Source organism: Paenibacillus sp. FSL F4-0087, from assembly GCF_038020215.1.
Classification (GTDB): Bacteria; Bacillota; Bacilli; order Paenibacillales; family Paenibacillaceae; genus Paenibacillus; species Paenibacillus taichungensis.
Genome location: NZ_JBBODJ010000001.1, coordinates 2,364,533 through 2,479,875, shown reverse-complemented (window position 1 = coordinate 2,479,875; position 115,343 = coordinate 2,364,533). Strand labels below are relative to the sequence as shown.

Genomic DNA, 115,343 nt, shown 5'->3' with positions numbered 1-115,343 from the left:
TCGTGAATATACGTGGGAGAAAATCGGAAAAAGAATGAGTGTTTTTGAGAAAATTCCTCCGTATTCGATTTACGTATCCAGTTCAGATCGAGTGGAATTCACCGCTCTTACCGCATTGGAGATTGCCATATGTGCGGCACCAGGTAAAGGCACGTATCCAGCTCGTCTGATTGCCCCGGAAGATGTAGGTGTTGAGACGCGTGGTTACGGCAACCTGGAACGACAGATTCACAACATTTTGCCGGAACAAAAAGAAGCAGACAGTCTGCTCGTCGTTGAAGTGTTCACGCCTGATGGACATTGGTCGAGCTATCCGCCGCATAAACATGACCGGGACGCCCTGCCTGACGAGTCATTGCTGGAGGAGACATACTATTTCCGAGTGCAGCCTGAGCAGGGGTTTGCCATCCAACGGATATACACAGATGATCGAGCTGTAGATGAGACGCTTGCAGTGAACAACGGCGAAGTTGTGCTTGTTCCATGTGGATACCATCCGGTGGGTGCTCCTCCGGGATACGAGGTCTACTATCTGAATGTGATGGCAGGACCAACCCGGATCTGGAAGTTTCATAACGACCCGGACCATGATTGGCTGATGAATAAAAAGTAGTATCGGCTTCAAGTTGCGTATGCGGACTTCCCCCTGCATAATGAGAAGATAACGATTACCTATATATAAGGAATTTATATATAGCACAAATGGGGAAATAACAATGAAAGCAACCATATATGATATAGCACGCGAGGCGGGGGTATCCATTGCAACCGTCTCACAGGTCATTAACGGCAAAGGTAAAATTAGCGAGAAGCGGCGCGCCGAGATTATGGAGATCATGGAGCGGCTTCACTACCAGCCGAGCGCTATTGCTGCTGCACTTACGGGTAAGCAAACATACACGCTCGGGCTGCTCGTGCCCGATATCTCTAATCCGTATTTTGCCGAGCTGGCCAGAGCGGTAGAAGATCGCAGTCGGCAGTTGGGTTATAGCGTCGTGATTTGCAGCACAGACAATAAGGACGAGCGGGTAGAGCGGTATTTGAATCTGCTTCAGCAAAAAAGGGTCGACGGCATGATGATCGGGACAGGTATCGATAATGCCGAGATTCTATCTCCGCTCCTGCAACAGTCGATACCTGTTGCTCTAATTGCCCGTCATATGCCGTCGTTGTCGGTACATACCGTTGCCATCGATGACAGGCTTGGGGGCGCCTTGGCAGCACAGCATCTGCTTGAATTGGGTCATACTCATGTAGCGGTCCTGTCCGAATCGTTCAAAGTCAGCAGCAGTCAGGAACGTGTACGCGGATTTCGTGAAGCATTGGAGAAGGCGGGTCTTTCTCTTGAAGCTGATCAGGTGAGAGAGTCATCTGCCGATCTGGGTTCAGCCAAAAAAGAGGCGCTCGTGCTGCTCACAGAAAAGAATCGAGCCACAGGCATCTTCTGTTGTAACGACATGCAGGCAATAGGCGCGCTTCAAGCTGCCAAAGAACTAAATCTGCGTGTACCTGAAGATGTATCAATCATCGGATTCGATAATACGATTCTGGCTTCGGTAACCAGTCCGCCTCTGACGACGGTTGCCCAACCTATTGAGGATCTGGGGCGTCGTGCCGTTGATTTATTAATTGATGAGCTAAAAAATGAAGAAAATTCACCGCAAAAAATTGTACTGGAGCCTGAATTGGTCATTAGAGACTCAACAGGAAAGGTATCAGATCACTCTTAAGACTACGCCCTGTCCTGAAACATATACGTCGTCCACATAAAAAAAGCCGCGTGCACCTAAGGGTGAACGCGGCTTGTTGCGTTAAATCTTGAACTTCTTCACTTCCTCGTACAGCGTGTTGGCATGCTGCGCCAGTTCATTGGAACGTTCCGAAATGCTTGTAATGTAATTGAACTGTTCCTGTGTGGAGGAAGCAACCTCTTCTGTAGAAGCCGCGCTCTGTTCCGACATGGCTGCAACACTGGAGATCACTTCGGCAATCTTACCAGAGCTATCATCCAACTCGGTCGTAGCAGAGGATACCAACTGAAGCTGGCTGTCGATGCCGTCAATGGATTGTTTGATTCGGGTAAACGACTCGCGCATCTCATGCACAGCAGCTACCTGCTGCTCAATACCTTGTTCAGCCGAAGTTACTTCACTCACGCTTTGACGACTTGCCGCTTGAATCTCATCCAGCAGGATAATGATATCCTGTGCCGAGTCCGAAGACTGTTCGGCCAGTTTCCGCACTTCTTCGGCAACGACAGCGAAGCCTCGTCCGTGTTCACCCGCTCTGGCCGCTTCAATGGAAGCATTCAGGGCGAGCAGATTAGTCTGGGAGGCGATGCCCCGAATCATGCCGACAATATCCTCAATTTTCTGCGACTTATCCGCCAAAAGCGTGATCGACTCACCCACCCGATCAATGGAAATCCGATTGCCGTCCGCAAGTTCCACCTGTTGATCCACGGCTTGCAATCCGGCAAGCATCGCTTCCCCTGCTTCACGCATCATGGTTACTGATTGTTCAACACTGCGGTTAATGCCGCCAACACTATTACTCATCTCGGACAGTCGACTGGAACCGTCGTAGACCGATTCCGCCTGTTTGCTTGACCCTTGCGCGAGTTCATCTGTGGCGATGGAGATCTGTTCGGCAATACGTTTGGTATTGTCCGTATGTTCTTCCATTTCACCCGAGATGCTTTGCACCCGGTTAGCGGAAGAGGCGACCTGTTTCAGCAGCAGACTGAGTTGAGCGGACATCTGATTGAATGACGTACCTAACTCTGCGAACTCATCTTTTCCTTTGATCTGCACCTGACCGGTAAAGTCACCACTCGACATCAGTCTGGAGGTCGCCCCCAAGCTTTTCAGTGGTTTGATGAATAGTGTTGCAATCCAGTATGCTGCCGCCATAACAACGATTAGCGTAACAGCGATAATCAGAATGTAGTTATTTCGTAATTCATAGTATTCTGAATAGGCTAATTTCTCGGAAATAACTGAACCGACCACCCAGCCCGTGCTGGGGATCTGATTGTAGAACAGTAGATAATTCTCACCATTGTATTTAAAATTCTTCTCTCCTGACGGGTTTGCCTGCATATCGGCCAGTAGTGGTTTTAATTCAGCATTTTCAGAGGCCGACGTATTCACCTGTTTCTCGTCAGGGTGAGCAAGAAGCATTCCTTTTTTATCGATTAAAAATGTATAACCTAGCCCGTCCAAATTGATTTTTTCCACCGTATCCGTAAGGGTAGAGAGCAGCAAATCCCCTGCTACTACGCCTTGTAGCTGTCCCTCTTTATTCAGGACCGGCATCGCCATGGACACCGCGTATTGCTTCGACATCATATCCAGATAGGGATCAGAGAATACCAGTTGATCAGCCTGCTTCGCTTCCTGGTACCAAGGACGCTGACGTGGATCATACCCGGCATCAGGTGTCCAGTCCGAACCATTCATGAAATGACCATCTTGTTCTGAACCATAGTAAAGATCCGAAAGACTCTCTTTGTTACTGCCCAGCTTCATGATGTCAAAATAATCTTCGTTCAGTTGTCCAGCCGGAATTCCTTCCTGAATTACAAACCCCAGTGTTTCCACAACTTTGGCATTGCTGCTGATCCAGCCATTCAGTTCGTTGGCCGCCGAGGACATTAATCCAGTTAATTTGGAATCAACATTACGAGTGGCTTGTTTCTCTGTTTGGTATAAGCCTAGTGTTGCCAGTGGAATCGCCGTAATCAGTACAGCGGCCAGAAACATCATCATTAATTTCGGTTTAAGTTTCATCCAATTCTCCCCCTCTGATGTCCCTGCTAGTATAGGCAAAGCCGAAAGCTTATGTAGTATATCGACATTTTTTTCAAAAAGATAATATAGATATTTATCAAGTTAGTTAGCAATTTATAATATTTAAAATTGAAGGATTATGAAGAGGTTTTTCTTTATAAAGTACTTGTATTTAGTGGGTTATTTTAATGATCTAGAACAATATTTGGATGAGATGGTATACTTATAATGGAATCTTTAATTTCCTGATTTACCCAACAGCGAAAGGAGATCTCAATGAAAAAAAGAACCAAAACCATTGTTGGCGTAGTCGCTGTAATCGTGATTGCAGCTATTACGATACCAATGTACATTTCGAGACAACATACCACCTTTCGAGCTGAAGTCACGGATCATATGAGTATGCTGGATACACTGGACATTCTGATTATCAAAAAAATACCGACCACCGATCCATATGATCAAGAAGAAGTGACTATTAAAGATCCCCAAGAGATTAGAAAGATGTTAAAGCTTGCGAAGGATATCGAATTAAGAAGAGTAAAGCAAATAGATATCTCCGAGCGATCCAAGGGGACCCCATATTACTATGACTGGCAGCTTTTGACGAAGAAAGAAGATCGATTTACAGAAGGCTTTGGAATTACGTTTTATAATGAACATGCCGTCTCTATCTATAGTGGATACAAAACGAGAGATCAACATGAAAATTATGAAATAACCAATGATTTTAATCTAAATGAAATGGAACGACTCTTTACCAATTTGAAGGAGGGGAAGGAATGACAGAGTATCAAATGCGTCCGATTGAGGAGCAGGATATCCCTTTTCTGTGGGAGATGTTGTTTGCATCCATCTTCGAGCGGGAGGGGGAAGAGCCTTTTGAACCTGAGATCATCCATAGCCCCGGCATGTCCAAGTACGTTGAAGGCTGGGGGAGAGAGGGGGATTTCGGATTTATCGCCCTGGATTCTCAGGGAAAGCGTATGGGGTCGGTGACGTTGCGGTTTTTTAATGACCAGAATGCGGGATATGGTTACGTAAATGCGTCTACACCCGAGATGGGCATGGCTGTGATTGAGACGGCGCGTGGCAAAGGAATAGGCAGCCGTCTCATTCAGGCGGCGTTAGATGAGGCTGGGAAGCGGGCTATTGACGCCGTTTCGCTCAGTGTTGACCCGGATAACGATGCAATTCGGCTTTATCGGCGTTTCGGATTCGTCGAACAGGGCATGTGTGGCACATCTGTAACGATGGTGTGTGGGATGAACCCATGACCTTACTGCAAGCATGCTGGAAGCAATCATATGAGGATTTGAAAATACAAAAAGGCGCTTCCCTTATATTCTGGGAAGCGCCTTAAGATATGACTTCATATTAATCGCACCGTATTTCCTTTGTGCTCACAAACAGAAAAGAGGAATCTGGACGGCTCTTAACGATGCCTAATAACCAATCTTCAAACTGCTACCCTCTGTGGCTATTCCCTCCGAGCGGTTGATGGGCAGCTTTTGTTCTGCAGAGAAGCCGAGCGTCTCGCCGTCATGCAGGGTTACATCGTTTTCAACAACATAAGTCGCAGTCATATACATCATTTCAAATACTTCACTTAACGGTTTTGTGGACTGAGTGATTTCCATCTCCTCTTTCCCGAAGTTGCGTAACCCATAAGTATAGGCTGATGTGCCTTCAGAGCTTTGGAATAGTCCGATGAAAATCCAGAGGGAGACGGGCAGCTCACCATCCTTGATTCCACGACTGATGTCCACGTACTGACCTGCTTCCACCACAAGTGGCGCCATATATATAGCCAACGCATGGTCAAGCTGGAGCAAGGCGCTCGCTGTTTGGGTGAACAGAATATGTGCCTGAATGGCGTCAGTTGCATTCAGTACAGAGACAATAATCTGAGATTGATGTCTTGAAGTGACTTGTACCGCGTCCCGCCACAGCACATTTAATTTGGCATTCTCCTCTACTTCGCGATCAGGGACAGGGGCATTAATGTGAGCACACACCACTTGCATTCCATCCACTTCGAAAAAAAGATTGCCTTCCTCCGGACGTTCCTCAATCTCAATATTCCACTCGTTTTTCATCGTGCTAATGAAGTGATCAAAATTACAATCTTCGTGCTCTAGCAAAACAAATCCAACGATGGTTTCGCTATATGGAGCAGTATGTACGGCTCCACCTGCGGTCGGGTGTTCCTTTTTGCGGCGTCGAAGCTTGTCAAACAGTCCCATAAAAACGTTCTCCTTTCCAGACCAATCACAGTGATCAGGCATAATCCGATGCCTTTATAACCATATCTTACCACATTGGAGCTTTTAATGAATCCGGTATGGTAATGGCCATCAGGTGATCAGAGGAAAAGAACGAGAAGTAATGCAATGATCGCAGGCAGCCCTTGTTTGATAATGATGGACCGAGTAGCGGTTACACCTCCGTAGAGGGCGGCGATAATGACACATGCCAGGAAGAAGATCTGAATGTGCTGTCCGACGGATGTATCCGGATAAACGAGTCCCCAGATCAAACCTGCGGCCAAAAATCCATTGTACAGACCTTGATTGGCTGCCAGGGACTTGGTGGAATCCGCTAGTTCAGGGGTAAGACCGAACGTCTTCATCGTGCGTGGACGGGTCCACAGGAACATCTCCATCACCATGATGTAGAAGTGCTCAATGGCTACAATAGCCACGAAAATGATACTAATCAAAAGAAACACCTTGCTTTCTTATATGTCATTTATTTACTTGTCCTAATCAGTATAAGTGTTTGCCATCCGAACTGAAAGTAAAAATTTAATTTTACACAAATTAATTGTGTGAGTTATTAATGAGTTCATGATTCTCTTTTATAATGACGCCCGCGGATTAAGTACAAAGATAAACATAAGCTGATTGTCGAAAATCCATTCATTGGGTAATAATGAACAATAAAGAAGTGAACTTACTCATGGAAAAGGGGGATTTGCGTGGGTGTGGGAACCGTTCAATTCGTCCTGCTGGCGGATGATCCATCAACGTTTGTTACACGAGTCGTACCTTTTATCGATATTGAACTTGCTGGAATTCCGAGTGATCGGCATTACGGTCTGTTGCGCCCGGCGGACTCCCGCCAGAAAATATACAAACGGGGAACGCCGATTGCAAATCGCAGGCAAATCAGTATTGTCTCAGAAGAGGAATGTGCTCTCATAGCACAGAAGATGAATATTCCGGAAGTACGCCCAGAGTGGCTCGGCGCCAACCTATTGGTCCGTGGTGTTGAAAAGTTGACGGAGCTTCCTGTCGGGACTCGACTTCTGTTCCCAGATGGAACGGGGCTGATCTGTGAAGGGGAGAATCTGCCTTGTGTACACCCAGGGAAAATCATTGAGCAATTCTACGAACAGGATGGCTTGCGCAAAAAGTTCGTGCCAGCCGCCCGCAAAAAACGCGGAATCGTCTGCTCAGTTGAGCGTGAAGGCGTCATCCGTACAGGAGATAACATCGAAGTTATTCGCCTGTCCTGAGGCTTCAGGACAGGTTTTTGCATTACAGCCGAATCCGCTTGCTTCGCCTGTAGTTAATCTCAATTTATCCTCTGGAATGGACGTATTCTTCAGGTGTGCTGCCGATAATGGACTTGAAGTCTTTGATAAAATGCGACTGATCGTGATATCCAAGGTCTTGGGAAAGCTTAACCAGATCGCAATCTACACCCTGCTCCATCAGCTCAGCAGCATTTTGCAGGCGGTAGAGCTTGATCACCATTTTGGGGCTGATGCCCACATACTGATTGAACAGGCGCTGGAGCTTTCTTTTGTGCATATTCCAGGAGGCAGACAAATCATCGACTCTCAACATATCCCGATTCTGCTCAATATACAGCACAATCTGGCTGACCAGAATGGCTTGATCATCAGGAGGAGGGAGATGTTTACAGAGAAGCTGATCCATATAACTGACTTTGTCCGCATCACATCCATCTCCGAGCAGACGTTCTTCGAGCTGTGGAGCATCGACACCAAGCACACCAGAGACATCCAAGGGGGTCCCATACAATGTAGAAACGGGAGTACGAATGAATGGATAGAAGCCGCCAGGCTTAAACTTCACCCCAAACACGCTTCCTTTTCCACGCACGAGATAAGAAAATTTCTGTCCAGATGGACCGAAGAAAAAGGTGTTTCCCCGCTCTACCACCAGATTGACACAGGGGTTCGGGACCACATGCTGCGGATATGGATCATGCCCGGTAAGATCCCAGGAGACGATCCAGAAATGCTTGACCAAAGAACTCAATGCTTCGGAAGGGGCATACCGTGTCAGGCAATATCTTTTGTCGCCCTCATCCAGATTCAGAAGACCCATACTGGGTCTGATAGCTTGATCTGCATGTTTCATTTTGTCGATTCCTCCAGGTACCTCGTCAATTCTGCCTCGTTACGAACCATGCACAATTTATGTTGGTGAGGCTGCAAACACGCCATGATTAGTGCTTTTTCCTTACGGTCATGTTGATAGCTCCATTTATACATCTTCCAGAGCATAGTGAAAGTCTGTCGGTAATTCCCTTGTTCAAGCCCGAGCTTCTGTACTGTGAAACGTTTGAGAATGCGCACATTCCTTCTCCACACGGGGGTATTCAAATAGACGATAAGATCAGCCTGCTCGAAACTGCTTGCTACCCATTTATAGTGCACACCTTCGATAATCCACTGATTGGAATACACTGCTTTTTGCAGAAGTGTGTCCCGCGTCTCCGGATTATTGCGAATATCCTGTCCTTGAGGTACACGGTGCCACACAATATTGTCGAGCTCATAATAAGGAAGGTCTAACCTCGCGGATAAGTGGCGGGCCAGTGTAGATTTACCGCTGCCGACTGAGCCGATAATATGTATTTTGTTTGGCCTTAGTTTGATCTTGGATTGTTCACCGACCATTCCGTAACCAGTCCCCCCTTTATTTTACCTGTGCTCTCTGAACAACAACGCCCGGACAGCGAAACGTGGCAAAATAAGTTGTCTGCGCCATCTGGAAGGCTCGCTGAGCAGTCGATATAGCCATTCCAAATTAAGCTTCTGCCATATTGCAGGTGCTCGTTTGGTTTTGCCGGCCAGAATATCCAGGCTTCCCCCGACTCCGATGGCTATACGAGCATTGAGTTGATGGCGATATTTGTTGATCCAGTGTTCAGCATTGGGTGCTCCTAGGGCCACAATAAGAAAATCAGGTTGTGCCTCTTGAATTTCTTCTACAATGCTTTGCTCCTCATCCGTTGTGAAAAATCCATGATGTCTGCCAGGAACAACAACTCCCGGATAGTTATGCGCAATAACTTCTACAGCCCGCTTACTGACGCTTTCTTCTGCCCCGAGCATATAAAAGGACCAATTCTTCCTGCTTCCTTCCTCCAACAAACGAAAAAGCAGGTCACAACCAGTTACCCGTTCGGTCAATTGTCCACCCCGAAAGCGGGATACCATAACAATGCCCGCGCCGTCAGCGGTCACAATGCCTGCCTGATCCACGACCGAACGAAGCTCCTGATCCTTCTGGCAAGACATGACGATTTCCGGATTGCCTGTGATGACATGGAACAGTTCGGATCGTCTCTGATCGACTACATCACTAAGAATTGTAACCGTCTGATCCATAGTTATATTGGGAAATGGGATTCCCATAATATTTGTTGTTTGGTTCATATTTTAGTTCCTTTCTGGATGCTAACTATCCGTCCCCAGCTTGTATACATTTCCTGTTATTTCATTCCATTTTAGTATATCTGATCTCCTGGAAAAGCACTATATTTGTTGAAGTTTAGCACCGGACGAAAAGTCCGAAACATTCAAGCTTTATGGCATCTAAAATCATTTATTTTCGCTGTTGTCGCGTTTTTACAATACACCGCTTGGGTATAACGATAGGATAGTGTTGCAAGCAAGTTTCAGTTGTACCTTCAATACAACACATAAAGGGAGTGAGTTCATGGAATTGAAATATGAGTTCTATATTAATGCCGGACAGGAAGATGTGTGGAATGCCCTGATCTCGCCGGACGGTACACGGAGCAGTTTTTTTGGCAGCGAACTTCGTTCCAATTTCCAACCGGGTCAGCCGTTCGCCTATGTGGGGCCTGGGAATGATGGTGCAGAGACGGTTCATGTGTACGGCGATATTCTGGAATTCGAACCTTTATCCCTGTTAAGTTATCTTGAGCATCCCGGACCTTCCTACCACGCCAATCACGCTGAGCTTCAATCCAGAGTAGTGTTCCAGCTGGAGAAGGTAGGGGAATGTACGAAGTTAATATTGATCAATGACCAATTTACGGACAACCATCCATCCTTTGCAAACGCACAGAGTAGCTGGTGGATGATATTGAGCAGTATCAAGACATGGGCAGAGACGGGCGAAACGCTGAATTTTGGCTGGTAAAGGCCAGATATCAAGAGAATATATGAATATAACATCATAACAACATGAAAAAAGCGCTGATAAGGCGTCTTTATAAACGAGTGTTGAATGATAAAATAATTGCATAAGAAAAATCCACCGAGGTGCATTTCTGCTGTCGGTGGATTTTTTATGTTCAAAGATATATGCAATTCGATGTGTTGAGTTATACTTGTTGAACTTTGATCAAGTTGGTGTTACCGGATTGACCAATTGGTACGCCAGCGGACAATACGATGATGTCCCCTTTTTCGATATAACCAGTTTTGATTGCATTGCGTGTTGCGGACTCGAACATTTCATCGGTTGTCGTTACTTTGTCGCCCATAACCGGAATGACACCGGAGAGCAAGCAGATTTTAGCAAGTACTTCTTCATGCTGTGTAACCGCGATGATCGGTGCTTTCGGACGGTATTTGGAGATCATACGCGCCGTAAATCCACTCTCGGTAGAAGTGATAATCGCTTTGGCATTCAGGACGAGGGAAGAACTAACTGCACCCTGACTGATAACTTCGGTAATATCAGCTACTTGTTGAGCGGATTTTTGGTTGAATTGTTCTTTGTAATCAATCATCGTTTCAGCACGGCGAGCAACAGCAGCCATCGTGCGCACGGATTGTACCGGATATTTACCTGCTGCCGATTCACCAGACAACATTACAACGTCTGCGCCTTGAAGAACAGCGTTAGCAACGTCACTAACTTCGGAACGAGTTGGACGCGGATTCACTTGCATGGATTCCAGCATGTGTGTTGCTACGATAACCGGTTTACCTGCACGGTTACATTTATCGATCATTTCTTTTTGCATCATAGGTACGTCTTCGATTGGTACTTCAACCCCGAGATCTCCACGCGCTACCATGATACCGTCAGATGCTTCAATGATATCGTCCAGGTTAGTCATACCTTCCTGGTTTTCGATTTTGGAGATAATTTGTACATGATCTACACCGCGTTCTTTCAGGATGCTGCGAATTTCACGAATGTCGTCGCCTTTACGAACAAAGGAAGCAGCGATGATTTCGATACCGTTTTCGATCCCGAATCCGATGTGCATAACGTCACGTTCCGTTACACCTGGCAAAGTCGTTTTGATTCCTGGCAAGTTAACCCCTTTACGTGGTTTCAGAATGCCACCGCTGATGATTTTACAGTGAATATCAGAACCTTCCACGGACAGTACAGTCAGATCTACCAAGCCATCATCAATGAGGATGCGATCTCCCGGTTTTACAACGAGGTTTAATTCAGGATAGTTTACCGAAATACGCTCAGCGTCACCAAGAATTTCTTCGGTAGTCAGGATAAGCTCTTTACCCGCTTGCAGATGGCAGGATGCTTCTTTCAGTTTGCCAATACGAACTTCCGGTCCTTTGATATCCATCATGATTGGTACATACGTATTCAATTCGGAAGCCGCTTTGCGGATATTGTTAATCCGTGCCACGTGATCTTCCAGCTCGCCGTGAGCCATATTCAGACGGGCAACAGTCATCCCTTCCTGAATCATTACTTTTAACAATTCGATTGAGTCACAAGCAGGTCCCATAGTACAAATAATTTTTGTTTTCAACATGCTATTTTCCTCCTCATATGTTTGCTTATATGTGTATTGTAGCGTTTTCTGTCGAATCAGGGTATGAACTATAGTACAATGATTAGAATATAGTCCAATAATGAGGTGTGTTATGGTCACTCCATTAGAAGTACGACACATTAATGGTGTCGGTTGGTACGAAGAAGCGGTGCAGTCACAGGCAACTTGGCGGTTAAGCTTGGTTACTTATGGAAAATGTGTATATTGGGTGAACGGAGAGAAGCAGATCATGGAGAAAGGTGAGCTGTTGCTAATTCCCGCTGGCATTCCGTATTACGGCAAAAGTATTCCTACCGTAACTCACACGCAAATTGTTGTTCAATTACAGGGGGAGCATGCACAAGGTTTGCCCGCGCTGGAACGGAGAGAGGCCTTGCGACATAAGCCCGGATGTTATGAACTGATTCATGAACGCATGAAAGCCATCCAACAACAATGGCAGGAACGTCCGTCTTATTATGTCATGATGAGCCAAGCCTTATTGATGGAAGTGCTTATTTATATAAATAGGGAACTGGATCGCGGAGTTATTCCACCGGAGAGACATGTCCATGCGGAGCGGATGAAGCGATACATTGAGCGGCATTACCGGGAGAAAGTTACGAAAGAAGAGCTCGGGGATGAAATCGGTAAAACTCCTAATTACGCAGCCGCGTTATTTAAAAGCATGACGAATCAGACGATCAGCCAATATGTTCATGATCAACGGATGAAAAGGGCAGTGTATTTGCTTACCGAGTCACAGCTCTCCATTCAAGAAATTGCAGAATTTCTCGGTTACCGTGATCTGTCTTATTTTTACCGGATATTCAAGCGTTTAATGGGAAGTCCTCCATCTGATTTGCTCCATGAACGCCCACCTATTGTATGAAGGACAAGGTCCTCATGGTTGCGTCCTGAAAAGTTCTTACATTTAAACATCAACATAAATTACGCAAAAAAAGAGGGCCTAGGCCCTCTTTTTGGTCTCATGACAGTCAAATTATTCCTGCCCTTTGCAATATAAATCATATACTAAGCGTTACTGCTTGAATTTGTAGCCGTGATTGGCTGCTTTGCTTTTTTGCTTGCCGGACCAACTCGAACCGCAACTACATGCACAGCCCAATATGCTGCTTCCGCGAATAGAATGCCGCCAGCTACATCCAGCAGCGAGTGCTGCTTCACAAACACCGTCGAGGCAATAATCAGCCACAGCCATATCGACCATGAGATCCGCGCCAGTGGTTTGAAGTTCAAGTGGCGATTAATGATGATGAAGAGCAGATAACTTGTGAGACAGTGGATGCTTGGAAAACAGTTGAATGGAGCATCATTGGTATAGATAAATTGTACAAGCGCACTGCTTAGACCAGTTCCGATAGCTTCCGGCCGCGGCACGTAAGTAGGGAAGACCGCAAAAACGATATTGGCTGCGATTACTCCTACATTATAGGTAATTATCATACGCCAGAATAACGATTTGTTCGTCAGACCCAAGTAGAGAAATCCAAGATACAGAATCGGCATCCAACTGACATAAGGATAAATAAATTCTTTGATAAAAGGAATCTGTGTATCAATCCAGGCATAATTGTAGAAGACATCACTTCCGGTGTTACTGCCCAATAAAACATAAATGGAACCTTGAAGCGGTATACATAAGATTGCCAGCAAATGTCCCCAGCGCAGAAATAATGCTTTCATAGTATCCCCCTGATTTCGTTCTTCATTTCACAGCTTTCATATTAACTCTCCACATATATGACGTTGCAGAAGTGTTGCACCCCTGCACTAATTTATTCTTTTACTAATATAATAGACATTTTAGCACTTGAGCCATACCTGATTGTAAGGTAAAAGCTGTAAGAGGAATTCTCTTTTTTGTTACTTTTATAGTTTTATCCAGAAAAGGATACCGGAATATCTATAGATATGATACAACTAAATTGTCATATAAGTTCGTGTGACAACGAATTAAAAACGAAATGAGGCCGATACAATTTATGAAAACCCCGCAATCCAGGCAAAACCAATCCTTCTCCGTACGTAAACCGGTACTGACGGTAGTGATTATTGAATTACTCCTCTTGCTGGCGGTTTTCGTAGCAGGAGCGATTGCAACCGTGAAGCAACTGGACTACACATCACCCGTATTGATGTCATTTACTCCAATTGCCCTCGTGCTCATTATTTATCTCACCCTACGACGCAAATGGAGAGAGACTGGATTTCGCTCCTTAAGAACCATCCCGGCAAGTCATGCCAAGTATTATATTCCGCTACTCCTTGTACTGGGTACTCTTGCACTCAAAGGATTTACAGAGTTAACCTTGTCCAAGGTCGCCTTTTTTATCTTTTTCACCTTGCTTGTCGCTTTTGTGGAGGAAACCATTTATCGTGGACTGATCTTCAAAACTTTGCTTCGTAAGAGTGCGGTTGCGGCAGTTGTCACATCCAGTGTTTTATTTTCTATTACTCATATCATGAATGCATTATCCGGTCAGAGTATGGCAGATACCATTCTGCAATTGATCTATGCATTGCTGCTTGGAGCGGCACTCGCGCTGTTAATGTTGAAAAACGGAAATATCGTGCCGCTGATCCTGTTTCATTTCATACATAATTTGATTCAATTTCTTGGGAACGACCGGCAAGATACCGGGACTCTTTTCTACGATATCTTCATATTGGTTGTGTTGGTTGCTTATTGCGTATGGTTGACGTTTAGCATTCGAACGAAATCATCTTCGTCAGAGAGTAGTACACCAGGGAGTTCAGTGGTTCATTAAACCGATCTTGATTGGAAGCTACATAACTCTGTTTACCGCCAGCCTTGGGATCGTGGTATACTTCAGTCTGGCGGTATGACAGGCTTGTTACATAATCGGGGGCCCGTTCATCCGTACAATGGGTAGATAAATAGGTGATATTGTGGAAAAAACAGCACAGGCAGTGGCGGAATGGATGGTACAGGAGATTAAATTCACCGGTACGCTTCATCAGGAAGCTGCAATTGAATATGTAAAGTCCAATTTTGGAGAAGAATTTGTATTTGTGAATGAGAATGGAAATACTTCGTTATCAAAAGATGTGAAGAAAGCGTTCCGTAAGCTACATCGTGGGCAGATTGCATGGGATCGTGATGCTTTTATGTGGGCATGGACGTAGAGTGTAATTATGTAATTGATTGAGCTTTCATGGATGTGTTGGATATGCATGTCAAAATATTTTATAGAAAATGTATAAGTTGGTTCGGATCTGCATATCCTTTCATAAGACCGTACTGAGCGGTAGGCAAGCGACAAACCCTGTTCCAGTGCGTGCGAATACATGTATTTCCAAAGCTGTTTGAAAAGAAAATACAAAGATTTGCTTTTTGGTGGAAACGGAGTTATAATAAAAACAAGTTGTAGAGAGTGGAAAACCTAATTCACATATTGTAAAGGGCGATCACTTATAGGTTATGACTGGTACCTTTTTCAATGTGTGAATTTTTATTTGCTTGCTGCAAAGAACAAAGGAACATGTTAATCTTTATTTGGAGGTGTAATTCACATGCAAAACGGAACAGTAAAATGGTTCAACGCTGATAAAGGCTTCGGTTTCATCGAAGTTGAAGGCGGAGAAGATGTATTCGTACACTTCAGCGCTATTACAGGCGAAGGCTTCAAAACGCTGGACGAAGGTCAACGCGTGCAATTTAAAATTGTACAAGGAAACCGTGGTCCTCAAGCAGAAGAAGTTGTAAAACTGTAATTAAAGCATAGCTGCCTTTAACATGTTATAATGGTAAAGGCAGCTTCTTTTTTTTTGAGCAGTTATAATGAAAGTCGGCCCAATAGTTGTCGAGACAGAAGTCCGGACGGGACAAAACTTCCGCTAAGTAGTGGCTTCTGTGAAATAACGTCGGATTAGATGTTTTTCCATAACAAAGGGGGTAGAAGTCATGTATAATCGCAAAAAACCGTTGGAAGAGATTCCACAAGCTGATGCGGCAATCTGGGAATGTACGAGTGATACGTGCAAAGGATGGATGCGGGACAATTTTGCGTTTGATAGCGTGCCTACTTGTCCGATATGTGCTTCTGAGATGGTTAGCACGACCAGGATGCTGCCATTGCTTGAAAATTCGAATAGTAATCTGAAAACGATGCCTAAAGGAAATCGGATTTAACATAGCTTACCCGCCTCTAACGAGGTGTTTTTTTTTAAGTTGAACCTGACATCTTGTATAAAGGTAAGGGTATTAAATATGAAGTTCCCGGCATTCGTTTTGGCGAATGCCTTTTTTTATACCTTTTTCCCAATTATGTTGAATATCTAAGTGGGAATATTTTTAATTTATAGCAATTTGTTTACTTGAATTTAGGGTTTGAAGTAACGATAAATCGAAAACAAAAAACCTTCTCGCATGAAGCGAGAAGGTTTTTTTTGATTGTTTAGAAATTTTAGATGAACAGGAACGGCAGCAGAAATAGGGTTGCTACAAGAGCCAGATCGATCCCTGCTCCATAGCCGTAACCACCGTAACCCCCGCCGTATCCTCCATAACCATATGGACCGTAGGCCGAGGATTTAACTTTCTTTGTTGCAACAGCGTTTTTCTTGCTGCTTTTTACAAGCTGCTGTTTGGATTTGACTGAACACAGCCGTGGTCCTTCGAAACATCCGTTCAAATAAATTTTACCATCGCGACATTGACTAAGCGTACCATACATATGCTTACCGTCGTTCATAACGAGACAAACGGAACGTCCAACGTGCGGAGAAACCGTTTCTTCACATACCGGATTAATTCTGTACATGCAAATCCTCCTCAATAGGTGCGGTTGCCGCTTGAATTCAACGGTTTGTATATCATAGTAAAAAGAAGACTGATTGGTATGGACGAGTACCCGGAAATTAGATGGGGAGGAGCCGTTTTTATATTTACTCCATACACTGAAGGGAGTAAAAGGGAGGGATCTCATGGATTATCATGATTTACTGGCCCGGCTTGGAGAAGGGAGTGCCCATCCGGGAGGGTTTACAGCAACGATGCAACTATTGGATACGCTGTCTCTGCCTGCGCATAGTAAGGTGCTTGAGGTGGGATGCGGTACAGGAAGGACGGCTTGTTATCTGGCTCGAAACGGTTATCGGGTAACTGCGGTTGATCTTAATCGGCAGATGTTGGAGAAAGCGGTGCGACGCGCAAGACGGGAGCGCTTGGATATTCGTTTTATTCAAGCAGATGTGAAATCCTTACCTTTTCCGGATCATTATTTTGATGTGGTATTTGTAGAGTCTGTCACTATCTTCACCCAGTGGCGAAGTACCCTTACGGAATATAAGAGAGTATTGAAGCCAGGCGGTATATTCATTGATCGGGAGATGGTGTTATCCGGAAGGAAGACAGAGATGATGAGCCGAAGGCTGAAACAATTTTATGGAATAAGGACATTGGCAACCATGACTACATGGAAGAAACGTCTCAGACAGTGTGGATTTACTGAAGTCTTGATCAAGGAACAATCTCGTTCTATGGGCAAATGGGGCGTGGATCATGACCCTCATCGGGAGATGGATATGAGCTTGTTTGAGGATGAGCAAGTACAGCGTATGGGTCGTACCAATGATCGTCTGCTTGCGAGATATGGAAAAAGACTAGGTTATGCGGTTTTTGAAGCAAAGTCATCAATGGTTAACGATAACAAACAGAAAGAGTAGGATTACTTGTTGGCGAGAGGGTAGTCCAATAACGAATTTGAAAAAATTAGGCTGATGCCAAATCTGGCATCTAAAAAAGCAACCCACTCTAAAGTGGATTGCTTTTTCTTGGTTTTGGACTCTAAATCCAATCCAGTGAGTAATGAAAATAGTCCACGCCATATTATGGCTGAAAGCATTACAGCATATCGTTGTCGATAATGCGCCAGTGATGCTTCAACAGAGCTTCCAGTTGCGGTTTATCTTTGGCTCGAAAAGCGCTTACGATTTGGCGATGTTCTTCATTTACTTCATTAAGTACACTGGAGAGCTTCGGCTTGTTGTCGCTGACATATGATTGGCGAATAAAGCTGTTTTTTAACGTGTTTAACATCTCGATGACAGTGGCGTTGCCGCAGCGTTGGATGTATAGGTTATGAAATTGATATTGGTTTTTGCTGTAAGCGGCCAGATCTAGCTGGATAATATCTTCATCCATTCGTGCAACAAGGGCCTCCATCTCCAGGAGCTCAGACGGTTTGAGTTGGTCCGCTGCGAGTGTAGCAGCGAGTGCCTCAAGCGCACCAATGGCCTGCGAGAACTCAAGTTTTTTGCCAGCATCAAAAGGAGCGACGATAAATCCCCTACGTGGAATATATTGCAGAAGATTGTCAGAAGTGAGCTGAAATAAGGCTTCCCGAGTAGGGGTACGGCTGATGTCCAGCTTTTTGCAAATCTCCGCTTCATTAATCTTCTGATTGGGGAGCAATGTCCCGTCCTGAATTTTCTGCGCGATATAATCGTAAACGTGATCTTTCAAGGACCGGTATTTGGGTGCCTCCATACCGAATCCCCCCTTCTGTATATAGTGATGATTGAATGTGTGAGGGTGTAAGCCCTGTAATGGTGCGCCGTTCGGGAGTTTCAAGTTTTTATCATCTTAACACCGAGGGGGAAGTTGGGCAAGCAATCTTAATGATCTAAAGATATGTTGATTTAGGGTTGTGGAAAATTAAGTTTTATGGAATTTCAGCGTATAAATGTGTTGTTCCATTACAATGCAACTTATTTTTAGGTGATAGCGGAAAAAGTGAGCAGGAGTCGTAAATAGTCGTGGCGAAGCATACATTGATATTGTATTTTGTATACAATATAATTAAAAAGGGGTGCTGGGAGTATATGTCAGATTCAAAAATGTTAATGGATTGGTCGGAACGTTATGCTGCACCTAATTATCATCCGCTCCCGATCGTCATTGAGCAGGCGGAGGGAGTATGGGTCGAAGATCCCGAAGGTCGCCGTTATATGGATATGTTAAGTGCATATTCGGCACTAAATCATGGGCACAGACATCCAGCAATCATTCAGGCGCTGAAAGATCAGGCAGATCGGGTAACATTAACATCACGGGCATTTCACAGCAGTGCGGCATCACTTTTCTATCAGAAGCTCTCGCAATTTACAGGCAAACCCAAAATTCTGGCCATGAACACGGGAGCTGAAGCGGTTGAAACGGCCGTGAAAGCAGTTCGGAGATGGGCATATCGTTGCAAGGGCGTACAGGAAAATCAAGCTGAAATCATCGTATGCTCAGGAAATTTTCATGGAAGAACGCTGACGGTCACCTCTTTCTCATCTTCAGAAGAGTACAAAAAAGACTTTGGACCTTTTACACCCGGATTCAAAATTATTCCTTATGGTGACATTGAAGCGCTTAAACTTGCGATCACACCGAACACGGCCGCTTTCCTTGTGGAACCTATTCAGGGGGAAGCCGGTATTGTCATTCCGCCAGAAGGATATCTTGCTGAAGCCTTTGCGCTGTGCAAACAGCACCGGGTGTTGACAGTAGCGGATGAGATTCAGACCGGATTCGGACGAACGGGGCGCCGTTTTGCTTCTGACTGGGAGGGGGTTGAACCTGATATCTGGATTATGGGTAAAGCGCTGGGTGGAGGAGTGATGCCCATCTCGGCTATTGCTGCTAATTCAGAAATACTGGATTTGTTTGAACCAGGTTCTCATGGCTCCACATTCGGGGGGAACCCACTCGCTTGTGCCGTGGCTGTCGCAGCACTGGAAGTTCTGGAAGATGAGAAGCTTGCAGAGCGCTCGGAGCGTCTGGGGAATTATTTTATAAAACAGCTTCAGGGAATTCGCAGTTCAGCTGTGCGTGAGATTCGAGGTAGAGGATTGTTCATCGGTGTTAATCTGCATGTGCCTGCACGTCCTTATTGTGAGAAATTAATGTCTGTTGGACTGCTCTGTAAAGAAACTCATGAGACAACGATCCGTTTTGCACCGCCACTTACCATTACGGAGGCTGAAATTGACTGGGCGTTGGAGCGGATTACTCAGGTGTTGGGTGACTGATATACCTTTCATTCCTTGATTACTTCATATAAGCTGCGAAGGAGCTGACCTACATGGAAAACATTGATATTGAATCTGCAGGAATGCTAAATGCTTCTAATGAAACGAGACAATTGCTTCTGCATCATAATGATGTTGCCATCATTAAGGTTCCTTTTGGATTAGGAGGAGCACGAGGTGGTGCTGAGTTAGGTCCGGATGAACTCATTACAGCAGGTTTGAAACGTGAAATTGCAAGCCTTGGGCTGAATGTATCAAAAGAGATCCGTGTAGATTGTCCCTCAGAGTCTGTTGCTCCAATTGAACGCAACCGTGTGAAATATTTATCCGAGGTTAAACAGGTGAGTGAGCGAGTGTGCAGTGAAGTGTCTGGCGCGATAGCGAGAGGTTCTTTTCCACTTGTTCTGGGTGGGGATCACAGTGTAGCGATAGGTTCTCTTGCTGGGTTGTCTGGGCACTATTCCAATCTGGGTGTAATCTGGTTTGATGCTCATGCGGATTTGAACACAGAAGAGCGTAGTCTATCTGGAAATATGCATGGGATGAGTGTTGCTGCCGCTTTGGGGCATTCAGCTTTTAACTTGTCTCATATTCCGGGAGCGGGGCCTTTCGTTAATGCCTCCAATCTGGTCTATATTGGCTTGCGTGATCTGGATGTGTATGAAAAGGAACAGATTCGAGCGCTTGGCATTAAGAGTTTTACAATGCATGATATTGATCGAATAGGGATACAACAGGTTGTTGAACAGGCGCTGGTTGTAGTCGGGGAAGGAACAGATGGTATTCATATTAGCTTTGATATGGATTGTCTTGATCCGCGTGAGGCTCCAGGTGTGGGTACGCCGGTACCAGGGGGATTGAATTATCGTGAAGCTCATTTCGCACTGGAGCTGCTCGCTTCCACCAACCGAGTTACGTCGATGGATCTGGTGGAGGTTAACCCGCTGTTTGATCAGAACAGGCATACGGCCCGCCTTGGAGTTGAATTGATTGCTTCATTGCTGGGTAAACGGATCTTATAACGAGTGTATTACTATTTCTTGTTCGGATGAATCCATGTTTATATAGAAGATATAGAAGGTATGGTTAAATCATATAATGTAATGTTATATAAGAGCCAGGGTCAGACTCATCCATATGATCTTCGACTGAGTGAAGATAGGTATGTTTGGCTTCCCTGGCTATAGTTGTTGGTTGCACCCCTTGCTCTTGAATGGATGGGGGGTGAAGTGGGCCTTATAGAGTAAGAATGTTTGGTTATGTCTTGCCTCTTGGTTCCTTTAGAAGTGATGGGTATAATTACGAAGGCTTTATTATAGAAGAAAGAGATTGAGATTATCTGACGGAGAATGTGGTTCTAACGTTTTTTTAAAAATAAAGCTTGCAATCGAAATCTGTACATGGTATATTCTAATTCCGGCCAAGAAAACACGAGAAACACGGTGCGGCAAGCGAAACAAATAAGCTTCGAAAGAAACTTAAAAAAAGAGCTTGCAAAGTTGGTTCGGATGTGATAAGATATAAAAGTTGCTGAGGTGAACAACACGCGGCAATGAAATAAGTTTGATCTTTGAAAACTGAACAACGAGTGAGTAAACATTCTGCTTGCAGAATGAACGCAAAAGTTTGAGACAAGCCTTGGCTTGGATCGACTGGAGCATAAAATGAGATTTTTAATCTCGTCAGTTTCAAAATGAGCTTATCGCTCTTTTCAATACTTTATTGGAGAGTTTGATCCTGGCTCAGGACGAACGCTGGCGGCATGCCTAATACATGCAAGTCGAGCGGACTTGATGAGAAGCTTGCTTCTCTGATAGTTAGCGGCGGACGGGTGAGTAACACGTAGGCAACCTGCCCTCAAGCTTGGGACAACTACCGGAAACGGTAGCTAATACCGAATAGTTGTTTTCTTCTCCTGAAGAGAACTGGAAAGACGGAGCAATCTGTCACTTGGGGATGGGCCTGCGGCGCATTAGCTAGTTGGTGGGGTAACGGCTCACCAAGGCGACGATGCGTAGCCGACCTGAGAGGGTGATCGGCCACACTGGGACTGAGACACGGCCCAGACTCCTACGGGAGGCAGCAGTAGGGAATCTTCCGCAATGGGCGAAAGCCTGACGGAGCAATGCCGCGTGAGTGATGAAGGTTTTCGGATCGTAAAGCTCTGTTGCCAGGGAAGAACGCTTGGGAGAGTAACTGCTCTCAAGGTGACGGTACCTGAGAAGAAAGCCCCGGCTAACTACGTGCCAGCAGCCGCGGTAATACGTAGGGGGCAAGCGTTGTCCGGAATTATTGGGCGTAAAGCGCGCGCAGGCGGTCATTTAAGTCTGGTGTTTAATCCCGGGGCTCAACCCCGGATCGCACTGGAAACTGGGTGACTTGAGTGCAGAAGAGGAGAGTGGAATTCCACGTGTAGCGGTGAAATGCGTAGATATGTGGAGGAACACCAGTGGCGAAGGCGACTCTCTGGGCTGTAACTGACGCTGAGGCGCGAAAGCGTGGGGAGCAAACAGGATTAGATACCCTGGTAGTCCACGCCGTAAACGATGAGTGCTAGGTGTTAGGGGTTTCGATACCCTTGGTGCCGAAGTTAACACATTAAGCACTCCGCCTGGGGAGTACGGTCGCAAGACTGAAACTCAAAGGAATTGACGGGGACCCGCACAAGCAGTGGAGTATGTGGTTTAATTCGAAGCAACGCGAAGAACCTTACCAGGTCTTGACATCCCTCTGACCGGTACAGAGATGTACCTTTCCTTCGGGACAGAGGAGACAGGTGGTGCATGGTTGTCGTCAGCTCGTGTCGTGAGATGTTGGGTTAAGTCCCGCAACGAGCGCAACCCTTGATCTTAGTTGCCAGCACTTCGGGTGGGCACTCTAAGGTGACTGCCGGTGACAAACCGGAGGAAGGTGGGGATGACGTCAAATCATCATGCCCCTTATGACCTGGGCTACACACGTACTACAATGGCCGGTACAACGGGCTGTGAAGCCGCGAGGTGGAACGAATCCTAAAAAGCCGGTCTCAGTTCGGATTGCAGGCTGCAACTCGCCTGCATGAAGTCGGAATTGCTAGTAATCGCGGATCAGCATGCCGCGGTGAATACGTTCCCGGGTCTTGTACACACCGCCCGTCACACCACGAGAGTTTATAACACCCGAAGTCGGTGGGGTAACCGCAAGGAGCCAGCCGCCGAAGGTGGGATAGATGATTGGGGTGAAGTCGTAACAAGGTAGCCGTATCGGAAGGTGCGGCTGGATCACCTCCTTTCTATGGAGAATCGTTTCCCGAGTGGAAACATTCAAAACCGCAGCTTAGCTGCAAAAACTACTCACTCGTTGCTCAGTTTTGAGAGCTCAAACTCTCAAACAGCTTGCTTTTGCATGGAGCTTGTTCTTTGAAAACTAGATATCGAAACGAAAATTGCGAATTAGAACATTCCTTTTTAAGCTGAACTTGTGTAAACAAGTTTCAATAAAAACGGTAGATTGCATTTGCTCCTTGGAGCAATTGGTTAAGCTACTAAGAGCACACGGAGGATGCCTAGGCGCTAGGAGCCGATGAAGGACGTGGCGAACAACGAAACTGCCTCGGGGAGCTGTAAGCAAGCTTTGATCCGGGGGTGTCCGAATGGGGAAACCCAGCTGGGGTAATTTCCAGTTACTCATAACTGAATACATAGGTTATGTAGAGGCATACCAGGGGAACTGAAACATCTAAGTACCTTGAGGAAGAGAAAACAATAGTGATTCCGTCAGTAGCGGCGAGCGAACGCGGAGAAGCCCAAACCAGAGAGCTTGCTCTTTGGGGTTGTGGGACATCTCACATGGAGTTACAAAGGAACCGGTTAAACGAAGAGGTCTGGAAAGGCCCGCCAAAGAAGGTAAAAGCCCTGTACTTGAAAGTTGGTTCTCTCCGAGATGTATCCCGAGTAGTGCGGGGCACGTGAAACCCCGTATGAATCCGGCAGGACCATCTGCCAAGGCTAAATACTTCCTAGCGACCGATAGTGAAGCAGTACCGTGAGGGAAAGGTGAAAAGCACCCCGGAAGGGGAGTGAAATAGAACCTGAAACCGTGTGCTTACAAAAAGTCAGAGCCCGTTTTAGGGGTGATGGCGTGCCTTTTGTAGAATGAACCGGCGAGTTACGTTCCCGTGCAAGGTTAAGGTGAAGAGCCGGAGCCGCAGCGAAAGCGAGTCTGAATAGGGCGACATAGTACGTGGACGTAGACCCGAAACCGGGTGATCTACCCCTGTCCAGGGTGAAGGTGCGGTAACACGCACTGGAGGCCCGAACCCACGCACGTTGAAAAGTGCGGGGATGAGGTGGGGGTAGCGGAGAAATTCCAATCGAACTCGGAGATAGCTGGTTCTCCCCGAAATAGCTTTAGGGCTAGCCTCGGAAAACAGAGTCGTGGAGGTAGAGCACTGATTGGGTGCGGGGCCCGCAAGGGTTACCAAGCTCAGTCAAACTCCGAATGCCATAGACTTACTTCCGGGAGTCAGACAGTGAGTGCTAAGATCCATTGTCAAAAGGGAAACAGCCCAGACCATCAGCTAAGGTCCCCAAGTGTGTGTTAAGTGGGAAAGGATGTGGAGTTGCACAGACAACCAGGATGTTGGCTTAGAAGCAGCCACCATTGAAAGAGTGCGTAATAGCTCACTGGTCGAGTGACTCTGCGCCGAAAATGTAACGGGGCTAAACACACCACCGAAGCTATGGCTTGATGCTTTGCATCAGGGGTAGGGGAGCGTTGTATAAGGGTTGAAGGTGTACCGTAAGGAGCGCTGGACATTATACAAGTGAGAATGCCGGTATGAGTAACGAAAAGATCAGTGAGAATCTGATCCGCCGAAAGCCTAAGGGTTCCTGAGGAAGGCTCGTCCGCTCAGGGTAAGTCGGGACCTAAGGCGAGGCCGAAAGGCGTAGTCGAAGGACAACAGGTCGAAATTCCTGTACCACCGTAAGCCGTTATGAGCAATGGGGGGACGCAGCAGGGTAGTGACGCGGACTGATGGATGTCCGTCTAAGCAGTGAGGCTGATGTGTAGGCAAATCCGCACATCGTAAGGCTGGGCTGTGATGGGGAGCGAAAATTATAGTAGCGAAGGTCATGATCTCACACTGCCAAGAAAAGCCTCTAGCCAGGTGATGGTGCCCGTACCGCAAACCGACACAGGTAGGCGAGAAGAGAATTCTAAGGCGCGCGGAAGAACTCTCGTTAAGGAACTCGGCAAAATGACCCCGTAACTTCGGGAGAAGGGGTGCCCCGGTAGTGTGAATAGCACGAGGGGGCCGCAGTGAAAAGGCCCAAGCGACTGTTTAGCAAAAACACAGGTCTGTGCGAAGCCGTAAGGCGAAGTATACGGGCTGACGCCTGCCCGGTGCTGGAAGGTTAAGGGGAGCGGTTAGGAGCAATCCGAAGCTGTGAACCGAAGCCCCAGTAAACGGCGGCCGTAACTATAACGGTCCTAAGGTAGCGAAATTCCTTGTCAGGTAAATTCTGACCCGCACGAATGGCGTAACGACTTGGGCGCTGTCTCAACGAGAGATCCGGTGAAATTTTAATACCTGTGAAGATGCAGGTTACCCGCGACAAGACGGAAAGACCCCATGGAGCTTTACTGCAGCTTGATATTGAATTTGGGTACGATCTGTACAGGATAGGTGGGAGCCTTTGAAGCATGAGCGCCAGCTTGTGTGGAGGCACCGTTGGGATACCACCCTGATCGTATCTAGGTTCTAACCTGGTACCGTAATCCGGTGCGGGGACAGTGTCAGGTGGGCAGTTTGACTGGGGCGGTCGCCTCCTAAAGAGTAACGGAGGCGCCCAAAGGTTCCCTCAGAATGGTTGGAAATCATTCGAAGAGTGCAAAGGCATAAGGGAGCTTGACTGCGAGACCTACAAGTCGAGCAGGGACGAAAGTCGGGCTTAGTGATCCGGTGGTACCGCATGGAAGGGCCATCGCTCAACGGATAAAAGCTACCCTGGGGATAACAGGCTTATCTCCCCCAAGAGTCCACATCGACGGGGAGGTTTGGCACCTCGATGTCGGCTCATCGCATCCTGGGGCTGAAGTAGGTCCCAAGGGTTGGGCTGTTCGCCCATTAAAGCGGTACGCGAGCTGGGTTCAGAACGTCGTGAGACAGTTCGGTCCCTATCTGTCGTGGGCGTAGGAAATTTGAGAGGAGCTGTCCTTAGTACGAGAGGACCGGGATGGACGTACCGCTGGTGTACCAGTTGTTCCGCCAGGAGCACCGCTGGGTAGCTATGTACGGAAGGGATAAGCGCTGAAAGCATCTAAGCGTGAAGCCCCCCTCAAGATGAGATTTCCCAGTATGTAAGACCCCTTGAAGACGACGAGGTAGATAGGCTGGGGGTGGAAGTGCAGCAATGCATGGAGCTGACCAGTACTAATCGGTCGAGGGCTTATCCAATATGCACGTTGTAAATCGCACATTTCGTTTCGGATCTAGTTTTCAGAGAATAAACTCTGAGATGTAAGCTAAGCTATGCGTTTGGTGGCGATGGCGGAGGGGTTCCACACGTACCCATCCCGAACACGACCGTTAAGCCCTCTAGCGCCGATGGTACTTGGACCGCAGGGTCCTGGGAGAGTAGGACGCCGCCAAGCGAATTCCCTTTGGGGTATTTTTTTTGCCCCCCTCGTAAGGAAAAGGGAAATATATTGGGGCCCTTAGCTCAGTTGGTTAGAGCGCACCTCTGATAAGGGTGAGGCCGGTGGTTCGAGTCCACCAGGGCCCACCATATAAGTTTTAAACCACAGTGTATGGGGCCATAGCTCAGCTGGGAGAGCGCCTGCCTTGCAAGCAGGAGGTCAGCGGTTCGATCCCGCTTGGCTCCACCATTCCCTGATAGCTCAGTTGGTAGAGCACTCGACTGTTAATCGAGTTGTCACAGGTTCGAGCCCTGTTCGGGGAGCCATTCAGGAGAGGTGTCCGAGTTGGTCGAAGGAGCACGATTGGAAATCGTGTAGGCGCCAAAAGCGTCTCGAGGGTTCGAATCCCTCTCTCTCCGCCAGATAGAATTTTGTTACTGTGGCCCGTTGGTCAAGGGGTTAAGACACCTCCCTTTCACGGAGGTAACAGGGGTTCGAATCCCCTACGGGTCATATATATGGAGGCTTAGCTCAGCTGGGAGAGCATCTGCCTTACAAGCAGAGGGTCGGGGGTTCGATCCCCTCAGCCTCCACCATATAACTTTTAAATAACGACGCGGGGTGGAGCAGCCCGGTAGCTCGTCGGGCTCATAACCCGAAGGCCGCAGGTTCAAATCCTGCCCCCGCAATTATACTTTCTCTGAAGAAAGTGATCTGGAACCGTGGTGTAGTTGGCCTAACATGCCTGCCTGTCACGCAGGAGATCGCGGGTTCGAATCCCGTCGGTTCCGCCATTTTTACTCAAGTAACATTTTACACCGTGCCGGTGTAGCTCAACTGGTAGAGCAACTGACTTGTAATCAGTAGGTTGGGGGTTCAAGTCCTCTCGCCGGCACCATTTATTGCATTTACCTCTGAATTTATAATAGAATGTATATTGTAGTTTCAGATGGGAATACTGAGATACTCTCAGCGAATGTAAGGGATAGCTTATGGCGATCGTGGCGAAGTGGTTAACGCACCGGTTTGTGGATCCGGCATTCGGGGGTTCAATTCCCCTCGATCGCCCCATGTTTTCTTAATGGGGATTAGCCAAGCGGTAAGGCAACGGACTTTGACTCCGTCATGCATAGGTTCAAATCCTATATCCCCAGCCATTTTAGTTTTTAGTTTGAGTCATTAGCTCAGTTGGTAGAGCACCTGACTTTTAATCAGGGTGTCGAAGGTTCGAGCCCTTCATGACTCACCATTATATTTTGCGGTCGTGGCGGAATTGGCAGACGCGCACGGTTCAGGTCCGTGTGGGCTAACCCCCGTGGAGGTTCGAGTCCTCTCGACCGCACCATATATTTTGCGGAAGTGGCTCAGCGGTAGAGCATCGCCTTGCCAAGGCGAGGGTCGCGGGTTCGATTCCCGTCTTCCGCTCCAATATTTGCGCCCTTAGCTCAGCTGGATAGAGCGTTTGACTACGAATCAAAAGGCCGGGAGTTCGAATCTCTCAGGGCGCGCCATTATTTTCATAAGTATCGGGATGTAGCTCAGCTTGGTAGAGCACCTGGTTTGGGACCAGGGGGTCGCATGTTCAAATCGTGTCATCCCGATTTTTATATGCGGGTGTAGTTCAATGGTAGAACTTTAGCCTTCCAAGCTAATAGCGTGGGTTCGATTCCCATCACCCGCTTCATGGTAACAACAAAGAGAGCTCTTGCTTATTGCAAGGGCTCTTTTTGATATAGTAAGCTCATATAAGAAAATAGTGGGAGGACTTATGAAAAATAAAATAGAAACTCCAAAGATTCCCCTGGAACTCGAAGAGTTATCGTTAACTTTAGAAGCATGGGAGAGTAAAGAAGAAATCAAACATGGACGATTTACCAATATCTCTATTGAGAATCAGAGCGCCAGCCGGGTTTCATTCGATAAAGTGGTTTTTGAGAACGTGATCTTCAGCCAGTCCTCTCTCCCTGAAGTCGAGCTTACTGATGTGATTTTTGATAAATGTGATTTGTCCAATATGGACTTTAACGGTTCTTTCCTACACCGGACAGAATTTAGAAACTGTAAATTGCTTGGTACTAATTTTTCAAATAGCAGGCTCCAAAATGTAACCTTTCAGGGCTGTGTAGCTGACCTTTCTTTATTTCGATTTTCCAAGTTTAAACAGGTGAAGTACACGGAATGTTCTCTAGTTAGTGGCGATTTCTTTCAAGCTACAGCTCAAAAACTGGAGTTTTCTGAATGCAATATAGATCAAGCTCTTTTGTCTGGGGTTAAGCTTAAGGGAGTGGACCTTAGTGACTGTAGCTTTGAAAGGTTACACGTGGATATTGAGGACCTGGACGGATGCATTATCTCTGATGCTCAGGCTGCCTCTTTTGTTGGATTATTAGGCTTAATTGTGAAGTAAGTTTGATTATGCGAGTGATCTTTGTTTAAATGAAGAGATCAATGAATGTACAATATCATGCTTTCACTGATAAAAAGGAGGCGGATTATGAAAAGGGCTCTGGTTATTGGAGGAAATGGAACATTAGGCAAGGCTGTTGTTGCGAAGCTTCAGGAATATTCCGTTGAAGTCATTACAGCTGGCAGGCAATCCGGGGATTACCATGTAGATATGACCTCGACTGAGAGTATTACATCCCTCTTTGAAACGGTAACTAATATTGATTATGTCATTGTTGCAGCAGGCCAGACCCATTATGCGAAGTTGGAGGAGCTGACTCCTGAGAACAACATGATTAGTGTGCAGGGGAAATTACTCGGTCAAGTGAACATCGTCTTGATTGGGCAGCACTACATCAACGATAAGGGAAGCTTTACGCTGGTCAGCGGCATTATACAGGACCATCCCATTCTGAAAGGCGCATCCAGTGCTATGGTCAACGGTGCAATTGATTCGTTTGCCAAGGCAGCAGCGTATGAGCTGCCGCGAGGTATACGTCTGAATTCGGTTAGTCCTAACCTGTTTGTTGAATCCGCAGAGAAATATAAGGGTGTGTTTATTGGATTTAATCCGGTTCCTGTGGAGCGGGTCGCCAATACATTTATTCAGAGTGCACTTGGGATCGAAACAGCCCAGACCTTTAAAATATATTAACTGTATGGAATATTAAATAAAGGAGATCAGTAGAATGTTCCTGCTGATCTCCTTTTGTTTTGGGTTTTCGTTTCATTAAGAACAAAGACATGTCCATTTTCCTCGTTGTCTCATAAACCGCTAGATACCATACTTAGACATATACGGTATGGATAGCAACAACCACTTAGTATCTTTCCAAGATAAGCTGAGTTTTCAGGCCATCGGCTGGAATGAGCCAGTTTTTGTTTTCCAACACTTGCATCAGTTGGGTACGCAGTCCCGAAACAGCTGTAGAATCTGCTGTTTTGAACGAAATCTCTACGATATTCTCTAGACCTGTGCCTGCTGCGTTACGAATCGGCCATACTTCAAGGGTGAGTTCCTGTCCATTCCATGTGCCTTCATAACGTTGGAATGTTACTGGGCCGTAGGCACGGGATGCCGTGAGTTGTTGTTTACCCCAGTTGGAGGCGGACCAGTTTTTTAATTTGCCAGGCAGCTTGTCCAACAACATGCTCAAGGCTTCCTGCTGTGATGGAAGTTGTACGCCTGTAGCTTTGGTATCCACCTTTTTAGTGTTGGAGAAGCTCAATGTTTGTTTGCCATATCCCCAGTCAATTTCAGCCTCGTAGTTATCATCTGACGCATCAAATCCCTCTTGATTAGCCAGAGTCAACGCCGCATTAACATCACCATTGATGACAGGATAGCGCTTTTTATAAGTCAGTTCATAATTATTCTTGTCATCTTTCTTTCGAAAACGGACATCCCATCCTGCTTGATTCAGATTGAGTGCATTGGTGTCGAAGTACTCTGCGCTAATGTTTCTTGCTGTGGAGTTCAAGCCAAGCGTCTGAATGACTTCACTGCGTGGTGTCCCATCTGTGTTCAATACCAGCTCCGGCTTAGCCAGGAACTTCACTTCATAAGCAGGAACGGCGTTGGCTGCTGCAGAAGCCTGCGGTGCTTCCAGAAACGTCAGTCCACTTCCCAATGTCACGATGCTCAGCATGAATGAGGCGGTTACCTTTTTCCATTTTTTCAAAACCAATCACTCCCTAGGCTGGATTAACGTACAGACCCACTTTATCGTCCGAGTATATGAAAGCGATTAAATAGAAGGACTCGTTGCGTTAACCCTGCATAGATTTGATGAATGCCAAGCGATAGTTTATATGGGATAGCAGGATCATGAATTAAAAAGAGAGAGGCTGTGGCTCATGTCCCGCAGTACTTCCTTGAAGCGGTTGACCTGGACGGAAGGATGACGATCTTTGTTGTGGACGGTATAAATATGCCGCGGAGCCTGCTCCCCTGGAATGGGGAGGACCTTGATCAGTCCATGCTGCTCTTCCCACTGTACAGCCATTCGTGACATGAACGAGATATGACCGCCGAGTAGAACCAACTGCTTGATCGCTTCCAGAGAGTCCATCTCAACGGTACTTCGCAAACGAATATCATGCTGATCCAGCCATTGGTTCGTTAAACGTCGAGTGCTGGATTCATCCCCATGCAGTGCAAAAGGAACCTGTGCCATATGCTCAGGTTTCAGCACATCCCTCTGAGCCAAGGCATGCTGTGGTGAGCAGATTAATACCAGATCGTCTTCACACAGCGTTTCTGCTTGCAGTACCGGACCTACAAACGGCTCTGAAGAGATAACACCTAGATCAATCTGGTGACGGATCAGCATTTCGCGGATAACGGGTGAAGGTTTAACCGATAACATAATTCGAATACCGGGGAATTCCTGAGAAAATGTATTCAAAATAGGCGGCAGCAGATACGTTGCAGGTACATAGCTCGCTCCAATGTGCAGGGTGCCCCGATAGAGGCTGTCATATTCCTGTACTACCCGGCGTGCTTCCTGGGTCAGGGCATTGATTTTGACGGAATAGTGTAAAAGGGCTTGTCCAGCCTCGGTGAGAAAAGTCTTTCCACTACGCGATTCGAATAATCGCACCCCCATCTCTTCCTCCAAAGACTTCATATGAAAGGTAACGGTAGGCTGCTTGATGCCGAGAAGCTCGGCCACGCTGGTCATATGATGATGCTTATCAATGAGTTCAACAATTTGCAGTTTAATCAGGTTCAACGAATCCAACACTCCTCTCCGGTAACTTTGAATCTCCTTATATAGATTTAATCTATGAAGATCAACAGAATTCATCTAAAAAGTTAATTCCAATTTTACATTTCTAACATACAACTCGCGAAAGCGGACGTTAGACTGAGAACAGTACAAGAAGACAGGCAGGGATGCTTATGAAAATGGAAATTAGGGGAATTCAAAAATCATTCAATCGCACTCCCGCGCTGCTGCCCACGGATTTAACACTCCAGCATGGACAGTTTACGACGCTGCTCGGCCCATCCGGCTGCGGCAAAACGACGTTGCTGCGCATGCTGGCAGGGCTAGAGCAACCGGATGCGGGAGAAATCGTCGCGGATGGCAAGAGTTTTTACTCGGCGACGAAGCGAATAGATGTACCGACACATAAGCGTAATCTGGGCATGGTGTTTCAGGATTTTGCATTATGGCCGCATATGACAGTATACGAAAATGTGGCGTTCGGCCTGAAAGCCGGAAAGCAGAAATCTGATCTGCGCCAGAAGGTGACCGAAGCACTTGGCATGGTTCGCCTGCAAGGCATGGAGGATCGTTATCCTCATCAGCTGTCGGGAGGACAGCAGCAACGGGTTGCTTTTGCCAGAGCGGTAGCAGTAAGACCGGGGATTATTCTGTTCGATGAGCCGCTAAGTGCACTGGATGCTGTGCTCCGGGAAGAGATGCGAATTGAGATGATGTCATTGGTACGGGACATGGGACTGACAGCGTTGTACGTCACCCATGATCAGGTTGAGGCGATGTCGATGTCCGATGAGATTGTGGTGATGGAGAAGGGGCGTATATTGCAAAAGGGAACCCCGGAAACGATCTACGCATCACCAAGCGATCCTTTTGTTGCTTCGTTTATCGGAAAGTCCAATTGGCTTACGCCTAATCAGTCCATGGTGAGACCGGAACATGTCTCCTGGAGCAAAACAGGTCATGACGATCTGTGTTATCAGGCGGTAGTGCTCAGCGTCAGTTATGTAGGAGAGCGTTATGAAATTCGGGTGCAGATGGAGGGGCTGGGTGTATGGACAGCCTATCTGGATCGAAGAGTACGCGTAGGGGAGAAGGTTCAGCTCTATGTAGCCCCGGAGCGGATCTGCCGAATGAACGGACAAGACACTCCGATTGTGAAGCCGAGAGAGTTCATTGCAGCAGCCAACTGATCATGATGAGCATACAGCGTGAGTTTACAGAAACGTGAATACAAATATAATCAGAAACCAAGGGAGATGGAATGAAAATGTTGGGTATGAAAACACGGAAAAGAAGCGCAATGCTGTTATTATCAGCGGTAATGAGCATCAGTTTGTTCGGATGCAGCACAGGTAATTCAACTACCGGGAATGCGGGTCAAGCTGCTGGGGAAGGCAGTACGGCTACTGCATCGGCGGAAACAACAAAACCAGCCGGCGGTAAGCTGGTTTTGTACAGTGCAGGACCTCAGAAGCTGGCGGATAATATCATCAGCGGATTTACAGCCAAGACGGGCATTGCAGTGGAGATGTTCCAGGGTACGACAGGCAAAATTCTGGCTCGCATGGAAGCTGAAAAATCCAATCCCGTAGCGGACGTGGTTATTCTAGCCTCTCTGCCTTCGGCACAAGCACTGAAAGCAGATGGTCTGACACTCCCATATCCTGATGCGGAGAATGCAGACAAGCTGAACAAGGACTGGTCGGATGCCGACGGAAACTATTTCAGCTCCAGTGCTTCGGCACTCGGAATTGTCTACAATACGAAGCTGGTGTCCACGCCACCAACCAGTTGGGCTGAGCTGGCAACACCTGCCTGGAAGGACGTTGTGAATATTCCTGATCCTACACTGTCCGGTTCCGCGCTGGACTTCATTACGGGATACCTGAGTGTGAATGGAGATAAAGGCTGGGACTTGCTGGACAGCTACAAGGCGAATGGTGTAGCAATGGCAGGAGCGAATCAGGAAGCACTTGACCCGGTCATTACGGGAGCGAAGAGCATCGTAGCAGCTGGTGTAGACTACATGGCGTATTCCTCTAAAGCCAAAGGTGAACCGCTGGACATCGTATATCCAGAGGAAGGGACTGTAATCAGTCCAAGACCGGCAGCGATTCTGAAATCGAGTCAGAATGTTGAGAATGCCAAGGCGTTTATCGACTACCTGTTGTCTGATGAGGCACAAAAGCTTGTTGCAGATGCTTACCTGATTCCGGGTCGTGAAGACATCGAGGCGACTAACCGGGCAAATCTGAAAGATATTCCGCAGCTTAAAGTGGATTGGAACTGGATGAGTGAACACGGAGATGAGACAGCAGCACGGTTCTCCGAGACTTTTAAATAAGCATAGTGTTATGACCTAACGATTAAGTAACTAGAGCAACTAGAGTGAAGAGACGAGTGTCTTGTGGAAGTCATGTGAGGTGAAATTGTAGTGAAACCTGTTGTAGTAGACAACAACCGTATTTTTCGGAGAGTGGGCGTGATTCTGGCCCTCTTTCTGCTAACGATAAGCATTGGTGTACCGCTCTTGCTGATTTTCTGGCAAAGTGTGTATCCGAATGGGCAATGGGATTGGATGGCTCCGATTCGAACCATTACTGGACAGCATTTATCCGGGGTTCTGCTGAATTCCGTCTGGCTGGGTATCTGCGTGGTAGCTGTAACAACGCTGCTGGCATTGCCACTGGCATGGATGATGGCGAAGACCCGCATGGGTCAGCATCGCTGGGTGGACGTGATCCTGATGATTCCGTTCATGACCCCGCCGTATATCGGCTCCATGGGCTGGATTCTATTTATGCAAAAAGGGGGATACCTGCAGCAATGGGTGCCTTCCGCTGCAAACTGGAGTGAGTTGTTCTTCAGCTTCTGGGGCATGGTGCTCATTATGAGCCTGCATCTGTTCCCTTTCCTGTATCTGTTGCTTCGGGATGCAATCATTCGCATTGGAGGCAATCTGGAAGAAGCGGGGGCGGTGCACGGGGGACGTGCGGGATACCGATTCAGACGCATTATTTTGCCACTGCTGTTGTCTTCCTATGGCATGGGGATCATGCTCGTCTTTGTCAAAACGATTGCGGAATTCGGAACACCGGCTACCTTCGGGCGGCGTATCGGTTATTATGTCATGACCTCTGAAATCCACAAGTATATCTCTAGTTGGCCGATTGATTTTGGTAAGGCAACCTCGCTCGCATCGGTGCTGCTGTCGGTCTGTCTGGTGATGTGGTACATGCAGTCTGCCATGAGTCGGAAGTTCACGTACCGTCTGGTAGGGGGCAAGGGGCAGCGATCCAAACGATACTCCCTACGTGGCGGAGCGGGTTGGTTGTGCGGGTTGTATCTCGCGTTGCTGCTGATTCTGTCGGTGGGCATTCCGTATTTCTCCATTATTGCTGCATCGACCATGAAGTTGCGCGGCGCGGGACTGTCCTTCGACAATCTGACGCTGGATCACTACCGGGAATTGCTGTCCTGGGGATCGGTCAGTATGAAAGCAATCGGGAACAGTCTTGGGCTCTCATTAGCAGCTTCGACGGTTGCGGTTATTATCGGTACAGGTTTTGCACTGGCGATTGGTAAATCGTCTTCCTTTATGCAGCGTGTCATTGACCTGTTCAGTCTGCTACCGAATACGGTACCTGGCATTGTCATGGTGGTGGGTCTCATCCTTTTCTGGAATTCACCATGGATGCCGTTCACTCTGTACAACTCGTACGGAATGGTTGTTCTGACGTATGTGATACTCTTCTTGCCGTACACGGTACAGTATGTCAAATCAAGCTTCACCCAGATCGATGGAACGTTGTTCCAGGCGGGTCAGGTCTTTGGCGGAAGACCGCTATATATTCTGCGGCGCATTCTTCTGCCTCTGATTATCCCCGGCATGTTGGCCGGGTGGATGATGACATTCACCATCGCCACGCGGGAGCTGGTAGGGTCGTTGTTAATTTTGCCTCCATCGATGCAGACATCGGCAACGTATATTTTTGCTCAATTTGAACAAGGTCAGGTTTCATTGGGAATGGCGATGGCCGTGGTTACTGTCGGCATGACGGTACTGATGCTGCTCGGCATTGAAGTTCTGAATTCGAAGAGAAAGTGGAATGCATCATGATCAAACTGAAGGTATGGGGCGGCGCCGGGGAACACGGGCGCTCTGCTTATCTCCTGAGAGGGAGCCGGGTTCAACTTTTGCTGGATTGTGGCGTGAAAAAAGAAGGAGCCGGCGAATATCCGTTGATTGAATCGGAAATCGTTAAGGAGTTAGATGTGGTTTTGTTGTCTCACGCCCATGAGGATCATTCTGTCGCTATTCCATTGCTTTATAAGATGGGGTATCAGGGTGAAGTATGGACGACGCGGGAAACCAGAGAGCAACTGGACACCTACTTCAGAGCTTGGCGAAGAAATATGGAGCGGGCAGGACACACCCTCCCATACGAAGAAGGCGATGAACAACTGATTCGCTACCGATTTTTGGAGGATGAAGCCGAGGGTGGAATCTGGTTTGAAATGGTTCCTGGCGTCTCGGTGGTGTGGGGGCGTAGTGGGCACCTTGCAGGATCGGTATGGTTCGGGCTGGAAATGGAGGATAAGCGCATATTTTATTCCGGTGATTACACTTCCGAATCCATGCTTTTGCAGGAGGATTGTCCAGCGGATACGCTCTGGCAGGCAAAGTTACCACGTAACAGGCGTGGATTCGATACTCCAGTTAGTCAACGTTGGAAAACGGATATACGAACCGCCGTGAATGGTGGGCATGTCTTGACAGGAGAGCCATCCGCGTCGCAGACTCTTCCTTTTGCTGCATCCGAAGGGGGGGTACGGTCTCACGTATCAGCAGGTAGAACGGTACAGCAAAGGGATGCCTATGCCGTATCCAAGGGAGTAGAAGTGATCCATGCATCTTCATCCGGTCTTCTGGATTTGGCGATTATGGATGCTGCCTATGGAACAGATTGCGATACGCAGGCCAACAAGCTGGAACAGCTGGAGCAGGCCATTCATGAGACGATTGCCCGGGGTGGAAAGGTGCTATTGCCTATGCCCTCAGTAGGTCGTGGTCAGGAAATCATGCTGTGGGCACAGCAGCAGTTCCCGGACGTTCCGATTGTAGTGGAACAAGGGCTGGTGGACGGTCTGAAGCAGCTATTACGTGCGCCATATTGGCTAAAGGAAGAGGAAGACCACATTCCGGGCTCTGTAAAGGAAGCGATTGGGCGTTTCCTGAGGGGTCATGGATGGGAGATGCCTGTGACAAAGGAAGAGCGAGAGCGGCTACTGCATCAACATGCTGCCTCTTTGTGGTTCATTCCGGACGGGATGATGCAGTCCTCGCTTGCTCGCTGGTACTATAGCCAGTTTGCGGACGATGAACATAATCTGGTACTGCTCACTGGGCATGTCTCTGCTGGCACCTATGCTTACAGGCTGTTGCAGAATCCTGCAACACACGGAGCGTGCGAGGTACGGAAAATTCGTTATAAGGTGCATCAGGGATGGAAGGATGTCGAGAAAATGCTGCATCAGGTTCCTGCAAGGCATACGGTGCTTGTGCATGCGGACCGGGCAGAGACGGATAAACTGAGAGAAGGCTTACTCAGCGAAAAATCAGTCTCGGGGAAAGGGATTTTGCATTCGCTATCTCCTGGAGATGAGCTGTATCTGTAAGTTGAATTTGATAAGGATTAGATCTATGTAGGGCGTCCCTGTGGACGTCTTTTTGAATGTGGATTTTTATATAAAAAAAGCATGATGAGAAGATATGCTTCTCATCATGCACGGGAGATGATTCAAGGAGAGAATCATCCGGAAATCATCCAATGGCTTTTAAAATTAGATTAGGGCTCGCGCTGAATAGGATGCTCCAGCTCTGAATGGCCCATCAAGCTATCCAGGGCTTCACCGTCCACCAGAATATCGATACTTTCTACTTCATCATATTGAAACATCGTCTGGGTCAGTGCATCCAATGCAAGCAGCTCGCCACTGGTTCCCAATTTGGCCTCATCCGGGATATGAACATCCAAAGTGACTTTGCCCTCGCCGTACTGTAGGGAGAGTAATTCGACTTTTTCCCAGAGGGATACGAGCTCCGAATCGGTATTGTTTTGTAAAGCTTCAAATGTTTTTTTGTATTTCTCGGAATCGTCCTTGTATTCAATTTCCTGCTCTTTTTTCTCAAGTTCCAGTACCTGGGCGTCTGCGAAATACACCTCAACCGCTTGTGTGTTCATTGTGCCCAGATCCACCTTTGTTTCGGAGGGGTTTGGTGACTGTCCCCCCTGAACAGCAGGTTCGGCCGATCCGGATTCACTGACTGGTTTCTGAGCACAACCAATGCCAACTATCATTAAGAAGGATAAGACGAGTGCACATCCCAATTTCGTTTTCAATGGATCACATCCTCCAGCATATTTACATTATGTTTTATCATTTAATTTATACCCAGATATTCCTTAATCCCATCTGCTATCGCTTGAGCGGCTTTCATCTGAACAACATCGGACGACATTAGTTCTTCATCTATAACATTACTCAGGAATCCCACTTCCAAAAGTACTGCAGCCATGGTCGTATCTCTGATCACTTCCAAGTTGCCATTTTTCACACCACGGTCTTTGAGTCCCATGGCTTTAACTAAACGTTGATGAATAATATTGGCTAATTCCTTGCTGCTGCTGCGTTGATAGTAGAACGTCTCTGTACCTGTCGCCTGGGGCGAGGACTCTACATTATTGCCATGGATAGATACAAAAACATCTGCGTTTAATTGATTGGCGAGTCGAACACGCTCCGGGCGAGTGGGATAAGTATCACCGTCACGAGTCATCACCAATTCGATATCCGGTTCATTGAGAAGCAGTGCTTGTACTTTGAGAGCCAATGCCAGATTGTATTCTTTCTCGGGTTTGTTGGTAATGCTGGTTGTGCCTGGATCTTTACCCCCATGGCCTGGGTCGATGACAACGACCTTGCGTCCTGAATCGCCTACAGGAGTTACAGGAACTGTGGCGACATTATCTCCTGTAACATTCAGATCAATAATTAGTTTATCGGCAATCAAGTTCTGGCTGTACTGTACATCCTTCACCTGATTCAATTCAACGACAATTCGAACTTGACCAGGGTCTTGTTTAAAAAGAGAATATCTAACTTCCGTTACATTGGGGTATGCGTCCACATCCAATTTGCCATTCATGTTTTGATTCAACGGTTGCGGTAGATCACCAAACACTGCTCCGGGCAGATCCACGACCAAACGATCGGGATTCTTCAAAGTCGTCATCACGGGTTTGGATTCACCATCCATAGACACGACCAGCTGATTGTTGGCAAATTGGATATCGGTAACACGTGTTAGTGCTGCTGGGTTACCGTTTCCTGAACCGTTGCCCGGCTCAACATTGGGCACTTTACTGGTGTCGGTGTTGATTAAGTATACAATCTTCTCCTTGTTGTTCCATTTCACGTTGAGTCCCATTTGTTCACTGACAAATCGAATGGGAACCACCGTGGTGTTATTTAAAATGAGTGGGGCTGTGTTCAAGGTAACTTGCTTGTCAGCAACCATGGCTTGCTTTTGATCAACGGTTAAAGAAATCGTTTTGTCATTTTGCTGGATCTTAACATTACGTGTATTTTGATTCCAATCCACTTTGAATTTCAAATTCTCCGCAACAACACGAATCGGAATCATAACATTCTTATTCACGATGGTCACCTGAACGTCACTTGGGAGGATTAATTCCTCGCCGTCCAAGAAGATTTTCGACGTGCTTGCAGCGGCATTTCCCTGATGAGGGAGTACAACCAGAAAGAACAGACTCAAAAACAGGAGTAAAATCGTTTTCTTCATTATGCACCTCTACTATTTATCGTTACTGTATGGATACTTATCCAGCTTGAACCATTCGGCAAACTCATTACGGCTAATTTTCTTAACAGGCTTCACCTTGTTACTCTCTATGCTATACCTATAAAGTATCATTTGATCAGATGGGTACTCGCTGATGTAATCCAGTACTTTTCCGTTTTTTTGCCACAGAATCAGATTGGTACTAATATAATTGGTTGTCCTTGGCAGGTATATAAAGCTCTCTTTCTGAACATTGTAGATGGCTAGCGAGCTCTTGGAGGGATCTCCGTAAGAGAATGCTATCTGATCTTCGTTGGGTGCCCAGTTATAGTCGGCAATCGTTTCTATGTTTTTCTTGCCTGCTTTTTTCAATCGTTCATTTAATTCCGTCATGTCACCTGTTTGAAGGTTAAGCAGCATCAGAGTGTTTCCTGAGCTACGTTTTGCGTGTACAGCAAGCCATGTATTGGAGTTGGATGCAACAACACTTGTGATATCGAGCCAACTGTCCTCCAAATTACTCGTTTCAATTGTATGTTTCTGGCTCCCCTTGGAGACGACAATGGATTGAATGACGTTTTGTTCAAATGTGGGCTTACCTTCCAACTTCAATGTAGTAGCGGTTAAAGTAATATTTCCTCCTTTCCAGATGATTTTGTTGGTACTGTTGCTCTTTTTAAACGGTTTGATGCTTGAATAGATGGAAGGAGTTACAGAAGTCGTATTAACGGAAAGTTGTGAGATTCGTTCTGGTGCAGCTGGTTTGGCACCAACAATGGATGAAGATGTAGCCGTCAATCCCCCCAGTAATAGCACAGTCGAAAACCAAATAGCAGCGTTATTCATCTTGGTATCTCCCTCCGCTGATGACAGTTTATAACCCTCAACATATCGATTCCAAAATATACCTTCGTTATATAAACGGTAAAATTGTAAAAATGTTTCTTTTTTGATCGTTATTTATCTATTTTTATTCAATTGAAAACTTCTTGGGAGCATTCCAGTTTGAGCAAAGACTAGCTAAGGCTGGAATAGTGTAATTAAATTTCATAAAATATTTGACTTGTAAAATTTTATATCATATACTGGGTGAAATTATGGCAGGATGACGTGTTCATCGGGTCTGGCGGGAGGTTGTGAATGGATGGATACAGGCAGCTATCCGATGTGGGAACAATATCGCGTGAAACGGGAGCATTACGTCATTGGACTGATGTCAGGCACTTCCCTCGACGGGACGGATGCGGCATTGGTGCGTATTCTGACAGATGACAGCGGGGCATTGCAAAAGATCGATCTGGTTGACTTCGTCTGCGTACCATACTCCAATGAATTGAGAGAAGTGCTAATTCGACTATGTTCACCGGAGACGGCACGTGTGGATGAGCTGACGGCTGCGCATTTTGGCGTATCGGAGTGGTATGCTCACAGTGTCAGAGAGCTTATTCGATCCTCAGGAATCCCCTCTGGGCAGGTGGATGCGATCAGCATGCACGGACAGACCGTATGGCACGCACCTGTAGCTTCAGCTTTTCCAGGGCCAGCAGGCGAGAGTCTTCCAGTGGTGTCCACGTTACAGATTGGCGAAAGCGCCGTTGTACGTGAACGAACGGGCCTGCCAGTGGTCGGTAATTTGCGGGCACGGGATATGGCGGCAGGCGGGGAAGGCGCTCCACTTACCCCTTATGCCGATGCATTGATGTTCCGCAGTCCGGAGGAAGGACGTCTGGTGCAAAATATCGGCGGTATTGGCAACGTTACGGTGCTGCCATCAGTGTCGTCTAATGAAGGTATTTCGGCTTTTGATACGGGACCTGGCAATATGGTGATGGACGCGATCGTACGCCAGGCAACAGGTGGGCGGCAGCACTATGATCCAAATGGAAGCATTGCCGCACAAGGAAAGTTCGATCAGGATCTGGTGGATATATGTTTGGACGATACCTATTTCAAAAGGCTGCCTCCCAAGAGTACCGGTCGTGAAGTGTACGGTGCGGCATATGCAGCACGCTTGATGGAGATGGCTGCTGCGCGTTCCTTATCCCTGGAAGATACGCTGGCTACCGCCACTTGTCTGACCGCGGAGACGATCGTGAGAGCAGTGAAGGATTTTATCCTGCCCAAGGTGCACATATCGGCTATGCTCGCCTGCGGTGGCGGCACTTCCAATGCCACGTTAATGGAGATGATCCGTCAGAGACTCCCGGAAGGTATTCGTTTGGAGCGAACAGCAGACTATGGTATACCGGATGATGCCCGCGAAGCGATTGGATTTGCCCTCCTTGGTCATGAGGCACTTATGGGTAGAGCGAACACGCTCCCGGCAGTGACCGGCGCAAAACACGCCGTCATATCGGGCCACCTGACATTGTAGTGCAGCAAGGCTTTTGAATGAGTTGGTGATGCAAGGACGTTTAATCAATTAGACTCTATTGGAATTATAGGATAAAATGCTTGTACATGAAGGCAGTACGGAAAGGAGGAGCGGATGGAAGGCATGAAAGGTGGACTTGTACGTTTACGCGCATTAATGGATGACTTGACACCGTCGGAACGGAAGATCGGAGCTTACATTCTCGATCATCCCCAAGAGACGGTTCAATCCTCGGTGGCACAGCTGTCTGAACGGAGCGGGGGCAGCCCGGCTGCCATTATCCGTCTCTGCAAGTCACTGGGTGTAACGGGTTTTCAGGAGCTGAAGCTGAAGATTGCCGGAGATTTGCAGACAGGTGAGCAATACCAATATACGGAGATTCGTCCCCAGGACTCCATGGAGAGCATTATTCAGCATGTGTCCGCAAATAATATTCAATCGGTGAAGGATACCGTTCATATTTTGGACCCACGTCTGGTGGAGCAGGCAGTGGATGTGCTTCATCGGGCGAACCGAATCTTTTTCTACGGGGTGGGGGCCTCCAACCTGATTGCGCTGGATGCACACTACAAGTTCATGCGAATCAATCGCACAAGCTTTTCGTTCGCCGATCCGCATATGCAGATTTCGTCCGCAACGACGCTTCGCGAAGATGATGCGGTTGTATGTATCTCGTATTCAGGGGAGACTTCGAACGTGATTTCCTGTCTGAAGCATGCTCGTGAAGGCGGCGCTGCAACGATTAGCATTACCAAGTGGGGGAGCAATACACTCAGTAGTCTGGCGGATGTACCCCTGATGATTACTTCCACCGAAAGCGATATCCGGAGCGGAGCAACTTCGTCACGCATCGCACAGCTGAACGTGATCGACATTTTGTATCTGGCGATTGCCAGCCGCGACTACAACCAATCGGTGGAATATTTGGAGAAGAGCCGGCAGGCTATTCTGGACCATAAGTGAAGTAGAGCCATATGAATCCCTTTCTGTTTATACAGGAGGGGATTTTTTTGACGGATTATAGCGGCTTTTATAATAAAAAAAAATATTAAAAGAGCCCAGACTAATGTCGGGCTCTTCTCTTTCAACCTCTAGAAATACCCTTGTACGGCTCAGGAAGGACCTACAATGGCGCTGCGGACAAATCCGTCAGCCAGATCAAGTCTTCGCTGAGCTTCCACGGCGTCCACGCCTGCCATTAGCATGACGATTGCTGTTTTTACATGACCGTCTGCACCGGCAAAAGCCTGTTCAATATCCGCTTCGTTCGCTCCGGTTGCCAGATGGATCATGCGTTTGGCCCGATGGACAAGCTTTTCGTTCGAAGGGTTCAGATCGACCATGAAATTACGGTAAACCTTGCCCAGACGAATCATGGCGGTAGTGGTGAGCATGTTCAGAATCATTTTCTGGGCGCTGCCGGCCTTCATACGTGTTGAACCCATAACAACCTCTGGTCCGACAACAGCCTCGATGCTCACATCAGCCAAAAGGGTCATCGGCGTACCTGCGTTGTTACTCAGGCTGATCACAGTAGCTCCAATCTCCTTGGCGTGTCTCATCGCACCCAGTACATACGGCGTCCGGCCACTGGCTGCAATGCCAACCACGACATCGTTTTCGTCTATTCCATGTTCATCAAGGTCTGCGGCTCCCAATTCCTCGCTATCCTCAGCACCTTCAACCGGGTCCTTCACTGCCCGGAATCCTCCTGCAATAATACCCTGCACCATGGAAGGAGGGGTCCCGTAAGTAGGAGGGCATTCCGAAGCGTCAAGTATTCCCAATCGTCCACTGGTACCTGCGCCTACATAAAATAGCCTGCCGCCAGACTGAAAGGCCTCCAAGATCAGGTCCGCCGCTTGGGCAATGACCGGAATCAGGGGCTGAATGAGCTCTGCAATCCGTTGATCTTCCTTATTAATTAGCTCCATAATTTCTGCCGAAGGCAATTCATCTATATGATCCGTTAGTGGATTGGGTTGTTCCGTTAGTAGTGAGTTCAGCATGTGATTCATCCGTATGGCCTCCTTCTCTCTTTTAAAATGATTCATTCAGGGAACAGCGTCTTCTTGCCAGTTGTGCTGCACCAATCACTGGAGCAGGGGCATCTTCACGATATACAAAGTCCAACTCTCCATAATATCCCGACAACTTCTGGATAAATGTATTTCGGAAAAGCGCAGCGTATCGAAACAACGATCCGGACAGGACAACCTGAGTGGATGCAAATTCGGGATGACGGGCAATCAGCGCCTTGGCGGTATCCGCCAGTTGTGCGGATTCATCGATGATCAGTGCCCGCGCGGCCTCATCCCCGGATTCAGCTGCTTCTATAGCAAGGCGGGCGATGGATGCTGTCTCGGTTTTACCCCAGTCTGTCTGGTACACCCGTGTCTTTAGCTCCGAGATATCCCGAAGTTTCAGTTGCTTTAGAAGAAGCGGGGTTAAACGGGTGGGCGGAAGAACACCGTCATAGCTCTGCATCACCACTTGGAGTGCACGCTGCCCAATACGATAGCCGCTCCCCTCATCTCCGAGCAGATGACCCCAGCCTCCTGCACGGTATCGCTCTCCTTCCAGCGTAAATCCGTACACGATGGACCCTGTTCCAGAGATGCACAATACACCGTGAGTATGTCCAAGAGTGGCCATCAGAGCAATCTCTCCTTCGGATACAATCCAGACTGGACAATCCTCTGATCCCCGTCGATTGCGGCTCTTCATATAGTTATTTACTGCGTCGGCTATAAGTTGCCGCTCTTGAACTGTATCTACACCTGACATGCCGAGGCATATACCTTCACAATTTGTCGATAATTCACTTTTTAGATTGAATAGCTGTTCCAGCACTCGTTTCAGTTCGGAAAGGGCCTGTTCCAGGGGTACGCTGTGAGGATTCGTGGGACCGCCTCTGAGCCGGGCGAGAATTTCTCCAGATTCAGAAATGATTGCTGCATCAGTATTGGTACCGCCTCCATCTACGCCTACATATACTCGCAAAGTGGCTCACCTCGATTGCTTGAGTTTTCTTTTTACATAGTATAGAGGCACAAAATGAAAAAGTAAAATTAAATTTTATAATAAAAAATAATGTTGAATTTTTATTTCATAGCTCATATAATGAACTCAATCTACAATTTTGGAAGGAATTAATACTGTTAATGTTAACTAAGTTGACGTTAATATTGCATTTAAGAGATTAATCCTGCGTACGTTCAGGTCTAATCCATAAGGGAGGTGCATTTTCCTTACTGCCACGCTCAATAATCTGTTAAGTCGTTTAAGGATGGATCATTTCAAAAGGGGTAGCATGGTTAGGCAATGCAATTATCGGGAGACGACACGCGAAGGAGATGAAGGGATGAAAAAGAAGGGTCTGGTATGGGCAATGTTGTTGATGATGGTCTGGGTTACTGCCTGCGGGAATAGCGGGGGCGCTGCTTCAGATGATCCCAATGCGGAAGATACGGTGACCGTATGGACTTATCCAGTACATGGGACATATGAAGATGAACTGAAGGATCTGATCGTTGATTTCAATAAAGAACACCCGAACATTACCGTGAAGACGGAAATGCTCTCCTGGGCGGAAGGGCCCAAAAAATTCGATGTCGCTCTGAATGCGGGCAACCCGCCGGATCTTTACTTTCATAGTGTAGACGGCACATATGTGAACACGGGATTGGCACTTGAGTTGGACAGCTACCTGACACCTGAGATCAAGGATGACTATCTGCCAGGTACGCTTGAATTAGGTCAGATCCAAGGGAAACAGTACGGACTGCCGTTGTATCAATTCCAATGGGCATGGGGTGGCAACAAACGCATTCTGGAGGAAGCGGGCATTGACTGGAAATCCATTCAGCAAAATGGCTGGACCTGGTCCGAATTCAACGCTGTCGCTGCCAAGCTGACCAAAACGCTGGATGGTGGGGCTAAACAATATGCACTGGTTACCGACGGAACCTCGCTTGATTTCATTGAAATGTTGTCCCGAAACAACGGCATGATTGATGTTCTGGACAAAGCTGGCACGTTCCAATGGAATGATGGGCGCATTCTGGATACGCTCTCTTTTATCAAAAATCTGATGGATCAAGGTTATATGCCGAAGGAAACGGCTGCTCTTGCTCCAGCAAAACGGACGGATATGTTCTACGCGGGGGAAACGGCGATCATCTCCAAAGCGATTCCTTATTATGATGTGATGATTCAGAACCGCAACAAGGATATTGACGACGGCAAGGTACAAGGGGAGAAAATTGATTTTGTCCTGCTGCCTGTACCGCATAATGACGATCAATCTGCGGAAACAACGATGGGCGGCGAAGGGTATGTAGCCTTCAAACAGAAGAAGGACAAAGGTGAGCAGCATGCCAAAAATACGTTCCTGGTCATGGAGGCGCTTAGTGGTGCCAAAGCAGGGAACTCGGCCAATGAACTGGCGCTCCCATTCGTAAGACAATCCCAGGTAGATCTGTTTAAAGGAAAAGAACTTGGTCAACCGGATAATTTGGCTGCTGCGAAAGTCATGGCAGAGAATATCGCTATGCCGGTTGTACTGGAACTGGATATCGACAAAGCATCACAGCAAAAACAATTCAAGGAACAAGTTGTGAAGCCTAACATTCAGGCGCTGTTCTCGGGTGAGAAGACACCGGAGCAGATCGCAGAAGACTTCAAGAACAAAGGCCAGCAGATGTTTGGACAATAACTCGGACCATACAACATAACGCAAAACCACACTGATTAGGAGAGGAGGATTCGCCATGCAGACCGCCCTTGCGCCAAAACCGTCTGTGCCCCGGACTTCCCGGGCTGCCCGGTTTTGGCGAGACTACGGGTGGGCGTATTTGTTTATTTTGGCGCCTGTCCTGCTGTTTCTCATTTTCACACTGTATCCCGTTCTGACGGCTCTCGTGATGAGCTTTCAGAAATACAACATTATGAATTCCACGTGGGTTGGATTGGATAACTACGAGCGTTTGGTGAAGGATGAGACGTTCTGGAAGTCGATTAAAAATACACTCATCTTTACTGTGGGTACGGTACCGGTCAATATTCTCATTACATTTGTACTGTCCTACTTCATCTTCCAGATGAAAAGCAAATGGCAGACGTTCTTCAAAGCAACATTGTACCTGCCTGCGGTAGCATCTGGGGTAACCATCTCCATCGTATGGCTGGCGATCTTTGACCCGACAGATTCGGGACTACTGAACCGCTTCCTCAGCCTGTTCGGCCTTGATCCGGTGATCTGGCTAGGCCAGTCGGGAACGGCACTCTTTTCACTCATTCTGATGAACTGGCTTGGATCGCACGGAGCGGGCATTATTCTGTACTTAGCAGCCATGGGCGGTATTCCGAAATCGCTGTACGAAGCGGCGGATATTGATCATGCCAGCGGCTGGACCCAGTTCAGCAAGATTACATGGCCGCTGCTCAAACCAACGACGCTATATCTGCTCGTGACAGGTGTGATCACGTCTTTCCAGGTGTTCATCTCGGTGTATCTGATGACACAGGGTGGACCGAACTTTGCGACAACAACAATCGCTTATCTGATCTATGAGACGGCATTCAAGTTCTATGAGTTCGGATTGGCTTCTGCGCAGTCGTTCGTACTGGCGATTATCATCATTGTCATCTCCGTCATACAGTTCAAATATTTCTCCAGCGATATTGAGTATTAAGCATCCGGGGGTGAATGAAATCCATGAAATCAACTCAGAAAAAGACACTGCTTGTCGTTGCATCCATTTTGCTGGTGGTCTGGGCACTGGTGACGGTCATTCCGATGTACTGGATGCTGGTCGGTTCGGTGCAGGATAGTGCGATGTCGGCTTCCTTCAAACCGCAGATGATCCCGGAGCAGCTGTCGTTATCACCATATGAGCGCTTTTTTGCCAAAACCGATGCGTGGCGCTGGCTATTTAACTCGCTGCTTATCGCGGTCATTCTGACCGTAACAAATGTGTTCTTCGCTTCCCTGGCGGGATATGCGTTCGCCAAACTGAAATTTCCGGGAAGTCAGGCGGTATTCTGGACCTTGCTGGGCACGATGATGATTCCGGCACAGGTGACGCTGATTCCCTTGTACATTCTGATGGTCAACGTGTTTGACCTAGGGGATACGTATACGGCGATTATTCTGCCTGCTGCGGTCAGTGTGGGCAACATTTTCTTAATGAAACAGTTCATGTCAACGCTGCCCACATCGCTGATTCATGCGGCACGTATTGATGCATGCAGTGAGTTCGGCATCTTCTGGAAAGTAATCCTGCCGATGGCGAAGCCAGGGATCGCGGTGCTGGCGATTTTCACGTTTGTAGCTTCGTGGAATGAATTTTTCTGGCCATTCCTGATCACTAACTCCAACGAGATGCGCACCGTTCAGGTGGGGCTGGCTTCGTTCGTATTTGCCGAATCAACGGACTTCGGCGCAATGATGGCTGGAGCAACGATTGGCGCGCTGCCGATGATCATTCTGTTTTTCTCGCTTCAACGTTATTTCCTACAAGGCATTACGATCGGTGCAGTAAAAGGTTAATTCCTATATATGTTCAACTAAACATTTACACCATAACGGAGAGGACAGAAATAACCTGAAGAAGCGAAAGCGTTCGCCTAAAAGCTTTCTAAAAGAAAGCTACATCGGAAGGTTGTTCTGTCATCGGAGTGCCCGTGTAAATATTCGTTAGTGGAGCTTATATAGTTCAGGACAAGCGACAACGTAAAGGGGGATCTACCTATGGCACGCGTGGAGTTTCGCCAAGTGCGCAAAGAATTCAAAGACGATCATAAAGGAACGTTCACGGCTGTGGCCGGCTCGGACTTTGTTATAGAAGATAAGGAATTCGTGGTTTTTGTGGGTCCTTCGGGCTGTGGCAAGACAACGTCATTGCGGATGATTGCAGGACTGGAAAAACAGACGAGCGGCGATATTGTCATCGGGGAACGGGTCGTGAATGATCTGCATCCGAAGGATCGCGATATCGCGATGGTATTTCAGGATTATGCGCTTTATCCGCATATGACGATACGTGAAAATCTGTCCTTTGGCCTGAAAAATCTTAAGAAGCCAAAATCCTATATCGATGAACAGGTACAGAATGCTGCCGCCATTCTGGGGCTGGAGGCGATGCTGGAGCGCAAACCGCGCGAGCTGTCCGGTGGTCAGCGCCAACGTGTGGCGGTAGGGCGTGCGATCGTCCGCGATCCGCAGGTGTTTCTGTTCGATGAGCCGCTCTCCAATCTGGATGCGAAGCTGCGGGTACAGATGCGGGTGGAATTGGGGGAGCTGCATAAGCGGCTCGGTGCCACAATTGTATACGTCACGCATGACCAGGTGGAGGCCATGACACTTGGGGAGCGAATCGTGGTCATGAATCATGGAGATATCCAGCAGGTGGCTTCACCGAAAGAATTGTATGCGAGTCCACGTAATATGTTTGTTGCCGGATTTATAGGTTCCCCGGCGATGAACTTCATTGATGCCCGGATTGAAGGCACGCAGGTTGTCGTGGACGGTGCATCATTTACCTTGCCAGAGGATGTACTCGCTCGTCTTCAGAGCCATCAAGGCAAGCCGGTAATTATGGGGCTGCGTCCAGAGCATATTTTTGGTGAAGATGTCGCTCCGAATATTCCGACAGATCATATGCTGCAGGCGCGGGTTCAGGTAGTAGAGCATCTGGGTTCCGAAAATCTGGTGTATTTCCATTCGGGTGCCCGTACCGTTACGGCCAAGGTTCACCCGGAAACACATGCTTATGTAGGCATGGACAAAAATTTTGTGCTGGACCTGCGTAAGGCGCACTTTTTTGACCCGGAGACGGAACTGGCGATTGGACGGGAGTAAGCTATATCAGCTGAATCAGAGATTTTACACTGTACCACTGCGCAGTCAGAACCATTATACAAAGGGGAAATCCGGGGATAAAGGCGAACGCATCGCTTCTCCAGATTGGTTCTACCTTCTCTGTTATCGTGTAAATGTTTAGTCCAACTTATATAGAAGGGAGAATAAAAATGCGTAAGCTGAGTGAAGTATTGGTCAAATCGGGGGCGGAAATCTATCGGGATATTATTCCGGTGGCCCTATACAGTGTTGTCAGCTCCATCGTGCTGGTACCCATTCTGATGTTTGCTCCGCTGCCAATCGCGGTTCTGCTTTTGGCCGTGATTTATATGCCAATCCTGTTCGGTGTCAGTTATGCCGTACATCACAGGCTGGAACGCAAGGAACGCCGCAATGGGCTTAAGGATATCTGGAACGGAACGATGAAGGGATTCATCCCGGGAGGAGCAGTCGGTGTGCTTTTCGCGGTGCTCGGCTTCATTCTGTGGTCTACCTGGTGGTATTACGGCGGACGGGGCGGGATTACAGGTACAGCAGTGAGTATGTTCCAAACGTTCTTCGTCCTCATGGCGCTGATGTCGCAGTTCTATACGTGGCAGCTTGTTCTGCAAAAGAATATGGGCATCATTCAGGCGATGGGGGAAAGTGTGAAGCTATTCTTCCGTCATCCGGGATACACGATGGGAGCCTGTTTTCAGGCGCTGTGTCTGACGGCTCTGCTAATGCTGACGGTTGTTGGCTTCGGAGCGCTGTTCGCGGGCATGTTTGCTATCTATCAGCATAAGGTCGCCCTTAATGTGCTGGGACCGGAAGAGGAACCTGTCACATCTGGCGGCAATGACCACCAACATACGGGGTGGATCAGCCAGGGGAATGTGTGATGGGTGTAAAAACTGGAGTTGATCTTCTGTCGGGAGGATTCTCCCACCCATGGTTAACGGATGCGCGTATTGGCTTGATGACAAACCCTACGGGTATTACGGCCGACTTTGTCTCTACGGTGGATGTTTGTGCCAGCTTGGCAGGTGCCAAGCTTACAGCGCTTTATGCGTGCGAGCACGGGCTGGATGGTGAACTTCAAGCTGGTGTCCGATTCGGGAATACAGTGCATCCACGTCTGGGCATCCCTGTGCTCAGCCTTTATGGGGAACACAAGAAACCTACACCTGCGATGCTGGCTAAGGTGGATACGGTGCTGTTTGATATCCAGGATGTGGGCGTCCGTTATTACACGTATGCATCAACCTTGTTTCACATGATGGAGGCCTGTGCCGAAGCAGGCAAACGTCTGCTGGTGCTGGACCGACCCAATCCGCTGGGCGGGGTTGAGGTAGAAGGCGGCCTGCTAAGCGCGGGGTATGAATCACTCGTTGGCGCTTGGCGTGTTCCTGTCCGCACCGGACTGACGGTCGGTGAACTGGCTCTGTTGGTCAACAGTGAGATGGAGGTGCCCTGCGAACTGGATGTGATCGCAATGGAAGGATGGCGGCGCTCCATGGAGTTTACGAATTGTGGGCTTCCTTGGATGCTGCCCTCTCCCAATATGCCCACGCTGGACAGTGTGCGGGTGTATGCGGGTACTTGCCTGTTCGAAGGCACCAATGTATCGGAGGGCAGGGGCACGACCCGCCCATTTGAGTGGATTGGAGCACCCTGGATTGAGGGTGAACGACTAGCGGAACGCTTTCGGGAACACAAACTGGAGGGTGTACATGTGCATCCAGTGTACATCTCGCCAACCTTCTCCAAACATGCAGGTGAGCTGTGTGGAGGTGTGAGGATTTTCGTGACAGACAGCAGGGCATTCCGGGCGGTAGATACAGGTCTGGTGCTTTTGCATGAACTGGCATCGCTCTATCCGGAGCAATTTCGCTGGTTGGAGCCGCCACAGCCGGGTTCCCGTTATTTTATTGATCTGTTGACCGGAGGCAGGAAAGTCAGGGATGTCATTCATGACCGTGAAGAATTAGTACGCTTGATGGAAGATTGGAAGGCAGAGGCAGAGGAATGGAAGGAACGGCGGAAGCCGTTTTTGCTATACCCATAAAGAGTGAAATTCATCAATAGAATGTCGCGTAATGTACGGATGATGTTTGTCATGGGGAGGAGGCATGGAATGAGTGAGCCAAAAGAGATATACGCGTTGAAGCTGAAACAGATGACCTTGCGTGAGAAAATTGGACAAATGCTGCTTTGCGGCTTTCATGGCACCGAGGCTGCCGGGGAAGTGGACGTTTTTCTGCGAAAGTATCCCATTGGCGGCGTAATCTATTTTGCGCGCAACGTTGAGTCGCCGGAGCAGGTAGAGCGGCTATCGTCGGGGCTGCAACGGATTGCTGTCGATAGCGATAATGTACCGCTTTGGATATCCATTGATCAGGAGGGCGGCATGGTGGCCCGGATTACCGAAGGGATCGCCCTGATGCCGGGACAAATGGCGATTGCGGCAGCAGGTTCCATCGAGGATGCATACCAGGCAGCCTATATCAGTGGGATGGAGCTGAGATCGATGGGAATTAACATGAACTTTGCTCCGGTCCTGGATGTAAATAATAACGCCGCCAATCCGGTAATCGGTGTGCGTTCATTTGGGGAATCACCGCAGTCCGTGGCAGCGTATGGGGCCAGGAGCATTGCGGGAGTCCAAGATGCTGGCATTTCAGCGACAGCCAAACATTTCCCAGGACACGGGGATACGGATACCGATTCGCATCTGGATCTCCCGGTCATCACCCATGATCGGGAACGGGTAGAGCTTATGGAGCTGATTCCGTTCCGAGCTGCCATAGCGGCGGGTGTTGATGCAATGATGTCGGCACATATTTATTTTCCGGCTCTGGAAGCGGAGCGTCTGCCTGTGACACTATCGCGAACCGTGTTAAGTGGATTGCTTCGTCAGGAGCTAGGGTATGAAGGCATGATTGTAACGGATTGTATGGAGATGGACGCGATTGCTGCCAACTATGGCACGGTCGATGCAACTGTGATGGCGGTAGAGGCTGGCGCAGATCTGGTGTTGATCAGCCACACAGCTCATCTTCAGGCAGGGGCGTTTGAAGCGCTGCTGGCAGCCGTGCAGAGCGGGCGAATCAGCGAGGCTCGCATTGACGAATCTGTAACCCGGTTGCTGAAGTACAAGGCAAAACGAGGCCTGCTGGAGAAGGAAATAAGCACAGGTGAAGATGAAGTGCACGGTGTGGTGTCGACATCATTCTCCGCTGAGGTATCAACTGATCCAGCTTCATTAAAGCGCCAAGAGCGTAACCAACCGTTACACCAAGCGGTGGCCCGCCGAATCAGTGAGAACAGCATCACGCTGGTGCGTGATCAACTGAACATGCTGCCTTTGAAGCCGGAACGCACATTGGTCATAACGGTTGCTACATCTGTGACAACGATTGCCGATGAACAGCTGACTCAGGCGGTCACTCTAGGTTCGGCATTGTCGCACTGTGGTCTGGATGCGGTCGAAGTAACAGTCACGCCAGAGGAGGTTGCCATTCGTTCTGCCCGTCTGCTTCAAGCTGCCGAAGAGGACGACGTTCGCCAGATTGTGGTGGGGACGTATAATGCAGGCAGTGCCTCTGGTGATCCGCAGTGCAGGTTGATCGGCTGGCTGCAGCAATTGGGCAAGCCGCTCGCTGTTGTGGCGCTCCGCAGTCCCTATGATCTGCTTGCGATCCCGGAGGTACAGGTGTATGTGGCAGCGTATGAGAGCAGGCCGCTTGCCATGGATAGCGCAGCCCGGGCGCTGATGGGGCATATTCCTTTTGCCGGAAAACTTCCTGTATCCATAAAGTAGACAGGTGTTAAATGACGAACGAGCGAAAGTATGATCCGGATGATGAAGACCGATATAGCAGAAGGGACGATCCTATAATGGACCGTCCCTTCTACTATATCTAATGAATAATTACAAAATTATTGCAAATTCAGTGCCTGAGCTGTCTTAGCCTCGACTTCATCCATGAGCGAAGTCATATCCATACCCGCATGATTACCAAGCAGAATAATGGTAACATCGTCTGTTAAATTGCGTGAGAACGCTGTGGCAAAACCACCGCCGCTACCGTTATGGAAGACGGTACGATTCTGATCGTTTTCCTTGAGAATCCAAGCGTAGCCATAATTTTTATCCGAATACGGCTCATACATCTGTTCAATCGTATCCTGGCTCAAAATTTTGTCAGTGTACAGTGCCCGATCCCACTTCAGCAAATCGTCCACAGTGGAGTAGATCGTCCCTGAACCTGATTGTGAAACATAATAAGGGGCAGTCACCCACTGTTTATTCTCCGCAACGAATCCGCTATTTGTATGGACCTTGCGGGAAGCTTCTCCGGAGTTCTTCATGCCGAGCGGCTTCAGAATGGTCTGTTGTACATAATCGGCATAACTCATGCCAGACACCTGTTCAATAACATAGGCCAGCAGAACATAACCACTGTTACTGTACAAATAGGCACTACCCGGTTCAAATTTCAATGTTTTGTGCCGTATTTCCTCTACCGTTTCTTCCAATGAAGTGCCTTCACCCCGGCCAAAGGCGGATGGAAGACCTGAAGTCTGAGATAACAGCATATGGAGCGTGATCTGATCTCCCTTCGGTATACCGGAGATGTACTTGGATATTGGATCTTGCACATCGAGCTTTCCTTTTTCCACCAAGCTGAGAATGGAGGCTGCGGTGAAGGATTTGCTCAGAGAGGCAATTCTGGTCTTCTGATCCGGACGATTCAGCGTCTGTTCATCCGCTAGTCCGTAGCCTTGGCGAAGCAGGACTTCTCCATTGCGGGCAATCAGAGCCATGCCGGGAAAATTAATTTCGCGCAAATAGCTGTCTACACTGGCGACTTGACTATTTAATAGGCTTACTTTGTCCGTCTCGATATTAACGCTCATCTGCCCTGAGGCTGTACGTTGTACTTTAATATCCGCCTTGAGTGCATTGGCAAGCGCACGGACAGGTAACATCAGGGTGCCATTAATAGTGCGGGATTGCACACCGGAGGACAGACGAACCTGATTAACCTGGATGAAGTCACTGCCAGACTGATGAACCAGCTTGTCTCGACCAACGGTAATCGTAGCCGTTTTGGTACGAGCTTCCCATTTCAAGGTGCCATTTACAGAGGTAACCACATCTCGCAATGGAACATACGTTGTACCTTTGTATACAAGGGGAGCATTTTTCCACGATTGTTCTTGACCATTTACTTCAATGTGAACTGTTTGCGCCTCTTGTGCTGCAGATGCCGTGAAACTAGTTTGTCCCATAATGGGGCCTGCACAAAGAATGAGGGCTAACAGAATACGGAACATAGATGAATATAATCTGGTAACAGGTTGTTGCACATGTGACTTGCGTAAGATTCGAATCCTCTCCTTCCAGTCGTTTCATGGATAACCAGCTTATGAGATATTGTAAACGATCTCGAAGAGGGGGTCAAAACGGGGAATGAGCAACATTTTCTATTATCCTAACAAAAATAATGTAATTTCGATTCATTTTAGTATCCATACATAATATTTTTACTGCGTTTGTCCGATAAAAAAGGGGTGAAGATGATGATGGGGGATATTTAAATGAAGAAAAGGATTCGCAATTGGTTTACATTAACGGTTAAGAAACGTCTGATCGCTTCGTTGCTCTTGTTCCTGATTGTACCGAGCATTAGCGTGGGATGGTTGTCTTATTTAAAAGCAGCAGACCAGGTCAGGGAAGAAATCATTCATTCTGCACAGGCCAAAACGGAAATGCTCAGTCTGCAGATTACTCAAATGCTGGATATGGAGAAGGATAACGCTGCACAGTTTGCAGCGGGTATTACTTCAACAGATATTATCAATAAATCACCAGCTGTTCAGAGACAAATGGATCGTATGTCCAAAGCTCACAAAGAATTGGGTGTAATAACAGTAGGTGCTGAAGATGGCAGCTGGATGAAATCACCTGATCCCGGAGCGCAGATCTATGATCCACGGGAACGCAGCTGGTATACGATGGGCATGTCACAGGATGAACCAATTATTTCGGATACGTTCCAGTCGGTAACCACGGGTGAATGGGTTGTCACCGCCGCTGCCAAGCTGGCCGATGGTAAAGGGGTAATTGGAGCTAATGTAAGTCTCAATCATCTGAAAGAATCCGTTGATAAGATACATATTGGTGAAAAGGGAAAACTGTATATGCTGGATAACGGCGGGAAGTTCCTGTTCCATTACAATATCGAATCCGGTGTGCAGTCCAATGAGAGCTACATTAATGAGATGTATACAAAAGAACAAGGAACTGTAAAGTACACGTATGATGGACAAGAATTGGAAGCCGTATTCTATACGAATCCCGAAACAGGCTGGAAAATTGTCGGTGAGATGGTTCCTTCTGAAGCAGCGGATGCAGTAAGACCGATCTTGATTCGTGCCTATACTCTGGTAGGGACCTCGTTGATCATTGGTATTATTCTTCTTGTGTTCATTATTCGCAGTATTCATCGTCCATTGTTGCAACTAACGCAAGCAGCATCCAAAGTAAGCGCGGGTGATCTGACAGTTCGTGTAGGTTTACAGCGCCGTGACGAGTTTGGACAACTCGGTGCAAGCTTCGATACCATGACCTCATCGCTACGTAACGTTCTGGGCGAAGTACATGATACATCGAGCCAACTGGCAGCATCCTCTGAGGAGCTGATGGCGAGTTCCGAACAGACATCCAGAGCGACGGAACAGGTTGCCGAATTGATGCAGGATGCAGCGGCAGGAACGAACAAACAAAACGCCAGTCTTGCTGCAACGGGTCAACTCGTCGGTGAAATGTCCATAGGTGTCAAAGAAATCTCATCGAGTGCCGAAGACACGGCTCGCATAGCTGTAGAAGCATCTTCCAAGTCCGAAGCGGGTATGATTACGGTGGAAGAGGCGGTTGCTCATATTCAGAAGGTGAATAATGAGAGTGAGGCCATGGCTGCTGTCATTCAGGATCTTCGAGCGAAAAATGAAGAGATTGTTGAGATTGTGGCTGAGATCACCAACATCGCCAAACAGACCAACATTCTTGCCTTGAACGCATCCATTGAAGCTTCAAGAGCAGGTGAACAAGGTCGAGGCTTTGCTGTCGTGGCCAATGAAGTAAAATCGCTAGCCAACAATTCGGGCAGTGCTGCCGAACGTATTAATGAACTTATGCGTGAGATGCAAGAGAAAACAAATGCGGTACAGTCTACCTTTGCCCTTACAGGAGAAGGCATGATTAAAGGTACGCAAATGATTACGGAGGCGGGAGAGGCCTTCAAAAATATCCGTAGTGCTGTGCAGTTGGTTGCTGCACAAGCTGGAGAAGTGTCGGCAGCTTCCCGTCAGATTGATGGAGGCATGAGTCATGTGTCCAAGGAAGTGAACGCCACCATTGAATTATCCAATCAGATTGCTTCAGGAACCGAGGATGGTTCAGCTGCTGCTCAGGAGCAGCTCGCTACAATGGAAGAGGTTGCAGCTTCTTCTGCGGCATTGTCCCGTATGGCTGAAGATCTGCAAAGCATGATTGAGAAATTCAAGTTATAGTTCAATAGCATTTCTCGAAGGAGACTGTGGGGTTGTAAACCCTGCAGTCTTTTTCTCGTGGGTGCTCTTCGTTAATCAACGTTTTATGAAGACTCGAAACGCATCTGTTCTGTAAAAGTGAATCTGTCTCTCCCTGAATGTCTTATCCTGTGGTATATTTCTAAATTAAAAGTAATCCGCAAGATGTGGATGACATGGAGAGGGGATGAACCGGATTTGGATAAATCCATACCACTGACATCCGGGCCCGCAAATACCGAAGAGGTGTTGGATGATGCTTCATTTATGCAAGGGGTTAAGGACTGTATCCCAACACTGCTTGGATATTTAAGTATTGGGTTTGCAGCGGGTGTCATTGAAATGACGGCAGGCTTAAGTTTGGCGGAAACGGCTCTGCTCAGTCTGATTGTATACGCTGGATCAGCTCAGTTTATTGCCGCAGGCATGCTTGCCTCGAGTGGTTCAGCGACTGCTATCATTTTCACCATATTCTTCGTGAATCTTCGCCATCTGCTGCTGAGTGCAGCCGTATCACCGTACTTTCGTCATCTGACGCCGCTTAAAAATATGTGGATCGGCTCGCTGCTTACCGACGAGTCCTTTGGCGTGGCGATGACGCGAGCGATTGGCCGGAAAACGTTGAGTGAGCGCTGGATGCACGGTCTGAATATTACAGCATATCTGAATTGGTTTGTGGCGAATATGGCAGGGGCTTACTTTGGACGCTGGATAACCAATCCCGAGCGGCTTGGACTTGATTTTGCCCTGCCTGCAATGTTTATTGGTCTGGTAGTGCTTCAACTGATGCAGCGCAAAAATAAAAAATTACACATCAATGTGGCGATCATCGCCGTGATCTGTGTAATCTTCGCCAGCATGGCTTCGCTTGGCAGCATGAGTGTCATTGTGGCTGCGGTCATTGCGGCAACGATGGGAGTAGTGATGGAACGATGGAAGTAAGATGGGATGTATTCTGGATTATAATGGGTTCGGCTTTGTTAACGTTCATCCCGCGCGTATTGCCGCTCATGCTGTTCAGTAAAATACAGATTCCGATGTGGCTGTTACGCTGGCTTGAATATGTACCCGTGGCGGTCATGGCGGCACTGATTGGTCAGGAACTGTTTATGGCGGACAACCAGTTGCTGCCGATTACACATAATCCAGCTCTGTGGGCAGCACTGCCTACGATTGCTGTAGCCATCTGGACACGAAGTCTGCTCGGAACCGTACTTGTCGGTATTGTTGCAATGATGATTTTGCGGTACTTGATGGGATAATATACGGGGCCTTTATTGGATCAGGTAAATCCTTCGCTCTAACGGTTAATAATGTTCTATAGGATCGTAATAGAGCGAAGGGAGCTAAATCCATGAGCAACTCGAAGCACAGAATATTGATTACGGGAGCAGCGGGAATCATTGGTCGCAGTCTGCTGGAGGGACTGAGGGGAAAGGGCAAGTATGACATTGTGGCTGCCGATCTTCATGATGATCCTCAAGCAGGCATTGTAGCGATGGATGTGACCGACGGAGAACGACTGAAAGAGCTAATGCAGGGGGTTCAGACGGTGCTGCATATTGCATGGGCCAAGGATGAAGAGGATTTTCTGGGCAAAGTCCTGCCGATTAACGTAACAGGGGCCTACCATGTGTATGAAGCTGCACGGTTGAACGGTGTACAGCGGGTCATTTTTGCGAGTTCAAATCATGCGACAGGGTTTTATCCAACAGGAGAAGATATCGAAGTGGATGATCCATATCGGCCAGACAGTTTCTATGGGCTCAGCAAATGTTATATAGAGCTGCTTGGGCGATATTACGTGGATAAATATGACTTGTCGTCATTCAATATTCGAATAGGCAACTTCTCGGGCGATGCACATCCACACTCTGAGCGTTCCGCACACATTTGGATCTCTCCCAGAGATATGGTCCAGCTTGCTCAGTGCTGCATTGAGGCGGATTCGAGCATGAAGTATGTTAATCTATATGGAACATCAGCGAATACGGACAATTATTATGATATTGGATATCTGGCACAGAAGATTGGGTACCGCCCGGAGGACGATGCAGCAGAGCTATGGGAAGAAGCGAAACGTAAGGGATCGCCGGATAAGCAGGATGAGACGGAATATCAGGGCGGAGGATACGTCGCGAAAGACCCGAAATCCTGAAATCCTGGAATCTTAAAGACCTGAAACGTCTCATAGACGTAGAGAACTGCGGGTGACATTGTGGGCAGTACAGCGCGGAGAGTTAACTGATAACAATCGTTCTGAAAACGCTATTTTCTATTGCGCCCGAAAGGGATAAAATGGAGACTGAAGGGTTAAGGTTTTCATTTTACATACAGGAAGGAACGGTTTTGATTATGAGTACACATTCATCCGTTATACTTTTTCAGGGAGACTCCATTACAGACGGAGGGAGATCGCGCAATGATGATCCGAATCATTTTCTCGGGCATGGCTATGCGTATCTGATCTCAAGCAAACTGGGTGTGGAACTGGCAGCCAAACAGCCAACGTTCTATAACAGAGGAATTAGCGGGGACCGCGCTTCCGATCTGTATGCACGCTGGAACGAGGATACTTTTAGTTTGAAGCCGGATCTGATTAGTATTCTAATTGGTGTTAATGATGCATGGCGTACCATGAATGGCGAACCTAGTGGAGTGACGGATCGTCTTGGACGTGCATATCGTCATTTGCTGGAGGAAACACGGGAAGTAATGCCGAATACCGGGCTGATTTTAATGGAGCCGTTCATTCTTAAAACCGGAGCTACAGTGGAGCTTTGGGACACTTGGCAGGAGCGTATCGGGCAGTATCAAAATCTGGTCCGTGAACTCGCAAGTGAGTTCGGAGCGGTCTGGGTACCTTTGCAGCAAACGTTCAACGATGCTCTCGAACAAGCTGACGCAGCCTACTGGTTATGGGATGGTGTGCATCCAACCGCAGCGGGTCATGAGCTGATTGCACGTCAGTGGCTGTCCGTTGTACAGAATTCTCCACTTGCGATTGGTTAATAGAATTAGCAATATCCAGCCTGCGCTAAAAAGCTGAATGTAACGAGGAACCCAGGTGGGTTCTTCGTTTTTTTATATTTGGAACAGGAATTGTGTGGTTAATTTGGATGGATATGATGGATAACTCTTCAAATGTATAGCATTATCCGGTAAAATGAAATCGGTTACATATAATGAAGGTTTCGTATTCCATATAGATTAGGGTGAATTCAATGGAAAACACCAATCAAAGTAAAGTCAGCTCCATATCCATGCCGGACTCTACGGTCATTCAACAGGCTGTACATCAGATGGTACAAGACAGAAAGAGGAGTCAGCAGGCTCTGCTTGCTTCAACACCCTCGATCTATTCTATCGATGCCATTGGAAAGGCATTATTGCAACCAGAGCTAACTTCTTTCTACACAGATCTGAGCAGCTATGGGGAACGTGCCTTGAACGAAAGTTTGCCTTCTCTGTCATTCGGTCTTTATCGGAAGTTTGGGGATACCGGGGAACGAAAGTTGTATGAGGATGCGTACTTTGAACGCAGGGGACGTCTGGCGGCAATAGCGCTGCTCGCTGTGGATTTGAATGCGCCGAGATGGATAGAGGCATTGGAAGATATGTTGTGGGATGTATGTGGTGAGTATACATGGTGTTTGCCTGCACATTTGGGTTCGGGGGGAGTGGAACAGGTCACCGGTAATATTGATCTGTTTGCCGCGGAGACGGTACATATGCTGGCCGAAATCGTGACCATTCACGCGGATCGACTGGATCCACGTATCATCCAGCGGATTAGGGCTGAGGCCGAACGACGCATCTTCACACCACTCTATCGGGAACAACGTACCTATCACTGGCAAGATGCAGATCATAACTGGTCTGCTGTGTGCAGCGGATGCTGTGGCATGGCTGGATTATTACTGTTGGAGGAAGAAGCGATTCTGAAGGAATCGGTCGGTCAGACGATTCGTTCCATGCAGTCATTTCTGAGTGGCTATGGTATGGATGGCGGCTGTGCAGAAGGCATTGGTTACTGGGTGTATGGGTTCGGCTATTTCGTCTATTATGCCGACATGCTGCATGAGAACAGTGAAGGTAAGTTGGATCTGCTGAGTGGTTCGAAAATAGCGGCGATAGCATCCTTCCCACTGCGGGTTCATCTGTCAGGAGGAACCTTCGTGAATTATTCGGATAGTGCGGAGCAGCAGGAAATTCCTTCGGGCTTGCTTTCACTTCTGGCATCTCGTTTCGGTATACAGATCGATCTGCCGTTTCATATTCCATTGTTTACCGATGATCCCTGTCATCGTTGGGCTCACCTGCTGCGCAACGTGATGTGGAGCAGTCCGGCAATGTATTTGCAAGAAGCGGAGGTTGTTCCTTCGGAACGAGTGATCAATTTTGAAGATTTGGGCTGGATGATTGCCAAGGGAGCACTTGATTCTCCAAGCGCAGATCTTACCAGAGATGAACCTCTAGCTATTGCTTTTTCCGTCAAGGCCGGGCATAACGATGAACCCCATAACCATAATGATCTTGGGCAATTTATGATTCATTGTGGTGGCGAAAACATTCTTTGTGATCCGGGAGCAGGGCTGTACACACAAGCCTATTTTGCTCCGGGTAGAGAGCAGTTGTTCCACATTAGTTCGTCCGGGCATAGCGTGCCCCGGATTGAGGGGAAGGAACAGAGCTCAGGGCGCGAGGCGCAAGCACAGATTCTTGAGGCGAAGGTTTCGGACGATGACCGTACACTGGATGCCTGTTTGGAACTGACAGCAGCTTATCCTGAAGCAACTTCGCTCGCTTGTTATACACGCCAGCTGCATTGGAGCGTTCCTGTTAATGATGTCGGGAGCGTGGCAGAACTTCGTCTGAAGGATCGATTTCAATGGAAAAACAGAGCGGCGTCTTCATCAAGCACGTTACATTCGGTGGGAGAATTGCAACGGCCGAGTGTGACGGAGCGGTTTATGAGTAGAAAGGTACCTGAGAAGGTACATGAGGGGCAGATTCAATGGCATGGCGAGAGAGCAACGGTATGTATGACGTACGATGCAAACCAATGGCAGGCGGATATAGAGGTCATTAATACGGTTGATCATGACAATGTGCCAGTTACATTCTATCGGACATCACTTGAATGGCGAGAGCAGTCGGACAACTCCTTTGCAGGAAGTGATGAAACCGATCTGCTGGAGACGGTGTGTGAGCTGAAGTTCACGATTGAACCAAAGTGAAAGATGGAGGTGAGCATACGTGAGTGAGTATACAGCCGCATCAACGTATCCATGGAAAGATGCACTCGAGAATTACTGTAAACTGGCGGAAGAGGCGGGGCCTGCCCCGTCAGACGGTTGGAATCAGGTCCGTAAATTGGCCCTTGTGGAGAGTGTTGCTCGGGCTTATACCCCTTACCAGGATAGTAGCGGCGCCATTATTGATCCGTTCTCGGAGGCCGAGCGATATTATTCCACACCAGCTTATGCAATGGCTGCATCGGTTCTTGTTCAAGCGGGACATATGGACCTGCTTGCTTCGGCCGCATCGGCCCTGTCACACAGTATCGATGTTGTTGTGAAGGGTTGTGCACCGGATCATCATCCGGACTTTTTCCCTGTGTTGATGATGAGAGCTTACATTCTGTTGAAGCCGCATATGCCTGAGCAAGCAAAGATCTGGGCAGAGGCTCTTAAGAAGATACAGCCAGAACAAGATTATGTTTTTACAATGAGCAAAATGAACAATCCCAATCGCATGATCAACTGGAACGCCATCATGATCTCCGGAGAATATCTGCGCTTGAGGGAACATCTCGCCAGTGAGGGTACGGATTGGATGGACCGTTATCTGAATCTGTATCATCTGCCACGCTTCACACCGCTTGGACTATATCAGGACGGTCCGCTGGACCGACCGAATTGTCCATTTTCTTATGATATTGCAACCCGCTATCATCTGGATGTCATGCTTGAAGCGGGATATGACGGGGCCTGCGCTGGTGAGTTAAAGGAACAATTACGTCATGGTGCATTCAGTACCCTGCTTACACTGTCACCGCTGGGGGAGATTCCTCCGCGTGGACGCAGCTCCCAACATCAATGGAATGAAGCGGCAGCAGCCTACGTATGTTCTGCCCATGCAACACAGGCCTTACAGGCTGGAGATCGGGTGATGGCTGGAGCGTTCGCTCGTGCCGCCAATCGGTGTTTCGAAGCGGTGGAGCGTTGGAAGATGGATGATGGACGTCTGAAAATAGTTCGCAACGAGTATGCACCTGAGGCACGTCATGGCTACGAAATCTATACGAATCATACGGGTTATAATCTGTGGACGGCAGCAGCGCTGGCCCATGCCTGCCTTAGCGATCCTGGTGAAGATGTAACGGAGATATACCTTCCTTCCGAGGTGGGTAACCGTGTATTGCAGGCCGATGGATGGTTTGAAACGATTATCGCCTCTGTACCAGGTCAACAAATGATTCTGCATACGGCCATGAATGATCCATACACGGTTCCCGGTCTTGTGCGCATACAACAGGTGGGATTGCCAGGGCTGATCGGTCCTTCTGCTGCTGGACATGTGCAATCCGGATTCACGGAGTTTGCGGAAGGGGAAGTTGGTCCGCTGAGCTATTGTCCTGTCTGGAAGACGGCAGATGGAAACTGGCACAGTCTTGCCGGGGGCATTCCGTCAGGTATTGATTATGACCGGGATGCGGGGATTGATCCTGCCGAGGGCGGAGGTTCGATTTTATTTGAAACGGTAGATCAAGAGGTCCGAGATGATTCAGCCTCCCCAGAGGGATATGACAGGAAGCATCAGGATCAGGCCAATGCATTTACAGTGACATTGCTTGGCCCACTAACCGGACTCGATTCACTGCGTACCCGCTATGTACAGCAGGCGGATTTGCTTACTGTAACATATGAATTCGACGGTGAGCTTGAGGCTGTCGGGGCACTCATTCCATTGATGTTCAGTGATGGACGCGAGCAGGCTGTCATCACTCATTCCAAGCAGGCTGTGCGCAGCGAGTACCGGGGAGCTTATGTGGAATCCACCGTGCTGGATGAAGGAGCCACTATTCATCTCAAGGAACAGCCTGTAGCATCCCGCAACGGGCTGCTGAAGGAAGCAAGGATGGAATTGAGCGGCGTGCGAAGTATAACGTTTACGATCAGATTGGGTATCAATTAGAGGAGGGATAGGTTTATGAATACATCAACATCTGTGAAATGGCTAGAGGAAGCCTGGCGGCAAGGAGCGGCCAAAACGGGTCGCAACGCGCAGCGCATCAAGGATACATTTCCGCACACGGCCCCGCAGGGCATATATGACCGAAATGATCCCGAATGGTGGACCGCAGGCTTCTGGCCGGGGCTGTTATGGCTTGTCTATGGCGAGTCACCGGAAAACGAAGCTGTCGCTCCGTTATCCCGCATTGCCGAAAGTTGTGAACGGCAATTGGAAGGTTGTCTGCGTGATCCCGAATCGGTGGATCACGATCTCGGTTTCATCTGGCTGCTTAGTGGCGTAGCCAACTACCGCCAGACCGGCAGCGCAGATGGTCGGCGGCGGGGCATGCTCGCCGCCAATCTGCTCGCTGCCCGCTTTAACGTGCGCGGTGAATTCATCCGCGCCTGGAACTTCAGCTCGTCAACCATGGATACGCGCGGCGTAGCCATCATTGACAGCATGATGAACCTGCCGCTGCTCTATTGGGCATCCGAGCAGAGCGGCGACCCGCGCTTCCGCTGGCTGGCGGAAGCGCATGCGGACACCGTGGCGCGCGAATTCGTCCGCGCTGACGGGTCCATCTGCCACGTGGTGGAGTTCGATCCACTCACGGGGCAGAAGCTGCAGGAGCATGGCGGGCAGGGCCATGCTCCAGGTTCAGCCTGGGCGCGGGGTACCGCCTGGGCGTTGCACGGGTTTTCGCTGTCTTTCCGGTATACGGGCGAAGCCCGCTATCTGGAGACAGCGGAGCGGGCGGCCGATTTCTTCCTCGCCATGCTTGGCGAAGAGATCGTACCGGTGTGGGATTTCCGCGCACCTGCCGAGCATCAGGTGGCGTGGGACTCGTCCGCTTCGGCGATTGCCGCAAGCGGACTGTTGGAGCTGGCGAAACTGTCGCCGCGCGGCGAGGAATATGCAGCTGCGGCAGAGCGTATCCTTCGCGGACTGCATGAGAACTACAGCTCCGGTGAGACGGCAGCGGAAGAAGGTCTAATCATGCAGGGCACTGTGCATTATCCAGAGGGTCGTGGCTTAAATGTGCCGATTATATACGGCGATTATTTCTATATGGAGGCGCTGGCGAAGCTGCGTGGCCGCCCGGGTTTATTTTAGGGGAACGAGAATCAGGGAATCAAGAATGTTACACTTCAAGCGGCGAGTATGCGTGAGAGGGCATGATTATGCAACCTACCATACAGCCGTTCGAGTGTGCCTGCCTCCTAATGGGAAAGGGTATTCCTGTTTTGGAGGCGGAGCACACCCTCGGTATCAGTCTGTTTTATTTTCGATGCCGGGTGTGCGTCTTAAGATGACAAAGTCGGCCGAGGATTGGTCGGGATATCGCTGAGGAATAATTTCATGTACTTTGAATTCGGGATAGTCGAACAGATAATCAAAAATATTTCGGTCCTGAATGGTGCTAACCCCTGGATTACCGTTTTCTTTCAAACGTGTGTATAACACAACCCACTCTGACGTAGAGTGCAGAATGTCGTAGAGTGTATTGCGAAAATCCGTTTCATCCGTAATATGATAGAGCACGTCCAGACAGACGGTGAGATCAGCTTGTAGGAAACCGCGATTAATCCACAGACCGGGTGTATATAACATGAAACTCTTGGAGGTATCGTTAGCAAACTTGGAGGCACATAGACGCACCGACGAGCCGGCTACATCGACACCTAGATACGTATTATAATTCATATATTGCAGTTGATTGCCATCCCCGCATCCAAATTCAATGACGCTGGAAATACCCTCACGCTGAATCAGTCCATTTACCACCTCTGCCTTGAATTCAGCCAATACGCCATACGAACCCCTTCCGGATGTCTCGCCTGAGCTATACGTTTGTTCCCAATATCCTTTGTAGTCAAAAGGCTGACTCATGTTTCTCCCCCGATCATATAAATGAATTCAAAATAGTGACTATACATAGGTTATGCGTAATATTTGCAGGTATGAATCATTTGAAAATCGATAGATCGGATGAATGAATTCCCACGAATTCCCCTGAAAATTCCCTGAAAGTCTAAACATCTGGAAAGAACTTGCCGACATTAAACTAAGGAACAAAATGATAAGAATCGGGGGGAAATGATGTTAAAGCCAAGATTGACCAAGTACATGGTGATGATGCTGGTATTGGTGCTGAGTATTTCCAACGTAGGCTTGGCCGCTGCGGCAGATAAAGAACTGTCCAAAATTGTAGTTTCCAAAAATGAGCTGTCGCTCGAAGTGGGTGATTCCAGTTCGGTTACGGTGACAGGAGTATATACCGATAATACATCGGCTAACGTAACAATCAGTTCTTCATGGAGTAGCAGTGATACTTCGATAGCGACTGTATATAATGGTGCCATTACTGCCAAAAAGGAAGGTACGGCAACCATTACAACTTCGTATCTGTCTCAGAGTCAAACGGTTCAAGTGAATGTAACCAAAAAGGTCAAAGCCCTATCCAAAAACGTACAGTCGCTGGACTTGCGCACAGGGGATAGCAAAGACATTATTTTGACAGCAACTTACAGTGATAATACGACGAATGCAGATGCATCCAAAGTAGCCGAATGGTCATCCGATGACGAGAAAGTGGCAACGGTTGTGAATGGTAAAGTTACTGGACAAAGCGCCGGTACAGCTGTCATCACAGGTAAAGTCGGCAGTCAAAGTGTGACTGTGGATGTTAACGTTGAGGTTGTTAAGCGTGTGGATGTGGACAAGAAGCAGGTCAATCTGCTCTTGAACAAAAGCGAAACTGTAAAATTGACAGCCACCTATCCAGATGGCACAACCAAAGATGTAACGGATCTGGCAGAGTGGACGTCAAGTAATGAAAAAGTAGCAGATGCATTAAAAGGTGAAATTACAGGATACTCCGCAGGTTCTGCTAAGATCACAGCCAAATACGGAACGAAATCCGTATCCATAGATGTGGATGTCGATCTGACAAGCAAACTGAGTGTGGAGAAACAGAGCATTTTCTTCCGTTTGAGTGAGTCCAATAAAACAGCAAATGTAGTCTTGACTGCCTCTTACCCGAGCAGTGCTGATGTGAATGTAACGGATCAAGCAACATGGACATCCAGCAACGAGAAGGTAGCGACGGTATTTAAGGGACAAGTCACTGCGATTGGTGCGGGTTCTACGACAATCAAAGCAACGTATAGCGGCAAAACAGTGGAAATCACTGTGGATGTTGATACGGCAAGATATCTAGATATTGCGGGTGTCGAAGATAAACTGGCTATGAGCGTTACAGGTGATAACAAAACCAAGAAACTGGTAGCCAATGCAGAATATATTGATGCAAGTACAGAAGACGTAACTTCCAAAGCAACATGGACATCCAGCAATGCGGATGTTGTATATGTATCTGGCGGCGAGCTGATCGCTTATAAATCGGGAACAGCAACCATCACTGCGGCATACGGCGGCAAAACCGTTAAATTCACAGTGAATGTAGATGTTCCGGACAAGTATGAAATGGACAAGAAAAAAGGTTCTGTAGCCGTTGGTGGTACATTGTCTGTGAAAGTATTGGCCGTATACGGTGATACATCCAAAGATGTGTCCGAAGATGCGGATTGGAGCAGCAGCAGTGAGAAACTCGCTGAAGTGGACAGCAAAGGTGTCGTGACAGGTATTGCAACAGGTAAAGTAACCATCACAGCCAAAATTGAAGGTAAAACGTTAACTCTGCCTGTTGAAGTAGGCATGGCTAGTGGGCTGGAGGCAGATGTGAACTTTGTGGTGTTGTCCTCCAAGGAAACACAGCAAATCGTACTCACAGCAACGGATGAAGATGGCTTGACCAAAGACGTGTCATCCGATGCAACATGGAAATCAAGCAACTCCCGCGTAGCCGATGTGAAAAAAGGGGTTATCACTGCGAACAGTAGTGGTAAAGCCAATATCACGGCTGAATATGGTTCCAACAAAGTGACCATTCAGGTTGAAGTGGACGTTATTTCACGCATTGAAGCATCCGAACCGGCTCTTTCTCTGAAAACCGGTGATTCCGCTGATCTTACGGTTACTGCATATCTGAGCGATGGCAGTGAGCGTGATGTCACGGACAAAGCGGAATGGAAAACCAACAGCTACAAAGTAGCTCAGGTAACCAAAGGTAAAGTAAAAGCGACAGGTTCAGGTAAAGCAAAAATTACAGCGAAGTACGGCAGCAAGACGGTAACGATTGCAGTCGATGTAGATACACTGAAATATTTGCAAACCGATAAAGTAACCCTGACCATGAAGCCTGGTGACAAAGCAACCCTGGTTGCTACAGCAACGTATGCCGATGGCAGCGAAGCGAACGTATCCAAGCCGGCACTGTGGAAATCTTCCCGTATTGCGACAGCATCGGTGAAAGATGGCATCATTCAGGCTAATGGTAAGGGTAAAGCAACCATTACCGTGACTTATGCAGGTGTGAAAACCAAAGTGACTGTAGTCGTTGAAGCGAAATAATATCTTCAAGTACGAAGATAAAACAAGCAATTCTATGTGCGGTGATGACAGCTTAAATGCTGGCATCACCGTTTTTTTTAATGGGAAAAATACAAGAGAACTAACAATACAAAAAAAGAAACGCCCTGAAACATGTGCATATATCCACTTTGGATATAAAACACATTGTTCCAAGACGTTCACCGAATCTAAATAATCAATGAATTACATCGTATGAGACAGAACAAGCGCTCCGTATGCAAAAGCAATGACGATGAGGATGGCTGGATGCAGCTTAGTCTTGGTCATGACCCAAAGCGAGATCCCTGCAATGATCAATGTCTGCCAAATGCCGATGGAATTAGTGGATACCTGACCGAATTCCCATGTAAGTAAGATCATAAGTACAGCAATAACCGGTTGTACGAGCAGCGTCATCCCTTTCACCTTTGGTGAAGTACGATGCTTGTTCAGTAAACGAAGCAGCAGAATTAACGCGACAGCCGAAGGTACAACTGTGGCAAAACTGGCGATAAATGCGCCAAACCAGCCAGCTACCTGATAACCGACAAATGCGGCAATTTTGGTCGCAATTGGACCGGGAAGAGCATTGCCGATGGCCAGTACATCACCGAATTGCTCGGTGGTCATCCATTTGTAGTGGTTGACGACTTCCTCCTGCATTAATGGAATGGAGGCAGGGCCGCCCCCGTATCCCAAGATATTGGCTACAAAAAATCCCCAAAACAATTCCCACCATGTCTGAAGCATCGCTTAGGACACCCCCTTGTCGGAATCGCGTTTGGATTTGAAACGCTGGACCACATCCAGATGGAAGACGCCATATCCGAGGAAGACGGCAATCACAATACCGGGGTGAATATCCAGCAGCTGCAGCAGTACAAAGGCAAGGACACCGAACAGGGCGGCAAAGGTTGTACCGAGTCCCTTCCATGCTTTCTTGGCGAATTCGTATGCCATCATGCCGAGCATAACAAAAATGACCGGGCGAACAGCTGCGACCATGCCTGCTACGATTTTCGATTCGCGGAGTGCGTACATGGAACCAAGAAGCGCAATGATAGCGATGCTCGTCGGCAAAATATGGGCCAGGACAGACACAATAGCGCCCAGCACGCCCTTCGTTTTATACCCGAGATACGCGGCCATCTTGGTTGCAATGGGACCAGGAAGGGCGTTGGCTATGGCCAAAATCTCGCCAAACTCATCATCGCTCACCCACTTATAGCGGGTAACGGCTTCATAACGGATCAGCGGAATAACCGATGGGCCACCGCCATATCCCAAAATTCCGGTTCGTACCATCCCAATGACGAGACCGTTGTAATCTTTCCAACTCATGCTGATTTCCTCCTAGAGTCTCATGCCCATTCGGCTTTTATAACGTTTTAACAACAGCTGTGATTCTACCTTGACGATGCCGGGCATCTTGTAGAGCTTCTCCAGCAGGAACTGCTCCATCTCTTCCATATCTGCAAAAATACCATGCATGTGCAGGGTACTCGGGCCTGTCATATGATAGAGGCTGGTTACTGCGGGTTCTTCGTCCAGTTTCGCGGCCACTTCATCCAGGAATAACGGTTCTACATCGACATTGAAGAAGGCAGAGACCTGGAGTCCAACTTTGCCAGGATTGATAACCACGGTGAAGCGTTCAATGATTCCCTTTTCGGATAAAGCATTAATGCGGGCCTGAACGGCCACGCGGGACAAACCGATCTGTGCACCCAGATCGGTGTAGGATATCCGGCTATTTTGGTGAAGGGCGGCAATGATTTTACGATCGATTGCATCCAGATTGTGCATTTGCGGGATTTCTACCCCTTTGGAGGAGCGTTTCTCTGACATGATTGACCATCCTTTTTGTTAACTATATAGAATAAAAAATCTTGATAGGATCTACGTACAATTTGTATGCAGCATTCATATTTTAATGACGAATCGTAATTGGAGTCAATATATTTATTGTAAATGTTGAATTTATCCGATTCAAAGCTTTCATTTTGTCATTTTTACCAATCAGAGATGATGAATGGGAGCAGGATACAGGCATGGATCGAAAAAGAGACTGTTCACGGAGCACATCCGTAAACAGTCTTCTATATAAAATACAGGTTGAAGCGACTTAATGAACAGTTTTGGGTAGACAAAAGGTAACGACAGTTCCTTCGCCAGGCTCCGAAGATACTACAAGTGTACCTCCGGCTCCACGAGCTCGCTCCTCCATGCTAAATAGACCAACGCCGTTACCAGCCGTCGTACTGTTGAACCCTGCGCCTCGGTCCTCTATTCTCACAACGGTTGCCTCTTCCGAATCTTCCACCGTCACATGAGCTTCTGACACATCGGCGTACTTGGCTACATTGGTTAACGCCTCCTGGATAATGCGATACATGGCGATCTCCCGGTTCATCTCCAGCCGTTTTCGCAGATTACATTCCAGCTCCACTTCAATCCCGTAGTGCCGGGTATAGTTCTCGATATACGTGCGAATGGCCGGAACGACACCAAGGTCATCCAGTACGGAGGGTCTCAACTCCCATGCCATGCCGCGTACATCCTCCATAATGCCCGTAACTTGTTTTCGCAGTGCTTCCACACCAGAATGCGGTTGGTCGGCCAGCAGACGATCCATCTGAATGACAAGGGAGAAGAGACTCTGTCCAATGCCGTCATGCAGCTCGCGTGAGATACGACGCCGTTCCTCTTCCTGAATGTTCATAACCTGGGTCATCATCGTCTGTAACTCGGCTTCGACCCGCTTCAACTTGGTTACCTCACTACGAACAGCCAAATACTGATAGGGCTCACCATCGTTATCGAGAAAAGGCACAATGGTTGTATTCACCCAATAATGGCTGCCATCTCTGGCACGGTTACGAATCTCTCCGTTCCACACTCGTCCGGAAGAGATCGTTTCCCACAGGTTTTTCATAAAGTTCTTGCCGTGATAACCCGAATTAATGATCCGATGATCCTGACCGATCAATTCTTCCCGATTATATTGTGAAATTTCGCAGAACTTATCGTTTACATACTGGATTTTTCCTTTGCGGTCCGTGAGGGCTACAATGGACGACTCATCCAGGGCAAACTTCAGATCACTGAGCTGATGCAGGGAGCCTTTCAGTCTGCTGCGGAATTCATTATCTGTAATGTGACTGTCGATTTCCTCTAATAACTGACGCACAGGTTGGTCGGCAAATCCGCTAAGTCTGTTTTTACGTGTGCTACTCAAAGTTCAGCAACCCCTTTTTCATCGCAAACTTCACCAGTTCCGGTCTGGTTCGAAGGCCGAGCTTCTCCATCAGATTGCTTTTGTGGGATTCGACCGTTTTGACACTAATCACCAGATGTTCAGCGATTTCCTTGTTGGCGTAACCCTTGGCAATCCAGGACAAAATCTCTTTCTCCCGCTCAGATAACGTGTCGTACGGACCGGCGTTCTCCTGCTTCGCTTTGTCCAGGTATTCACTCATCAGCCGCTTGGTCGCACTTGGGTACAGATAGGCGCTACCCTCTGCTACAGAACGAATAGCGGCAAGCAATTCTTCATGCGGTGCACTTTTGAGAATATATCCGGATGCTCCCGCGTGGATAGCGCGGAACAGATATTCTTCATCGTCATGCATGGTCAGGATCAAAATGGAGACATCCGGCATCAATTTCTTCAGTTCAGCAGTAGCGGTCAGACCGTCTTTGCCTGGCGGCATGCTGAAATCCATTAAGACCACATCCGGCTTCAGTTCTTGTGCTTTGGCAATAGCTTCATCGCCATCGGCTGCATCTCCAACAATATGTATATCATTCTTTCCGTCGAGCAGGGCGATCAGCCCGGAGCGTACAACTACATGATCATCGACAACTAATAATTGAATCACATCATTTTCCTCCTGTCCGGTTCCACAGTTCTGTCTTTATCATACCAAAAAAGAAAGCCATTCAGAGGGGAATCTCTGAATAGCTTCTTTTCTCTGTATATCGCACAAGAGGAATTAAACTTTAGTTCTCTGTTTTACCGAAACGCTCCTTAATCATGTCTGCAATTTCCTGAACCTGTGCTTCCACGGCAAGTGGATCATAGGGCCAGAAGCGTTCTCCGTCAAGCTTGAACACGCGATTGTTCTTCACTGCGTCCAGGGATGACCAAACTGCTGAGCCCTCATCCAGTGAACCTCCGTTGGACAAATCCAGGAAGATATAGTCACCTGCGTAATCGGCCAACTTTTCCTCGGATATCGCTACAGTATCTTTATCCTGATCAATGAGCTCTTTCTGTACAATGTCTGGTGCTTTCAGTCCGAGCTGTTGATAGATGGCCTGTCCACCGCGATTGACACCATCCCCATTGATGTACCATTCTTTGCCGAACAGACTGAAGTTGGAGAAGGTTGTGCCTTCTTTGACCAGTCCTTGAATGGACTCTTTGGCGGCCTTCACTTTTACTTCGAATTGGGATAACCAATCTTTGGCTTCCTTCTGTTTGTTAATGATTTCACCAAAAGCGGTGATTTCCTCATGGACATTGTCGTATGTTCCGTAAGGGATGATGAGTGTGGGTGCGATTTTACGATATTGCTCGTTCAGTTTCTCATCTCCACCCACAGTAACGATCAGGTCAGGCTGAAGTGCCAAAATTTTCTCTACTGATCCGCCGTCAATCCGGCCAATGTCTGCCACGCCCTCAACGAGATCAAGCACATATGGGCTTTCCAGCTCATAATCTGGCGCGCCTACAGGCTTGACGCCAAGTGCCAGAAAATCAGCAAGGTAACCTTGCGTAACGATACGCTTAGGATTCACGGGGATTTCAACATCTCCGTTAACCGTCGATATGACCTGTGTTTCTGCTTCGCTGGTCGTTGGTTGTTCTTCTGTTACGGCAGGTGCGGAGGCTTTATTTTCTGTCGTTTCTTCCGCTTGACCTGAGCAGCCAATAATTCCTATCACAAGTAAAAGGATTATGAGCCCGGCCCACCATTTTGATTTAACCCCTGTCATTCTGCTTCTCCCCAATCAATAATGATTATCTTTCTCAATAAAACCTCCTATGTATCGTAGCTTTTGTGCACAAGTATCGTCTATCTCAAAATGTGACCCATTGAGCATGGACAAATGTTACCTGGCCTTTACGCTATTCTCCCGAATCAGGATGTCTACCATAAGTTCAAGTTGCTTCTCCAGAGACAAGGCATCATTACACCAGAATTGTTCCAGTTGCAGAGGATATATGCGACGATTTCCGTTATTCATAACCTTGCGCCAGCCCGGGCGCTCGCTAAGTTTATCTGCTGAATCGTGATACAGGCCACCTTCATGTGCCGGAAGAACAAGAAACATATGATCTGCTGCATATTCTGTTAATTGGTCTTCTTCAATGTATTGATGATTGTCAGGTTCCAAAACATCACGGAGGATGTTGGGGTGGGGAGTAAGATGAAGTCCATAATACACGTTATAGGCTGCTCTGGCGGTTGCATTCCAGATACAAATGGTGCCGTCTTCCCACAGCTCATACAGACCAACGGTTTCTCCGGGTTTTATAAAATCTTTTAGTCGATCAGATTCGGTTCTGGCCCGTGTTGTGTAGTGTTCGATCCAATCTTCAGCTGCCTGTTCTCGTCCTACAATTCGGCCAATCAGACGGACCGTCTCCAGTCGATCCAGTTGGTTCCAAGGGAGAACAATAACCTGGGATATACGTTCAAGTTGTTCAAGCTTGTGTGGCAAGTAGTACAGATAATCTGGTGCGATGATCAAATCAATCGGTTCAGCGCGCAGTAATTCTTCCACGCCATGTTCATCCAGATCAATTACGTCATGCAGCTTATCCCGGATCAATGGAGAAAGGGCCCAGGGAAGAAAGGAGGCCGCAACGGGTTGAACGCCGAGGGCAAGCAGATCCCCTGTATACTGAACCGTTGCAATCCGTCTCGCACGTGGCTGCAATCGATACTCACTTGGGCTGATCCCGGTGGACTGCTTAAACTTGCGGCTTAAATATAAACCGTCAGCATAGCCTACCAGCAAGGCAATTTCATTCAATGTGGCCTGTGTGGATAGGAGGTATTGCTTTGCCTTATCCATCCGAACTCGGGTCAGATGAGCCTGGAAGCTGCGCCCCACCTGTTTTTGAAAAAATCTAGAGAAATAGCTTGCGTTAAATCCGGTCATGCGGGCAATGTCTTCCCGGGTGAGATGATCGCCATAGTGATGATTAATATAGTAAAGAGCATCCCGAATTACACTGTCCACCATTTCTGTGGCAGGTTTCACCGCCAGCCTGAATAACTCAAGCAGCTCACACAGTAGAAAATGGGATCGGGCTTCTTCGGTCTGGATGCTACCTGAACGTTTGTCGATAAGTTCCTGGATAATGGCAAGAATCCGGAACCCTTGTGAACTGGCTCCAGTCTTTGACCCATGTGCAGGCAAGTTCTCTGATGTAAGTTCATAGACACGCTTCTCATGGGACTCTTTCGTTAATCCGTATTCCAGAAAGCCTATATGATATACCGTGAAGGCAGAAGCCGGAGTATGTATAAGCTCCAGGGAGCATGGGGGATAGAGGAAAAGGGTCTGGCCTTTATGTAAAACGCCATGTACCTGCCCATATTGGAAGTTCACCGTGGCTGTACAAGTCACCAGGGAAGGAGATTCTATGGAAATAAATCCGGTATGCTGTGCAGCTTCCCAAGGAATCACACTGGCATTTGTCAGTACAAGCATATCTGTAGCCTCCTAGCCGTATGTTCTATCTTGAACATATCGATGTATGGACTCGATTATATCAATCTGTGAGAGAGACGTCGACGTACACAGAGTAGTGATGGCAAAGTGACTAATTAACGCTTGTCCAACTAAGAATAAACCATAATCAAAAAAAGTCTTGTTACTCCCATTAGGAAATAACAAGACTTTTTAGCTTATTCCAGACAGCTGTCTTTATCCGTACACTTTTGGCTGCAGCTGTATTGCGACCTGTTCGGTCTGACGGACCATCTCCGGTGAGAACGTGCAGGGTAATCTGCTGCCAAGGAGCAACACTGCGCCAGGAACACTTCCTTGCTGGAACACAGGCACTGCTATTGCACATACCAACCGCTCCGCAAGCATTAACGGGCAACGGCCGGGTGTATGCTCCCCGGTGGATTGTGCATCAGATAGAGCGGTGCGTCCAGTTCGAAGCGCTATGCCAACCAGATCTTGTCCGGGACGCATCTCCATGCGTTTCACCCGTTCGTTGCTGGCGCCGGATGTATACTTCCAGCGCAGCATCGTACCGGACAGACAGGCCAGTCCGCAAAAATCGCTGGAGGTACTCAGGCGCAGGCCGTCGATCATCTCCTGAATGCCAGATGGCAGTTCATCATGCATGAGAGGACACTTCCTTTTTTGGAATCATACCGTACGTTACGGTGTAATCAATATCAATATCGTTAACCTGTGGTCAGGGAAATCTTAAAATAAGGGTATTTCGCTGCTGCTTCTATTGTAGCCCCTTTTTTCCGTATTGTAATTCAGGGAAAACCCCTATTTCCGTTCTGCAATTTGCTGATCCTGTGTATGGACAGGTATTCTGGCCAGGAACAGCAAGGCTTTTTTCGATTGCAGAGTCGTAAAGGCACCTCATAAGTGTGATTTATCTCACAGCAAATTCAGGGAGTTTCTTCGTGAGGTTCAGGTAATCCCCCGATAACCCCCACGCTATATTCGCGGTATGATGGATACATAAGGAAACACCGAGGGGGACGAAGGTAATGGGTACGGTATTTACAGAAAGAACAACCCAGGCGACACAACAAGAACAGACGGAGGCGAGCAAGATGACACGGGAGACAGGTGGAATCCTTTCGTTCGTGACTGAACAATGGGGCTTGATCGAAGCAAAGATGCAGCCGAAACGGGTAAAGTCGGGGTACAGTCTCTTTCTGGAAGGCGATGAAGCCGGATACCTGTACTACATTCGCTCGGGAAGAGTGAAGCTGACCAAGTCGACTGAGGATGGGAAAGAAATCATTTTATCGATTCAGCAAACCGGCGATCTAATTGGAGAGTTTGGCGGCATCGGTGGATTATCCCATAGCTACAGTGCTGAGATGGCAGAAAAAGGGGAGCTGGGGATCATCTCGCTCAGCGACTTGGAAAGTGTGCTCAGCAAACACGGTGACCTTGCCTTGAAATTCCTGCAATGGATGGCGCTCGCTCAGCGTATCACCCAGTCGCGTTTCCGTGACCTTTTGCTCTATGGCAAGGCAGGTGCACTCGCATCGACGCTCATTCGTGCCAGCAACTCGTATGGCAGAATTACGCCGGATGGCATCGTGCTCGACATGAAGCTGAATCATACCGAGTTGTCGGAAATGATTGGTGCCACGCGGGAGAGTGTAACGCGTATGTTGGGAGCCTGGAAAGAACAGGGGACGCTGGACACCGTGGATGGAAAGCTGATGATTCGTGACCTGGCAGCCTTGCGCTGCATGTGCGGATGTCCTACATTTCCAAGCTGCCCGGTAGAGTTGTGCCGATTGTAATAAAATCAAGTTGAATTGGGTTGTTTCCTTCCATGGCGATTGGGGTCGTTACGGAGAATTCAAAAAAGCTGATGTCCGATTTAACTCGGGATCAGCTTTTTTTGGCGTGATATGAGCGGCTTGAAGAAGTGGTATTGAATAAAAAGCTTAGAGGGTTCAGTTAAACGGGCAGGAAATCAAGAAATGGAAACGAATACATAGTTTGGTTTACCCAAAATAGGTTGATCAACGTAATTTCAACATTCGATTAATAAATGAATCATAAAAAGGAGTAATTTTTACTATGAAGGATATACAAAGTTTAGTTTCAGATTACACAAAAGATAAGAAGCATTTACAGCTTGTTATCGGGATTGTTAGGGAGGGAGATGTTGAATACTATTCATTTGATAATAATAATAAGAAAAGCATGATTCCTCCTGAGCATAAGTTATTTGAGATCGGCTCCATAACCAAAGTTTTTACATCCATAATTTTATTAGAAATGGAAAAAGAAAAACTGCTATCCTCGGATGACAGTGTTGGTAAGTTTGTGCAAAACGTTGAAAACGAATATTTGAATAAGATTACCTTGAGAAGCCTTGCTACTCATACCTCTGGATTACCTATATTGGCAACCAACCACAATTTGGCTAAAAAAAGATCGAATCCTTATTCAATGTATGCCGAGCAAGATTTAACTGCTTTTTTATCTACTGCTGATTACACGGATAGCATTGGTTCGTTTGGATATTCCAATATCGCTGTGGGTTTACTGGGATACATACTATGTAAGGTGTCAGGGAGTACATATGACGAACTGTTAAAAAAATATATAACAAGTCCGTTAAAGATGAATGAGACAGCCGTTATGCTTGATGCAGAAAAGAATAGCAGGTTTTTGAATGGACATGCTTCATCTGGGAAAAGAGTCCCTCATTGGGATCTTTCTATACATGTAGGAGCTGGGGGGATTAAGTCATCTGTTAGCGATTTGAGTTTATTTGTCCAAGCTAATCTAAATGATGATAATCCGATAGCCTCTACACTACAAAAAAGTCATTTCCCTATATCGATCGGAAATTCAAACCGTTATTTTGGCTGGGGTGAGGATAATCTTCTAGATAAAGTTATCCTCTGGCATAACGGGGGTTCAGCTGGTTTTAATAGTTATCTAGCTTTCAATAAGGAACTCCGTGTAGGAGTTGTATTGCTATCCAATTATTCTTTTTTCTCAAATTCTCTTATGGATCATTATTTTGCTCAAATCATAAAATGGATGACAAAAAAAGAGCCTTCACAAGGAACGATGATAGACTCTACAGGTATAAAAATATTGGAAGAAATCATGCAGAGAGAAGCGTCATTAAAGTAACGGGATACGATAGCAGTATTAGCCACCTAATCATTAGGTGGTTTTCTTATGGTTAATGAATCTCATCCAAGATAACTAATATATGATACAAAGGAGGAGGCGTTAACGCCCTCCTGGCACCATGGTATTCACTCACCTGCATATTCCTTTGCAAGAATCGAATATAGACACGAATCATGATATTCCCCTTTGTAAAACCAATGCTCTCGCATCAAACCTTCACGCTGCATACCTATCTTCTGCATAACGTTCTCTGAAGCCTTGTTATTCGGGCGGCATTTTGCATAAATGCGGTGTACACCAAGTGTATTGAAGCCAAAGCCAAGCATGGCTCGGGCTGCTTCGGCAGCATACCCTTTTCCCTGATAAACGGGATTGAGCACATAACCGATTTCTGCGTTCGTCTTTTCGATGTGAAGGCCAACACCACCGATCAGGATGCCCTCCTTTTTCAAGCATATCGCCAGTTCGAAGCCCTCTCGTGGTTGTGTTTGCTGTGAATTTAGCACAAATTCCACATAATCTCGCGTGTCTTCTTCCGTATTCGGTCCCCATGCCGTATGCTGAGTAACTTCTGTCATGGATGTGTAGCTATGTATACTTTCCCAGTCTGTCTCCAGAATATCCCGGATGATGAGTCGTTCGGTCTCCAATTGCATAGCTATTCCCTCCTATATAAAGTGAACTAAAGAATATTTACACTTGCCACTTCGATGACAGAACAACCTTCCGATCGCTGTTATCCCCAGATTTTTTTGATTCCCTTTTTCAAAGGAGAAAATCCGGGGATAAAGGCGAACGCTCCGCTTCTTCAGGTTTTTTCTGTCCTCTCCGTTTCTCGTGTAAATGTTTAGTTCAATTATATAGTAAAACAAAAATAGCCCAATAACCGATTCGTGTAAAGAATGGGTTACGAGCTATGTAAGTATAAGCATGCTATTGTGGTTGTTTACATTGAACTGCGGGATAAGTATAAGCCAGCTTGCGAATAATTTCCTTTTGCCATTTGGTGTCACCCAGGTTGGTTGCCAGGTTCAGAAGATCCAAATAATCGTCAAGCTGCAGATCAGCCTTTTGCAGAGTTGTATTCATTCGATGTTCGTTCCCCTTTATCTATAAAATCGTTAAGTCATGTACAGTAGGCAGAAGACTTGAGACAGGCTCAAGAATGATAATCATTATCACAGTTATATTATCATTATGCAATGAACGATGGCAAAATGCAATGCCAAGGCTCGAATGTACTCAACTTTTTTTTGAAAAAAGGCTCATCCACAGTAGATAGGGAACGTACACACCCAGGTATGCAGAGGGATAAAGGAACCATCCATTCAACAGGAAATGGTGAATTTCTGTGGTGAACGTCGTCATATGGGCATTCGTAGCATACACATCACCGGCAATGACGGTCGCCGCACTATAAAAACATAGCAGGGCAAGTACATGGAAAATGCGGGTCACCATCCGGGAGCGAAGCGCAACAAAAACCATAATCAGTGGAATAATCAGCAGGAGCAGAAGAAATAGCAATTTCATCATACAGGTCTCCTTTGGAATACTTTTGTTAACCAGTATGGGCAATTGGTAGAATTTCCAAAAGTTTTTGCAAACATTTTACAAAAAGAAAGAGGAATTCATCATATGAACGATTAAATTAAAGGTGGATAACCCATTATCAGGTAATTACGAGGAGGAGAAGGCAAGTATGAAGAAAGCGATATGGCAGCATTGGATCGGGGGATTCCTGATCTTCATCATGATGGCGACGGCATTGCTTCAACCTGGTTCACAAGGTCCGGTACAGGCCGCTGCAGCACCCATTACGGTATCGCAGGCCATCGCTGCCCAGAGTGGCGGAGCAACGGCAACGGTGGAAGGATATATTGTTGGACATGCCACCGGTTCGCTTACAGCCAAGTTTACATCTCCTTACGCCAATGATTTTAACTTCCTGATTGCAGATTCAGCAACAGAGAAGACCAACGCGAAACTGCTCGACGTGCAGATTCCAGCGTCGTACCGTTCGCAATATGGACTGGCCACCAACCCGAATCTTGTGGGGCAGAAGGTTATCGTAACCGGAACACTTGGCGCATACAACAGTTATGCCGGAGTTAAGAATCCTACCTCAATCGCTCTCTCCTCTGGAACAACTAATCCTGATCCAGGTACAACGCTGCCAGATGGTACAGGGAAGAAAGTATTGTTTGATAACACGCATGCTCAGACAGCCGGGGCTGCGGACTGGGTTATTGATGGGGCATTTTCGGACTTTGCGAATGGATTGCGAAACGCAGGCTTTACCGTGGATCAGCTGAATCGCAGCATCCCGTATACCTTCGGTGAGCAAGCCATCACCTTTAATAAATTGAAAGATTATGATGTCTTCGTTATCGGCGAAGCGAACGTGCCTTTCAAAGCGACAGAGCAGGCTGCGCTGCTGCAATATGTACAGAATGGTGGCAGTGTCTTCTTCATTGCGGACCACTATAACGCAGACCGGAACAAAAACCGCTGGGATTCCTCCGAAGTATTCAACGGCTATCGCCGTGGTGCATTCTTGAATCCAGCCAAAGGCATGTCGTCAGCAGAAGCCGAATCTCCAGCCATGCAAGGCGTGACCAGTTCCGACTGGTTGGCATCCAATTTCGGTATTCGTTTCCGCTACAATGCACTTGGAGATGTTAATGCCACAGATATCGTTGCACCTTCGCAGTCGTTCGGCATTGCAACTGGAGTTAGCGCAGTGGCCATGCATGCTGGTTCCACACTCGCCATTATTGACCCGAACAAAGCTAAAGGTCTGGTGTATGTGCCTAGCGGTGTATCCAAATGGGGCAACGCGGTAGATCAGGGCGTATACAATGGCGGTGGACGAGCTGAAGGAGCCTACGCAGCGATCGCCAAGATCGGGGCAGGTAAAGCAGCGTTTATCGGTGACTCCTCACCAGTTGAGGATGCTACGCCCAAATATCTACGTGAAGAAACAGGCGCTGCCAAAACAACGTATGATGGCTTCAAAGAAGTGAATGACGGTGTATTCCTTGTGAATACTGTGAAATGGCTTGCAGTAAAAGAGAGCTACACAAGTCTGTCTCAGGTATCTGGACTGACATTGGATACGCCGACAAGTCTGCTCGCTATTGAAGCTCCGGCTTCTTCTACCGAGCCGCAAACCGAGCCATGGGCTGTACCGGCTGCAGGCTATAAATGGTACGATCCTACAACGTTTAAGGCAGGTTCGTACGGCAAAGCTCAGTAAGATAAGTAGTAAGGAAAATATACGGATAATCGGCCTGTCCGCCACGATTGCGGACAGGCTTTATTTTGCATAAATGCCCGGAGCAGAGGGAAACGTATGGATAATTATGAAATGATGAGTGAGATGCCAAGGTGAGGAGGAAGACAATGATGATGAATCGGCAAGCAGACTGCGACAGCTCGACCATGAGGCGGAAGCTCAAAGGGGACCTCCATCGTGTGGCAGATCGAATGAACCAGACGTTATCCACCTTTGATCATGACAGTGTGTGTCTGCTGGGCCATTTTGCGGAAATTCGGGCCGAGATCAAGCAGATCGAAGTGCTGGCGTCTTCCTTCTATCTGGATTGTTATCTGTCTCCCTTCACGGAGAAATTTGCCGAGCTGACTGCCAGTGTACAGCATTTGTCGGATCGCAGATATGGTGCGCTCATTGTAATTGAACGGGAAGTACCGCTTGAACCGATTATTCACTCAGGGGTTGCAGTGGATGCCAGAGTCACGCATGCGTTGCTGGAATCGCTGTTTATACCGGGTGCACCTCTGCATGATGGAGCGGTGCTGATTCGGGGCAATCAGATTGTATCCGCGGGCAATGTATTGCCTTTGTCGCAGGCCATTGCACATGAACGGAAGATTGGCACACGGCATAGGGCTGCTCTTGGATTAAGTGAGCTGACGGATGCGGTTGTGCTGGTTGTCTCGGAAGAGACTGGTCAAGCTTCGTTCGCCGTGGGTGGGGATCTGCATCCTATCAACGTGGTTGAAACCTTGCCATGATCACTCGTTGCTAGATTTTTTTACCGATTTCATGCTGGAGTAAATGAACCTTTTTCCCTGTGAAGAGAGAAAGGTCTTTTTTGTTACATCGTGATGTGATTTTGCACAAACTTGATCATCATGGGTACAATAGAGGATGGAAGACGAACTGAAGAAGGCGAATTGATCGCAAAAATGGTTGGAGGAGACGGTTAACACATGAGCTGGTTTGAAGCAATGGAACATCACGATTATGAGGAACTGGTACTGTGCCAGGATAGAGCCTCTGGTTTAAAAGCAATTATTGCTATTCACGATACAACACTCGGTCCTGCGCTGGGAGGCACACGGATGTGGACCTATGCTTCTGAGGAAGCGGCCATTGAAGATGCCTTGCGCCTTGCGCGGGGAATGACATATAAACATGCTGTATCCGGACTGAATCTGGGCGGAGGCAAAGCCGTAATTATTGGAGATCCGCGCCGTGACAAAAATGAAGCGATATTCCGGGCTTTTGGCCGATACATTCAGGGACTGAACGGACGTTATGTCACCGCAGAGGATGTGGGAACGACAGAAGAAGATATGAATCTGATCTATCAGGAAACCGACTATGTTACAGGCATATCGCCAAGCTACGGTTCCTCCGGTAATCCTTCCCCGGCAACAGCCTGGGGTGTATATCGGGGCATAAAGGCCGCAGCGAAAGAAGCATTCGGCACGGATCTGCTGGAAGGCAAAACCGTGGCTGTACAGGGCGTGGGCAACGTGGCGATGCGTCTGTGCAAATATTTGTACGAAGAAGGTGCGCATCTGATCGTTACCGACATCCATAAGGATTCCGTGAAACAGGCTGTGGATCAATTCGGTGCAAAAGCGGTAGACCCTGCCGACATTACTGGAGTGGATTGTGATATTTATGCTCCATGTGCATTGGGCGGTACAATTAATGACGATACGTTGAAACAGCTTAAGGCCAAGGTTGTGGCAGGCTGTGCTAACAACCAACTGCTGGAGCCGCGTCATGGTGACAAGCTGCATGAGATGGGAATCGTATACGCACCAGACTATGTGATCAATGCAGGTGGCGTAATTAATATTGCGGATGAGCTGAACGGCTATAATGCAGATCGTGCGTGGAGCAAGGTTGGGGAGATCTACAATAATCTGGAGAAAATCTTCGACACGTCGCGGACCGAAGGCATCGCAACGTATATTGCTGCGGATCGTCTGGCTGAACGCCGCATTGAACTGATGAAAAATACACGCAGCACGTTTCTGCAAAATGGTCATCACGCGCTGAGTTCCCGCAGACTGCGCGGGTAAATTCAAAGGATTCACATTACAATAAAATGTAAAACAGCTAAAGGCAGGCATCCCCATGGTGAACTGTACCCCATTTGTTAGAGAGGAGGTGCAGTGCAATGGATGCCTGCCTTCTCTTTGAGTTTAAAGATTTTCTTGTAAGGCGTTCATCGTAGGGCTCGGCTAATATTAAAAATTCTTATAACCCGAGAGCAACGAAATGTTATTTCAAAATGTAATACACTTCTGGTTCAGCAGCTTCACAAATCGATCCAGCGCGCTGCTGACGTATCGATCTTCACCCCGGACAAAGGTTGTTGTGGTATGTGTGAATCGTTCGGCCAGATCATATACAGAGAACTCATCCGGTTTCTTGTGAATAACGTTGCAAGGCATAATGGTAAAAGCAATCCCCGACTCCACACAGCTAAGCAGGTTATCCATCGTGCTGACTTCAATCATATTGCGAGCAGACAAACCTTCTTCCTGCAAATATTCCTCCGTAATTTCACGGTATGGGCAGCCTTTTGGGAAAACGACCCACGAAACCTGACACAGGCTTTCGGGTGGTACGTCCATCCGTTTGGAGATGATATGCACCGTGTCTTGCATTTCATATTCCACTTTCAGGCCCTCTTTTACACACGCACCACTAATAAAAGCACCGTCGATCTCATACTCCTGTATTTTCTTGCGCAGCACTTTGGGTGAAGTGGCATTAACAAGTGAGATGGAGACCTCGGGATAGGTCACCTGGTATTCATTGAGAATTTCCATGAACCGGCTGGATGCTGCCGTCTCCACAATCCCGATTTTTAACGTACCTGAAGGCTCACCGGGATCAGTCATATCCTGCTCCAGATCGTTTAACAGTTCACGGATGCGTGTTGCATACTGGACAAACTGTTCTCCTTTGGAAGTCAGCACCACCCCTTTGGGAAAACGGTTGAACAACTGCACCTGATATTCCTGCTCCAGCTTTTTGATGCGTGTGGTGACGTTGGATTGTGCGTAATTCAATTCTTTGGCGGCCTGTGAGATTTTGCCGGACCGTGCCACCGCAAGAATAATATCGATATCCGAGAGTTCCATGGCTCTGGCCTCCTGAGTTGTAATGAAATGAAGTGTTAGGTATCTCTATCAGAGATACATCTATATATTTCAATCATTTTACGATATATATATGCCAGCTTACAATATCGTTATCAAGAGCTTTTACAGCGCATGGAATCATGCAAAACGCTGATATTGGAGAAGGAGTTGTGATGAGAAATATGTCTACATTACTGAGCCCGGTGACGATCAACGAGTGGCATTTGAGAAACAGATTGGTGATGGCACCTCTTACCCGAGGGTTTGCCAGTGATCAGGATGGGACCGCGACGGAAGAGATGGTGGCGTATTATGAGCGACGTGCCCAGGATGGGGTGGGGTTGATCATTACAGAAGGGATTAATCCCTCGCTGGCAGGCAAAGGAACATATGGTATTCCCGGATTATATACGGCTGAACAGACCGACTCATGGAAAAAGGTAACAAATGCCGTCCATAAACACGGAGGGACCATCATCGCTCAGTTGTGGCATGTGGGCAGGCTGTCTCACTCCGATCTGATCGGTACCCTGCCACTGGCACCTTCAAGCATCCCGGCTCAAGGAAGAGTTCATAAATTGCATAAGCCATATCAGATACCTCAAGCCATGAGTGCGCAGGATATCAAGGATAGCATTCAACAATTTCAAACGGCTGCCCGCAATGCGGTACTGGCTGGATTCGACGGAATTGAGCTGCATGCAGCACATGGTTATCTGATCGACCAGTTTATCAATGAGAAGACGAACCACAGAACAGACGAATACGGAGGCGATATCCAGGGACGATTGCGTTTTCTGCAGGAGATCATTATTGCAGTTCAAAAAGAAATCAGCGTGGATCGCATTTCGGTACGATTTTCCGAGAAAAAAGATGATGACCCTTCCTATGTCTGGACAGACAAGACTGGAGTGCTGAATGCCTACCTGAATCTGTTCCGCGAGACAGGCATTACAATCCTACATCCTTCAACAGATCGATACACCAGAGTCTGGGATGGGGAACAGAATTTCCATGAGGCGATTCGCGAGCAGTGGGATGGAATCATCATTGGCGTAGGGGATCTTGAGGCAATAACCGCAGAACAGGCAGTGCAAAATTCGAGCATTGATTTGGCAGCGTTCGGCAGACCGTTTATCGCCAATCCTGATCTGGTGCAAAAATTGCGTGCGGGGCAGCAGTTGATCAAGTATGATGCCAATGCACATTTAACTGTGTTGGTGTAAATGTAGCAAGAAAGGGCAGAAGCTGATCCTAAAGATCACTCTGCCCTTTGTTTACGTATGGAAGGATGATTATGGGTTACTGACGACGGTGACTTTCTTTTCCGTTAAGTAGTATACGAGTGCAAGCAGAGGCATTAACAGACCAATCAATGTCGTGAGACTCCAACCTCCATGCGCGTAGGACCAACTGCCAAGAGATGATCCAATTGCGCCACCTACAAAAAAGATCGACATAAATATTCCGTTTACGCGTCCTCTTGCTTCGCTCAACGAATAGATAATGCGCTGTCCCAGCACCAAATTACCCGAAACCGCCATATCCAGCGTGATGGCAACGACCACAAGCAAAATAAGGGTAGCGGTAGAGTGACCCTGGAATAGATAGGCGAGCCCAAAAGATGCAACTGCGATAACCATGGCGAGTCCGGTTAATATGCGGGTTAAACCTTTATCCGCCCATCTTCCGGCAATAGGTGCTGCGATGGCACCCCCAACACCAGCCAGTGCAAACCAGGCAATTCCCTGTTGGGACATGCCGTACTCATTGGCGAGCTGCAAGGGAACTGTAGTCCAGAACAAGCTGAAGGCGCCAAACAGACTGGCCTGATAGAGGGCTCGGCGGCGAAGCATGGGAAATGTTTTGAGCAGGGAGCCCAATGACAGAATTAATTGTCCGTACTTCATCGCAGGTTGTGGCTGACGTGCAGGAAGTGCGCGTGACAGGAGCAGTGTAAGCAATCCGATAACGATTGCCGAGAAGACAAAGACCGCTTGCCAGCCGAGCAGGCTTGTAATAAAACTGGCGACAGGCCGAGCCAGCATGATGCCCAACAGCAGACCACTCATCACATTGCCGACAACCCGTCCGCGTTGCTCCTCCGAAGTGAGGTAGGTGGCATAAGGAACCAGAATTTGCGCAACGACTGAACTGATCCCGATGACGAGGGAAGCAGTCAGAAATAATACGGCATGGGAAGAGAAGGCAGCGGCAATCAATGCAACGACTAGAATGATGAGAAAAAAAGTTACCAGTCGCTTATTCTCCAGAATGTCACTAAGCGGAACGATAAACAGCAGGCCAATAACATAACCGATCTGTGTTAACGTCACAATCAGTCCCGCAGCAGCAGAGGAAAGCCCTGTTGTAACGCCGATTGGTCCAATAACCGTCTGTGCATAATACAGGTTTGCCGCAATCAGCCCGCACGCCGCAGCCAAAAGTAAAATCAACCAGCTTGGAACTGAATTTGCCTTCACATCAGGTTGCATATCCATAAGTTTCACCCTCCACTTGATCTCAAATTATATTTCATTAAAGTACACTTGTATTGAACTTGTTAATTACTAAACGGTGCGTTTACTAATCACAAACATATAATAAACTAAACGTTTAGTATTGTAAATAGACATGAGATTTTTTTATGTCGAAGAATGGTAAGGACGAAATTGTTTAATGTATCGATGTTTTAGTATAATGAACGTACAGTTTTTATGAATTACAGATGCATTTGTTACACCAAGGAGGGCTTATGATGACAGCCAAAAGAGGGCGTCCCCGCAATGTGGAAACCCAGAATGCGATTCTTGCAGCTTCCTATGAATTATTACTGGAACATGGCTTCGGAGCGGTTACGATCGAAAAAATTGCTGAACGTGCTAAGGTGAGCAAAGCAACGATATATAAATGGTGGCCTAATAAAGGTGCTGTCATTATGGATGGGTACATGTCTGCTGCAACGGCAAGATTGCCTGTACCGGATACAGGATCGGTATTTGAGGATGTGCGTATTCATGTGAGCAATCTGGTTGATTTTTTGAGCAGCCGGGAAGGAAAAGTGATCACACAGATTGTCGGAGAGGGACAGTCTGATCCAGGGCTTGCAGAAGAATACCGAACCAGATACATTCAGCCTCGTCGACGCGAAGCGTGGGGAATTTTGGAAAAAGGTATAGAACGGGGACAGTTGAAAAAGGATTGTGACATCGGACTGTGCATAGACCTCGTCTATGGAGCGATGTTCTATCGCATGTTAGTGACTGGCCAATCGATAGATACTGAATTCGTGCAACGTTCGTTGATTTCCTTGTTTGAAGGTATTAAATCTCGATCATAGAGAAAGACATCTGGGGGAGGGATAGGGCGATTTTTAAGAATCACCCTGGATGCAAAAGGCTTGTGGATGAATGGGGAATGTATGGAGAACTGAGAATTATACCTGGAAGATCGGTGAGATGGCTGGGGGCCATGAATCAGGAGAATGCGAAGTGGAAGAAGGAAGAGATTCGTTCAAGAGCGGGGGCTCGTTCCAAATGAAACTGGGGATTTCGCGTCGTAACACTGGCGCTACATCCTGGGCGAAGCGTTCTACCTGCTCCAGCTGCTCCGCATGGCTGAGTCCATCTACGCTGATACTCAGTACCTGATGTCCATATGCGGCATGGTAATTGAGGATTTTCTCAATGACCTGCTCTGGACTACCAATCAGTACAGGGCCATGCGCAATGTTATCCTCCAGGTCCTTAAAAGGCGACTGGTTGTGCTGCGCAGCGGCCGTAGCATGAAAGGCCTCATAATAAGGGGTATAACGCCGGATCGCTTCTTCGCGTGTATTCGCGAGGTATAGGCTACCTGCCCCGGAGCCAATCACCGCTCGGTTCGCATCATGACCATAATAATCGAGACGCTCCCGGTAATGGTCAATTAACGCTTTGTATTTTGCCTGCGGGTGGAAGGAATTCGAGCTAAATATCGGTTCGCCATACTTAGCTGCAAGCTCGGTAGAGCGAGTGCTCGATGCGCTGCCATGCCAGATCGGAATGGATTGCTGGAGTGGTCTCGGCTGAGTGGTAACCTCTTGAAGGGGAGGGCGATACGTTCCCTGCCAGGTTACATTCTCTTCAGTCCACAGCCGTTTCAGCAGTTCGTAGCGTTCACCGAGTGAATCCCATTGTTCCTCTTCGCTAATGCCAAACAGGGGATAGTGCCGAGGATCATTGCCTTTCCCGATGATCATCTCCAGCCGCCCACCCGATAATTGATCCAGCGTGGCATAATCCTCGGCAACCCGTACCGGATCAAGTATACTAAGAACAGTTACTGTTGTTAGCAACCGGATACGTGAAGTCGCAGTAGCGACGGCGGTCAGCACGACGGGAGGCGAGGAAGACAGAAAAGGTGCGCCATGCCGCTCACCGATCCCGTATGCATCGAATCCCAGCCGTTCGGCCAGCTTGGCTTGTTCCAAAATATTGTGGAACTTCTGTTGTGTCGTTAGTGATTCACCAGTTACGGCATTTGGAAGATTCATCATGAGACTAAATAGGGCAAATTTCATCTAACCATCCCCTCGGATTGGATTGGAAAAGCACCTGGGTTGTCTAATCCTATGGAAATAGTAGGATATTCAAGCTAAAACTAACTTTACCATGTTGCCATGCATTCTTCTAATGGATTTTTTCTATAAGGCGGATTAAAGCCGCTCAACCTTGGGCATAAGGGCAGAAAATTGCCACGATTTTTATTGACCACTGTAAAATTTAGGATTAAAATTGTACATATCATATAAATTCAAATTTATGGATTTTCATTGTGGAGGTGGGAGACATGGAACCTACAACTACGATACGCTCCTTTATTGAGGACTACATCAGGAAACAGGGCTATACCCTGCAATACTTTGCCGATATATCGGGTGTGAACGCTGGAACGTTAAGTGCGATCATCAAAGGGACGCGGCCAATCGCCATGGCTCAACTGGATCTGATTACCAAAGGCATGAAGCTGGAAGAAGGTCATTTCTACGAAATTTACGGTGCTGAGTGTTTTGTGGAGTCTGCACCACATTGGAGAAGACTGGAGCCTTTTCTGCAACGTTGCGCCGAGCTGGACAAGCTCGAATGTATTCAGAGGGTGATCCAGCAAGTGACGGATGATCGATCCTATATTTCCGAATTGTTCGAGATGGCAGAAGGCATGCTCGAGCGAGGACAAAAGAAAGCGGCCCGCATGTTATATGAATGCGTTGCGGAGTGTGAAAAGTACCAACACTCGGAACGTCTCGCGTTGTGCCAGTATCGTATTTTCATACTATCTCTCGGTCAGGATCAGCATGAAAATCTCAGGGCAGCCGTTCACTTCGAGCCATATATTAATCGGCTGGATGAAGAGCGGCAGCTGGATGCGATCAAGGATCTGGCGAATACATACTCAGCTCTTCAATATTGGGATAAGGTATTTGACCTCGGGGAAGAGCTTGAACAGAAAACAACTTTTTTGCAATCTTACAAGAAAAGAAAATCGGAAGTTCAGAGAATTGCTGCTTACCCTATATTTGCATACTCCGCATATTCAAATTTAATAAGAGCGGCTGCATGTGATGGACGACAGGAATATCCTGAAGCTCTACGATATACCGAGGCCTATTCTAAATTAACCAGAATTGAACAACCGAATGATGAAGAACTCTTATTCATTAATAAATTTAATGGATGGGCAAAGGTAAACCATTACTTATATCGGCTTATGATGGGTGATTATGAGGTCATACCGCCTTATATTGCCTTTATTGAAAAGAATGAGGCAGAGATCCTGCCTGCTTTGGTAAAAATAATGGAAGCTGCAAACAACCATAACATGGATATCGATTCAGTTCTTGATACATTCGATCCATATATCTCAAGGTATGGGGAAACGTATGGAGATATGGGAAGTTATACCGAACAAATTACAAATGGAAGATACCTACAATTTCTAAAAGAATTAACGATATACCAATTTGAGAGACAGAGATACACAAACGGATTTCAGCATTTGTTAGAATGTTTGGAATTAGCCGAAAAAATGAAGAGCGAGTCCATCATTTTACAGTGTGTAGGTCTATTTGAGAGACATAGAGTAAGGGCTTCACTAGAAATAAAAAATAAATATAAGACTCTCATTGAGGAGGTTTACAGTAATTATGAGAAAAAAAACAGCTTTGATCATACTCTTGTTTAGTGCTATTTTATTATTTAACTTGCATCCTCAACCTCTTCCTAGTAATCCAGCAATGTATAGTCCTAGCACTCACGGTATCGGGGGAATGTAATAAACAAATATAAGCGGTATTATTCCTGTTTATTTAGGATGATACGGCTTTTTTTCATTGACTTATCGTTAAGAAATAAAAGTTAAATTCATATTTTATAATTGTGTAATTATTAATTATGCTTATAAAAGTAATACAAAAATTTTGCAAAGCATTCCATTATGAATTTTTAGATAAATGCACCCTAAAATAGGTTGAAAAAGGGGTGTATGCTGTGAGAGAAATCAAGCAGATCAAAGATCAAATTGAGCAGAATCGGCAACATTTGCGTCGGTTGGTAGAGAGACATGGCATGCATGATGATAAGGTCCTCAAGCAGTCTATGGTACTGGATGAACTGATTAATAAATATACTCGACTAATAGAGAAATACTAATGATAAAAGCTAGTACCCTCTTCTAAAATCCACCTATAGGTGGACCTCTTTATCCACCCGGTTGTGGACGCTAGAGCGGTGTTCTCCCTGCTATGCTTAAAGCATCAAATCAAGCAAATACAGGGGGAACAACGTATGACGACGAGCATGTGGGTTCAGATGATCATCATGTTTGCAGTTTTAGTAATCACTTCAATTGGACGAAAGCCAGTACGTTTTTATCGTTTATTGCTGCCTTTCGTTATTATGGGTTATTATGCATCCAAATTTCTTAAAGACATGACTTTTACAGGCAATAATGTACTGTTTTTGTTGGTGGCCGTGATTGTAGGAGCATTCTTCGGAATGATTGTGCTGGGAATAACACGTATGGAATTCGATGCAACGGCAGGTAAGTGGTATACCCGAGTGGGGATAGGTAGTGTGGTCGTTTGGGCGGTGGCATTCCTGCTACGCATTGTGCCGGTGGAATGGATCACGCATCATCCGCAGCAAGCATATCAGTATGCCATTGAGCATCAATTGGATCTTCAGAATATCGGTCCTGCATTTATATTAGTGACTGCTTCTATGGTGTTGGTGCGCGTAGCAGGTATTCTAATCCGCTCCAGAGTGAGCAAAGTTCAGCATACGATTGGAACATAATTTATAACGTGTTTCTGTCTTTTGCTTCTGGGTTAAGAGTCTCTATTTCTTCGAGAGTTCGATATGTAGCTGGGTGTGAGGAATACACATCTATATATTGTAGTTGTGACAATTTTCACGGATTAATGCAAAATGTAGTGTTATGAAAGTATTCCTCTGTAAACAAACATTTTATTTTGCAAAGGAATAAAATATGAATTTTTTGGCAATGTATCCTAAAATGTTTTAAAAAGAGGGGGTGCATGCTGTGAGAGAACCGAAGCAGATTAGAGACCAAATCGAACAGAACAGGCATGAGCTAAGTCGTTTGGCGGAATATCATGGCATGCAAGACTACAAAGTCCTTCAACAATCGATGGTATTGGACGAGTTAATTAATGAATATAATCGCTTCAAATATAAAAAACACTTTATGAACAGACAGCCGATTGCATAATGCAGTCGGTTTTTTGATGCAATAGAAGAGTAGTCGACTGTAGCGATACAGTCGGCTTTTTTGTGTTTCCCCGAGACCTGCGCTTCAATCTTGAAATTCCGTACCAATCCCATGGTTGGCAGGATAGCCAACGATCATTAAAACTGGATATGATGACCCCAGTTATATCCAGATTGATCTGTGAAGGGGGATCATACAATGATCGGAGGGGGAGGGATGAACGGAAATGATGGACAAGGTACAGGGTTATTTCGGAAGAAATATGAATCTGCGCACCAAGTTGCTTCTGTTGTTCCTGGCGTTGACCTTGCTGCCGCTGAGCTTGCAGGGAGTAGTGAATTACCTGCATTTCTCGCAGACGATTGATCGCAAGACGGAGCAGTTCACCATTGATATTGTTCGCCAGATTAATACCAATCTGAATAGGCTGCTCAAGGACTTCGAGCGGTTGTCGCTCTTGCCGCTCTACGATCAGATGGTGCTTGGCATTCTGGGCAAATACAACGCTCCGATGGGATCGGGTACATGGGCGAGATCCGATGATTATCTGAAAATGAAGCTCTACACATCCGGTCAGGCGTATGACCGACCTGAAATTCGTGGCATCCATCTGATCAGCAACAGCGGCATTTTGTTCTCCAATCTGGATTCACTGGCAGTGAATCCGGTATGGGACAGCAGGCAGGATGACTGGTTTGCAGAGCTTAACGGCTCGGAAGGGGAATGGCGTCTGCTTCCTCCACACGAACCAAGCTATTACACGGGCAGTCATGAAGAGCCGTATATATCGGTTGCCCGTGAGATACGTGATCCGGGGACACTCCAGCGACTGGGCTACATTCTGATCGACATCCGGCTCGAAGCCTTCGGCCAACTCTTGTCCAATCTGAATTTTGAGCAAAATGCGAGTCTGATGATTGTCGACAGCAAGCAGCGTCTCTTGTTCGAACGGACCTCTGCTGGAGGCCTATCCGCATACGACAAGCTGTTAAAACATGGCCAGCTTCAAGGCTACGCAGGCAACCAGAAGGTTGTCCTTGATGGGAAGCCCTATCTCTACGTACAGCACCATTCCAGCTATTCAGGACTTTCGGTGATCAGCCTTACGCCTATTGCCGTTATTCAGAAGGAGTCGGGCGAGATGCTCACGTTTACGTTTGGATTCGCTGTGTTATGTATGGCGGCTGTAGCAGTTCTCGCGGTGCTCTTATCCTATCGCATAACGAGGCCGCTAATTCGATTGAAGCACAATATGATTCGGGTGGAGCAGGGAGATTTTAGCCAGCGCGTAGCGCACTTTAGCAATGATGAGTTCGGACAGATTAGCCGGGGTTTTAACCGAATGATGGAAGAAATCAATAGATTATTCAACGAGGTATTTCTGTTGGGCATTCAAGAGCGAGAGGCGGAGTTGTCAGCATTGCAGAGCCAGATCAATCCCCATTTTATATACAACACATTGGAGTCCATCAACATGATGGCGGTCCGCCAGAAACACGCTGAGGTGTCTGATATGGTGACGGCACTTGGCAAGCTGCTGCGTTATACGATTGATAAGGTGGACCGGAGGGTTCCGCTTCAGGAAGAATTGGCGTTTGTACAATCCTATGTACGCATTCAACAAGTACGTTATGACGGCAAGCTGGAGGTAATCTATGACATCGATGAGGCTGTTACAGAGTGTCTGATTCCCAAGCTTGTATTGCAACCGCTGGTGGAGAACGCTGTCTACCATGGCATCGAAGGGCAGGCGGATGGCGGGGTGATCTGGGTATCTGCATTGAAATTCGATGATGAGCTGCTGATTATTGTGCGTGACAATGGCAAAGGCATGGCTCAGGCGGAGATTGATGAATTAAATGAATCCATTGCTCGGCAGCCTTCCAATGAGGCATTGCGCTGTCATGCGGGGGACAGGCTTGGACTTAACAATATCGCCCAAAGGCTCCGCCTCATGTATGGAGAAGGTGGCAGCCTGAGCGTCGATGGCAGTCCAGGGCAGGGCCTGGCGGTCACGATATCCATTCAACTTCAACCGAAAGGAGAATGAAGCGCATGTATAAAGTATTGCTTGTGGAGGATGAGACGGTCATCCGTCAGGGACTGAGAGAGCTGATTGTACAGGCGGCTCCTCAATTCGAGATAACAGGTGAAGCTTCGAGCGGAGCCGAGGCACTGGATTTTCTGAGGTGTGAAGTGCCGGATGTGTTAATCACAGATATTCGCATGCGTGAAATGGACGGGCTGACACTCGTATCCAAAGCAAGAGATATGTACCCTGAACTGCTGATGATCATCATTAGCGGGTACGGAGAGTTTGAATATGCACGTAGAGCGATGGAATACGGAGTGTTGAACTATCTGCTGAAGCCGATTGAACGTCATGAACTGGCATTATGCATCCAAAAAATTCAATTGCTGCTGGATCGCAGGTACGGCATTTCAACCCTTCCAGTCACTGAGCCATCTGGGAAAGCAGAGCACTCCGGCCGAGATACGCGGAAGATTATCCGAGATGTGAAGGAGCACATCAAGCAGCACCCCGATGGGGATCTGCGACTTCAGACCATAGCAGCACTGGTTCATCTGAACCCCACCTATCTAAGCCAACTGTTCAAGAACGAAACAGGAACCAATTACTCCGAATACATCGCTGAGGCTCGTATGGAGCGGGCCAAGTGGCTGCTGGTTAACACAGGACTCAAAATCTATGATGTTGCAAGGTTATCCGGGCATCAGAGTCCTAAGCACTTCATGCTGGTATTCAAGCAGCAGGTGGGATGGACAGCAGGGGAATATCGTGACCGATTCAGTATTTCTTGAAAAACCATACCATTTCTGTAATTGACGTGATTTATGAGTGGGCGATGTCTTCGTTATACTTTGGTTGCACATGTATACCACTAAGTCCATAAGGGGGATTTTCATGAAAAAAGCAGGACTGATATTGATACTCTTACTCATGATGATTGCTTCAATCGGGTGCACAAGCTCCAATTCCGGAAGTGATCCTGGGCAAGCAGCCGGGGAGAATGGAGAGGTTGAGCTGAAATTCATGATGTGGGGCAATCAGGCACATATGGATGTATACAACAAGCTGATTGATAGCTTCACGCAGGAAAATCCAGGCATCAAGGTGACGATGGAATCCGTTCCTTTCGCAGAATACCAGCAAAAAATTTCGGTGCTTGCCGCTGGCGGCTCTCTCCCAGATATCGCATGGGTATCGGAGCGGATGGTGCCACAGTTCAAATCCAATCATATCCTGGCTGATGTATCCGAGTTCAAGGATGATGCCCAGTTCAAGCTGGATGATTATATACCAAGTACATTGGATTTGTTCCGTGATGGCGATCAGCTGCTGGGGCTGCCTTTTTCCACACCTCCGGTGGTCATGTTCTACAATAAAACGTTGTTCGACAAAGCCGGCCTGACCGACCCCAATACACTTGCCAGCCAAGGACAATGGACATGGGAACAGTTCGAGAATTCTGCCAAGGCGATTACCAGCAAGGAGGCTACCAACCGGATCTATGGCGCCAACTTTTTTCGCGACTGGAAGACCTGGGCAGTGCTCTCCTCGTATTCATGGTCCAATGGCAGTGGTCCGTTCGACGAAGGCATGACGAAGTTCACTTGGAACGATGCCTATGGAGTACAGACTTTTGAACTGCTGGAGCGCATGATGTTCACTGATGAATCGCATCCAAAAGCAGGTGAGCAGGTCAGCTTCGATGCTGGCAATGTAGGCATGTTCTTCGATAACTACAGCTATGTTTCCAAAGCAAGAGAGATTACCGATTTTGAGTGGAGTATCGCTCCCATGCCTTCCGGCTCACAGGGCAGCGTACCGATGCTAGGGCAGGCTGGATATGCCATGTTCAACGACAGCAAACATCCGGAGGAAACCAAGAAGCTGTTGAAGTATTTTGCCAGCGAGCAGGGTATTCAGGCGACGGCCACCTATTTTGTGCCTCCGCGTACCTCTGTGCTGAACTCCGATGCGTTCATTAATCAGCCGAATAATCCGAGCAAGGAGCATATTGTGCAGGCGGTGATTAATGAAATGCCAAAAGCGCGCTTGATTCCCGGTCATATCCGTTGGCAGGATATCGACAATGCGGTGTTGCAGGGATTTGACCGACTGTTCGCCCGTTCAGCGACACCTGAGGATAATCTGAAGCAAATGCAGGAAGAAATCCAAGGCGTGCTGCAACAATAAATCATTTTATAGAAACAGGAGGTGAGCATGATGGGCAAATTCAAGGAATTGCTTGATCAGAAATCGCTGTCACTTGTGGTCAGCTTACCCGAGAACGATCTATCTTTGGCCCGGGCAGCAATCGAAGAGGGCGCTGATGCACTGAAGGTGCATTATAATGTCGGCCATCGCGCCAGCGGGAATCATTTTGGTCCACTGGACAACTATGCCGAAGTTTTTCAGGCGATCCGTAGCGAGTTTGGCGGCCCGCTTGGGGTCGTACCATCCGGTAGTATAGATGGAGCACGGAGGGAGGACGTGGAGCGTCTCTCCGGGCTGGGTTTTGACTTCTATTCCATCTATGCACATCACTTGCCGTCCTTCATGCTGGATGACCTGGGGCTGGACCGAACGTTTGCGATCAATGACGAATATGAACCTTCCCTTGTATCGTCAGCCGCTCATTACAGTTTCACAGCCCTGGAGGCATCCATTGTGCCTGGGAATGAATATGGTACACCGCTAAGCTTTGCGGACGTGCTCAAATATCGCCGTCTGGTCTTGCAGGCGCAAATTCCGGTATTGGTTCCTTCTCAGCGTAAGCTGGTGCCTGACGATGTTCGGGTGCTGCACGATACCGGGGTCAAGGCGATCATGCTTGGAGCGGTCGTAACAGGCAGAGCGGAGGAGCAGCTGCGAAGGGCTGTTAACGCCTTCAGTAATGCGGTGGACAATCTGAACCGTTCAGACTATATAAGTTGAACTAAACATTTACAAGAGAACGTAGAGGACAGAAATAACCTGAAGAAACGGAGTGTTCGCCTTTATCCCCGGATTTTCCCCTTTGTAAAATTGAATTAAAAAAATCTGGGGATAACAGCGATCGGAAGGTTGTTCTGTCATTGGAGTGGCAAGTGTAAATATTCGTTTCAAGGGAAGAAATTTGATAAAGGGGAGGGCCTGACTGTGACCCATTCACGCAAACGTACAGGAAGAGGTCCGCTCGCCAGAGAGGCCCAGATCGCGGGATGGCTGTTTGTATCACCAATGGTGCTCGGGTTTACCCTGCTGCTGCTGTTTCCCATGGGTTTGGCTCTGTACATGAGCCTGACCGACTGGCCGCTGCTGGGGGATCATCATTTTATTGGACTGGAGAATTACCGGAATGTGATGACAGACGCCATGTTCTGGAAGGTGCTTGCCAATACGGTCTATTTCACTGCGGGGCTTGTGCCGCTTAATATTGTGCTCGCGCTGCTGCTCGCGTTGCTGCTATCCAGAAGTTTGCGCGGCATCGGGATTTTTCGAACAGCCATCTTTGTTCCGGTCATGACCTCGCTGATTGTATGGTCCATCGTATGGAAGCTGATGTATGCCACAGAGTCGGGACTGATCAATCAGCTTCTGTTAATGATAGGCATCAAGGGTCCGGCCTGGCTCTACAATCAGGATCTGGCGATGCCTGCGGTTATTGTGACGAGTGTACTGAAAAATGTGGGTCTGAATATGGTGTTGTTCATTGCAGCCATTCAGCAGGTACCGCGTTCACTTTACGAAGCGGCAACACTGGACGGAGCGGGCAGAAGAGGAACCTTCTTTCACGTCACACTGCCCATGATTACGCCAACGGTGTTTTTAACCATGGTCATGACTGTGATTGGCTCGCTCAAGGTGTTTGGACAGATCTACGTCATGACACAGGGAGGGCCGAGCAACAGCACGAAGGTATTGGTCTATTATATCTGGGAAAAAGCATTCAAATTATTTCAGTTCGGCTACGCCTCTTCGCTTGCGTATGTGTTGTTCTTTATCGTGCTAATCCTGACACTGCTGCAATGGCAGCTTCGAAAGAGGTGGGTATTCAATGAAGGCGATGCCTAATCCTTCGATTCGCAAGACAGGCAGTGCCCTGGGGACGTACTTGCTGCTGACACTGATCTCGCTGATCATGCTTGTTCCATTTATCTGGATGATATCGACGTCATTCAAGGAACCTCAGAGCATATTTACCTATCCACCACAGTGGATACCGGATACCTTCCGATTTCAGAACTACATCGATGTTTTTCGATTAATTCCGTTTCATCGTTTTTATTTTAACAGTGTATATATTGCTGCTGTGGTTGTGCTGGGTACGGTGTTCTTTGCATCTCTCGCCGGGTACGCATTTGCCAAAATTCCGTTCAAGGGACGTAATGTGGTATTTCTCATCCTGCTGAGTGCGATGATGATTCCCCATGAGGTGACGGCTATTCCCATGTTTCTGTTCATGCGGCAGCTGGGGTGGATTGATACACATCTTCCGCTGATTTTACTCCCGATCTTTGGGGCGGGCGGCGTGTTTGGCATCTTTGTGATGCGGCAGTTCTTCATTACGGTACCCACCGAGCTGGAAGAAGCGGCGATGATTGACGGCTGCAACCGCTTCCGGATCTATGCTCGTATTATGCTCCCGATTGCCAAGCCCGGTATGGCTACGCTGACGATCTTTACGTTTGTGACGATCTGGAATGAGTTTTTCGATCCGTTGATTTTCATTAACTCGCGAGAACTGATGACGCTGCCGCTTGGGTTATCCTTGTTCACAGATGAAGTGGGTACAGCCTGGCAATATCTGATGAGTGCCACCGTCATGGCGACCCTGCCGCTGCTGATTGTCTTTTTCCTGGCACAACGGCGCTTCATTGAGGGAGTTGCCATGACAGGACTGAAAGAGTAACCCCTGCAATAGAACGGAAGGAGTGATAGCTTGAGTGAACGGATAAGTATGAGTATGAAAAAGGAAGAAGCGGATGTGGTTGTTGTGGGAGGGGGTCCGGCGGGTATAGCGGCAGCCATCGCTGCTGGACGACAAGGTGTTCGAGTAGTACTGGTGGAACGGTACGGATTCGTTGGTGGAATGTCGACTGCCGCCATGGTCTATCCTTGGATGACCTTCCATACGGAGAGTGGTGAGCAGGTGATTCAGGGTATCGCCCAGGAAATCGTTGACCGACTACAGGCGCGCGGCGGCTCTCCGGGGCATCTTCGTGATACGGTTGGATTTGTGCATACCGTTACGCCTTACCATCCGGCGATCTATCAAGTGGTTGCGGCGGAGATGCTGCAGGAAGCAGGTGTGCGATTGTTATTGCACAGCTTCGTGGATGAAGTGGTTATGGTGAATGATCGGGTAGAGGCGGTACGTCTGACGAACAAGTCTGGCCGAATGGAGCTAAGAGCGAACGTATTTGTGGATGCCAGCGGTGATGCGGATGCGGCTTATCTTGCGGGCGCTTCTGTTGCAAAGGGGCGAGATGGCGATCACCAGTCACAGCCGATGACCATGAAATTTCGAATGTGTGGTGTGGACCTTGGACGAGTAAAACAATACATGCAGGAGCACCCGGAGGATTTCTATGCTAAAACCCCTTTCTCCGAACTGGACAGTATTCCGTTAACCGGGGTGAGCGGCTTCTATTCCCAATGGAAAAAAGCAGGTGTACCGATTAACCGTGATCAGGTATTGTTTTTTACCGGACCGGCTGAAGATGAGGTGTTGATTAACTGCACCCGGGTGCAGGGGTTGGATGCTACAGATGCAGAAGATCTGACCTCTGCTGAACAGGAAGGCAGGAAGCAGGTGCTGATGATTGCTGAGTTTCTGCAGCGTGACGTGCCTGGATTCGAGCGGGCCTCGATCTCAGCGATAGCGCCACAGATTGGTATCCGTGAATCCAGGCGAATCATCGGGCATTATGCGTTGACCAAGGACGATGTGGTTGCAGGTCGAAAGTTTGATGATGTAATCGCCAGAAGTGGCTATCCGATTGATATTCATGATCCTTCGGGTCAAGGCGTCGTAGCGGCTTTTATAGAAGGAGACGGAGCATACGATATTCCGTACCGCTCTCTGATTTCCCGAAATATTCGCAATTTGCTGGCGGCAGGACGTTGCATCTCCACCACACATGAGGCCCACGCAACGACAAGGCTGACTCCAAGCTGCATGGCTACGGGGCAGGCGGCGGGAACAGCAGCCGCTTTAGCTGTTCAGATGAAGCTGGATCCGTTGGAGCTACCGGTAGCGGTGCTGCAAAAGAAACTACGCCGTAACGGAGCAGCGATTTGAGGAATGATTCCTGTGCGAGCAGACTATGATGAAATCCAAAGAAGACTCCAAAACCACTATTGAAGTGGAGCTGGAGTCTTATTTGGTTTGTAATGGGGGTTGCAATGGAAGCAACAATCATCCGATCATCAAGTCATTCGTGCTTCAAGCCGCCGTGCCACAATGGACAACGTGTAGTTGATGACGAAGTATAATACGGCTGCGAGTAGCAGGGCAGGGATGACGTAATCGAAGCTCTGCCCCCCGAGGATCTGCACATTGTGCATCAGTTCCGGCAGGGAGATGATGATCGCCAGTGAAGTATCCTTCAGCAAAGAGATGAACTGACTCACCATCGGTGGCGACATGCGCCGCAAAGCCTGGGGCATGATGATGCCGCCAAGTGTCTGCATATAGCTTAGGCCGGAGGAACGGGCGGCTTCCACTTGACCACGTTCAATCGATTTGAGTCCGCTGCGGACAATCTCTGCGATCATGGCGCCTTCGAACAGACTTAGTCCAACGACCGTGGACCAGAAGCCAGACATCTTGATTCCGAGCTGGGGAAGTACGATATGAATGAAGAAAATGATCAGCAGCAGCGGCAGATTCCGGATCGTATCCACGATAACGGCCACAATCTGTGACAGTACCGGAATTCGCGTGTATCGAACGGTACCGAGCACGGTGCCGAGAACAAAGCTGAATACAATCGACAACCCTGCCACTTGCAGGGTAATCAGGAATCCGTGCAGCAGGAAACGAAGGTTGGGCCAGGCATAGGCCCCGCTAAAGTCCATGGATCATCGGCCTCCTTCTGTGAGTAGGACAAGGGTTAGAATGAATGTCTGTTTACATGGTGACCTGGCCCGTTGGTTTGGTCTTCTTTGGTTTGCCTTTGGCACGGCTGGCGTCCGCATCACTTTGTCCAAAACGGCGCTCCATATAGTGGACCAGGAAGCTGAGCGGCAAAGTCAGCACCAGGTAGAACAGCGCAACAATGGTGTAGACGCTCAGCGGCAGGAATGTATCCGAGTTGATCAGATCGGCAAAATACATCAGATCCATGCCCGCTACGACCGCAAGGATGGATGAATTTTTGACCAGATTGATAAACTGGTTGCCAATGGACGGCAATACAATCTTGATCGCTTGTGGCAGTATGATCAGGTTCATGGCCTGTACGTAGGATAGACCGGAAGATCTCGCCGCTTCTAACTGCCCGCGAGGGACCGTCTGAATGCCCGCCCGGATTGCTTCGGCAATGAAAGCAGCCGTATAGATGGTCAGACCGAGTGTACCTGAGATGAATCCATCCAATGAAATGCCAAGTGCCGGCAATCCGAGATAGAAGAAAAACACGACAAGCAGCAGCGGGATGTTACGGATAAACTCCACAAAAGCCGTGCCGATCCAGTTGAGTGGTTTGATGGGGGATATCCGAAAGATAGCCATTACTGCACCCAGAATAAAGCTGCCAATCAAGGCCATGATGCTCACCTGGATGGTATTGAGGAACCCTTCCAGGAATCGATCCGAATGTTTGAGCAGTACGCTGAAGTCCAATTTGCCCATGTAGGCGAAGCCTCCGTTCTCCAGTGTAGAAGCGGCGATTGCGTCAGCTCATACATTGCATATCACAGGCTAAGTCGCCGCTTCACCATCATTAATCGGGGTTACTCTGGCTTGCTGCCCAGCCATTTTTCATGCAACGTATCATATTCACCGCTGTCCTTCAGGTTTTTGAGCAGGGTGTTTACTTCTTCGACGAAGGCTGTGTCGCCTTTGCGAATCGCTATGCCGTAAGGTTCACTCGTGAAATTGCCACCAACCAGCTTGTAGTTGTTATCCGTCTGCTGCATGCCGATCAGGATGATGTTATCGGTCGTCAGAGCTTCGCCTTTACCCGCCTTGAGGGCTGTGAAGGCATCCTGATAGTTATCGAATTCGAGCACCTCGGCATCCGGGGCTTTTTCGCGAATATTTTGCGCAGAAGTCGAGCCTTTGACGGCAAGAACCTTCACACCGTCGAGACTTTCCAGACCGGTAATCGCGCTATCGTTTTTCACAAGCAGGGATTGCCCGGCTTCAAAATAGACATCGCTGAAATCCACTTGTTCCTTGCGTTCATCCGTAATCGTCATCGTTGCGATGATGAGATCAATGTCGCCGTTTTGCAGCATCGGAATGCGCGTTTTGGACGTTACTTCCTTCAGTTCTACCTTCGTTTCGTCTCCAAGAATCTGTTTGGCGAGTGCCTTGGCGATATCAATATCGAATCCTTCGACTTCGCCACTTGCGGGGTCTTTCAAACCGAACAATTTGGTGTCGTATTTCACGCCGGCAATGAGCTTACCGCGCTCTTTAATTTGTTCAATCGTGCCTTTGGCTTCGCTACTCCCACCAGAACCACCGCTGCTGCTGCTCTCCTCTCCGGTGCTACAACCGGACAATACAAGGGATAGAATCAAAACAAGCATAAACGACGGCCACTTTAATACATTTTTCATTTGGTAAAGACCCCTTTCAAAATGGATTATTCTCAGTGGTGAATCAGACGACTCAGGAATTGCTTGGCCCGTTCTTCTCTCGGGTTGTCGAAAAATTCAGCGGCGGAGGCTTCTTCCACAATTCGGCCTTCATCCATAAAGATGACTCGGTCTGCGACCTCGCGCGCAAATCCCATCTCATGTGTAACGACGACCATCGTCATCCCATTGTGGGCAAGAGACCTCATAACATCCAGAACTTCCCCGATCATTTCGGGGTCCAGTGCAGAGGTGGGTTCGTCAAAAAGCATGATTTTGGGCTCCATGGCAAGACCTCTTGCGATGGCTACACGCTGCTGTTGTCCACCGGACAACTGGGAAGGATAACTGTCTGCCTTGTCGGCAATGCCTACTCGGGTCAGATACTTCATCGCCGTAGAGGCTGCCTGTGCTTTGGGTTGTTTACGCACCTTCATGGGTGCAAGGGTAATGTTGTCGATGACTTTTTTGTGAGGGTAGAGATTGAAGTGTTGAAATACCATGCCGATGTCACGGCGGAAGAGGTTGATGTCCACCTTTTTCTGATGTAAAGGGACACCACTGACGACAAGTTCACCTTCGGTAATCGTCTCCAGACGATTGATGCAGCGGAGCAGTGTGCTTTTGCCTGAGCCGGAAGGGCCGATAATGACAACGACTTCTCCTTCTTCAATGTGAAGATGAATATCTTTGAGGACATGAAAATGGCCAAAATGTTTCTGGACACCCCTAAATTCAATCAAGAGACCCCATCCTTTCTGCAACGTCTGTTTGTAAAAGGAATATTAAGGAATAAATTGAAACTAGTTATTTAATCATACATACTCATCCTGCTAAAGGCAATTGGTTTGTGATAAAACATGACATAAGTAATGGGTTTTATAGGGCCATAGCCAGTAATTATGTTATATATTTGTTATATTGACAGCCTCTTTGTGACGAATCCTGACAGAAAAATGAATCCATTCTCCTAGTTGTTTTACAACCATTGGAATAGATGTATAGAGTATACTGGAAGAGATGTTTACTTTATGACTCTGATCATAAAAACAAATAACATCAAATTCTGAATCGTACATGGCAAAAAAGCTCAACCTTATGCCCTATGGCATTGATATGATGGAGCGAGAATGCGCTTTCCGGTAAGCGATACAATACTAAAAATAGTCCGATCCAATTATAGGTAGAGAGGATGTTCTGAACGATGAATACATATTACTCCCCACTTGGTACAGGAGAAGGTGTTGAATCCGATACGAAGGCTTATGAAGTGAGTTTACCTGTCATCCCTGCACGGGATTTTCAGATTACGGATTATGGTGCGGTAGGGGATGGCTTGACGGATAATACCGAGATGTTCCGACTGGCTATAGCAGCTTGTGCAGAAGCGGGAGGTGGCCGAATTGTCATTCCAGCGGGTGTTTGGTTAACGGGTCCAATTGTTCTCCGCAGTCGAATTGAGCTTCATGTCCAGGCGGGGGCTCTGGTTACGTTCAGCCGTAATTTCGATCAATATCCCCTGATTGCGTCCAGCTTCGAAGGTTGGCAGGCAGTGCGATGTCAGTCGCCCATTGATGGTGAGCAGTTGGAGGATATTGCGATCACGGGTGAGGGGATTTGGGATGGCGGTGGAGAGGCATGGCGTCCGGTAAAACGATCCAAGATGACCGCCTCGCAGTGGAATCGACTGGTCTCATCGGGTGGTGTAGTGGATCATGCTGGCGGAGACGAAGCCATCTGGTGGCCATCGACTTCTGCTCTTGAAGGTGGTGCGATTGCGAATCGTCTGCATCTGGAGCAAGTGTGTGATGTGGCTGCTTATGAGGAAGTCAGAGACTTCTTGCGTCCTAACATGGTCAGCTTACGTCAATGTAAACGAGTGCTTTTGGACGGCCCGACGTTCCAGAACTCGCCTGCATGGAATCTGCATCCGTGGGCATCCGAGCATGTCACAATTCGTAATGTGAGTGTACGGAATCCATGGTTTTCCCAGAATGGTGATGGGCTTGACATTGAATCTTGCCGTCATGTCCTTGTGGAGCAGAGTGTATTCGATGTTGGTGATGATGCGATCTGCCTGAAATCCGGCAAGGATGCAGAAGGCCGTGAACTCAGTCTGCCTTCGGAATATATTACGATCCGCAATTGCACTGTGTATCACGGCCATGGCGGTTTTGTCATTGGCAGTGAAATGTCCGGTGGCGTGCGGCATGTCCGGGTCTCGGATTGTACGTTTATTGGAACGGATATTGGGCTTCGCTTCAAAAGCGCGCGTGGGCGCGGCGGGGTCGTTGAGGATATTCAGGTGGAGCGCATTTATATGAAAGATATCATAATGGAAGCTATCTCGTTTTCCTTTTTCTATGCCAATCAGGAGGGTTCCGCTCGTGGTAGCGACTTGGCTCAGGAGGTCAGTGAGGAAACTCCGGTGTTCCGGGATATCCAGATATCGGATGTGGTCTGTGCAGGAGCGGAAACCGCGTTATTGGTGAGTGGACTGCCGGAAATGCCGCTGGATGGTCTGGTCGTTCAGGGATATACGGTGACGGCTCGTAACGGGGTGCAATGCGCCCATGCGAAGCACCTGCGAATCGCCGAAATGAACGCACATATTACTGAAGGATCGTTGATTCATTTGCATCAGTGTAAGGGTGCGGAGCTGGAAGCGATTGAGGGAGTGGGTGCGGATGGTCGGCTTCTAATGGTGACAGGACATGAATCGGCAGGGATCGTATGCCGGGAAAGTGATGCAGATACAGAGGGACGCCAAATCTCCGTTGGTCCTGAAGTAAGAAGTGGTGTAATTATCCGCAGGTAAAAAGGGACCAAACTAGTATACGCTTAGCATATCACCGCGGGCATCTCCTGGCTCGCGGTGTCCTGATAGGTCGTCGCATGACAGACGTCTGGCTTCGACCAGTCGTTTTGAAGATCTATCGATGTTCTTTGCGATAGCGAAGCGGCGTGGTCCCGGTCACCTGTTTAAACGTTTTATTAAAATGGGCTGTATGCTCAAATCCTACCTTCTCCGCAATCAATTGCACCCGTTCCTGAGTGGACAGTAAACGTCTCTGTGCCTCCCGAACCCGGGTAACACGTAAATATTCGCTGAAGCGAAATCCGGTAAAACGGCTGAACATCCGGCTCAAATAGGATGGACTGATATAAAATCGCGCTGCGGCCTCTTCTAATGTGAGGGGCTCGGTATAATGATTGTTCACATAAGTGACGATTTCACTGATCTTATCCTGCATGGGATGATGCGGGACTGGAGAAGATTGCCGAGTATCTTCTTCAACCCGGTGGATCTGAATCAGGATCTGGGCAAGCAGGCTTCTCACCACGATTTCATAATGAGGGCGCCGCTCCCGGCATTCTTGCAGCATCTGCCACAGCATTCGTTCGATCTCGGGCTGTTCCGCATCAGGAAAGTGCAGCAGCCTTGAACGATCGAAGGGAAGTAGACCACATATTCCAAGCTCCATCCCGGTTGCAAAAGAAGGTGAGAATCCGATCAGGATTCGTTCAAAGCCGGGAAGGCTACCTTTGGACGTCGAATGTACATCATGGGGATTGATCAGGATCAAATCACCTTTGCGGGCGGTAAGAAGCTGACCATTCATGGAATAGACGCGTTCTCCTTCAAGCAGATAATACAGTTCGTAAAAAGGGTGTGCATGAGGCTGTGGCATGGCGTTCCCGTCGTGTCTGCTCATGTGTTCAATGGTGAATGAACTCTCGCCAATTCGATATTTGGGTCCAATCCGATCCTCTATAACACTCATAACACGTCTCCCCTCTGCGCCAGCTGATTTACGGTTAATATCCATATCATAACGGAAAATCCAGTTTGTTGTAAACGCTATCATTTGTGTGTGGGTCCGACCAGACGAAATGAATAGAATGCGGGTGGAATGATTTTCGGCAAGCTTAGATATGGTGTAAAGGTGACAAAAGTCTATTCATGTTTTACAGTAGGGGGAGTGAGGCTAACCTCTGGATAGGGGTGTCTCCAATTCGATTTGGAAGGAAGGAAACAGAATATGACGACACATGAATTATCGCCACTCGTTGCTGCATTGAATATGCAGCCACACGTTGAAGGCGGTTGGTATAAGGAAGAATGGAAGGCATCGTATCAAATTCCACAATCCGTACTGCCGGATACATACTCAGGCCCTCGATTCTCGGCAAGTTCGACATACTTCCTGCTGCACTCGCATGAAGTCTCGGAATGGCATACTGTTTTGTCCGATGAGCTCTGGTTGTGGCATAGCGGCAGTCCGGTTGAATTGAAATTGGGCGGCAACGGGGAAAACCCGGAAAATGAAGAAGTGCTTGTGCTGGGGATGGATATTGCTGCGGGGCAATCGCCGCAGGTACTCGTTCCAGCCGGAGTATGGCAAACCGCACGTCCGTTGGGTGATGAGCCTGTACTGGTAACGTGTGTTGTAGCTCCAGGTTTCCACTTTGATGATTTCAAACTGGTTTCCAAAGGCTAATATAACCATAAATGAACAAGCAAAATCCCGATCCAGTTGCGTTGCATCCGGATCGGGATTTTTTGATGTTTTCTAGCTTTGATTATATATTGATGTTAAAAGTTAAAGTTGTCCGGATCGGAACCAAAGCGCTTATTCTCGTTCAATTGATTAATGCGTTCGATTTCTTCTGTAGTCAACTCAAAATCGAACAGGTCCGCGTTATCGCGAATGCGCTGTGGTGTAACGGATTTAGGTATGGTCACAATACCATTTTGCAGATCCCAACGAAGAATGACCTGTGCCGGTGACTTGCTGTACTTGGCAGCGATGTCCTGAAGAAGCGGATGCTCCAGCAGGTGTCCCTGACCCAGTGGAGACCAGGCTTCAATCTGGATCTGATGTTTGCTGCAGTACTCCCTTAGCTCCGTTTGGATCAACAGCGGATGCAGTTCCACCTGATTCACTGCAGGTTTAATGGTGGCATCGGTCATCAGGTCCTCCAGATGGTGAATCTGGAAGTTACTCACCCCAATGGCGCGGATGCGTCCTTCCTTATGCAGCTTCTCCAGCGCTCTCCAGGTATCCTTGTACTTGCCTTTGACAGGCCAGTGGATTAGATAGAGATCCAGATATTCCAGTTCGAGTCGTTCCATGCTTGCTTCAAAAGCTGCCAGTGTGGATTCATAACCTTGGTCCCCGTTCCACACTTTGGTGGTAATGAACAGATCCTCGCGGGCGATTCCGGATTCACGAATACCCTGAGCTACACCCGTTTCGTTGTTATACGCTTTTGCTGTATCGATACTGCGATAACCTGCTTGAATGGCCGTTTTGACGGCATCAACCACTTCTTCTCCATCTTTAACTTTGAATACACCAAAACCCAGCCAAGGCATTTTGACTCCGTTATAAAGTGTCGTTGTGTCCTGCACGTGTTTCATGGTCCGAAATTCCTCCTCTGATTCATTCATTATTCCATTATGTAATTACCCTGTTGACCGCCGGCCAATCCTAAATGGAGGGTCGTCTGTATTGATTATACTAAAACCTTTTTGGTAATGGAAAAGAATACGACCATTTCGATAGGAAAAACCCCTCTTTTATCCTTTTTGGCCAGCCAGAGGTTTGGTTTTGACGCTTACGGGTGATAAGATGAAGTATACGAAATATGGAAAGAGAAGCTTTCCTATGGAATGGATCACATGAAGAACAGAGGAGCACGGGAAAGTTGGGTGTCATTGAACCCGTGTGATTAACGATAAAGGAGTAAGAATACAATGGCTAAACCTAAACAAACCAAAAAAGCAGCAGCCTGGTCTCTCGTTGTTATGGGAGCAGGATTTGCCGCATCATTGCCGTTTCAGGGCGGTGTTGTAGGCAAACTGCTCGTAGGGTCATTTGAAGCGGGGTTGGTAGGTGGACTTGCGGACTGGTTCGCCGTAACAGCGTTGTTCCGTCATCCACTGGGTATTCCCATTCCCCACACGGCATTACTGCCCAAAAATCGGGACAAATTGACCGAAGGCCTTGTCTCCGCAGTGGAAAATAACTTGCTGAACAAGGATAGCATCACCGAGAAAATTGCGGGTTTCAAGGCAGCAGAAATCGTTCTGGATACGATGACAAGGGAGCTTCACAACGATGGAGTCAAGACCATGATCGATACACTCTGCAAACGAATCCTTGCAGGCCTTCCGTTGGAGCAGATTGCTCCACTGGTTGCGGGCGAGATCAAATCACAGGCAGGAGCCTTCGACTTGGGTCCGATTCTGGAACGGGCTTCGATCCAGATGAGTGAGCGTGGATATGATGCCAAAGCACTGGACTACGGTTTGAAGCAGGCAGAAGAATGGCTGGTGAAGCCAGAGACCATTATGTTTTTGGGTGAAAGTGGCTTAAAGGCGATCAGTGGCATCCAGATGAATGGATTAATGCAATTTGCGATGAATGCGTTCATGGGTTATCTGAACGAGGAGCGTTTGGGCAGCATTTTGCAAGGGTATCTGTTTGACCGAGTAGAGGACATGAAGCGAGAGGGCAGCGCTCTTCGTTACAAAGTGCTCGATCTGTTGCGAACCCAGGCTATCCGGCTGGCGATGAGTGAAAGTGTGCAGGATGGAGTCAACGGCTGGAAAAACAACATGCTGGATGGATGGAACGCAGAGGAAACCGTGCTGAACAAACTCATAGAATTGAGGGATAAGGCGCTCGCTGCGATGGAAGATGGTCAATATGTGGAGACGTTTGCTTTACCTGCGATTGAGCGGGTGTTGTCTGATTTGCGGTCAGACGATGCTTTATTGGCAGGATTGAATGCCAAGATTGTGGAAGGTGTAACGACGCTGCTGGAGAAAAACCATTCCAAAATCGGCAATCTCGTACGAGAAAACGTGGACAAAATGGACAATGCCTCACTGATCTCCTTGATTGAGAATAAAGTAGGGCAGGATCTGCAGTGGATTCGGATTAACGGGGCCGTTACCGGATTTATAATCGGGATTGCACTGACCGCCCTGCGGATGGTATTGGAGTAAATCATTGAAATGGCAAGATTAGGGCCGCTCTCTGGAGCAGGCTCTTTTTCGTCTGGGAAATTTATGAATAGACAACTGATGCAAAAACAGTTGAATTGGGTAATGTACACCCGAATGCTCTAATGGAATCATTTAGGAACAAAGTTACATAAAAACGATGCCAACAGCCGATGTGATCATGTTGATTTTGTACTATGATGCAGTTAACAGGAGAATAGAGTGGATACAGGAATATATTTTAATGATTAATGAAAAAGAAAAGGTGATTGATAATGAGATTGAAGCGGCGATTCACATGTATGTTTTTTTTAATCATACTATCCACTTTTATTTTGGGAGGGTGTCAGAACATGAAGGAAAGTGAAAAACAGGCCTATTTTAAAGAAGCGGAAGCAGAAGCCGTAAAATATCTGAAAAATAAATATGAACTAAATGTAGTCATCACAAATAAAGAGTTGTTACCCGAGATGGCGCTTGATTCTATTGCTATGGAAGGACATGTGGTTGAACATGAAGAGCAAGAGTTTACAATCTCGTACGACTATGAGGATAAAAAGATCAAAAATTTTGGCATGAGTCCGGCAATTAAGGAAGCGATTATTGCTAAGGGATATGATCCGTTTAACAAATAAATCATAATTCAGGATTGATTTTCTTGGAGGTGCAGAGGTTGTGAGTAATTCACCAAAAATTGATGATGAGACATACAACAAGATGTCTGAATTAGCATATGAGAATCTGAAATCAGGTATGGAGTTTGAGAATCTTCCTGGATGGCAAGTTCTTGAAGACACGCATGGAAACAAAAAATCCGGTTTTGATGCGGTGACCTTCTACAATTCGGAGACCAAACAGGCGGTTATCGCTTATCGTGGCACGGAGGGAAGTGCTTCGTTGGATCGTAGCGCCCCCGATTATTATGCAGACGCTCAAATCGGTTTGCCTGAGCTTGGTCGAAAGATCGAACAAAGTACGGATTTTACACCGGATTGGTTGGCAAATGGCATTCAGAAGGTAAGAGATGTTACGGGGATCACTACAGTCGAGAATGCTGTGGGAGAACTGGATAAAAAGCTGGATAAAACGTTCAGTCTGGGACCAAACCAGATGTATGAGGCGGAAGACTACGCCAATGATATGCAGAAAAAATACAAGGATCTGGATTTCTCGCTGACAGGGCATTCGCTTGGAGGGGGAAATGCCCAATATGCGGCCGCATACACGGGACTCTCCGCAGTGACCTTCAGTGCGCCTTCTGTGATCTCCAGTCTCACACCAGAGGCGAAGCGAAAGGCTGAAGAGGGTGGGTTTGATAGCCAAATCATTAACTATGGGCATCCCGGAGATTTTGTGACCAGCGGATTTTTTGGTGGATATGATCGTCATGTAGGTTCCATGTATTACATCAATTCCAACTACAAGGATATGAATGATGACATGGGCATGTGGGATAAAATCAGTAACACCTTTGGTGGCGAGGAGTACCACAGTCTGAAGCAGTATGAGTTCGAGAATGGCTATGTTTCCAACGATCTTTACGATCCGGTTACAGGCGAGCACATCGGTTATTCCCCGCGTCAGCCGTCCAATGTCCTGTCTGATCTCGCAGCATTCATGCGGAACTTGGGTGGGCAAGCGGGCAGTCTTGCAAGAGGTATGGCCGCGGCAGCAGGAGCGTCTGGCCTGATTCAGGTAACGCCTGAGGAACTCAAAAGTGTCGCTGCTCGGTGGAAGCAAAATGCACAACAGTGTAATGCAGAGTTGAACATAGTACGGAGCCGGATGGCTCAATACTTGCATTCCAGCCGCAGTCGCAGACTTGAGCCTATCGTCACTCATCTGGATGCGTCTATTAACGAACTGAGCACATGGCATATGAAGCATACGGGTCAGTTCTTGAACTTTATCGAAGAGAAGGCGGAAGCCTTCCGTCAGGCAGATGAGAGTCAAGTCAGTTTTAACTAGAATTTTGCATGAAGGGCCTGGCGATTGGAACTTACATAAAGGGAGGGATCACGAGTGAGCGGACAATTGCTGGTAGAGTTGAATGATCTTCGGATTGCTGAAAAAGAATTGACTCAGTTGCTTGCCCGTCTCCAGGCAGATGAGCAGGAGGCGAGAAGCTTATACAATCGTCTCGACGACTGGAAGGGACAATCGGCTGATTATACAAGGCAGCAGATCGAAGCGTTCTTCGCAGGTCTGTCTGGACGGATACAGTCGATTGAACAACAGAAGAAGAGCTTACTGCAATACATTGAAATCATGATCCAGACGGATCAGGAACGGTAGAGCAAAGGGCGGTAAGTGACGCTGTTCATCATCAGTGATCGTAAGCATGAGTCTGAAATCGAGTTAGCGTATGTATACAGATAACAAAAAGGAGCCTCGGCACATCGGGATAGACCCCGTTCGCCAAAGGCTCCTTTCTTTTTATGTCTACATACAAGACTGCATGTTAGTTATTAACGTTTTTTGCGGCGTGTTGCCAGAGCGATACCCAGGAAGGACAGGATCAACGCCAGAATGGATACGATCAGTGTTGCCTGTTGCAGCTTCAATGTGCCAGGGTCTGAATCCGTGTTGTTTGGCTCACCAGTAACGGTGTCGTTCAACGCATCACCCAGTGTGGTATCGTCGTTTGCCTTCGTATCATCACCCGTTGCTTCATCATCATGACCCGCATTGCCGGCTGTACCTGCGCTATCATGACCTCCGCCTGCAGCGGCATTACCTGCAGCAGCAGGATCTTGGCTGATTGCCGTGATACTGTGCGGGTTGCTGTCACTTGGTCCGCCTGTCCATTCCACGATGCTGCCATCGCTATAATACTGGAACGCATCCCAGGCTACTTCCGTTTCGGCATCCGGATTCTGTGCTACAAAGTTGAACTGCTGGAATTGACCAGCCAGAATTCCTTCGTTATCTGCGTCCACTTCCCAAGTAATTGACGTCACTTCATTGGAATCATTTTTTTCAGTAGTGATTTTCCAGCCTGCGAGTGGTTGGTATTGCTTGAATGCAACGCCTTGCGGTACTTTCAGCGTGACTTTGGTGGTAGGCAGCTCTTTTTCGGATGGAATCTTGATGCTATACGTCTGCCATGCACCTGTCTGTGCCACGGTTGGGTTAACGGTAACGTGTGCGCTGGCGAATCCAGCAAACAGCATTAGTGCAGCAGCTCCAGCAGTAAGGCTGGATGTCAGTTTGGAAGTCCATGATGTTTTCTTCAAAATAATTTACCCCTCTCAAATCTTATCATTTATGTTTCGGCCCATTTTCTAAAATAAGTGCCTGATGTGCTGCAAAGTCACCGTTCCGGTTACGAATCGTTCTTTCAATCGCTGTTATTCCCAGATTTTTTTGATTCACTTTATAAGTGAAAATCCGGGAATAAATGCGAACGTTACACTTTTCCAGAATCGATTTCGTCCCCTTCACTACAATTGCAGCTTATTGAGACACTGATTTTAGATTGAGTCGCGTTTCAAATCTGAATCGGTCTATACCTACGGATTAGCGGTGTCGATCTCAAATTCGGTATCCAGCGAATCCAGAGATCGGGTTAGCAGATGTACCTTGATGTTCCAGCGTCCTGGCATGGAGATATATTCTTCTGCTTCGTACACGCCAGTATCATTTTTCGGAATCGTGATCTCGTAAATGCCCATATCCATATCCAGGTGGGTCAGTGAAAGTGTGATCTGTTCCAGATCGTTAACTGTAGTGCCGTCCGGTTTTTTCACGTCGACTTTGAACTGATTCTCTCCGGTACGATTTGGGCTTACCTGAAGTGTAATTGTGGTCCCGTCATCCGTAGTCTGTACTTCTTTATAAGGTCCTGCGGCTGCCGGTTGTCCGGGAGACAAGTGTGTCAGCACGGCAGCCAGCGCAAGCACGACGGCTCCAGCAATCAGTTCGGCCTTGAGACTGCCAGCGAGTCGGTTGCCGCTGCTTGCACGTGCCATTCTGGCATGACGCCCAGCCAATACAAGCATTACAACAAGCAAGACAACTTTAGCGATAAGCACGAGACCATATCCCGTTGTGAACAGGGACGTAAGTATAGGTGCAGGCAAAATGATCAGGCTGCTATATATCCCTGTAGCGACGAGAGCAGCAACAGCACCGATACCCCAAGCTGTAAATCGTCGGATCGCCGTCCAATAGACTTCTCCTCGCACCGTGGAAGGCAGTTTATCCGCGAGCGGAGGTAGACACACAGCCATGGCGGTTAAAGCGCCGATCCAGAAAGCGGCTCCGATCAGATGAACGAAGTCCATTGCAATGGCGAGTGTGCGTTGTTCCGCTGCAGCTGGATGTCCTGTCATCGCATGAGTGAACAACCAGCC

The 115,343-nt window shown here is 47.7% G+C and carries 104 protein-coding genes, 17 tRNA genes and 3 rRNA genes (2 of these 124 running past the window's edge); 83 read left to right on the top strand and 41 right to left on the bottom strand.

What is annotated here, in order from left to right; translation table 11 throughout:
- Window positions 1–613, top strand: partial view of a 5-deoxy-glucuronate isomerase gene (iolB, locus tag MHB84_RS11625; RefSeq protein ID WP_076292244.1) — the 3' portion only. 197 nt of this gene lie to the left of the window's left edge; the window shows 613 of its 810 coding nt (coding positions 198–810); its start codon lies off the left edge, out of view; it ends in the stop codon at window positions 611–613.
- Window positions 614–716: 103 nt separating this feature from the next.
- Window positions 717–1,730: a LacI family DNA-binding transcriptional regulator gene (locus tag MHB84_RS11620; protein WP_076292245.1), complete on the top strand. Its 1,014-nt coding sequence runs from the start codon at window positions 717–719 to the stop codon at window positions 1,728–1,730.
- An 81-nt stretch (window positions 1,731–1,811) separates the two neighbouring features.
- Here MHB84_RS11620 and MHB84_RS11615 read toward each other — a convergent pair whose 3' ends face one another.
- Window positions 1,812–3,791, bottom strand: a complete 1,980-nt coding sequence (locus MHB84_RS11615) for a methyl-accepting chemotaxis protein (RefSeq protein ID WP_076292246.1) — start codon at window positions 3,789–3,791, stop codon at window positions 1,812–1,814.
- A gap of 276 nt (window positions 3,792–4,067) precedes the next feature.
- Here MHB84_RS11615 and MHB84_RS11610 point away from each other — a divergent pair, with 276 nt between their 5' ends.
- Both MHB84_RS11610 and MHB84_RS11605 read left to right on the top strand, forming a co-directional pair.
- A complete protein-coding gene (locus MHB84_RS11610) occupies window positions 4,068–4,577 on the top strand; it encodes a hypothetical protein (RefSeq protein WP_076292247.1) in 510 nt (169 codons plus the stop codon).
- A complete protein-coding gene (locus MHB84_RS11605) occupies window positions 4,574–5,068 on the top strand; it encodes a GNAT family N-acetyltransferase (RefSeq protein WP_076292248.1) in 495 nt (164 codons plus the stop codon). Before MHB84_RS11610 ends, MHB84_RS11605 begins: the two co-directional genes overlap by 4 nt.
- A 168-nt stretch (window positions 5,069–5,236) precedes the next feature.
- Here MHB84_RS11605 and MHB84_RS11600 read toward each other — a convergent pair whose 3' ends face one another.
- Complete coding sequence (locus MHB84_RS11600; protein ID WP_179087241.1) at window positions 5,237–6,037, bottom strand: DUF4261 domain-containing protein; 801 nt, start codon at window positions 6,035–6,037, stop codon at window positions 5,237–5,239.
- A gap of 119 nt (window positions 6,038–6,156) precedes the next feature.
- Window positions 6,157–6,513 (bottom strand): DUF1304 domain-containing protein, encoded by a 357-nt coding sequence (locus MHB84_RS11595; RefSeq protein WP_076292249.1) that lies wholly within the window; start codon window positions 6,511–6,513, stop codon window positions 6,157–6,159.
- A 264-nt stretch (window positions 6,514–6,777) separates the two neighbouring features.
- Here MHB84_RS11595 and MHB84_RS11590 point away from each other — a divergent pair, with 264 nt between their 5' ends.
- The gene (locus MHB84_RS11590; protein WP_083679156.1) at window positions 6,778–7,311 is read left to right on the top strand and encodes an MOSC domain-containing protein; all 534 of its coding nucleotides are present in this window, start codon (window positions 6,778–6,780) and stop codon (window positions 7,309–7,311) included.
- 64 nt (window positions 7,312–7,375) lie between these two features.
- Here MHB84_RS11590 and MHB84_RS11585 read toward each other — a convergent pair whose 3' ends face one another.
- The 3 genes from MHB84_RS11585 to MHB84_RS11575 are packed head-to-tail and all read right to left on the bottom strand — an operon-like array spanning window position 7,376 to window position 9,489.
- Window positions 7,376–8,185, bottom strand: a complete 810-nt coding sequence (locus MHB84_RS11585) for a helix-turn-helix domain-containing protein (protein WP_076292251.1) — start codon at window positions 8,183–8,185, stop codon at window positions 7,376–7,378.
- Window positions 8,182–8,727, bottom strand: a complete 546-nt coding sequence (locus tag MHB84_RS11580) for a hypothetical protein (protein WP_076292252.1) — start codon at window positions 8,725–8,727, stop codon at window positions 8,182–8,184. The genes MHB84_RS11585 and MHB84_RS11580 overlap by 4 nt, the downstream gene beginning before the upstream one ends.
- A 24-nt stretch (window positions 8,728–8,751) precedes the next feature.
- Window positions 8,752–9,489, bottom strand: a complete 738-nt coding sequence (locus MHB84_RS11575; protein ID WP_076292253.1) for a WecB/TagA/CpsF family glycosyltransferase — start codon at window positions 9,487–9,489, stop codon at window positions 8,752–8,754.
- A 283-nt stretch (window positions 9,490–9,772) separates the two neighbouring features.
- On the opposite strand from MHB84_RS11575, the gene MHB84_RS11570 reads away from it, so the two are divergent.
- Window positions 9,773–10,222 carry an SRPBCC family protein gene (locus MHB84_RS11570; protein WP_076292254.1) on the top strand — a complete coding sequence of 150 codons (450 nt, stop codon included), beginning with the start codon at window positions 9,773–9,775 and terminating at the stop codon, window positions 10,220–10,222.
- A 184-nt stretch (window positions 10,223–10,406) separates the two neighbouring features.
- Here MHB84_RS11570 and pyk read toward each other — a convergent pair whose 3' ends face one another.
- Window positions 10,407–11,822, bottom strand: a complete 1,416-nt coding sequence (pyk, locus tag MHB84_RS11565) for a pyruvate kinase (protein ID WP_076292255.1) — start codon at window positions 11,820–11,822, stop codon at window positions 10,407–10,409.
- A gap of 112 nt (window positions 11,823–11,934) precedes the next feature.
- Here pyk and MHB84_RS11560 point away from each other — a divergent pair, with 112 nt between their 5' ends.
- Window positions 11,935–12,714 carry an AraC family transcriptional regulator gene (locus tag MHB84_RS11560; RefSeq protein ID WP_076292256.1) on the top strand — a complete coding sequence of 260 codons (780 nt, stop codon included), beginning with the start codon at window positions 11,935–11,937 and terminating at the stop codon, window positions 12,712–12,714.
- A gap of 143 nt (window positions 12,715–12,857) precedes the next feature.
- On the opposite strand, the gene MHB84_RS11555 is transcribed toward MHB84_RS11560, so the two are convergent.
- Window positions 12,858–13,529, bottom strand: coding sequence for a phosphatase PAP2 family protein (locus tag MHB84_RS11555; RefSeq protein ID WP_083679154.1), 672 nt, complete (start codon window positions 13,527–13,529; stop codon window positions 12,858–12,860).
- A gap of 299 nt (window positions 13,530–13,828) precedes the next feature.
- Here MHB84_RS11555 and MHB84_RS11550 point away from each other — a divergent pair, with 299 nt between their 5' ends.
- The 4 genes from MHB84_RS11550 to MHB84_RS11535 all read left to right on the top strand — a co-directional run bounded on the left by MHB84_RS11550 (window position 13,829) and on the right by MHB84_RS11535 (window position 15,999).
- Window positions 13,829–14,614: a CPBP family intramembrane glutamic endopeptidase gene (locus MHB84_RS11550; RefSeq protein ID WP_076292257.1), complete on the top strand. Its 786-nt coding sequence runs from the start codon at window positions 13,829–13,831 to the stop codon at window positions 14,612–14,614.
- Between the two features lie 142 nt (window positions 14,615–14,756).
- A complete protein-coding gene (locus MHB84_RS11545; RefSeq protein ID WP_076292258.1) occupies window positions 14,757–14,993 on the top strand; it encodes a DUF6953 family protein in 237 nt (78 codons plus the stop codon).
- A 387-nt stretch (window positions 14,994–15,380) separates the two neighbouring features.
- Window positions 15,381–15,581 (top strand): cold-shock protein, encoded by a 201-nt coding sequence (locus tag MHB84_RS11540; protein WP_024633772.1) that lies wholly within the window; start codon window positions 15,381–15,383, stop codon window positions 15,579–15,581.
- A gap of 190 nt (window positions 15,582–15,771) precedes the next feature.
- Window positions 15,772–15,999: a cold-shock protein gene (locus MHB84_RS11535; RefSeq protein ID WP_024633773.1), complete on the top strand. Its 228-nt coding sequence runs from the start codon at window positions 15,772–15,774 to the stop codon at window positions 15,997–15,999.
- A 274-nt stretch (window positions 16,000–16,273) separates the two neighbouring features.
- Here the strand turns inward: MHB84_RS11535 and MHB84_RS11530 are convergent, their stop codons facing one another.
- Window positions 16,274–16,630 carry a hypothetical protein gene (locus tag MHB84_RS11530; protein ID WP_076292259.1) on the bottom strand — a complete coding sequence of 119 codons (357 nt, stop codon included), beginning with the start codon at window positions 16,628–16,630 and terminating at the stop codon, window positions 16,274–16,276.
- 163 nt (window positions 16,631–16,793) lie between these two features.
- Here MHB84_RS11530 and MHB84_RS11525 point away from each other — a divergent pair, with 163 nt between their 5' ends.
- On the top strand, window positions 16,794–17,534 hold the full coding sequence (locus MHB84_RS11525) for a class I SAM-dependent methyltransferase (protein ID WP_076292260.1): 741 nt from the start codon (window positions 16,794–16,796) through the stop codon (window positions 17,532–17,534).
- A gap of 178 nt (window positions 17,535–17,712) precedes the next feature.
- Here the strand turns inward: MHB84_RS11525 and MHB84_RS11520 are convergent, their stop codons facing one another.
- On the bottom strand, window positions 17,713–18,357 hold the full coding sequence (locus tag MHB84_RS11520) for a GntR family transcriptional regulator (RefSeq protein WP_076292261.1): 645 nt from the start codon (window positions 18,355–18,357) through the stop codon (window positions 17,713–17,715).
- 335 nt (window positions 18,358–18,692) lie between these two features.
- On the opposite strand from MHB84_RS11520, the gene MHB84_RS11515 reads away from it, so the two are divergent.
- The 24 genes from MHB84_RS11515 to MHB84_RS11400 all read left to right on the top strand — a co-directional run bounded on the left by MHB84_RS11515 (window position 18,693) and on the right by MHB84_RS11400 (window position 29,607).
- Window positions 18,693–19,886: an ornithine--oxo-acid transaminase gene (locus MHB84_RS11515; protein ID WP_076292262.1), complete on the top strand. Its 1,194-nt coding sequence runs from the start codon at window positions 18,693–18,695 to the stop codon at window positions 19,884–19,886.
- A gap of 53 nt (window positions 19,887–19,939) precedes the next feature.
- On the top strand, window positions 19,940–20,908 hold the full coding sequence (gene rocF, locus MHB84_RS11510) for an arginase (protein WP_083679155.1): 969 nt from the start codon (window positions 19,940–19,942) through the stop codon (window positions 20,906–20,908).
- Between the two features lie 697 nt (window positions 20,909–21,605).
- Window positions 21,606–23,157 (top strand): 16S ribosomal RNA (locus MHB84_RS11505).
- 242 nt (window positions 23,158–23,399) lie between these two features.
- Window positions 23,400–26,325: ribosomal RNA gene (locus MHB84_RS11500) — 23S ribosomal RNA — on the top strand.
- An 80-nt stretch (window positions 26,326–26,405) separates the two neighbouring features.
- Window positions 26,406–26,522, top strand: a 5S ribosomal RNA gene (gene rrf / locus MHB84_RS11495).
- The 16S, 23S and 5S rRNA genes sit together here with 17 tRNA genes alongside, the layout of an rRNA operon.
- 57 nt (window positions 26,523–26,579) lie before the next feature.
- Window positions 26,580–26,656, top strand: a tRNA-Ile gene (locus MHB84_RS11490).
- 24 nt (window positions 26,657–26,680) lie between these two features.
- Window positions 26,681–26,756 (top strand) — tRNA-Ala (locus MHB84_RS11485).
- A gap of 1 nt (window position 26,757) precedes the next feature.
- A tRNA-Asn gene (locus tag MHB84_RS11480) sits at window positions 26,758–26,833 on the top strand.
- Window positions 26,834–26,837: 4 nt separating this feature from the next.
- Window positions 26,838–26,929: transfer RNA gene (locus tag MHB84_RS11475), tRNA-Ser, on the top strand.
- A gap of 19 nt (window positions 26,930–26,948) precedes the next feature.
- A tRNA-Glu gene (locus MHB84_RS11470) sits at window positions 26,949–27,020 on the top strand.
- Between the two features lie 7 nt (window positions 27,021–27,027).
- Window positions 27,028–27,103, top strand: a tRNA-Val gene (locus tag MHB84_RS11465).
- Between the two features lie 19 nt (window positions 27,104–27,122).
- Window positions 27,123–27,196 (top strand) — tRNA-Met (locus MHB84_RS11460).
- 27 nt (window positions 27,197–27,223) lie between these two features.
- A tRNA-Asp gene (locus MHB84_RS11455) sits at window positions 27,224–27,301 on the top strand.
- Between the two features lie 28 nt (window positions 27,302–27,329).
- A tRNA-Thr gene (locus MHB84_RS11450) sits at window positions 27,330–27,405 on the top strand.
- A gap of 97 nt (window positions 27,406–27,502) precedes the next feature.
- Window positions 27,503–27,578 (top strand) — tRNA-His (locus tag MHB84_RS11445).
- A gap of 11 nt (window positions 27,579–27,589) precedes the next feature.
- Window positions 27,590–27,664 (top strand) — tRNA-Gln (locus MHB84_RS11440).
- 16 nt (window positions 27,665–27,680) lie between these two features.
- Window positions 27,681–27,756: transfer RNA gene (locus MHB84_RS11435), tRNA-Lys, on the top strand.
- A gap of 9 nt (window positions 27,757–27,765) precedes the next feature.
- A tRNA-Leu gene (locus MHB84_RS11430) sits at window positions 27,766–27,852 on the top strand.
- 8 nt (window positions 27,853–27,860) lie between these two features.
- Window positions 27,861–27,935 (top strand) — tRNA-Gly (locus MHB84_RS11425).
- A gap of 6 nt (window positions 27,936–27,941) precedes the next feature.
- A tRNA-Arg gene (locus MHB84_RS11420) sits at window positions 27,942–28,018 on the top strand.
- Window positions 28,019–28,034: 16 nt separating this feature from the next.
- Window positions 28,035–28,108 (top strand) — tRNA-Pro (locus tag MHB84_RS11415).
- Window positions 28,109–28,117: 9 nt separating this feature from the next.
- Window positions 28,118–28,188: transfer RNA gene (locus MHB84_RS11410), tRNA-Gly, on the top strand.
- Window positions 28,189–28,275: 87 nt separating this feature from the next.
- Complete coding sequence (locus MHB84_RS11405) at window positions 28,276–28,914, top strand: pentapeptide repeat-containing protein (protein WP_076290733.1); 639 nt, start codon at window positions 28,276–28,278, stop codon at window positions 28,912–28,914.
- Window positions 28,915–29,001: 87 nt separating this feature from the next.
- Window positions 29,002–29,607, top strand: a complete 606-nt coding sequence (locus MHB84_RS11400) for a short chain dehydrogenase (RefSeq protein WP_076290732.1) — start codon at window positions 29,002–29,004, stop codon at window positions 29,605–29,607.
- Window positions 29,608–29,773: 166 nt separating this feature from the next.
- Here the strand turns inward: MHB84_RS11400 and MHB84_RS11395 are convergent, their stop codons facing one another.
- Entirely contained in the window at window positions 29,774–30,634 is an 861-nt protein-coding gene (locus tag MHB84_RS11395; RefSeq protein WP_099858704.1) for a CYTH domain-containing protein, read from the bottom strand.
- Between the two features lie 144 nt (window positions 30,635–30,778).
- Window positions 30,779–31,687, bottom strand: coding sequence for a LysR family transcriptional regulator (locus MHB84_RS11390; RefSeq protein WP_076290731.1), 909 nt, complete (start codon window positions 31,685–31,687; stop codon window positions 30,779–30,781).
- A 170-nt stretch (window positions 31,688–31,857) separates the two neighbouring features.
- Between MHB84_RS11390 and MHB84_RS11385 the strand changes: the two genes are divergently transcribed.
- The 4 genes from MHB84_RS11385 to MHB84_RS11370 all read left to right on the top strand — a co-directional run bounded on the left by MHB84_RS11385 (window position 31,858) and on the right by MHB84_RS11370 (window position 37,363).
- Complete coding sequence (locus tag MHB84_RS11385) at window positions 31,858–32,874, top strand: ABC transporter ATP-binding protein (protein ID WP_076290764.1); 1,017 nt, start codon at window positions 31,858–31,860, stop codon at window positions 32,872–32,874.
- Between the two features lie 77 nt (window positions 32,875–32,951).
- Window positions 32,952–34,028 carry an ABC transporter substrate-binding protein gene (locus MHB84_RS11380; protein WP_076290730.1) on the top strand — a complete coding sequence of 359 codons (1,077 nt, stop codon included), beginning with the start codon at window positions 32,952–32,954 and terminating at the stop codon, window positions 34,026–34,028.
- A gap of 90 nt (window positions 34,029–34,118) precedes the next feature.
- Window positions 34,119–35,804 (top strand): ABC transporter permease, encoded by a 1,686-nt coding sequence (locus MHB84_RS11375; protein ID WP_076290729.1) that lies wholly within the window; start codon window positions 34,119–34,121, stop codon window positions 35,802–35,804.
- Window positions 35,801–37,363, top strand: a complete 1,563-nt coding sequence (locus tag MHB84_RS11370) for an MBL fold metallo-hydrolase (protein ID WP_256716876.1) — start codon at window positions 35,801–35,803, stop codon at window positions 37,361–37,363. Before MHB84_RS11375 ends, MHB84_RS11370 begins: the two co-directional genes overlap by 4 nt.
- A 170-nt stretch (window positions 37,364–37,533) precedes the next feature.
- Here the strand turns inward: MHB84_RS11370 and MHB84_RS11365 are convergent, their stop codons facing one another.
- The 3 genes from MHB84_RS11365 to MHB84_RS11355 are packed head-to-tail and all read right to left on the bottom strand — an operon-like array spanning window position 37,534 to window position 40,397.
- Entirely contained in the window at window positions 37,534–38,088 is a 555-nt protein-coding gene (locus MHB84_RS11365; RefSeq protein ID WP_083679029.1) for a GerMN domain-containing protein, read from the bottom strand.
- A 41-nt stretch (window positions 38,089–38,129) separates the two neighbouring features.
- On the bottom strand, window positions 38,130–39,551 hold the full coding sequence (locus tag MHB84_RS11360) for an N-acetylmuramoyl-L-alanine amidase family protein (protein WP_076290728.1): 1,422 nt from the start codon (window positions 39,549–39,551) through the stop codon (window positions 38,130–38,132).
- 12 nt (window positions 39,552–39,563) lie between these two features.
- Window positions 39,564–40,397, bottom strand: coding sequence for a hypothetical protein (locus tag MHB84_RS11355; RefSeq protein WP_076290727.1), 834 nt, complete (start codon window positions 40,395–40,397; stop codon window positions 39,564–39,566).
- A 298-nt stretch (window positions 40,398–40,695) separates the two neighbouring features.
- Here MHB84_RS11355 and MHB84_RS11350 point away from each other — a divergent pair, with 298 nt between their 5' ends.
- Together MHB84_RS11350 and MHB84_RS11345 are read left to right on the top strand one after the other, a co-directional pair.
- Complete coding sequence (locus tag MHB84_RS11350) at window positions 40,696–41,925, top strand: anhydro-N-acetylmuramic acid kinase (RefSeq protein WP_076290726.1); 1,230 nt, start codon at window positions 40,696–40,698, stop codon at window positions 41,923–41,925.
- Between the two features lie 123 nt (window positions 41,926–42,048).
- On the top strand, window positions 42,049–42,888 hold the full coding sequence (locus tag MHB84_RS11345) for a MurR/RpiR family transcriptional regulator (protein ID WP_076290762.1): 840 nt from the start codon (window positions 42,049–42,051) through the stop codon (window positions 42,886–42,888).
- Window positions 42,889–43,037: 149 nt separating this feature from the next.
- Here MHB84_RS11345 and murQ read toward each other — a convergent pair whose 3' ends face one another.
- Window positions 43,038–43,943 (bottom strand): N-acetylmuramic acid 6-phosphate etherase, encoded by a 906-nt coding sequence (murQ, locus tag MHB84_RS11340; protein ID WP_076290725.1) that lies wholly within the window; start codon window positions 43,941–43,943, stop codon window positions 43,038–43,040.
- Between the two features lie 22 nt (window positions 43,944–43,965).
- Window positions 43,966–44,928 carry an N-acetylglucosamine kinase gene (locus MHB84_RS11335; protein WP_076290724.1) on the bottom strand — a complete coding sequence of 321 codons (963 nt, stop codon included), beginning with the start codon at window positions 44,926–44,928 and terminating at the stop codon, window positions 43,966–43,968.
- 361 nt (window positions 44,929–45,289) lie between these two features.
- On the opposite strand from MHB84_RS11335, the gene MHB84_RS11330 reads away from it, so the two are divergent.
- From MHB84_RS11330 to nagZ, 7 genes are all read left to right on the top strand, one after another.
- Window positions 45,290–46,642, top strand: coding sequence for an ABC transporter substrate-binding protein (locus MHB84_RS11330; protein ID WP_076290723.1), 1,353 nt, complete (start codon window positions 45,290–45,292; stop codon window positions 46,640–46,642).
- A gap of 55 nt (window positions 46,643–46,697) precedes the next feature.
- Complete coding sequence (locus tag MHB84_RS11325; RefSeq protein ID WP_076290722.1) at window positions 46,698–47,621, top strand: carbohydrate ABC transporter permease; 924 nt, start codon at window positions 46,698–46,700, stop codon at window positions 47,619–47,621.
- A gap of 23 nt (window positions 47,622–47,644) precedes the next feature.
- On the top strand, window positions 47,645–48,478 hold the full coding sequence (locus tag MHB84_RS11320; RefSeq protein WP_076290721.1) for a carbohydrate ABC transporter permease: 834 nt from the start codon (window positions 47,645–47,647) through the stop codon (window positions 48,476–48,478).
- Between the two features lie 201 nt (window positions 48,479–48,679).
- Entirely contained in the window at window positions 48,680–49,789 is a 1,110-nt protein-coding gene (locus MHB84_RS11315) for an ABC transporter ATP-binding protein (protein WP_076290720.1), read from the top strand.
- A 170-nt stretch (window positions 49,790–49,959) separates the two neighbouring features.
- Window positions 49,960–50,670: a hypothetical protein gene (locus MHB84_RS11310; RefSeq protein WP_076290719.1), complete on the top strand. Its 711-nt coding sequence runs from the start codon at window positions 49,960–49,962 to the stop codon at window positions 50,668–50,670.
- The gene (locus tag MHB84_RS11305; protein ID WP_076290718.1) at window positions 50,670–51,836 is read left to right on the top strand and encodes an exo-beta-N-acetylmuramidase NamZ family protein; all 1,167 of its coding nucleotides are present in this window, start codon (window positions 50,670–50,672) and stop codon (window positions 51,834–51,836) included. Before MHB84_RS11310 ends, MHB84_RS11305 begins: the two co-directional genes overlap by 1 nt.
- Before the next feature lie 69 nt (window positions 51,837–51,905).
- Window positions 51,906–53,591, top strand: a complete 1,686-nt coding sequence (nagZ, locus tag MHB84_RS11300; RefSeq protein WP_076290717.1) for a beta-N-acetylhexosaminidase — start codon at window positions 51,906–51,908, stop codon at window positions 53,589–53,591.
- 119 nt (window positions 53,592–53,710) lie between these two features.
- Here the strand turns inward: nagZ and MHB84_RS11295 are convergent, their stop codons facing one another.
- Window positions 53,711–55,066: a serine hydrolase gene (locus tag MHB84_RS11295; protein WP_076290716.1), complete on the bottom strand. Its 1,356-nt coding sequence runs from the start codon at window positions 55,064–55,066 to the stop codon at window positions 53,711–53,713.
- Between the two features lie 309 nt (window positions 55,067–55,375).
- On the opposite strand from MHB84_RS11295, the gene MHB84_RS11290 reads away from it, so the two are divergent.
- From MHB84_RS11290 to MHB84_RS11255, 8 genes are all read left to right on the top strand, one after another.
- Window positions 55,376–57,349 (top strand): methyl-accepting chemotaxis protein, encoded by a 1,974-nt coding sequence (locus MHB84_RS11290; protein WP_076290715.1) that lies wholly within the window; start codon window positions 55,376–55,378, stop codon window positions 57,347–57,349.
- A gap of 285 nt (window positions 57,350–57,634) precedes the next feature.
- The gene (locus MHB84_RS11285) at window positions 57,635–58,309 is read left to right on the top strand and encodes an AzlC family ABC transporter permease (protein WP_076290761.1); all 675 of its coding nucleotides are present in this window, start codon (window positions 57,635–57,637) and stop codon (window positions 58,307–58,309) included.
- On the top strand, window positions 58,300–58,629 hold the full coding sequence (locus tag MHB84_RS11280; RefSeq protein WP_072734985.1) for an AzlD domain-containing protein: 330 nt from the start codon (window positions 58,300–58,302) through the stop codon (window positions 58,627–58,629). The genes MHB84_RS11285 and MHB84_RS11280 overlap by 10 nt, the downstream gene beginning before the upstream one ends.
- 92 nt (window positions 58,630–58,721) lie before the next feature.
- Window positions 58,722–59,525 carry an NAD-dependent epimerase/dehydratase family protein gene (locus MHB84_RS11275; RefSeq protein WP_076290714.1) on the top strand — a complete coding sequence of 268 codons (804 nt, stop codon included), beginning with the start codon at window positions 58,722–58,724 and terminating at the stop codon, window positions 59,523–59,525.
- 197 nt (window positions 59,526–59,722) lie between these two features.
- Window positions 59,723–60,379, top strand: coding sequence for an SGNH/GDSL hydrolase family protein (locus MHB84_RS11270; protein WP_076290760.1), 657 nt, complete (start codon window positions 59,723–59,725; stop codon window positions 60,377–60,379).
- 212 nt (window positions 60,380–60,591) lie between these two features.
- Window positions 60,592–62,607 carry a heparinase II/III domain-containing protein gene (locus tag MHB84_RS11265; protein ID WP_076290713.1) on the top strand — a complete coding sequence of 672 codons (2,016 nt, stop codon included), beginning with the start codon at window positions 60,592–60,594 and terminating at the stop codon, window positions 62,605–62,607.
- Window positions 62,608–62,626: 19 nt separating this feature from the next.
- Window positions 62,627–64,567: a glycosyl hydrolase gene (locus MHB84_RS11260; RefSeq protein WP_076290712.1), complete on the top strand. Its 1,941-nt coding sequence runs from the start codon at window positions 62,627–62,629 to the stop codon at window positions 64,565–64,567.
- 15 nt (window positions 64,568–64,582) lie between these two features.
- A complete protein-coding gene (locus MHB84_RS11255; protein ID WP_076290711.1) occupies window positions 64,583–65,719 on the top strand; it encodes a glycoside hydrolase family 88 protein in 1,137 nt (378 codons plus the stop codon).
- Between the two features lie 156 nt (window positions 65,720–65,875).
- On the opposite strand, the gene MHB84_RS11250 is transcribed toward MHB84_RS11255, so the two are convergent.
- Window positions 65,876–66,496, bottom strand: a complete 621-nt coding sequence (locus MHB84_RS11250) for a class I SAM-dependent methyltransferase (protein WP_076290710.1) — start codon at window positions 66,494–66,496, stop codon at window positions 65,876–65,878.
- 210 nt (window positions 66,497–66,706) lie between these two features.
- Between MHB84_RS11250 and MHB84_RS11245 the strand changes: the two genes are divergently transcribed.
- Window positions 66,707–69,079, top strand: coding sequence for an Ig-like domain-containing protein (locus MHB84_RS11245; protein ID WP_076290709.1), 2,373 nt, complete (start codon window positions 66,707–66,709; stop codon window positions 69,077–69,079).
- A 204-nt stretch (window positions 69,080–69,283) separates the two neighbouring features.
- On the opposite strand, the gene MHB84_RS11240 is transcribed toward MHB84_RS11245, so the two are convergent.
- The 8 genes from MHB84_RS11240 to MHB84_RS11205 all read right to left on the bottom strand — a co-directional run bounded on the left by MHB84_RS11240 (window position 69,284) and on the right by MHB84_RS11205 (window position 76,456).
- The gene (locus MHB84_RS11240; RefSeq protein WP_053780063.1) at window positions 69,284–69,829 is read right to left on the bottom strand and encodes a chromate transporter; all 546 of its coding nucleotides are present in this window, start codon (window positions 69,827–69,829) and stop codon (window positions 69,284–69,286) included.
- Window positions 69,830–69,832: 3 nt separating this feature from the next.
- Window positions 69,833–70,420: a chromate transporter gene (locus MHB84_RS11235; RefSeq protein ID WP_063566299.1), complete on the bottom strand. Its 588-nt coding sequence runs from the start codon at window positions 70,418–70,420 to the stop codon at window positions 69,833–69,835.
- A gap of 12 nt (window positions 70,421–70,432) precedes the next feature.
- Window positions 70,433–70,927 carry an Lrp/AsnC family transcriptional regulator gene (locus MHB84_RS11230; RefSeq protein ID WP_064642788.1) on the bottom strand — a complete coding sequence of 165 codons (495 nt, stop codon included), beginning with the start codon at window positions 70,925–70,927 and terminating at the stop codon, window positions 70,433–70,435.
- Between the two features lie 277 nt (window positions 70,928–71,204).
- Window positions 71,205–72,317: a PAS domain-containing sensor histidine kinase gene (locus MHB84_RS11225; protein ID WP_076290708.1), complete on the bottom strand. Its 1,113-nt coding sequence runs from the start codon at window positions 72,315–72,317 to the stop codon at window positions 71,205–71,207.
- Window positions 72,310–72,960, bottom strand: coding sequence for a response regulator (locus tag MHB84_RS11220; protein ID WP_053780067.1), 651 nt, complete (start codon window positions 72,958–72,960; stop codon window positions 72,310–72,312). Before MHB84_RS11220 ends, MHB84_RS11225 begins: the two co-directional genes overlap by 8 nt.
- A 121-nt stretch (window positions 72,961–73,081) precedes the next feature.
- Complete coding sequence (locus MHB84_RS11215) at window positions 73,082–74,029, bottom strand: ABC transporter substrate-binding protein (RefSeq protein WP_341143040.1); 948 nt, start codon at window positions 74,027–74,029, stop codon at window positions 73,082–73,084.
- A 168-nt stretch (window positions 74,030–74,197) separates the two neighbouring features.
- Complete coding sequence (locus tag MHB84_RS11210) at window positions 74,198–75,808, bottom strand: helix-turn-helix domain-containing protein (RefSeq protein ID WP_076290706.1); 1,611 nt, start codon at window positions 75,806–75,808, stop codon at window positions 74,198–74,200.
- A 216-nt stretch (window positions 75,809–76,024) separates the two neighbouring features.
- Window positions 76,025–76,456 carry a GAF domain-containing protein gene (locus MHB84_RS11205; protein WP_076290705.1) on the bottom strand — a complete coding sequence of 144 codons (432 nt, stop codon included), beginning with the start codon at window positions 76,454–76,456 and terminating at the stop codon, window positions 76,025–76,027.
- A 383-nt stretch (window positions 76,457–76,839) separates the two neighbouring features.
- On the opposite strand from MHB84_RS11205, the gene MHB84_RS11200 reads away from it, so the two are divergent.
- On the top strand, window positions 76,840–77,613 hold the full coding sequence (locus tag MHB84_RS11200) for a Crp/Fnr family transcriptional regulator (protein ID WP_256716875.1): 774 nt from the start codon (window positions 76,840–76,842) through the stop codon (window positions 77,611–77,613).
- Window positions 77,614–77,896: 283 nt separating this feature from the next.
- The gene (locus MHB84_RS11195; RefSeq protein ID WP_076290704.1) at window positions 77,897–78,967 is read left to right on the top strand and encodes a serine hydrolase domain-containing protein; all 1,071 of its coding nucleotides are present in this window, start codon (window positions 77,897–77,899) and stop codon (window positions 78,965–78,967) included.
- Window positions 78,968–79,095: 128 nt separating this feature from the next.
- Here MHB84_RS11195 and MHB84_RS11190 read toward each other — a convergent pair whose 3' ends face one another.
- From MHB84_RS11190 to MHB84_RS11180, 3 genes are all read right to left on the bottom strand, one after another.
- The gene (locus MHB84_RS11190) at window positions 79,096–79,626 is read right to left on the bottom strand and encodes a GNAT family N-acetyltransferase (protein ID WP_076290703.1); all 531 of its coding nucleotides are present in this window, start codon (window positions 79,624–79,626) and stop codon (window positions 79,096–79,098) included.
- A gap of 277 nt (window positions 79,627–79,903) precedes the next feature.
- Window positions 79,904–80,059 carry a hypothetical protein gene (locus MHB84_RS11185; protein ID WP_175382069.1) on the bottom strand — a complete coding sequence of 52 codons (156 nt, stop codon included), beginning with the start codon at window positions 80,057–80,059 and terminating at the stop codon, window positions 79,904–79,906.
- A 153-nt stretch (window positions 80,060–80,212) separates the two neighbouring features.
- Window positions 80,213–80,503: a hypothetical protein gene (locus tag MHB84_RS11180; RefSeq protein ID WP_076290702.1), complete on the bottom strand. Its 291-nt coding sequence runs from the start codon at window positions 80,501–80,503 to the stop codon at window positions 80,213–80,215.
- A 223-nt stretch (window positions 80,504–80,726) separates the two neighbouring features.
- On the opposite strand from MHB84_RS11180, the gene MHB84_RS11175 reads away from it, so the two are divergent.
- The 3 genes from MHB84_RS11175 (at window position 80,727) to MHB84_RS11165 (ending at window position 84,313) form a co-directional block, all read left to right on the top strand.
- The gene (locus tag MHB84_RS11175) at window positions 80,727–82,229 is read left to right on the top strand and encodes a DUF6359 domain-containing protein (RefSeq protein WP_445322126.1); all 1,503 of its coding nucleotides are present in this window, start codon (window positions 80,727–80,729) and stop codon (window positions 82,227–82,229) included.
- Window positions 82,230–82,378: 149 nt separating this feature from the next.
- On the top strand, window positions 82,379–83,008 hold the full coding sequence (gene cdaS, locus MHB84_RS11170; RefSeq protein WP_076290757.1) for a sporulation-specific diadenylate cyclase CdaS: 630 nt from the start codon (window positions 82,379–82,381) through the stop codon (window positions 83,006–83,008).
- Window positions 83,009–83,206: 198 nt separating this feature from the next.
- Window positions 83,207–84,313, top strand: coding sequence for a Glu/Leu/Phe/Val family dehydrogenase (locus tag MHB84_RS11165; protein ID WP_076290701.1), 1,107 nt, complete (start codon window positions 83,207–83,209; stop codon window positions 84,311–84,313).
- A gap of 207 nt (window positions 84,314–84,520) precedes the next feature.
- Here the strand turns inward: MHB84_RS11165 and MHB84_RS11160 are convergent, their stop codons facing one another.
- Entirely contained in the window at window positions 84,521–85,384 is an 864-nt protein-coding gene (locus tag MHB84_RS11160) for a LysR family transcriptional regulator (RefSeq protein WP_076290700.1), read from the bottom strand.
- Window positions 85,385–85,566: 182 nt separating this feature from the next.
- On the opposite strand from MHB84_RS11160, the gene MHB84_RS11155 reads away from it, so the two are divergent.
- Window positions 85,567–86,610, top strand: coding sequence for an alkene reductase (locus MHB84_RS11155; protein ID WP_256716874.1), 1,044 nt, complete (start codon window positions 85,567–85,569; stop codon window positions 86,608–86,610).
- A gap of 69 nt (window positions 86,611–86,679) precedes the next feature.
- On the opposite strand, the gene MHB84_RS11150 is transcribed toward MHB84_RS11155, so the two are convergent.
- Window positions 86,680–87,885 (bottom strand): MFS transporter, encoded by a 1,206-nt coding sequence (locus tag MHB84_RS11150; protein ID WP_076290698.1) that lies wholly within the window; start codon window positions 87,883–87,885, stop codon window positions 86,680–86,682.
- 257 nt (window positions 87,886–88,142) lie between these two features.
- On the opposite strand from MHB84_RS11150, the gene MHB84_RS11145 reads away from it, so the two are divergent.
- The gene (locus MHB84_RS11145) at window positions 88,143–88,724 is read left to right on the top strand and encodes a TetR/AcrR family transcriptional regulator (protein ID WP_076290697.1); all 582 of its coding nucleotides are present in this window, start codon (window positions 88,143–88,145) and stop codon (window positions 88,722–88,724) included.
- A 96-nt stretch (window positions 88,725–88,820) separates the two neighbouring features.
- Here MHB84_RS11145 and MHB84_RS11140 read toward each other — a convergent pair whose 3' ends face one another.
- Window positions 88,821–89,945: an LLM class flavin-dependent oxidoreductase gene (locus MHB84_RS11140; protein WP_076290696.1), complete on the bottom strand. Its 1,125-nt coding sequence runs from the start codon at window positions 89,943–89,945 to the stop codon at window positions 88,821–88,823.
- A gap of 269 nt (window positions 89,946–90,214) precedes the next feature.
- Between MHB84_RS11140 and MHB84_RS11135 the strand changes: the two genes are divergently transcribed.
- The 11 genes from MHB84_RS11135 to MHB84_RS11085 all read left to right on the top strand — a co-directional run bounded on the left by MHB84_RS11135 (window position 90,215) and on the right by MHB84_RS11085 (window position 101,466).
- The gene (locus MHB84_RS11135) at window positions 90,215–91,606 is read left to right on the top strand and encodes a helix-turn-helix transcriptional regulator (protein WP_076290695.1); all 1,392 of its coding nucleotides are present in this window, start codon (window positions 90,215–90,217) and stop codon (window positions 91,604–91,606) included.
- Window positions 91,607–91,911: 305 nt separating this feature from the next.
- Complete coding sequence (locus MHB84_RS11130) at window positions 91,912–92,073, top strand: aspartyl-phosphate phosphatase Spo0E family protein (RefSeq protein WP_143764784.1); 162 nt, start codon at window positions 91,912–91,914, stop codon at window positions 92,071–92,073.
- 135 nt (window positions 92,074–92,208) lie between these two features.
- Window positions 92,209–92,718: a DUF1453 family protein gene (locus tag MHB84_RS11125; protein ID WP_076290694.1), complete on the top strand. Its 510-nt coding sequence runs from the start codon at window positions 92,209–92,211 to the stop codon at window positions 92,716–92,718.
- 247 nt (window positions 92,719–92,965) lie between these two features.
- Window positions 92,966–93,154 (top strand): aspartyl-phosphate phosphatase Spo0E family protein, encoded by a 189-nt coding sequence (locus MHB84_RS11120; protein ID WP_076290693.1) that lies wholly within the window; start codon window positions 92,966–92,968, stop codon window positions 93,152–93,154.
- Window positions 93,155–93,380: 226 nt separating this feature from the next.
- The gene (locus MHB84_RS11115; RefSeq protein ID WP_076290692.1) at window positions 93,381–95,204 is read left to right on the top strand and encodes a cache domain-containing sensor histidine kinase; all 1,824 of its coding nucleotides are present in this window, start codon (window positions 93,381–93,383) and stop codon (window positions 95,202–95,204) included.
- Between the two features lie 5 nt (window positions 95,205–95,209).
- Window positions 95,210–95,977 (top strand): response regulator transcription factor, encoded by a 768-nt coding sequence (locus MHB84_RS11110; RefSeq protein ID WP_076290691.1) that lies wholly within the window; start codon window positions 95,210–95,212, stop codon window positions 95,975–95,977.
- Window positions 95,978–96,080: 103 nt separating this feature from the next.
- The gene (locus MHB84_RS11105; RefSeq protein WP_076290690.1) at window positions 96,081–97,376 is read left to right on the top strand and encodes an ABC transporter substrate-binding protein; all 1,296 of its coding nucleotides are present in this window, start codon (window positions 96,081–96,083) and stop codon (window positions 97,374–97,376) included.
- Window positions 97,377–97,406: 30 nt separating this feature from the next.
- Entirely contained in the window at window positions 97,407–98,117 is a 711-nt protein-coding gene (locus MHB84_RS11100) for a hypothetical protein (protein WP_143764783.1), read from the top strand.
- Window positions 98,118–98,321: 204 nt separating this feature from the next.
- A complete protein-coding gene (locus tag MHB84_RS11095) occupies window positions 98,322–99,236 on the top strand; it encodes a carbohydrate ABC transporter permease (protein ID WP_079695868.1) in 915 nt (304 codons plus the stop codon).
- Entirely contained in the window at window positions 99,220–100,074 is an 855-nt protein-coding gene (locus MHB84_RS11090) for a carbohydrate ABC transporter permease (protein ID WP_076290688.1), read from the top strand. The genes MHB84_RS11095 and MHB84_RS11090 overlap by 17 nt, the downstream gene beginning before the upstream one ends.
- 54 nt (window positions 100,075–100,128) lie before the next feature.
- Complete coding sequence (locus tag MHB84_RS11085) at window positions 100,129–101,466, top strand: FAD-dependent oxidoreductase (RefSeq protein ID WP_076290756.1); 1,338 nt, start codon at window positions 100,129–100,131, stop codon at window positions 101,464–101,466.
- Between the two features lie 128 nt (window positions 101,467–101,594).
- On the opposite strand, the gene MHB84_RS11080 is transcribed toward MHB84_RS11085, so the two are convergent.
- From MHB84_RS11080 to MHB84_RS11065, 4 genes are all read right to left on the bottom strand, one after another.
- The gene (locus tag MHB84_RS11080; RefSeq protein ID WP_076290687.1) at window positions 101,595–102,245 is read right to left on the bottom strand and encodes an amino acid ABC transporter permease; all 651 of its coding nucleotides are present in this window, start codon (window positions 102,243–102,245) and stop codon (window positions 101,595–101,597) included.
- Window positions 102,246–102,297: 52 nt separating this feature from the next.
- Window positions 102,298–103,020, bottom strand: coding sequence for an amino acid ABC transporter permease (locus tag MHB84_RS11075; RefSeq protein WP_076290686.1), 723 nt, complete (start codon window positions 103,018–103,020; stop codon window positions 102,298–102,300).
- Between the two features lie 101 nt (window positions 103,021–103,121).
- Window positions 103,122–103,955: an ABC transporter substrate-binding protein gene (locus MHB84_RS11070; RefSeq protein ID WP_076290685.1), complete on the bottom strand. Its 834-nt coding sequence runs from the start codon at window positions 103,953–103,955 to the stop codon at window positions 103,122–103,124.
- Window positions 103,956–103,987: 32 nt separating this feature from the next.
- Window positions 103,988–104,716 carry an amino acid ABC transporter ATP-binding protein gene (locus MHB84_RS11065; RefSeq protein WP_076290684.1) on the bottom strand — a complete coding sequence of 243 codons (729 nt, stop codon included), beginning with the start codon at window positions 104,714–104,716 and terminating at the stop codon, window positions 103,988–103,990.
- 461 nt (window positions 104,717–105,177) lie between these two features.
- Here MHB84_RS11065 and MHB84_RS11060 point away from each other — a divergent pair, with 461 nt between their 5' ends.
- Complete coding sequence (locus tag MHB84_RS11060; RefSeq protein WP_076290683.1) at window positions 105,178–106,791, top strand: glycoside hydrolase family 28 protein; 1,614 nt, start codon at window positions 105,178–105,180, stop codon at window positions 106,789–106,791.
- A 115-nt stretch (window positions 106,792–106,906) separates the two neighbouring features.
- On the opposite strand, the gene MHB84_RS11055 is transcribed toward MHB84_RS11060, so the two are convergent.
- A complete protein-coding gene (locus MHB84_RS11055; protein WP_076290682.1) occupies window positions 106,907–107,758 on the bottom strand; it encodes a helix-turn-helix transcriptional regulator in 852 nt (283 codons plus the stop codon).
- Between the two features lie 258 nt (window positions 107,759–108,016).
- Here MHB84_RS11055 and MHB84_RS11050 point away from each other — a divergent pair, with 258 nt between their 5' ends.
- A complete protein-coding gene (locus MHB84_RS11050; RefSeq protein ID WP_063566267.1) occupies window positions 108,017–108,475 on the top strand; it encodes a cupin domain-containing protein in 459 nt (152 codons plus the stop codon).
- A 95-nt stretch (window positions 108,476–108,570) separates the two neighbouring features.
- Here MHB84_RS11050 and MHB84_RS11045 read toward each other — a convergent pair whose 3' ends face one another.
- Complete coding sequence (locus MHB84_RS11045) at window positions 108,571–109,398, bottom strand: aldo/keto reductase (protein ID WP_076290681.1); 828 nt, start codon at window positions 109,396–109,398, stop codon at window positions 108,571–108,573.
- 336 nt (window positions 109,399–109,734) lie between these two features.
- Between MHB84_RS11045 and MHB84_RS11040 the strand changes: the two genes are divergently transcribed.
- From MHB84_RS11040 to MHB84_RS11020, 5 genes are all read left to right on the top strand, one after another.
- Complete coding sequence (locus tag MHB84_RS11040; protein ID WP_076290680.1) at window positions 109,735–110,991, top strand: DUF445 domain-containing protein; 1,257 nt, start codon at window positions 109,735–109,737, stop codon at window positions 110,989–110,991.
- 157 nt (window positions 110,992–111,148) lie between these two features.
- Window positions 111,149–111,355: a hypothetical protein gene (locus MHB84_RS11035; protein ID WP_076290679.1), complete on the top strand. Its 207-nt coding sequence runs from the start codon at window positions 111,149–111,151 to the stop codon at window positions 111,353–111,355.
- Window positions 111,342–111,623, top strand: coding sequence for a hypothetical protein (locus MHB84_RS11030; protein ID WP_076290678.1), 282 nt, complete (start codon window positions 111,342–111,344; stop codon window positions 111,621–111,623). The genes MHB84_RS11035 and MHB84_RS11030 overlap by 14 nt, the downstream gene beginning before the upstream one ends.
- Before the next feature lie 82 nt (window positions 111,624–111,705).
- Window positions 111,706–112,956, top strand: coding sequence for a hypothetical protein (locus MHB84_RS11025; RefSeq protein ID WP_076290755.1), 1,251 nt, complete (start codon window positions 111,706–111,708; stop codon window positions 112,954–112,956).
- Between the two features lie 54 nt (window positions 112,957–113,010).
- Complete coding sequence (locus tag MHB84_RS11020) at window positions 113,011–113,283, top strand: hypothetical protein (protein ID WP_076290677.1); 273 nt, start codon at window positions 113,011–113,013, stop codon at window positions 113,281–113,283.
- A 173-nt stretch (window positions 113,284–113,456) separates the two neighbouring features.
- Here the strand turns inward: MHB84_RS11020 and MHB84_RS11015 are convergent, their stop codons facing one another.
- On the bottom strand, window positions 113,457–114,224 hold the full coding sequence (locus tag MHB84_RS11015) for a YcnI family copper-binding membrane protein (protein ID WP_246318071.1): 768 nt from the start codon (window positions 114,222–114,224) through the stop codon (window positions 113,457–113,459).
- Between the two features lie 276 nt (window positions 114,225–114,500).
- Window positions 114,501–115,343: the 3' portion of a copper resistance protein CopC gene (locus MHB84_RS11010; protein ID WP_083679025.1), read on the bottom strand. It continues 873 nt past the right edge of the window; only the last 843 of its 1,716 coding nucleotides appear in the window; its start codon lies beyond the right edge, outside the window; the stop codon is at window positions 114,501–114,503.

What these genes read in the sequence shown, in the direction of transcription:
- MHB84_RS11620 (WP_076292245.1), top strand. Translation starts at nt 717, where the DNA reads ATGAAAGCAACCATATATGATATAGCACGCGAGGCGGGGGTATCCATT.
- MHB84_RS11615 (WP_076292246.1), bottom strand. Translation starts at nt 3,791, where the DNA reads ATGAAACTTAAACCGAAATTAATGATGATGTTTCTGGCCGCTGTACTG.
- MHB84_RS11610 (WP_076292247.1), top strand. Translation starts at nt 4,068, where the DNA reads ATGAAAAAAAGAACCAAAACCATTGTTGGCGTAGTCGCTGTAATCGTG.
- MHB84_RS11605 (WP_076292248.1), top strand. Translation starts at nt 4,574, where the DNA reads ATGACAGAGTATCAAATGCGTCCGATTGAGGAGCAGGATATCCCTTTT.
- MHB84_RS11600 (WP_179087241.1), bottom strand. Translation starts at nt 6,037, where the DNA reads ATGGGACTGTTTGACAAGCTTCGACGCCGCAAAAAGGAACACCCGACC.
- MHB84_RS11585 (WP_076292251.1), bottom strand. Translation starts at nt 8,185, where the DNA reads ATGAAACATGCAGATCAAGCTATCAGACCCAGTATGGGTCTTCTGAAT.
- MHB84_RS11580 (WP_076292252.1), bottom strand. Translation starts at nt 8,727, where the DNA reads ATGGTCGGTGAACAATCCAAGATCAAACTAAGGCCAAACAAAATACAT.
- MHB84_RS11575 (WP_076292253.1), bottom strand. Translation starts at nt 9,489, where the DNA reads ATGAACCAAACAACAAATATTATGGGAATCCCATTTCCCAATATAACT.
- MHB84_RS11570 (WP_076292254.1), top strand. Translation starts at nt 9,773, where the DNA reads ATGGAATTGAAATATGAGTTCTATATTAATGCCGGACAGGAAGATGTG.
- pyk (WP_076292255.1), bottom strand. Translation starts at nt 11,822, where the DNA reads ATGTTGAAAACAAAAATTATTTGTACTATGGGACCTGCTTGTGACTCA.
- MHB84_RS11560 (WP_076292256.1), top strand. Translation starts at nt 11,935, where the DNA reads ATGGTCACTCCATTAGAAGTACGACACATTAATGGTGTCGGTTGGTAC.
- MHB84_RS11555 (WP_083679154.1), bottom strand. Translation starts at nt 13,529, where the DNA reads ATGAAAGCATTATTTCTGCGCTGGGGACATTTGCTGGCAATCTTATGT.
- MHB84_RS11550 (WP_076292257.1), top strand. Translation starts at nt 13,829, where the DNA reads ATGAAAACCCCGCAATCCAGGCAAAACCAATCCTTCTCCGTACGTAAA.
- MHB84_RS11540 (WP_024633772.1), top strand. Translation starts at nt 15,381, where the DNA reads ATGCAAAACGGAACAGTAAAATGGTTCAACGCTGATAAAGGCTTCGGT.
- MHB84_RS11535 (WP_024633773.1), top strand. Translation starts at nt 15,772, where the DNA reads ATGTATAATCGCAAAAAACCGTTGGAAGAGATTCCACAAGCTGATGCG.
- MHB84_RS11530 (WP_076292259.1), bottom strand. Translation starts at nt 16,630, where the DNA reads ATGTACAGAATTAATCCGGTATGTGAAGAAACGGTTTCTCCGCACGTT.
- MHB84_RS11525 (WP_076292260.1), top strand. Translation starts at nt 16,794, where the DNA reads ATGGATTATCATGATTTACTGGCCCGGCTTGGAGAAGGGAGTGCCCAT.
- MHB84_RS11520 (WP_076292261.1), bottom strand. Translation starts at nt 18,357, where the DNA reads ATGGAGGCACCCAAATACCGGTCCTTGAAAGATCACGTTTACGATTAT.
- MHB84_RS11515 (WP_076292262.1), top strand. Translation starts at nt 18,693, where the DNA reads ATGTCAGATTCAAAAATGTTAATGGATTGGTCGGAACGTTATGCTGCA.
- rocF (WP_083679155.1), top strand. Translation starts at nt 19,940, where the DNA reads ATGGAAAACATTGATATTGAATCTGCAGGAATGCTAAATGCTTCTAAT.
- MHB84_RS11405 (WP_076290733.1), top strand. Translation starts at nt 28,276, where the DNA reads ATGAAAAATAAAATAGAAACTCCAAAGATTCCCCTGGAACTCGAAGAG.
- MHB84_RS11400 (WP_076290732.1), top strand. Translation starts at nt 29,002, where the DNA reads ATGAAAAGGGCTCTGGTTATTGGAGGAAATGGAACATTAGGCAAGGCT.
- MHB84_RS11385 (WP_076290764.1), top strand. Translation starts at nt 31,858, where the DNA reads ATGAAAATGGAAATTAGGGGAATTCAAAAATCATTCAATCGCACTCCC.
- MHB84_RS11380 (WP_076290730.1), top strand. Translation starts at nt 32,952, where the DNA reads ATGTTGGGTATGAAAACACGGAAAAGAAGCGCAATGCTGTTATTATCA.
- MHB84_RS11370 (WP_256716876.1), top strand. Translation starts at nt 35,801, where the DNA reads ATGATCAAACTGAAGGTATGGGGCGGCGCCGGGGAACACGGGCGCTCT.
- MHB84_RS11360 (WP_076290728.1), bottom strand. Translation starts at nt 39,551, where the DNA reads ATGAAGAAAACGATTTTACTCCTGTTTTTGAGTCTGTTCTTTCTGGTT.
- MHB84_RS11355 (WP_076290727.1), bottom strand. Translation starts at nt 40,397, where the DNA reads ATGAATAACGCTGCTATTTGGTTTTCGACTGTGCTATTACTGGGGGGA.
- MHB84_RS11350 (WP_076290726.1), top strand. Translation starts at nt 40,696, where the DNA reads ATGGATACAGGCAGCTATCCGATGTGGGAACAATATCGCGTGAAACGG.
- MHB84_RS11345 (WP_076290762.1), top strand. Translation starts at nt 42,049, where the DNA reads ATGAAAGGTGGACTTGTACGTTTACGCGCATTAATGGATGACTTGACA.
- murQ (WP_076290725.1), bottom strand. Translation starts at nt 43,943, where the DNA reads ATGAATCACATGCTGAACTCACTACTAACGGAACAACCCAATCCACTA.
- MHB84_RS11330 (WP_076290723.1), top strand. Translation starts at nt 45,290, where the DNA reads ATGAAAAAGAAGGGTCTGGTATGGGCAATGTTGTTGATGATGGTCTGG.
- MHB84_RS11325 (WP_076290722.1), top strand. Translation starts at nt 46,698, where the DNA reads ATGCAGACCGCCCTTGCGCCAAAACCGTCTGTGCCCCGGACTTCCCGG.
- MHB84_RS11320 (WP_076290721.1), top strand. Translation starts at nt 47,645, where the DNA reads ATGAAATCAACTCAGAAAAAGACACTGCTTGTCGTTGCATCCATTTTG.
- MHB84_RS11315 (WP_076290720.1), top strand. Translation starts at nt 48,680, where the DNA reads ATGGCACGCGTGGAGTTTCGCCAAGTGCGCAAAGAATTCAAAGACGAT.
- MHB84_RS11310 (WP_076290719.1), top strand. Translation starts at nt 49,960, where the DNA reads ATGCGTAAGCTGAGTGAAGTATTGGTCAAATCGGGGGCGGAAATCTAT.
- MHB84_RS11305 (WP_076290718.1), top strand. Translation starts at nt 50,670, where the DNA reads ATGGGTGTAAAAACTGGAGTTGATCTTCTGTCGGGAGGATTCTCCCAC.
- nagZ (WP_076290717.1), top strand. Translation starts at nt 51,906, where the DNA reads ATGAGTGAGCCAAAAGAGATATACGCGTTGAAGCTGAAACAGATGACC.
- MHB84_RS11295 (WP_076290716.1), bottom strand. Translation starts at nt 55,066, where the DNA reads ATGGGACAAACTAGTTTCACGGCATCTGCAGCACAAGAGGCGCAAACA.
- MHB84_RS11290 (WP_076290715.1), top strand. Translation starts at nt 55,376, where the DNA reads ATGAAGAAAAGGATTCGCAATTGGTTTACATTAACGGTTAAGAAACGT.
- MHB84_RS11285 (WP_076290761.1), top strand. Translation starts at nt 57,635, where the DNA reads ATGCAAGGGGTTAAGGACTGTATCCCAACACTGCTTGGATATTTAAGT.
- MHB84_RS11280 (WP_072734985.1), top strand. Translation starts at nt 58,300, where the DNA reads ATGGAAGTAAGATGGGATGTATTCTGGATTATAATGGGTTCGGCTTTG.
- MHB84_RS11275 (WP_076290714.1), top strand. Translation starts at nt 58,722, where the DNA reads ATGAGCAACTCGAAGCACAGAATATTGATTACGGGAGCAGCGGGAATC.
- MHB84_RS11270 (WP_076290760.1), top strand. Translation starts at nt 59,723, where the DNA reads ATGAGTACACATTCATCCGTTATACTTTTTCAGGGAGACTCCATTACA.
- MHB84_RS11265 (WP_076290713.1), top strand. Translation starts at nt 60,592, where the DNA reads ATGGAAAACACCAATCAAAGTAAAGTCAGCTCCATATCCATGCCGGAC.
- MHB84_RS11255 (WP_076290711.1), top strand. Translation starts at nt 64,583, where the DNA reads ATGAATACATCAACATCTGTGAAATGGCTAGAGGAAGCCTGGCGGCAA.
- MHB84_RS11250 (WP_076290710.1), bottom strand. Translation starts at nt 66,496, where the DNA reads ATGAGTCAGCCTTTTGACTACAAAGGATATTGGGAACAAACGTATAGC.
- MHB84_RS11245 (WP_076290709.1), top strand. Translation starts at nt 66,707, where the DNA reads ATGTTAAAGCCAAGATTGACCAAGTACATGGTGATGATGCTGGTATTG.
- MHB84_RS11240 (WP_053780063.1), bottom strand. Translation starts at nt 69,829, where the DNA reads ATGCTTCAGACATGGTGGGAATTGTTTTGGGGATTTTTTGTAGCCAAT.
- MHB84_RS11235 (WP_063566299.1), bottom strand. Translation starts at nt 70,420, where the DNA reads ATGAGTTGGAAAGATTACAACGGTCTCGTCATTGGGATGGTACGAACC.
- MHB84_RS11230 (WP_064642788.1), bottom strand. Translation starts at nt 70,927, where the DNA reads ATGTCAGAGAAACGCTCCTCCAAAGGGGTAGAAATCCCGCAAATGCAC.
- MHB84_RS11210 (WP_076290706.1), bottom strand. Translation starts at nt 75,808, where the DNA reads ATGCTTGTACTGACAAATGCCAGTGTGATTCCTTGGGAAGCTGCACAG.
- MHB84_RS11205 (WP_076290705.1), bottom strand. Translation starts at nt 76,456, where the DNA reads ATGCATGATGAACTGCCATCTGGCATTCAGGAGATGATCGACGGCCTG.
- MHB84_RS11200 (WP_256716875.1), top strand. Translation starts at nt 76,840, where the DNA reads ATGGGTACGGTATTTACAGAAAGAACAACCCAGGCGACACAACAAGAA.
- MHB84_RS11195 (WP_076290704.1), top strand. Translation starts at nt 77,897, where the DNA reads ATGAAGGATATACAAAGTTTAGTTTCAGATTACACAAAAGATAAGAAG.
- MHB84_RS11190 (WP_076290703.1), bottom strand. Translation starts at nt 79,626, where the DNA reads ATGCAATTGGAGACCGAACGACTCATCATCCGGGATATTCTGGAGACA.
- MHB84_RS11185 (WP_175382069.1), bottom strand. Translation starts at nt 80,059, where the DNA reads ATGAATACAACTCTGCAAAAGGCTGATCTGCAGCTTGACGATTATTTG.
- MHB84_RS11180 (WP_076290702.1), bottom strand. Translation starts at nt 80,503, where the DNA reads ATGAAATTGCTATTTCTTCTGCTCCTGCTGATTATTCCACTGATTATG.
- MHB84_RS11175 (WP_445322126.1), top strand. Translation starts at nt 80,727, where the DNA reads ATGGCGACGGCATTGCTTCAACCTGGTTCACAAGGTCCGGTACAGGCC.
- cdaS (WP_076290757.1), top strand. Translation starts at nt 82,379, where the DNA reads ATGATGAATCGGCAAGCAGACTGCGACAGCTCGACCATGAGGCGGAAG.
- MHB84_RS11165 (WP_076290701.1), top strand. Translation starts at nt 83,207, where the DNA reads ATGAGCTGGTTTGAAGCAATGGAACATCACGATTATGAGGAACTGGTA.
- MHB84_RS11160 (WP_076290700.1), bottom strand. Translation starts at nt 85,384, where the DNA reads ATGGAACTCTCGGATATCGATATTATTCTTGCGGTGGCACGGTCCGGC.
- MHB84_RS11155 (WP_256716874.1), top strand. Translation starts at nt 85,567, where the DNA reads ATGTCTACATTACTGAGCCCGGTGACGATCAACGAGTGGCATTTGAGA.
- MHB84_RS11150 (WP_076290698.1), bottom strand. Translation starts at nt 87,885, where the DNA reads ATGGATATGCAACCTGATGTGAAGGCAAATTCAGTTCCAAGCTGGTTG.
- MHB84_RS11145 (WP_076290697.1), top strand. Translation starts at nt 88,143, where the DNA reads ATGACAGCCAAAAGAGGGCGTCCCCGCAATGTGGAAACCCAGAATGCG.
- MHB84_RS11140 (WP_076290696.1), bottom strand. Translation starts at nt 89,945, where the DNA reads ATGAAATTTGCCCTATTTAGTCTCATGATGAATCTTCCAAATGCCGTA.
- MHB84_RS11135 (WP_076290695.1), top strand. Translation starts at nt 90,215, where the DNA reads ATGGAACCTACAACTACGATACGCTCCTTTATTGAGGACTACATCAGG.
- MHB84_RS11125 (WP_076290694.1), top strand. Translation starts at nt 92,209, where the DNA reads ATGACGACGAGCATGTGGGTTCAGATGATCATCATGTTTGCAGTTTTA.
- MHB84_RS11115 (WP_076290692.1), top strand. Translation starts at nt 93,381, where the DNA reads ATGATGGACAAGGTACAGGGTTATTTCGGAAGAAATATGAATCTGCGC.
- MHB84_RS11110 (WP_076290691.1), top strand. Translation starts at nt 95,210, where the DNA reads ATGTATAAAGTATTGCTTGTGGAGGATGAGACGGTCATCCGTCAGGGA.
- MHB84_RS11105 (WP_076290690.1), top strand. Translation starts at nt 96,081, where the DNA reads ATGAAAAAAGCAGGACTGATATTGATACTCTTACTCATGATGATTGCT.
- MHB84_RS11100 (WP_143764783.1), top strand. Translation starts at nt 97,407, where the DNA reads ATGGGCAAATTCAAGGAATTGCTTGATCAGAAATCGCTGTCACTTGTG.
- MHB84_RS11090 (WP_076290688.1), top strand. Translation starts at nt 99,220, where the DNA reads ATGAAGGCGATGCCTAATCCTTCGATTCGCAAGACAGGCAGTGCCCTG.
- MHB84_RS11085 (WP_076290756.1), top strand. Translation starts at nt 100,129, where the DNA reads ATGAAAAAGGAAGAAGCGGATGTGGTTGTTGTGGGAGGGGGTCCGGCG.
- MHB84_RS11080 (WP_076290687.1), bottom strand. Translation starts at nt 102,245, where the DNA reads ATGGACTTTAGCGGGGCCTATGCCTGGCCCAACCTTCGTTTCCTGCTG.
- MHB84_RS11075 (WP_076290686.1), bottom strand. Translation starts at nt 103,020, where the DNA reads ATGGGCAAATTGGACTTCAGCGTACTGCTCAAACATTCGGATCGATTC.
- MHB84_RS11070 (WP_076290685.1), bottom strand. Translation starts at nt 103,955, where the DNA reads ATGAAAAATGTATTAAAGTGGCCGTCGTTTATGCTTGTTTTGATTCTA.
- MHB84_RS11060 (WP_076290683.1), top strand. Translation starts at nt 105,178, where the DNA reads ATGAATACATATTACTCCCCACTTGGTACAGGAGAAGGTGTTGAATCC.
- MHB84_RS11055 (WP_076290682.1), bottom strand. Translation starts at nt 107,758, where the DNA reads ATGAGTGTTATAGAGGATCGGATTGGACCCAAATATCGAATTGGCGAG.
- MHB84_RS11050 (WP_063566267.1), top strand. Translation starts at nt 108,017, where the DNA reads ATGACGACACATGAATTATCGCCACTCGTTGCTGCATTGAATATGCAG.
- MHB84_RS11045 (WP_076290681.1), bottom strand. Translation starts at nt 109,398, where the DNA reads ATGAAACACGTGCAGGACACAACGACACTTTATAACGGAGTCAAAATG.
- MHB84_RS11040 (WP_076290680.1), top strand. Translation starts at nt 109,735, where the DNA reads ATGGCTAAACCTAAACAAACCAAAAAAGCAGCAGCCTGGTCTCTCGTT.
- MHB84_RS11035 (WP_076290679.1), top strand. Translation starts at nt 111,149, where the DNA reads ATGCCAACAGCCGATGTGATCATGTTGATTTTGTACTATGATGCAGTT.
- MHB84_RS11030 (WP_076290678.1), top strand. Translation starts at nt 111,342, where the DNA reads ATGAAGGAAAGTGAAAAACAGGCCTATTTTAAAGAAGCGGAAGCAGAA.
- MHB84_RS11025 (WP_076290755.1), top strand. Translation starts at nt 111,706, where the DNA reads ATGTCTGAATTAGCATATGAGAATCTGAAATCAGGTATGGAGTTTGAG.